The organism is Aeribacillus sp. FSL W8-0870 (assembly GCF_037963755.1).
Lineage (GTDB): Bacteria > Bacillota > Bacilli > Bacillales > Aeribacillaceae > Aeribacillus > Aeribacillus composti.
This window is the reverse complement of the sequence record NZ_CP150165.1, coordinates 2,099,975-2,215,317: the sequence shown is the minus strand read 5'-3', so window position 1 is coordinate 2,215,317 and position 115,343 is coordinate 2,099,975. Positions and strand designations below refer to the sequence as shown.

Genomic DNA, 115,343 nt, shown 5'->3' with positions numbered 1-115,343 from the left:
TGCTTTTTTCAAGAGCTTTCAGCTTATGTTCAAGCTGTTGAAGCGCATCATCAATTTGATTTGCATTTTTCTCTAAATAGATTGGTTCGCCAAATGCAACGACAGCTTTTTTCCCGGCAAAAAAATCTTTTAAACTTTTTGGACCATGATAGGTTGCAGGCAATATGGGAACGCCGGCTTTCATCGCAATTGTAACCGCGCCTCTTTTTAAAGGAACTTCCTCGTCTGTTCTTGTGCCGCTCGGGAAAATTCCAACAACTTTATTTTCTTTTAACAGTTTCAAAGGAATTTTTAGTGCGCTCGGTCCAGGATTTTCACGATTAACTGGAAAAGCATGCATCTTTTTCAAAAACCAACCTATGAGCGTGTTCTGAAACAATTCTTTTTTGGCCATATAATGGACATGAATTGGAAAAAGTGCTGCGGCGAGCAAGACTACATCTACCCAGCTGCGATGAGAGCATGTAACAATAAAACGATGGTCTGCCGGAATATGCTGCTTGCCTTTGACTTCTAGCAAACTAAAAATTTTAATGATCAATATTGCAAGTTTTCCTGCTAAATGATAAATCATTTTGTTCCCCCCCCGAATGACTTCCAGAAATATGTTTGCGTTGCAAAAGATCTGTATTTTCGGTTAGGGCGCATGTCGATTTTGTCTGCGTTCAGTTTAGCATTTTTACGTGATGCATGTAAAGTCGGTAGTACATCGTCAACGAATCGTCTTATCCAAAGTCAGTCAGTGAAAATACCGCCGTTTCATTGGAGGATGGGCAGCCGTATTCGGTGTTTTTTAGATGAACAAGTATTTGTGCTGAAGGTTATTGGCACTGGATAGAAGGAGCAACCATATCAATAATAAAATGCTTTAATTGGAAAAATCAATTTTAATAGCAGTTACTTTGTTTCTATAAATTTTATACTTGATGATACAAAATATTGAGAGTAAAGAAGAGAAGAAGCAGAAAAACAAACATCAGTGCAATCTGTCTTTTTTATTTAAAAAGCAAGAGAGATAATCAATCCAGGCATCAGCGTAAAAAAATATGTAAGATAATCTGACATAAAACTTCAATTCTCTCATTGAATGGGATACACTGATAGGGAAAAATTTGATCCAATCGTGGAAATAAAGAAGAGTGAATTTGGATCGGTGTGATGTCAATTTCTATTCACTCAAGTTAAGATGGGGTATTATAGTGAGCATGATGAATCGCCAAAGCAGGGTAGGTAAAGCTTTAGCGATTATCATATATGTTTACTCACTATAAAGAATAAATGATGGAAATGACCATTTTTCTATCTTTTAAATGACTCCTTGTTCTACCATTGCATCAGCGACTTTTTTAAATCCTGCAATGTTAGCGCCGACGACAAGATTTCCGGAGCAGCCGTATTCATTTGCAGCGTTGACGCAATTTCGGTAAATGTTCTTCATGATATCACGTAATTTTGCGTCGACATCTTCAAAGCTCCAAGATAATCTTGCGCTGTTTTGAGCCATTTCTAATGCTGAAACAGCAACTCCGCCTGCGTTAGCAGCTTTTGCAGGTCCAAAAAGAATATTGTTTGATAAAAACACGTCGATCGCTTCTAATGTAGACGGCATGTTGGCGCCTTCTCCAACAGCTTTGAGTCCGTTGGAAACAAGGAGTTCAGCTGCTTTTTTATCGATTTCATTTTGAGTAGCGCATGGGAGGGCAATATCGCACGGAATGGACCAAATTCCGGAACAGCCTTCATAATATTCTGCATGAGGATGTTCATTTACATATTCTTTAATTCTTTTTCTTTCAACTTCTTTTAACCTTCTAACCGTTTCAAGATTAATTCCATTTTTATCAAAAATGTAGCCATCAGAGTCGCTGCATGCGACAACTTTTGCACCTAATTGTGTTGCTTTTTCAATCGCATATATGGCAACGTTCCCAGAACCAGAGACAACAACTGTGCTTCCTTTGAAGCTTAATCCATGGTCTTTAAGCATTTCTTCAACAAAATAAACAGTTCCATACCCTGTCGCTTCGGTTCTCGCTAGGCTTCCGCCGTAACCAATGCCTTTTCCGGTTAACACCCCAGCTTCAAATCCGCCGCGTATTCTTTTATATTGGCCAAACAAGTATCCGATCTCTCTTGCGCCAACTCCAATATCACCGGCAGGAACGTCAATATCTGGTCCAATATGTTTGTAAAGCTCTGTCATAAAGCTTTGTGTAAATCTCATAATTTCCCCATCTGATTTACCTTTCGGATCAAAATCAGATCCGCCTTTTCCTCCGCCGATCGGCTGCCCAGTCAATGAATTTTTGAAGATTTGTTCAAATCCTAAAAATTTAATAATGCTGGCGTTGACGGTCGGGTGAAAGCGCAAGCCTCCTTTATATGGCCCAATTGCACTATTATATTGCACTCTAAATCCGCGGTTTACACGCACTTTTCCTTCGTCATCCACCCATGGAACGCGAAAAATGATCAATCTTTCCGGCTCAACAATTCTTTCAAGTATTCCGTGTTTTATATATGTAGGATGTTGAGCAAATACAGGCACAAGCGAGTCAAATATTTCTTTTACAGCTTGAAGAAACTCAGGCTCATTCGGATTTTTTTCTTGCACGGATTGAAATACTTCATTGACATATTGCTTTGCATTTTCCAATTCACTTTGTTTCATAAGTAATTGATTCATAGCACCTCTCCTATACCTAAAATTTAAGCAGTTAGAAGAATTCAAACAATTCAGTAAATCATCCCGGCACTGGCTAAGGAAGCGAAATCTACAATAAAAAATTCTACAACAAAATAAATCAAAAAACAATGACTGTTGAGAATTGTTGCATAATAGCTTTGCATGCAGGCGCGGAGAAGGCGCCTGAAATTTGTTTCATTGAATCTAGCTTGTCTGCATACATATTGATTAGAAAACATTTTTAAAAATTTAACATCGCTAAGAGAGGGAATTTTGAAAATTTTATAAAAAGAAAAAGGATGCCTCACCTGTTTTGAGACATCGAATATTCAGTGTATGGAGCGGTATAGCCCGATCACTTTTCCGAGTATTGTCACATTTTTTAAAATAATCGGTTCCATTGTTGGGTTTTCCGGCTGAAGCCGTATAAAGTCTTTTTCTTTGAAAAACCTTTTTACGGTCGCTTCATTGTCGTCTGTGAGCGCGACAACGATGTCGCCGTTATTGGCTGTTTGCTGCTGTCTGACAATAACTAAATCTCCGTCCAGAATGCCTGCTTCGATCATGCTTTCTCCGACTACTTCAAGCATGAAAAGTTGATCATCACCTGATGCAATATGATTCGGAAGCGGAAAATATTCTTCGATGTTTTCAACGGCAGTGATCGGAATACCAGCCGTCACTTTTCCTATGACCGGCACGTTGATCACATTGTTTGTTAGAAGGTGGCTGCCATCATCGTCCAAAATTTCAATGGCTCTCGGCTTTGTGGGGTCTCTTCTAATCAGTCCTTTGCTCTCAAGCTTTGCTAAATGCCCGTGAACAGTTGAACTGGAGGCAAGACCGACCGCTTCGCCGATTTCTCTTACAGAGGGAGGGTATCCTTTCTTTTTTACTTCCTCCTTAATGAAGTTCAAAATATCTTGTTGTCTCTTAGATAATTTTGTTGACATGTCAAGCACCTCAGTCATATCAATTTGTGTCGATTATAGCATGATTTTTCCAAAAAAGCAAACGTAAGTTCGAATATTTGCTTGACAGAAACATGTGTTCCCTTTTATACTTAAAAACAAAAAACCGAACAAATATTCTGTTTCAGGGGCGGTTCTAAATGGATAAATTATCATGGTCTTACATCGTTTCTTTTTTCCTTGTCATCATGGCGGCAGTTTTGGCGATTTCGTATACTGGAGAAAGGGAAGAGCTCGATCATTATTTGGAGGTTCAAGTGAAGGAAGGGGACAGTTTGTGGAAAATCGCTGATGAATATAAAGAATATGACAATATGTCTCATTCAGAGTTTGTTAAATGGGTTCAGGAGCGAAACAATCTCCAAAGCCTTGTTGTAAAACCGGGGGAAACAATCGTCATTCCGATTGAAAAAAATAAATACTACAATGCTGAATATTTGGCAAACAAAGAATAACCGCAAGGAGCATTTAACATGAGAGCAGTCGTTTATGCAAGAGTCAGCACTGAAAAAGATGAGCAGGAAACATCTTTGAAAAGACAGAAGGACGAGCTGTTAAAGCTCGCAGCTGAAAACGGTATGGAAGTTGTTGAAGTGATAGAAGAAAAAGCGAGCGGGTATGATGTTGATCGTGAAGGGGTTTTTCAACTGCTGGAATTGATTGAGGAGAAAGAAATTGAAGCGGTATTAATACAGGATGAAACAAGAATTGGCAGAGGGAATGCCAAAATCGCCATTGTCCATTCCATTTTGAAACAAGGTGTGAAAATTTTCACCGCTGCCCATCGCGGGGAGATGGAACTGTCTGAATCAGACACGATGGTGCTTGAAATCATAGGAATTGTCGAAGAATATCAACGAAAAATTCATAATTTGAAAATAAAGCGGGGAATGTTGAGAGCTATACAAAATGGGTACAGGCCTGAAAAAAATTTAAAGAATAGAAATTCTTCCTATAAAAGAGAGCGAAAAGAAGTTCCGATCGAGGAGATTGACCGATTGCGGAAAAACGGCCTGACATTTTCAGAAATAGCGGCAACATTAAGAGGATTCGGCTATGACGTTTCAAAAGCTACTGTCCATCGCAGATATCAACAATTTTTGTCAGAAAAAGGAGAATCATAGCAATAATTGTTGTCATTAGTGGTCGCATTTAGTATGATAAAAGAGCGCGGCAAAAATATACAAGGGGTTCAGCTTATGATTTCAAAAGAAAAACTTAACCGTATTAATGAACTATCTAAAAAGTCTAAGTCAGAAGGATTGACGCAAGAGGAAAAGCTTGAGCAGCAGCAATTAAGGCAGGAATATTTAGAGTCGTTTCGTCGGGATTTTCAAAACACCTTAAAAAATGTTACAGTGATTGATCCGAAAGGTAATGATGTTACACCGGAAAAATTGAAAAAATTTAAAAATAAAAGGCTGCATTAACGGATGGGTGTTGCCTTATTGCAACAATAAAGATAAGATTATAAACTGAAAATACAGATGAGAGGATGATAATGGTGACTCATTCCATTCAAGATTTATCCATCATGACGATTCGAACATTATCCATTGACGCGATTGAAAAGGCGAATTCCGGACATCCTGGAATGCCAATGGGCGCCGCACCAATGGCTTATGCGCTGTGGACGAAATTTATGAACATTAACCCTGAAAACCCTAATTGGTTTAATCGAGATCGCTTTGTTTTATCTGCCGGACATGGGTCGATGCTGCTTTACAGCTTGCTTCATTTATCGGGTTATGATCTTTCCATGGATGATATTAAGTCGTTTCGTCAATGGGGAAGCAAAACACCTGGACATCCTGAATACGGACATACACCTGGCGTTGACGCAACAACTGGACCATTAGGCCAAGGAATAGCAATGGCCGTTGGAATGGCGATGGCAGAACGTCATTTAGCAGCTACATACAATAAAGAAGGATACAATATTGTTGATCATTACACATACGTCATTTGCGGTGACGGTGACTTAATGGAAGGGATTTCCTCTGAAGCAGCTTCCTTAGCTGGTCACTTGAAGCTTGGACGATTAATTGTTCTTTATGATTCGAATGATATTTCCCTAGATGGGGATTTAAATAAATCATTCTCAGAAAATGTAGAAGAGCGCTTTAAATCTATGGGCTGGCAAGTGCTGCGCGTTGAGGACGGCAACAACATTGAAGAGATTTCGAAAGCCATTGAAGAAGCCAAATTGGATGAACAACGACCGACATTAATTGAAGTAAAAACAACAATCGGATATGGTTCGCCGAATAAAGCAGGCACTTCTTCCGTTCATGGTTCGCCGTTAGGCCCAGAAGAGACAAAATTGACAAAAGAAGCCTATGCATGGACATTTGAAGAAGATTTCTATGTTCCAGCAGAAGTTTATGAGCATTTTGAGAAAAATGTAAAAGAACGTGGAAAGCAGAAAGAAATTGAATGGAATAATTTGTTTGAAAAGTATGAGAAAGAATATCCTGAACTTGCAAAAGAGTTAAAGGCAGCAATCAATGGTGAATTGCCAGAAAATTGGGATCAATCTTTACCTTTTTATGAAGAAGGAAAAAGCGTTGCAACCCGTTCTTCTTCTGGAGAAGTATTAAATGCAATAGCTGAAAAAGTTCCTTATTTCTTTGGGGGATCTGCAGACTTAGCTGGATCAAACAAAACGACAATAAAAGGTTCAGGAGACTTTTCTGCGGAAGATTACAGCGGACGAAACATTTGGTTTGGTGTCAGAGAGTTTGCCATGGGAGCAGCATTGAACGGTATGGCTCTGCATGGAGGTTTACGTGTTTTTGGCGGAACGTTCTTTGTTTTCTCTGATTATTTGCGCCCAGCGATTCGTTTAGCAGCATTAATGAATCTCCCTGTAACTTACGTGTTCACTCATGACAGCATAGCGGTTGGAGAAGACGGACCAACACATGAGCCGATTGAACAATTAGCTTCTTTGAGAGCAATGCCGAATCTTTCTGTCATTCGTCCAGCTGATGGAAATGAAACAAGAGCTGCGTGGAAGGCTGCGCTGGAATCTAAATCAACACCGACTGCATTAGTATTAACGCGCCAAAATTTAGAAACTATTAAAGGTACGAAAGAAAATGCTGAAGAAGGTGTTGCAAAAGGCGCTTATGTCATTTCACCGGCGAAATCGGATCAACCGGATGCTCTTCTACTTGCATCAGGTTCAGAAGTAGCATTAGCTATTAAAGCTCAACAAATTCTTGCATCCGATGGAATTGATGTGCAAGTCGTCAGCATGCCGTCATGGGACCGTTTTGAAAAGCAATCAAAAGATTATAAAGAATCAGTTCTTCCTAGCAGCGTAACGAAGCGTCTTGCGATCGAAATGGCATCTTCGCTTGGCTGGGAGCGCTATGTCGGATCTGAAGGTGAAATCTTAGCTATCGACAAGTTTGGAGCATCTGCACCTGGGGAAAAAATTATAAGCGAGTACGGTTTTACTGTTGAAAATGTTGTCGAAAAAGTAAAAGAATTAGTTCGGAAATAATCGCCAAAATTAGTGCCTCTATCCGCCACCATAAGACAAACCTTTTACATTCCTTGCTTTATAATAGCAAAAAAGGAATGTAACAATGAGGTGAGCGCATGAGGCACTTTTATTTGTATTTGATAAAAAAGGAATTTGCTGAGCATTTTTATCATAGGGAATCGAAAATTTTTCAGTTATATCAAGAATTTTTTTGGACAAGGAAAACGCATCCTATTTTTGAACAATTGGAAAGGCAAGTCAATTATATTTCAAGAGCCATTCCCATTTCAGAAATAGATTTGCTGCTTCAGTCATTCTTGTCTCACCGAAACCATTATCAAAAGGTATCATCGATTCACGCCATCCAAATGGAAAATCAAAAAGGACAAGCTACTATGGTTTTAAAGGAACGGTATATTGAAATGATTTGTACCGGCAGCTTTGACGGTGAGTTATTGTTTTTTGATATATTGGGAAAATTTGATCCTTATTTTTTTGCCATGGATTTTACAAATGAACGATACGGGTGGCTGAGTCCAATTAAAGAAAGAAAATTTGTCTAAAGTTGAGGAAATTTGCTAATGAAATATTGTATAATGTCATATGGTTTAGTACACTGTATGATAGACAACATGAAGGAGGAAATAAGATGGAACTTTGGCTGGCGATATTAATCGCTGTTCTGGCATTACTTGCCGGCGTAGCGCTAGGCTTTTTTATCGCTCGAAAGTATATGATGAATTATTTGAAGAAAAATCCACCTATTAACGAACAAATGTTGAAAATGATGATGATGCAAATGGGAATGAAACCGTCCCAGAAGAAAATCAATCAAATGATGAAGGCGATGCAGAATCAATTAAAATAATTTCGTTTCAGGCATTATTGAATGATTTTTCATTAAATTAGTTCATGATGACCAATCATATTTTTTGACATCATGTAATTTTTATCTATACTACTTAATATATGCGTTGTTTTATAACGGAATTGTGAAGTAAGAATTAGTCTTTCCTTTCTCAAGGTAAGATTAATTCTTTTTTCGTTGTAAGAAGTTGTGAGAATATGTTATTCATGGCGGGAGAAGGTTCATTGTAATAATGTGCGGAAAATGTCAAACGTTCTTTTAAACATTTATTCAATGATCTGTTAGAATGGATGGAGGTAAATCTTTTGGAAGGAGCAGCAAAATGTCGGAAATTAATGTGTTTTTAGCATTTGGAGCAGGTTTTTTATCGTTTATTTCTCCGTGCAGCTTGCCTTTATATCCTGCTTTTTTATCGTATATAACTGGGGTATCGGTTAATGAGTTGAAAACTGAAAACGCTATGCTGCAAAAAAGAAGCTTATTACATACTTTCTTTTTTTTAGTTGGTTTTTCTGCCATTTTTATCGCAATGGGATTCGGCACATCCTTGATTGGAAACTTTTTCTTGAACTATCAAGATCTGATAAGACAAATAGGAGCGATCCTCATTATCTTTTTTGGACTCGTTATTCTCGGTGTTTTTCAACCTGATGTTTTAATGAAGGAAAGAAGGATTGAATTCAAAAATCGTCCAGCCGGATTTCTTGGATCTGTTCTGATTGGTATGGCGTTTGCAGCTGGATGGACTCCATGTACGGGCCCAATTCTTATGGTCGTAATTGGTTTAGCGGCAACCAATCCTAGTTCTGGAGTTCTGTATATGACAGCATATGTGCTAGGCTTTGCAGTACCGTTCTTTATTTTATCATTCTTCATCGGGCGGATGAATTGGATCAAAAAACATAATGTGAAAATCATGAAAATTGGAGGCATATTCATGATTTTCATGGGAATTCTGCTGTTTTTTGATTGGATGACTAAAATTATTAATTGGATGAACAAAATTCTTATATTTTTACCAACCGGGTTTTAATTTTTAGTCATTTAAGAGAAAAACGAGATTTTTGACAATATTTTAAACCTCTCGGTACTTTTTTGTGACAGAAAGTAGTATAATATCAAAGGATTTAGTTTGCGAGGATAATTGAGGTGGAATTAATTTGAAAGCATTGATCGTTGACGATGCGAAATTTTTAAGGGAAACATTAAAGGACATTTTGAAAAAGCATAGTATTGAGGTTGTTGCAGAAGGGGAAAACGGCATCGAAGCGGTACAATTATACAAACAATTACAACCAGATGTATTAATCACAGATATCACAATGCCGAAAATGAACGGCATTGAGGCTATTACAAAAATTAAACAGGAATTTCCTGATGCGAAAATCATTATATGTTCGGCAATGGGACAGCAAAAAATGGTTATCGAAGCGATAGAAGCAGGAGCACTCGATTTTATTACAAAGCCTTTTGATGAAGATCGTGTGATGGAAGCCATCAAAAGAGTTATGAATTAGCCTTTTCATTTTGCTTTTTTTTCTATAATATTATTAAAGAAAGAAGCTGAAAATAAAAGGATGGTTCTGCATGGTCATTTGGTCTTCTATTACGGCTGTATTAATGGGCATTGTCGTAATTATGATCAGAACAAAGGCTGCTAAAAAGCCGGCGACAGCGAAAAAAATTATTTTGCCTCCGATCTTTATGAGCACTGGAGCCCTTATGTATTTATTTCCGCAATTCCGCATAACGCCGATGGAAATTTTAGAGGCGTTGACAGTCGGGCTGATTTTTTCGATTTTTTTAATAAAAACCTCTACTTTTGAAGTTCGGGGAGAAGAAATCTATTTAAAAAGGTCAAAAGCTTTTGTTTACATTTTGATTGGTCTGTTAGTTGTACGAATTCTGCTAAAATCTTATTTAAGCGCGTCTATCGATGTTGGCGAATTAAGCGGTATGTTCTGGCTGCTGGCTTTTGGAATGATTGTGCCTTGGAGAATTGCGATGTTCATTTCGTATAAAAAACTGAAAAATCAACTGAACGGAACGTAAAAAATACATATAGCTGCCGGCTGTTTAAAGCAGGTTACCGTTTATTCTATATAAATAAGCCTTTCGGGACAAATCCCCGAAAGGCTTATGTTTTTGTTTAAAAGAGTGCTTCATATTTGGAATAGTCGATATTTTTTTCTTTTAGTCTTTTAATTAAAAATTTATGGTCCCGTTTTGGAGTTGCGATAATATAGCCTCGAATGACTAAATCTTGCGTAATAGATGGAGCTTTTTCTTCTAATGCCAGTTGACCGATTTTTGCTGCGATTTTTTGTCTGGCAACATCGCGGAAAAGCTCTGGAACCGGTGCAACCAATTCTTCTAACAACGCCTTTTGTTCCTCTGACCATAAATGCCGAGTCTGTTGAATATAATACTCTTCCCAATCAAGTTCAGATTTTCCGTCTTCTTTCGGCAGCCGTTTCAAAAATTTGCGAAACATGAAGAAGCCGCCAATCGATAACATAGTTATAAGAAACACAACCCATATGAGAATAAACCATAAAAACCAGCCTTCAAGCATGAAATCACCCCCATCGCCTTAACATTTCCATTAATTCGTGCACTTCGGCGAAGTTGATGAAAACCGTTAAGGATTAATCGACTCATATGCATCTATCAATTCTTTTACAGCACGTCTCACAGCTTCTAATTTCTTTTTATGACGGCCGACAGAAAAGCAGTCATTAATTTCCGCGAAAACTTGGTATTCAACTGCATCACGGTAAATACTGATTTTAATATCGCCTGATTTGGAAGGATAAATTAACATTTCATATAAACGCCCGTTCATGACAGCCTCCAGACTTAAAAATTTTATATTATCAATATCTGTCATTTGCTGAAAAAAAGCTTCCATTTTCACCTTACTATATTTTATGATAGATTCCACTTTCATTTCAATCATTTGTCATCAACTTTTTATTATTAACAAAAACATTGTTCTAAATGAAAAATAGATATAACTTAAAAATTCGTCGTTAAAGAAAAACCATAAACGAAGGATTTCCGCAAGACATAATATGTAGAAAAGACGTGTATAAATTCAAAACTGCGGCTGTCCAGAAAGTCAAATTCTCATTGAAAACATAAACATCATTTCAACATTTCTATAAGATGAAAGGGGACGTCTATAAGCTGAAGAAAGACTTATGATATGCTTAAAAGCCATAGTATGACAAGAGTTGGACGTTGCATTGATAACGGCCCAATGGAATCTTTTTGGGGAACCTTATAATGTGAAAGAGGGATATGAAACGTTTGAAGCGTTACAACAGACCATTAAGGAATATTCAGTTTTATAATAACGAACGTTATCAAAAAAATTAAACGGCTTAAGCCCATTAGAATGTAGAGCTCAAGCCGCTTAAAGCATTTTTATTATTTCCGCTGTCTACTTGGGGACATTTCAATTAAACATCCCCATTTTTTTATAAATCATGCTCCGAGTTATGTTTTTGGCGGCTATGATTTCGATTTTTTATTTTTTTCGATCCAGATAACGGCTCTGGCTGTCCCTTCCGATTTTGAACGTTTTGTTTTTGATCATTTTGTACTTGATCTTTTGCCATATACATCGCTCCTTAATATTTAATAGTAAAGAATAGCATTGTTATCTTTCGTCGTTTAGTTTGAATGATTTTGAAATCATTCATTCATTTTAGAATAAATTGATTTCTTGAAAAAAACACTATAGAAGATAAAAAAACGAAAGGAGTGCTATATTTGCCGTACCATAAAAATAAAAAACAAGCATTTGATGCAGTGCAACAAGGAATGGTGGAAGTTCATAAAGTACATGTCAATCTAACGAAAAACAGTTCTGATTATGGACATCAGCTAAAGCATCTTCGCCAGGAAATTAATGAGGCGTATGAACAAATTCAAAATGCATTGGAAGTTGCATCGGAAACGCAGAGAAAGCATTTAGAACAGTACAAGCGCGATTTAGATCGAATTGTGCAGGAAGTGAATTTGGATGACATTTGAAAGCGGCGGAGGTTCCGTCGTTTTTCACTATTTTTTCTCTTATATGAACGTTTTCATTAGCAAGAAAAATTATACTGAATATATTAAATTTTTTAGTGAAATAAGCATTTCTTATAATAATTGATAACATCATTGATATTTACTTATCATAAAAAGTATATTAAGATTTAAATGTGTGATGTTTAAAGTGGGGAGATATTCGGCATTTTTGTCGAAATTACGTTTAAAGGGGGATAAAATGACATGTCACAGCAACAGTTAGAGAAAAATGACGTTTTCCGTGCAAGAAAAAGCTTTTCAATTAACGGAAAAACGTACAACTACTATTCATTAAAAGCGCTAGAAGATGCAGGAATTGGTCAAGTTTCCCGTTTGCCTTATTCAATCAAAGTTCTTTTGGAATCAGTCCTGCGCCAAGTGGATGGACGAGTTATTACAAAAGAACATGTTGAAAACCTTGCGAAATGGGGAACAGATGAAATTAAAAATTTGGATGTTCCATTTAAACCATCTCGTGTCATTTTGCAAGACTTCACCGGCGTTCCTGCTGTCGTTGATTTAGCTTCATTAAGAAAAGCGATGGCTGACATGGGCGGAGATCCACAAAAAATCAATCCGGAAAAGCCTGTTGATCTTGTTATCGACCATTCTGTTCAAGTGGATCGTGCCGGAACAGATGATGCGCTGCAATATAACATGAATCTTGAATTCGAACGAAATGCTGAAAGATATAAATTTTTAAATTGGGCTCAAAAAGCATTTGACAACTACCGTGCTGTTCCGCCAGCAACAGGTATTGTCCACCAAGTAAACTTGGAATATTTAGCAAGCGTTGTCCATGCGGTTGAAGGTGAAAATGGAGAATACGAAACATATCCTGATACGTTAGTTGGAACAGACTCCCATACAACCATGATTAACGGACTCGGTGTTTTAGGTTGGGGTGTCGGCGGAATCGAAGCTGAAGCTGGAATGCTTGGACAGCCTTCCTATTTCCCTGTACCTGAAGTCATCGGAGTAAGACTTGTTGGCGAGCTGCCTAACGGAACAACAGCAACAGATTTAGCCCTTAAAGTAACTCAAGTACTGCGTCAAAAAGGCGTGGTAGGAAAATTTGTGGAGTTTTTCGGCCCTGGTGTTGCAAAGCTTCCGCTTGCTGACCGTGCTACTATTGCGAATATGGCGCCTGAATACGGAGCAACATGCGGATTTTTCCCTGTTGATAATGAATCGCTTGAATATTTGCGTTTAACTGGTCGCGATGAAGAGCATGTAAAAGTAGTGGAAACATATTGTAAAGAAAACGGTTTATTCTTCACGCCTGAAGCAGAGGATCCTATTTTTACGGATGTAGTTGAAATCGATCTTTCTCAAATTGAAGCAAATCTTTCCGGTCCGAAGCGTCCTCAAGATTTAATTCCTCTTTCAAAAATGAAAGAAGAATTTCATAGAGCTCTTACAGCTCCGCAAGGAAACCAAGGATTTGGCTTGCAGCCGGAAGAACTTAATAAGGAAGTAACGGTTGAATTTGCGAATGGTGAAAAAACAACAATGAAAACGGGTGCAGTCGTTATTGCGGCGATTACAAGCTGTACGAATACGTCAAACCCATATGTTTTAGTAGGCGCTGGTCTCGTTGCAAAAAAAGCTGTTGAAAAAGGATTGACTGTTCCGAAATATGTAAAAACATCATTGGCACCTGGTTCAAAAGTTGTAACCGGTTATCTTCAAAATTCTGGCTTAATGCCTTATCTTGAAAAATTAGGGTTTAACCTCGTCGGTTACGGATGTACAACTTGTATCGGGAACTCTGGACCGCTTGCAGATGAAATTGAAAAAGCGATCGCTGAAAATGATTTGCTCGTCACATCTGTTCTTTCCGGAAACCGGAACTTTGAAGGCCGTATTCATCCGCTCGTGAAAGGTAACTATTTAGCTTCACCGCCTCTAGTTGTTGCTTATGCATTAGCAGGGACTGTTGACATTGATTTACTGAATGATCCAATCGGAAAGGATCAAAACGGAAGCGATGTTTACTTTAAAGATATTTGGCCTTCAATGGAAGAAATTAATGAAGTTGTGAAACAAACTGTTACACCAGAATTATTCCGTAAAGAATATGAACGTGTATTTGATGATAACGAACGCTGGAATGCCATTGAAACAACAGATGAGCCATTATATCAATGGGACGAAGAGTCTACTTATATCCAAAATCCGCCATTCTTTGAAGGATTGTCTCCTGAGCCTGGTAAAGTAGAACCGTTGAAAGGGCTTCGCGTTGTTGGAAAATTCGGTGATTCTGTCACAACAGACCACATTTCTCCAGCAGGTGCGATTGGCAAAGATACTCCTGCAGGCCAATACTTGCTGTCTAAAGGTGTATCGCCAAGAGATTTCAACTCTTACGGTTCAAGACGCGGAAACCACGAAGTAATGATGAGAGGTACGTTTGCAAACATCCGCATTCGCAACCAAATTGCACCGGGAACTGAAGGCGGATATACAACGTACTGGCCGACAGGCGAAGTAATGTCTATTTATGACGCTTGCATGAAATATAAACAGGACGGAACAGGACTTGTTGTACTGGCAGGAAAAGATTACGGAATGGGAAGCTCTCGCGACTGGGCTGCTAAAGGAACGAACTTATTGGGAATCAAAACGGTCATCGCTGAAAGCTTCGAACGTATTCACCGTTCTAATCTTGTTCTTATGGGTGTTCTTCCGCTTCAGTTTAAAGAAGGCGAAAATGCGGAAACACTTGGTTTAACCGGTAAAGAAGTATTGGATGTTCACATTGATGAATCGGTAAAACCGCGCGATTACATCAAAGTAACGGCAACTGATGAGAACGGAAACAAAAAAGAGTTTGAAGTATTAGTTCGCTTTGACAGTGAAGTTGAAATTGATTACTACCGACATGGCGGAATTTTACAAATGGTATTAAGAGAAAGATTAAAAGGATAATAATTGAAAAAAAGCGGGAACTGTTCATAGTTCCCGTTATTTTTTGGCTAAAATTAGACAATTGATATGAAATACTGTTTTTTTCACAAAAATAATATATGATGAAATTGGGCATCATTTCGAAATGCTATCGTATTGAATCAGAGGTGTTATGGTTTATGAAACAAAAGCTTGCTGTTTTTTTATTAATCGTATTAGCAGCGATTGCAGTATGGCAATGGATCAATTCCCAGAAGGAAACAGTCGGTTTAGAAATAGGAAACAAAGCTCCGAATTTTGAAGTGACGACTTTGGATGGAGAAAAGAAATCGCTTTCCGATTTTTATGGAAAAAAAGTACTTTTAAACTTTTGGGCCACTTGGTGTCCACCATGTAAAAAAGAAATGCCGATCATGCAACAAATATATGAAAAGCATCAAGATGAAGTAACGATTGTCGCGGTTAACTTTACTGCCAGTGAGAAAAGTGCAAAAGATGTTGAAAATTTTGTTCAACAGGCTGGATTTACGTTTCCGATATTACTTGATCCAAAAAATAAAATGAACAGTGGATATAAAATTCTTACATATCCGACGTCATTTTTTCTTGATGAAAATGGAGTCATACAAGATAAAGTAGTGGGAGAATTAAATGAAAAAACGATAAAAGAAAAACTAAACCTGAAATAAAAAGACGCTGATTTCCTTTCGGGAATCAAAAAGAATCGGCTGACTTTGCCGATTTTTTCTTTTTGCAAAAGAAGAGTTTTTTTGAAACGTATGAAATTTTGCATTATTGGTTATATTGTCATTAAACATTCAAATTTTCAACGGGAAAGTGTCGGAATATTTTGTACAATAAAAGTAACAGAGAAAAGAAGTGAGGGATAAAAAATGAAAAAAACGAAAATTTCGTTTAAACAGCTTGTGTTGGAAAATAAGCAAAACTTGCTAAAAGACCGTGAAGCATTGAATGAAATTGAAGAAAGACTTGAAAAAAGGCTGGAAAAACGGCAATTGGAGAAATCGAGCTGATAGCAAACAGTCGTGTTTGACAGCATGTTTTCTGCTTTATTGGTAAACAATAAAAGCAGGAGGCGATTATTTGATGACAAATTCAAATGATATCCAGTCTCATTTTAATCCGAATCATATCGGAACAAAACCGAGAGGATTCGGTGGAAACAAAGGGAAAAAAATGCAAAATAAGACGAATGAGCATCCTCAAGTGATTCAGACAAAAGGCGAGTAGGACATATGTCCACCGCCTTTTAATTTACATAATATAATTATGGTTCCATCATTTTTCTCCTTTTCATTGAGGAAACAGGTTCGTTTCATAATTTAACATCAAATGCACAAACTATATTTGAAATGGCGATAAAACAATTTTTCCCAGAAAGGAGAATATTTGATGCAAAATCGAACAAATCGTGATGACCGTTCCGACAATGTTGAAAAATTGCAGGAAATGGTACAAAATACGATTGAAAACATCGAAAGAGCAGAAGAAACATTAGAGTTTGCCAACGACAGAGAGCGTGAACAGATTGAGGCAAAAAATCGCCGCAGAGAAGAAAGCATTGAGGCGATGCGACAAGAAATTAAAGATGAAGCCCGTGAACGAAACTCCTAGCTTTCAATTTAGGTTGATAATTCCATTTTAGTTTTCGATTGCAAATAGAAATGTTATAATAAAATTGTTCATTGAAAATTTTTGCCTTCTAAATTCATTTGATGAACGGCCAACAATGGGACAAACTTTGTTGGACCGGCTTGAATAAAAAACAGACTCCGCAAAAAAATTTAAGTAAGAAAGTTGAAAAGGCCTAAAATAGAAAGCCTGTATCACAGACGCTGATGCAGGCTTTTTCGATCGATTTCATTTTTTGCAAGGGAGAGAAGCTTATGTTTGTTTCATCAAAAGAAATAGAAGTTCGTTATGCGGAAACCGATCAAATGGGTGTCGTGTACCATGCCAATTATATTATATGGATGGAAGTTGGACGGACGAAGCTGATCCAAGATCTTGGCTTTTCGTATGCAGCGATGGAGAAAGACGGAATAATTTCCCCTGTCGTGGATATTCAAATCGAATATAAAAAACCGATTACATACGGTGAAAAGGCAATAATACATACGTGGATTGAGAAATATAACGGAATTAAAACAGTATATGGATACGAAATTTTCAATTCTCATGGCGAATTGGCAGCAAAAGGTTTTTCCAGCCATGTTTGCGTAAAAAAAGAAACGTTTCGCCCAGTTGTATTTAAGAAATTATATCCTGAATGGCACGAAGCATATGTAAAAGCGATGAAAGAGGAGAGATAAAGATTGGCCTTTGGAATCAAGAAAGAGGAGCTTGCTGAGTGGAAGAAAAAAGTGCGGAAAGGGGAAATCGCCTTTTTAACGCATTATTGGTATGATGAACGGTTTCCGGATTATCATTCTGTAACAAAGGTTGGATGCAGCAATATAAAGCATTTAATAGAATGGGGAAATGAAAACGGTTTGAAAATGGAGTGGATTCATCATCATAAAGATTTTCCGCATTTTGACCTGCTGGGGGAAAAACAAGTAGAAATCCTGCAAAAATATCAGCTAACCGATCATTTAAGAAGATTTAAATTGCTGAAAAAATAAAAGATTTGACGGGCATTTTGTGGAAGTCAGATTTGAGTAAAAAATGATGAGATGAAACAAGAAACCCAATCGGCAAATTAAATTTGCGGTTGGGTTTCTTTACTGACTATAGCATGCTTCGTCTACTAGAACAGCTCTTTGACAAAGACTTGTTTTTCGACCTATAGCATACTTTCAATCGATTTGCTAATTTATAAGACGAACAACAGGTTCATGAATTTTTTCATCCAATTGAATGGTCACGTCATGATTGTCGAAATACCATAAATCATCATGTTCAACATAAAATGTGACCCCTAGTTTTTCGGCTTTTATTCCGATTTGATTTGGTGCTTCTTTTGCAATTCCAAGGGAAAATCCGCTTTGCACATGACCGCATCCGCCATATCGGACAAAGAAGCGGACTGCATCTCCCTCGTTTAACTCCAATTCTTCCTTGTACCATTTTGCTGCATCATCGGTAATATTCAGTTTCATTTTTGTCACTCCTAATATCAGCTTCCTGTTTACATTATATTACATGAAAAGCTTTCTTTCCATGAATAAACTCTACTGGATAGAGTTCGTCACTTCTTTCGTTTCCAACCATTGATGCATATGCTTCATCACTTTTTCATAGGCGTTTTTGTCGATGCGGTCCAGCAATTCAACATAGTAATGATGATTTTTATTTTTGGTAACGTAGGTAGGGAGTAAACGCGGATTTTTCAAAGTCAGTGTCGTACCGTTAGCATCAGTCCGCTTAATTACATCAATCGAAAAAATCCCTCCGATGTCTTTTCCATCTCCCTTTTGGCCAGACAAGAAGTTGCCTAACGAATACACAACGATACTCTTGTTTCCATTTTTTCCTTCCAGCCATTCGATCGGCTGCAATACATGAGGATGGTGACCGATGATAATGTCTGCACCATGATCGACTAGCAGCTGCGCCCACTGTTTTTGAGCGTCGCTTGGAAAGGATTGATATTCTTCTCCCCAGTGCATGTTAACAATAGTTACATCAACTTGTCCATTTAGTGTGTCTAAATCCCTTTTCATTTTTTCTTCATCAATAAGGTTTACTAAATAGGGTTTATTTTTCGGAACTGGAATACCGTTTGTCCCATATGTATACGAAAGAAAGCCGATTTTCACCCCGTTGACCTGTTGAATTCTCCATGTATTGGCGTCCGCTTCGTTTTTAAAGCTCCCTACATACGGTAGCCCGATTTGTTCATAATGCTGAATCGCATTTAAAATACCTTTTTCTCCTTTATCTAAACTATGATTGTTTGCCGTTGAGACGATATCAATGCCAGCATCTTTTAGCGCATCTGCCACTTCGAATGGGCTATTAAACAACGGATAACTGGAGATTCCAAGTTCTGTTCCCCCAATGATCGATTCTTGGTTGGCGATGGCTAAGTCGCTTTTTGAGAGCAAAGGTTTTACTGTTGCAAACATTGGCTTAAAATTGTATGATTCGCTCCCGGTCCTCGCATCTTTAAAAAGCTGGCTATGTATGAGAACATCACCTATTGCAGAAACAGTGACGAGCGATTCGGTCGGCTCCACTTTTTTGGGAGCAGCTTGTATAGATTGTGGCGAATCATCCACATTTTCTTTTTTGACCGTGTTTTGCTCATTTGCCTGACCTTTGCTGTCGCATCCTGAAAAAAGCATCAAACAAATAATTGCGAATATTAAGAAAACCTTTCTCATAAAACCCTCCTTAAATACTGTTTTTATTATCATAAACGTTTTGTCGGAAAAAATAAACTATTGTCTAATTTTGTTTTTATGTTAGATTTTCTAACATACTTTTTCGAAAAATTATGGAAAATGAATTGACATTAAAATAAAACAGGTGTAAAAATAGAGATATACTTCTTATGTTATTTTTTATAACATGATTAAGAAGAAATAATTACATGGGAGGTTGTGCTATGGACTCATTAACGTTAATGAACAGTTTATGGGTGATGCTGGGAGCTATTTTGGTCATCTTTATGCAAGCAGGATTTATATTGCTCGAAGCGGGTTCTACACGAATGAAAAATGCCGGACATATTGCCGGAAAAACTGTTTTTACATTCGGAATTGCCTCCATTGTTTTCTGGGCAGTCGGCTATGGATTTATTTTTGGGAAGAACGGCAACTTTTTTGTAGGAATGTCTGACTTTTTTTATTCAGGATATGAAATAGATGGATTATCTCTTTCAACATCCGTCTTTTTTGTATTCCAGTTAGCCTTTGCCGGAGTTTCTCTAGCCATTGCCTTTGCTGGATTTGCGGAACGGGCGAAACTTTCAGTTTATTTAATTTTTTCTGTATTGTTTACCGCACTTGTTTATCCAGTTGTTGCTCATTGGATTTGGGGCGGAGGATGGCTGTCAGAACATGGAAAACAAGATTTTGCAGGTTCTACCGTTGTTCATTTGACAGGTGCAATGGCAGCTTTGGCTGCAACGATCTTGTTGAAACCTCGGATCGGTAAATATAACAAAGATGGTTCTGTTAATAATATTTATGGACATAACCAAGTTTATACAGCTCTAGGCGTACTTATTTTATGGGTTGGTTGGTTCGGTTTCAATGCAGGAAGCACGATTACAGTTGAGGATGGATTTTTTGGATTTGTTGCTTTGAACACGAATTTAGCTGCCGGAGCAGGAGCCGTAAGCGCCTTGATCATTTCATGGATCGCTGGCGGAAAAGCTGATATACCGACAATGTTAAACGGAGCGCTTGCAGGATTGGTCGCCATTACCGCATCTTGTGCATTTGTCGACACATGGGCTGCTGTCGTAATCGGGCTAATAGCTGGAATTCTCGTATATTTTAGTATGAAGTTTTTTGATAAAGTTAAAATTGATGATCCGATTTATTGTTTGTCTGTTCACGGAGTAGCTGGTGTTTGGGGCACTTTATCAACTGGATTTTTTGCAACCCCTGAATTAGCAACTATTGGTAACCCTGGATTGTTTTACGGCGGAGGCCTTACTCAGCTCGGCATTCAAGCATTGGGAGTGTTTACTTCAGGTTTATACGCCTTTGTTGTTTCATTCGTCATCTTAGCTGTGATGAAAAAATTGCTCAATGGCTTGCGGGTGACAGAAGAAGAAGAAATGATCGGTTTGGACTTAAGCGAGCACGGAGTTTATGGGTATCCGGAAGCATTTGAATCCAATGAACAAAAGCTTGGAAGCTAACCGCAAGAGCGTATGGATGATGTATCATCTGTACGCTTATTTATAAAAAAGGGGATTTTTATACACATGGGGAATCCTTACAAACAATTGAAGGAATGGCGCAACAGTCATTTGCAAAAAGCGAAAACAGTGACGGAATTAAACAGTATACACGATCAGGTTATGAAACAATCCTTCCATCTTTCTTTCGAGATTGTAAAAAAGAAATACGGCCCTGCGCCTTGTGAATTTACTTGGTTTTTAGTCGGAAGCGGCGGAAGAGGCGAGCAGGCGAAAATAAGCGATCAAGACCACGGACTCATTTTTCATTCCAATGAGAAAGAAGCTCTCGACTACTTTTTGCTGCTTGGAAAAGAAGTTTCATTCGGCTTGAACGTCATCGGTTATCCTTACTGCGAAGGAAATGTCATGTGTTCAACTTCTTTATGGTGCCGATCGGAACAAAGCTGGAGCAAGCAGATCAATAAATGGCTGCAGGATGAAACATTTGATTCTATCCGCTATTTATTAATCTTTTTTGATGCGCGTATGATCATCGGACAATCCGAATCGATTCATCGACTGAAAAACCAAATTTTCCAATATATTCAATATAATCCTGATTTTCTCGGTCGATTGTTAAACAACACAATGCATGTCAAAAAAGGGGTGGGTATTTTTCATCAGCTGCTTCCTGAAACATACGGCCCTCATTCAGGCGCTATTGATTTAAAACAGGCCGGGTTATTGCCTTACATTAATTCTGTCCGCTTATTGGCGATCAAAGAACGATTGTTGGATACGTCTACGCTGTCGAGGTTTCAGCTTCTGATGAAGCAGGAGTATTTTCGTCATGTATTATCTCCATATCACACATATTTTCAAGAATTAGTAACGATTCATTTTAAAAATTCATTAAAAGCGAACACATATGATGAAGTTCATTACCTCTCTTTAAAGGATTTATCAAAAGAAGAAAAAGGAAGGCTAAAAAAAATCATTTTAGGCGGAAAAAAATTGATGAATGAAACGAAATCCATCATTGAAAAGGGCGTTAATCCATGAAACTTCCATCTTTTTTTCACTTGATGAAGCAATTTCAGGGGAAAATGCAATCTTCAGCATTTACAGGTCTTGAAACAAATCTTCAGCATGCAGCGTTTTTGCGGAAAATGGAACAAGACTTAAAGCGGGAGGAAAGCTTGTCAACTCCTCTTAAGGAGCTGGACGTTGTTGTGCTTGATTTGGAAACAACAGGTTTTTTTCCGGAAAAAGGGGATCAAATTCTTTCGATTGGAGCAGTTAAAGTTCACGGCATGCAGATTGAAGAAAAGCATACATTTTACTCTTTTGTTCAGTATGAAGGGGAAATTCCCGTTGATGTAAAAAAATTGACAGGAATTGTTGAAGAAGACGTAAGAGCTGCTCCCCCTATATCGGAAGTATTGATTCGTTTTTATCAATTTGCAGAAAATCGGACGCTTGTCGCCCATCATGCCAATCATGAAAAAAATTTTCTTACAGAAGCTAATAAGGAGCATTTCCGCATTCCATTTAAACATCGGATTGTGGATACAGCCATGCTGTTCCAGCTCGTTCAGCGAGAACAAATTGCCGTAAGTTTAGATGAATGCTGCCGGTTTTTTTCCATCCCGGTCCAAAAGCGTCATCACGCCTTAGAAGATGCAAAAATGACAGCCGCGATCTGGTGTGAATATGTAAAAATGTTTGTTGAATCAGGCTATAAAACGTTGATGGATGTGTTTATCAAACTATCACAATTAAAACAAGGAGCGAGAAGATGAGTTCCCGCTCCTTTCTATTTTACAGCCATTTCACTTTTGGCTCTGTTTTATTTAAGATCCTTTTAATATTGGCTCTGTGCCGATAGAAAACAAAGGTTGCGAGGATCGCGACAATGATCATTAAAGCCGCATCACCGGTAAAAATAGTATAAACTAACGTATACAGTGCTGTAACCATAGAGGATAAAGAAACATATTTTGATACATATAAAACAAGAAAAAATACAGCAAGCATGGATAAAAAGAGTAATGGGCTATAAAAAAGCAGCACCCCTCCGCTTGTCGCCACGGCTTTTCCGCCCCGAAAGCCTGCGAAAATTGGATACATATGTCCTACAGCAGCCACCATTCCTGCAATGAGCGTCCATGCTTGGTGTAGGTCACCACTAAGCAATACGGGGAGGCTTGCTGCGAGAGTTCCTTTTAAAATGTCTGCAACCGTAACAAACAGCCCGGCTTTTTTTCCAAGCACTCGAAAAGTGTTGGTTGCACCTAAATTTCCGCTTCCATGTTCGCGAATATCAATGCCGTATCCAATTTTGCCAACGATAAGTCCAAAGGGGATGGAACCAATTAAATAAGCTAAGATAAGGACTAAGATTAATAGAAAAGACATAATGAAACTCCTTTATATTCATGATTCTATTATTATTGTACACAATTGATTCAATCAGGACTATATTTTGTTGATAAAAGCCGTTTTAAAACTTTGGTGTTCGACGCTTTTACAGTTATAATAAAAGAAACATTGGAAGGAGTGAACAAATTTTCATGCAAAATCCAAGTCTGGACGAAATCCGTGATATTTTAAAAAAAAGCAAACGAATCGCTGTTGTCGGCTTGTCAAACAATCCTGAAAGAGAATCTTACCAAGTTTCACAAGCGATGCAAAATGCGGGGTATGAGATTATTCCTGTCAATCCGATGATCGATGAAGCCTTGGGTGTCAAAGCGGTCTCATCCTTAAAAGAAATTGAAGGCCATGTGGATATTGTAAACGTTTTTAGACGTTCCGAGCATTTATTAGATGTTGCGAAAGAATTTTTAGAAATTGATGCCGATGTTTTTTGGGCTCAATTAGGCTGCGTTAACGAGGAAGCATATCAATTATTAAAAGAAAAAGGTTATCCCGTTATCATGGATATGTGTATAAAAGTAGCGTATGCGTTAACAAAATAACAAATGTTTCCCCCATCATCTTGATGGGTTCTTTTTTTGAAGAAAGGTTTGAAACATACAACATTTGAGTAATACAATAATATACGTTGCCGTGTAAGATTGCCAAACGCAGGGAAACCATGTAAAATACAGTTTACAAACATCTGTTCTTGTTTTTTGAAAGGAGTTATTTGTTTGTGGGAAAAGCAAAGATAATGGAATACAATGACGATGCGATTCAAGTATTGGAAGGATTGGAAGCAGTAAGGAAACGGCCGGGGATGTATATCGGCAGCACGGATGCTAGAGGATTGCATCATCTTGTATATGAAATTGTTGACAATTCTGTAGATGAAGCATTAGCAGGCTTCGGAGACCATATCATTGTCAAAATACATAAAGATGAAAGCATTTCTGTTGCTGATAAAGGAAGAGGAATGCCGACTGGCATGCATAAGCTTGGTAAGCCGACTCCGGAAGTAATTTTAACCGTGCTTCATGCAGGAGGAAAATTCGGGCAAGGCGGTTACAAAACAAGCGGCGGCTTGCACGGAGTAGGCGCTTCAGTCGTCAATGCTTTATCTGAGTGGCTTGAAGTGACGATTAAACGGGACGGATTTATTTACAAGCAAAGGTTCGAAAAGGGCGGGAAACCCGTTACGACATTAGAAAAGATAGGAGAAACAAAAGAAACCGGTACGACAGTCCATTTTAAACCAGATCCTCTCATCTTCAGCACTACGACTTTTCAATTTGACATATTGAGTGAACGATTGCGGGAGTCTGCATTCCTCCTAAAAGGATTAACAATTGATTTGATTGATGAACGGAACAATGTTCAAGAATCTTATTGTTATGAAAATGGGATCGAATCATTTGTCGCATATTTAAATGAAGGAAAAGAAACTCTTCATCCTGTTGTCTTTTTCGAAGGTGAGCAGCAAGGAATTGAAGTCGAATTTTCTTTCCAATTTAATGACGGCTACAGCGAAAACATTTTGTCGTTTGTCAACCATGTGAGAACAAAAGACGGCGGCACACATGAAGCAGGCGCCAAAACTGCCATGACAAGAGTGTTTAATGAATACGCACGAAAGACCGGTTTATTAAAAGAGAAAGACAAAAACTTGGAAGGTACAGATATTCGTGAAGGGCTATCGGCAATTATCTCCGTCCGAATCCCTGAAGGACTTTTGCAGTTTGAAGGACAAACGAAAGGAAAACTCGGTACAACAGAGGCGAGATCTGCTGTTGACACAGTCATTTCGGAAAAATTATCTTATTTTTTAGAAGAGAATGCGGAGATCAGCACCCTCCTGATTAAAAAGGCGATAAAAGCGCAAGAAGCAAGAGAGGCGGCAAGAAAAGCGCGCGAAGAAGCAAGATCAGGAAAAAAACGAAAAAAATCTGAAATGTCTTTAAGCGGAAAGCTTACGCCTGCTCAATCACGGAATCCAAAGAAAAATGAATTGTTTCTTGTGGAGGGGGATTCTGCGGGAGGATCAGCGAAACAAGGTCGGGATAGAAGATTTCAGGCTGTTCTGCCTCTGCGCGGAAAAGTGATCAATACGGAGAAGGCGAAGCTGCAGGATATTTTTAAAAACGAAGAAATCAATACAATTATTCATGCAATCGGAGCTGGCGTCGGTGCTGATTTTAACATTGAAGATTGCAACTACGACAAAGTGATCATTATGACGGATGCTGATACGGATGGCGCCCACATCCAAGTGCTTTTATTGACTTTCTTCTATCGATATATGAAGCCGCTCATTCAGGCAGGGAAAGTCTATATTGCGCTTCCGCCTTTATATAAAGTAAGCAAAGGCAGCGGCAAATCCGAAGTCATCGAATACGCATGGAATGAGAAGGAGCTGTCCGCTGCCATTAAGAAGGTCGGCAAAGGCTACACAATCCAACGATACAAAGGGCTTGGAGAAATGAATGCGCCGCAGCTATGGGAGACGACGATGAATCCTGAAACACGCACTCTCATCCGCGTCCGGATTGATGATGCAGCAAGAGCGGAAAGAAGAGTGACAACCTTAATGGGTGACAAGGTTGAACCGCGTCGACAATGGATCGAAAAAAATGTGTCTTTTGGTATTGACGAAAATGACAACATGTTCGAAATTTAAAACAATGTGCTAGAGGAGGAGCAGCATGGAAGCTCAACAACGTTATGTCGATTTACCCCTTGAAGATGTGCTGGGCGACCGTTTTGGACGGTACAGCAAATACATTATTCAAGACCGCGCGCTTCCGGATGTTCGCGACGGGCTGAAGCCGGTGCAGCGGAGAATTTTATACGCGATGCTGATGGACGGAAATACGCATGATAAAGGATTTCGAAAAGCGGCCAAAACAGTCGGGAATGTTATCGGGAACTTCCATCCGCATGGAGATTCTTCTGTATATGAAGCGATGGTTCGGATGAGCCAGGAGTGGAAGGTTCGCAATGTTTTAGTGGAAATGCACGGAAACAACGGAAGCCTTGACGGCGATCCTCCTGCCGCCATGCGTTATACGGAAGCACGGCTGTCCAAACTTGCTTCCGAGCTTTTAAAAGATATTGAGAAAAATACAGTCGAGTTTGTACCGAATTTTGATGATACAACGAAAGAACCCGTCGTTCTCCCCGCGATGTTCCCAAACTTGCTTGTCAATGGTTCAACAGGGATTTCGGCCGGCTATGCAACTGATATTCCTCCGCATAATCTCGGCGAAGTCATTGATGCTGTGATTATGCGAATGAATCATCCGGATTGCACAGTTGAGGAATTAATGGAAGTGTTAAAAGGCCCTGATTTCCCGACTGGAGGAATCATTCAAGGAATCGACGAGATTAAAAAAGCATATAAAACAGGAAAAGGAAAAATTGTTGTTCGCGGCAAAGCGGAAATTGAAAAAATCCGAGGCGGAAAAGAGCAAATTGTCATTACAGAAATTCCGTATGAGGTCAATAAAGCAAATTTAGTAAAAAAAATAGATGACCTTAAGTACGAAAGAAAAGTGGACGGAATCGCCGAGGTGCGCGATGAAACGGACCGGACAGGTCTTCGCATCGTCATCGAACTGAAAAAAGATGCCGATGCTGAAGGAGTTTTAAATTACTTATATAAAAACACAGATTTGCAAGTTCCATATAACTTTAATATGGTTGCAATTCACCGTCGGCATCCGAAATTATTAAGCCTGCCTGAATTGTTGGATGCTTACATCGAACACCGAAAGGAAGTCGTGATTAACCGATCGACTTTTGAGCTCCAAAAAGCTCAAGAAAGGGAGCATGTCGTAAAGGGATTAATCAAAGCTCTATCCATCTTGGATGAAGTGATCGCTGTTATTCGTGCTTCAAAAGATAAACGGGATGCGAAAGATAATTTAATTAGTGAATTTGCATTTACTGAGCCGCAGGCAGAGGCGATTGTCTCGTTGCAGCTGTACCGTCTGACAAACACTGATATTACAGCGTTGAAAGCGGAAGAAGAAGAGCTTGAGAAAAAAATCAAGGGGTTAACAAGCATTTTGGAGGATGAAAAAAAGCTTTCCAAAGTCATTCAATCCGAATTAAAACAATTGAAAAAAACATTTGCCGATGAGCGGCGGACGAAGATTGAGGCGGAAATTGAATCCATTACTATCAATATGGAATCCCTCATCGCAAGCGAGGATACAATTGTTACTGTGACAAAAGACGGCTATGTGAAACGTACGAGCTTGCGGTCGTATACAGCATCAAACGGAAAAGATTTCGGCATGAAGGATTCGGATCGACTGTTATGCCAGTATGAAATGAACACAACAGATGTTCTTCTCTTATTCACAAACAAAGGAAATTATTTATATTGTCCTGTTCACGAGCTTCCGGATATTCGCTGGAAGGATATTGGACAGCATATTTCAAGGACCATTCCGATTGATCAAGATGAACGGATTGTACAAGGCATTCCTTTAAAAAGTTTTGACGACGAGAAATTTTTCTTGTTTGTTACGAAAAAAGGCATGGTGAAGAAAACGGAAATTCGCCAATATAAAGCTCAGCGATACTCCAAGCCGCTTGTTGCGATCAATTTAAAAAACGACGATGAAGTGGTTGCGGTTCATATAACTGATGGAACAGGATTGATTTTGTTATCCACCCGTTTTGGATACGGTCTTTTATTTCACGAAGAAGAAGTGAATATTGTCGGCTCCCGTGCCGCAGGAGTCAAAGGCATCCAATTAAAGGAAGGAGATGCAGTCGTTTCTGGACTTGTGTTTGCTCAGAAACATGTTAACGATCAAAAGCTCGCCATTGTCACGCACAGAGGCGCTGTGAAAATGATCAATATCGGGGAAATCGAACGAACACAACGAGCCAGAAGAGGATCAATGCTGTACAGAGAGCTGAAAACAAACCCGCATCGGACAGCGGCCATCTTACTCGTCAACGGTAATGAGAATTTGGTATTGGAAACGGAGAAAGGCATCAGGGAAATAGTGACTCTTTCCAATGTGAAGGTGACTGATCGATACAGCAACGGTTCCTTTTACATAGATAAAGAGGAGGCAGGAGAAGTCACTGATAGCTGGCTGGAAACGGAAGCATAAAAAATGATCACCCCTATCCGGATTTAGTGAGGATAGGGGTTTTTCACTCTAATACAGTGATATTTTGCTTCATTGGCGGTTTAGGAGCGGGTTCTGAAAGAAAACCGCTTGGTCTCGATCAGACATATTATTCGGACACATTTCTAAACGTTGTTTGAAATTGCATATCATTTTGTTTTTTAAAAACGATTGCCAGAGCTCTCTCATCTTTGTACAGAATCTAGATGGCGGATCGTTAGAGGATCAAGGAGAACTGGCACACTATGATTTGAAAGCGAATGAGATGCTTTGGCCATTTCCCCAATGTCAAAAAAGGCTTTATGAAGAAAATAAAAGAAAACAGACTTGTTGGTACACTCTAGGCTTTGCAATCTAAATGCCATTTATTTGCGCTTTCAATGGGATGGATGAGAAAAATCCGAATTTTCATTCTCTTCTAAGCATGAAAAACAAAACAACGACCCATTTTTTTCGTCAATAGCCCCATTCAAAAAACCGTTTAGACAATGAATAGGTTTGCTGCACCTTATACAAAATCCTACAAATTCCTCCAATTTCCCTTCACTTCCTTTGTGATCGTAGTGGTGTAGTTGAAAAAAGTTGGATATAACTTATTATACTTATTATATCAGAAGAAAGATGTTTAAGTTATTCTTCTTTTGTGCCAAACAAGCAGAATATCAAAACAAGAAAAAGAGCGCTCCCAAAAAGAAAGAAACCATATCGAAAGCCGCTTATTCAGCAACATCAGCGAAAATGACGTCACACACCGAGGCGCTTTTCGTTTTTAGCTTTCTATTCCCTGAAAAACTCAATTACGACAGCATGCCATGAAACTTTGCTTGTCAATAGCCTTTAGCTTCGTCCTTGATAAAACGTTTTAAGTCTTAATGGTTGAATCAAGGTCTAAACAGTCCGTTTCCGTGATGTTGAAATGGATCTTAGACTCAACGAAGATGGAAAGTAGATGGTGAAGAAAGAGGCGGGGGATCGCCGCCTCTTCCACCCGAAATTATTGAAGAATGCGTGGAAATAATACGTTATTTTCCAAATGAATATGTTCAAATAAGTCTGATTCCAAAGCTTCTAAACGATTGTAAACGAGTTGATATGTTCGGCAAGCCCCGTTCGGAAGGGTATAGTCATTTGTGATCCGTCTAATTTCTTTTATGATATCCCCTGTTTTATCATGTTCATTCGTAAGATCGGCAATCATTTTTTTCATTTTTTGTTCGTTTTCGCTTGTCGGCTGCTTCTCGAACTGGCTAATAAGCGGAAATACTTCAGACTCTTCTTTCCATAAATGTTGTTCTAGTTCCGTTTTTAATTCATTAAACAATTTATGAACCTTTATTAGATGTGGATGATTTCCGCCGTGGACTCGCATAACTTTTGTCACATAGGGACTAAGGTTTGGCAGTTCTTCCAACAAATAACGATGATGTTTATTTATGATATGGTCAATAAGTTCTGAGTATGTTGCTGTCAACCAATTTTTCTCTGTTTTTTCATCAATTGCAGCATACAGATCCTGCAATTGACTCATTAATTCCTCAATCGCCACTCCCCGTTTATCGGCTGCTTCTTTTAAAGAGCGATCACCGCCGCAACAAAAATCAATTTTATTTTTTTTAAAAACATCGCTCGCTTTCGGAAGCATTGCGACAATTTCTCCAACTGTCGTATTTTCCGTAAATATTGTTTTCATTATTTTGCCCTCCCAATTTCATTGTTAAAAAGATAATATCGCAACTCGTTCTTTTCAATAGTGACAGGTGTCACTTTCCCGTTTAGTGTTGTGGCTATTTTGTGACAAAACAAAGAGGTATGCAACAAATCACAACGTAGCTAGTTTTTTTCACTATAATGGAATTTAGAAGAAATTGTTGATGAAAGGTGGATACATGATGGCAACCGTCAAGAAATTAGTGATTCCAAAACAGCATGGAGCCTGGGCAATGCTTGTTATACCATTTCTATTGGGGGCTTATATAGGAGGGTTCTCTTGGATTCATATTCCATTATTTATCGGCTGGTTATGTTTATATTTAGCAACATATCCGTTACTGATGGCTATGAAAAATAAGCGCAAGCCATTTTATATAAAGTGGTTTGCTCTTTATTTTGCCGCTGCTGCCGTTATACTGCTCTTTCCATTAATTTATAGATGGGAAATAATATATTTCGGAATGGCGATGACACCGTTTTTTTTAATAAATATTTATTATGGGAAAAAGAAAAAAGATCGTGCTTTTTTCAATGATCTAGCAGCAATCGCTGTTTTTTGCATTGGAGGTCTTGCCAGTTCTTTTATTGTAAGCGGAGAAATAACAAAAGAAGCTTTCATCACCATAATGCTTTGTTTTTTATTTTTTGTGGGCAGCACTTTTTATGTCAAAACAATGATTCGGGAAAAAAACAATCCGAACTATAAATGGTTGTCATGGGGTTTTCATGTTTTCTTAATGATCGGCTTGGTCGCTACCGAGTATGCCGTTTTTATAATAGCTTATATTCCGAGTGTTATTCGAGCTGTTTATTTTTACGGAAAAAAAATGCCGATTTTAAAAATCGGTTTAATTGAAGTGGGCAATGCCGTATATTTTTGTTTTGCAATGTTTATGATCATCAATCTGTTCATGCTGCCGTAAGCGCATTTTCCCTTTGCAGAAGGTTGATTGCCCAATGATCATTCGATTTTTTTGGGGAAGTAATGCCGATATATTTTTTTAAACGCTGTCAAGACAAAATTGGCCATGAAATTCCCCCGCATTCATCATGATGATTGCAGGGGGTACAGGCATTTTCACTTAAATTTTTAATATCAGGAAAAAAAGGCATTATCATTCTTTTTCAGTCTTCAACGGGATGTTGTTGCCGTCAACATCCTCTATCATTCCATCAATTGTGCCCTCCGTATATGTATCTCTTATTTGTTCCTGCGTTATGGCCAAACCTTGTTTTAGGTCGGATTCGCTGCCGCTCTTTACAGGTTCATCATATGCTCCGAAGGTTGGGTTATTTTTCATTTTCTTGTCTTGACGTTTTGTGGACATTTCGTTTCCTCCATGAAAATTCGTTTTCCTTTATTATGATTCTTAATCGCTTCAAACATTCATCAAAAAACAGTTTTCTTTTTGGCGGCCGCTACATAAAGATTTCTTTCTCCAATTGTTCAGCATCAACCAAATAATATCCGTCGTCATCAACAAGAATAAGACCCTTCCGCTTCATCTGGTTAAGCGTTCTGCTAACGGTTTCACGGGAAGTTCCGATCATATTTGCCAATTCCCGATTCGTTAAATGGGTTGTCAAACGATAAAGTTTTCCTTGCGGCAGTGCATTCGTTTTTGTAAGCCGCAACAGCAACAATACGATTTGTTCATATGTATTATGAAGAATTTGCTCTTCTAACCGATTTTGCAAATCTATGATTTTTTCACTCATCACACGAAACAATTTGATGGACAATACCGGAAAGAGCATAAGCGTTTCCTCAAAATCTTTGATGGGAATGACAATTAATGTAGATTCTTCCATAACTTCTGCATGAGCAGGGTAAGATCCTTTGCAAAAAAATCCGGTATGGGGAAACATTTCTCCATTCTGCAAGATGGAAACAATTTGTTCTTTTCCATTTCTGTCCGTTTTATATATTTTAATCGTTCCTGAATGGATGAAATATACGTTTTCCAGCATGTCGCCTTGCATGAATACATACGATTTTGGTTGATAGGTACGTACTTGAGAGATAGCAACTATGGAAGTCAATTCTTCATCAGACAGTTCACGGAAAAGGGGAACGCTTCTTAATCTTTCAAACACCCAGCTATTTGTCATGGTATCACACCTTTTTTTCAACTTTGATTTTCGTTTCATATTATAGCGTTTCTTTACAAATGAGTCGTGTGATGTAAATCATAGTTACCAATAAAAATTAGGTGTCTAACATACTTAAGGTTTGGGGCAGACCACCTCATCCATTTGCGAATTACCGAAGCAATCACGGGGAAGATCCGCAGCAGCTGAACATTTGTCAAAAGAATGACTTTATCGTAAAAATCATTTCTTCCCTTTTACCGAAAAGTGTGATGGCTTTCACTTCGAAAATTTCACCTTTTTATATGATGAGAAGAAGCAGAGATATTTTTCATTTTAAAGAAAGGAGTTTGTATGTGATGATGGATTATGACCAAAACCCTTTTATTGTCATTTGGGAGTTGACGAGAGCATGTCAATTAAATTGTTTGCATTGCCGAGCCGAGGCGCAATATCATCGTGATCCCCATGAGTTGACTTTTCAGGAAGGAAAAAAATTAATTGATGATATTTTTGCGATGAACCAGCCGCTATTAGTATTTACCGGCGGTGATCCATTAATGCGGCCGGATTTATTCGCTCTTGCCGAATATGCTATTGAAAAGGGATTGCGTGTTTCAATCACGCCGAGTGCAACTCCAAATGTAACAAAAGAAGTGATGCAGAGGGCAAAAGATATCGGGCTTTCCCGTTGGGCATTTAGTTTGGACGGCCCGAATGCGGAAATTCATGATCATTTTCGCGGCACAAAAGGTTCTTTCGATTTAACGATGCAAGGAATCAAATATTTGCATGAATTTAAGATTCCTGTTCAAATTAATACGGTTGTATCACGCTACAATGTTCATGTTCTTGAAGAAATGGCGGATTTTGTTGAAAAACTTGATTGCGTTCTTTGGAGCGTTTTTTTCCTCGTACCAACTGGAAGAGGAAAACAATCGGATATGATTTCTCCCGCCCAACATGAACAAGTTTTTCGTTGGTTATATGAAAAGAGCAAACGTGTACCATTTGATATTAAAACGACTGCCGGACAACATTACCGTCGTGTCGTCTTGCAAGCCAAAATGCGTGAACAGCAAATAGATGGAAAAGAAATCCATTATGAAGATATTTTGTTTAAAGGGGCTACAGGGGAAGTGGACGGACTCGGCCGTGCTCCGAAGGGAGTAAATGATGGCAACGGTTTTGTGTTTATTTCCCATATTGGCGATGTTTATCCGAGCGGATTGCTTCCAATCAAAGCGGGAAATGTAAGACAAACACCACTGGCCGATATTTACAGAACTTCACCAATATTTCAAAAATTGCGCAATCCAAATCTTTATAAAGGAAAATGCGGTGTTTGCGAATTTCGTTTTGTTTGCGGAGGCTCACGCTCAAGAGCGTATGCTGTGACAGGCGACTATTTGGAAAGTGAGCCTTATTGTGTATACATTCCTAAAGCGCTTCGCCAAAAACGGGAAGTTTAAACCGTTGGAAACGCAAGCGGTTTTTCAATTTGATTGAATGGGCAAAAATCGGAAAAACATTTTTGTTGAGGTGAAATTTTAACAATTATTTGGCAATCAATAATTATATGATAAAGTTCACAAACATTCCCCGCCTATTTTTATGGTACAGATGATGGCACCATTCATCTGTTTAGGAGGGGGATTTTGGTGAAACAAAAAGCATTACTGCCAGTCACCACTTTAGCCATGACATTTGCATTTGCCGTATGGCGAATTTTATCTCCGTTAGCAAGTACGTTCCAAGATATTTATAACCTGACAGCAACATAAAAAAGCATCTAAGTTGCCAACCCGTCTTGCAAGGTTCTGTCATGCGAATTCCACTCGGAATTTACTGACCGGTATGGCCGACGGTAAATGTATTCTTTGCTTTTATTATTTTTAATTGTCCCATAGTTGGCGTCAGTTTTGCCAATTCTTACGGAATGACGATATTTTGAGCTTTTTCATTGGAATGGACGAACGTCATTTGCAATTTCAGTTACATTTTTTTTGGTTGACACCTCTGGAAAAACAAGGAACAGCGATTATCCCCTGCAGGAAGACAGCATTTGTAAAAAGATTTTCCTGGAAGGGGATTTTTTTGGCTGGGAAACGATTAAACGAAAATTTTAAATGTGATGCCGTTTGTTTGGGAGCTGGAAGAAGAGCCAAAAACACCAAAATAATTGGGACTTCTTTCATAAAAAAAGCTGTCCCTTTCAGGAAAGGAACAGTCTTTGAAAAACGTTTAGGAAAGGAACCCTAGCTGCCTTAATGCTTTTTCGCTCATTCTATCAGGGGACCAAGGCGGATTCCAAGTGATTTGGACATTTACGTCTTGAATGCCTTCAATATCACGCAACGCGCGTTTCACACCGCCTGCTATTGAGTCGTGCAACGGACAGCCGGGTGTAGTCAATGTCATTAAAATGAATGCAGTTCCGTCTTTTACTTCAATCTTATAGATCAGTCCTAAATCAACAACATTAATTCCCAATTCAGGATCTAAAACGTTTTGCAGTTTTTCCAAGATCTTTGCTTTTATTTCCATTGTAACATCACCCTTTATATTTCAGTAAATCGTTCCCTCATTTTTTTATTTCAGCAATACGGAGCCAATCGTACAGGCAAATAATCCAGAAAACAGCACCATTCCTCCTTGAGCAAGATAAAATAGACCAGTACTTGAAGAGGCAAGAGCAGCGATCATGCCGATAAGACTCGCAACAAATAAACAGCATTCCATCACAATCCATTTTTCATTTATCATTTGTTTCAAAGTCGGCACCGCTTCTTTGCCGATTTTTTTGCTATACCGGTGTGTCCACCATAGAAAAGGAACAATTTTATATAAGTAGCCAATGATGCTTAATACAATCCAGCCGAACAGATAACAGTAGATGATGATGGAAAAGATGCGGGAATGGATTTCACTTTGAAAAGAAAAACCGGCCGCCGCTATATGCAGGATGACTCCAAAAACAATGGCCAAAAGAGCAAACAGAAAAGGTTTATCCAGTTTTTTCTTCATCCTTTTCTTTAAAATGGCAAACATATGGTATGCAAACAACCCATATCCGACAGCCATCAATTGAAGCCCTGCTGATAACAACCGGTCATTTGCCGTTATAAAACTGATGAAAGTTAACACAAGACCGCTTATATAAAAAATGTAGACATATCGGGCCGTGTTCATTGAAAAATGATGCGCCAATGAAAACATCGGAACCATTTTGTAAGAAAATCCGAAGATAAGAAGTGTAAACCAGCCGGAAAATCCCAGCAATATATGTGCTTTGAAAATCAAATCATGATCGATTAATTGTCTGCCGCTCCAAAAATGATAGGCAAGCGTCAATCCGAGCCCGATCGTTAAGAGCAAACAAATGAGGGCAGTACCAACAAATAAAGTGATGACCGTTCTTTTCTTCTGTTTTTTTAATGTCATGAACATCTGCCATAAAAACATTACAATCCCGCAAGTAAGAAGCAAGCCTGAAAATATAGCCATTTGAATATTAAAGGCCAGGCTGATGCTAAAAGATAGTATTCCTAATGACGTGACGACCATTTGGATAAAAGCAAATGATTCATTCCATATCGGGGTTAAAAACACGACTGGAACAAGCTGATACATGGCCCCCATGGCTGTCATTAAAGCAAAGCCAATCACTAATAAATGGACAGCTGACAATACGACAGGAAGGCGCATTTCTCCGGTTGAAAGCTGACGAGTTGACAGAAATAAAAGAATTTGAGAAAGGAAAAACGCCAGCAAGCCAAAAATAATAAACGAAAAAGGGATTCGAATATTCGTTTCATAAGTATGATTAGCCGTCATCATCGTCATCCTTCTTTTCAATCGTTATTTCATAGCTTCCATCACTGCGCTTTTGCGTTTGATAGGTATAACCGAGATCGTCAAGCTGTTCAAATAAAAACATCGGGCGGCGGTCATTAATAATTTTCAACGCTTCTCCTTTTTTTAATTTTGCTAATGCCGTTAAAGTCCGCATCATCGGTTGTGGGGGCTCTAAGCCGCGATTATCCAGTATCATTTTTTCATTCCTCCGTTTTAACAAAGGTAATTTTCCAATGTTTATCCTCTATTTTTTCCGCTTGATAAGAAAACCCTTTTTTCTTCATGATAGGAAAAAGCGGAACAGGTTTAAACGGAGCGTGTAAAATAAATACATCTCCTTGTGCAAGAGGCTGAATGGCCGCCATGATTTTTTGAAACGGCTCTAATTTCTTCTTTAAATCTTCGCGAACATCTAATTCAACAGTTTTTCCCATCCATATTCTCCTTTCCATCTTTTTTATCAATGTTCATCATAGTAAAAACAATTCCCGCAATTTGTGATTTGCTTCACTTCATCGGCATCACTTTTGAAAAGTTTATGAATAATTGATTCGTGATGCCGTATTGGCATATATCCTTCCAATTGAGGGAAGGGAAGATGTTACAACATCATTAGAAAATGTTTCAGTTTTCAATGAAAGATCGGTACCATTTCGCTAAGGATATTGTTTTGCTTGAAATAGAAAGGAGAGTGTGTGTTTTTAAAGCGGAAACAGCTGATGGCATGTAGGGAAATTTATTTCTTTGCTAATATGGTCAGCGGCCATTGTGCGAAAAATACGTCTAACCCGCAAAGCGCTATTGCAAAAAGATCATTCTAACATTGAAAGTATGTCATTGACATCAAAAAGATGGTTGCCTGAAAAGTGTGCTAGAAGAAAAAAGCGGGGCGTAAACCAAGTTAATGCCATTCTCGAAAACGATTGAGAAGTTGTTCATCTATTTAGGTAGCTGGTATTTTTTCATCTTATTGTAAAGTGTAACTTGTGAAATCCCTAATTCTCAGGAAGCTTTGGATTTGTTGCCGGCGGTTTTCTTTAATGATTTTTCTATCAGTTGTTTTTCGATAGTATCTTTTTTTCAATCAACTTTGAGTTTTTTCGAGTCTGGACGGATTCTCGACAGGTGACCCGAAATGGAAAAAGCTAAGAAGATCCTGTTGATGGATGAACGGTTTTCTAATATAATAACCATTCTTTCCATCAAGTCGCCAAGCATTGGTACATTGTCCATAATGAAAACTGCTGATTCTATTATGAAAGCCTCCGTTTGCCGAAATCGTAAAATATTTTTTGTGTATCTATTTTGCTTTCTCAATTCATTATATAGAGCCCCATCATGTTAGCCATAAAAAAATGATAAATTGGCAAAATGTATTCCAAATAGGTTTCTTTTTCAGAAAATTTTTTTTACAATTAATTTAACCTTTTATGATCATTCGAATTTATGTGACAGAGATCTCATTCTATTGTTTATCTTGTCTGTAACATATGAAGAATGAATGTATAAGGAGAGGAAGATGTTGCGAGATCAATTAACCGCCCTTTATTGAATTTGCGCATTTCGGTGACAGACCGATGTAATTTTCGTTGTGTATACTGTATGCTGAAATGGAAGGAAGACAGTATTCTTTTATAAAACGGGAATAACTAATGACGTTTCAAGAAATATATCGTTTGGCCAGCCTCTTTACGTTTAGGCATTCGAAAAATTCGTCTGACCGGAGGGACGAAAGGACATTGATGTACTAATATCGATGTTAAAAAATATTCAAGATCTTCAAGACGTTTCATTGACCATTAACGGATATTTTTAATATCATATGCCAAGCGTTTAAAAAAGCGGGCATGAACCGGATCAATGTCAGTTTAGATGCTTTAAATAACGAAATTTTTTCTAAAATGAACGGAGGTAATGCAAAGTCTGAGGAAATTGTTAGAGGAATTGAAGAAGCGGTTGCACAAGGTCTGGCCGTAAAGGTGAACATGGTTGTAAAAGGAATAAATGAGAGCGAAATTTTACCGATGGCTCGTTTTTTTGAAGAAAAAGGAATGACGATCCGCTTCATCGAATATATGGATGTCGAAACCTTAAACGGTTGGAAAATGGACGAAGTTTTGACGAGCAAAGAAGTTCATGATATGATTCACCAAGAAATACCTCTTAAACCAGTTCAGTCAACGTTTTTGGCGAGGTTCCTAAAAGGTATCGATACCGAGGTACGGATGTGGAAGGCGGTTTTATTTCTTCCTTATCAGGAGCTTTTTGTTATGATTGACGCGAATGCGCCTATCAGCTGACGGTAAAAAGTATACATGCTATTTGCCTCAAACGGCGTTGATTTATTAGTTAAAATGCGAAAGGGAGCAAGCGGTGAAGAAATATTGGATGAGATCACCCGTGTTTGGCAGGCTCGGGACGATCGTTATTCCGAAGAAAGAGGAAGGATCAATGCTCTTTCTGCAAACAGACGTGTGGAAATGTCTTATATTGGCGGGTGAGGTGTGATTGATGAGTGTATCTGAACATCGCAGCAAGGCAAATGACCCTGTTCGCTGCAAAGTGATCACCGTTTCTGATACGAGAACGAAGGATACGGATAAAAGCGGTGCATTAATCATCGAATTATTAACGAGAGAACAAATGGAAATAATAGATTACGAGATTGTGAAAGATGAACGGGAAGCCATTCAATCTGCTGTGAAAGAGGCTTCTGACGAAATTGATGTTTTTTTATTGAACGGCGGGACTGGTTTTACAAAACGGGATGTGACGGTTGAAGCGGTAAAAGAATTGCTTGACAAAGAAATGGTTGGTTTTGGGGAATTGTTTCGTTATTTAAGCTATAAAGAAATTGGAAGCGCATCCATGCTTAGTCGAGCGCTTGCCGGTTCAATTGGACAAAAAGTCATTTTTTGCATGCCGGGATCGACAAATGCGGTTCGTCTTGCCATGGAAAAGCTGATTTTGCCGGAACTTCGCCATCTTGTTTGGGAGATGAATCGTCAGTGAACAAGATGATCGGGATTGTGCTGGCAGGAGGACAGTCGAAACGGTTTGGGCAACCGAAAGCATTTGCGAAAAGAAATGGAAAGGAATTTATTTTATATAGTATCGAAGCGCTGCAATGTATCACAAAAGACGTGGTTGTTGTCATACATCCTGAAATAGATACGAAATGGCTGCAAAGGAACCAGCTGACATATATTCAAGATCTCGAATTGTATCAAGGAAAAGGACCTCTTGCCGGCATTTATTCCGTTATGTCCCAATTCAAATCCGAATGGTATATCGTTTTACCTTGTGATACTCCTTTTATCAATGCGCATTTGTTGAAAAAATTACAATTATACAGAAATGACGGTTGTGAAGCGATTGTTCCTAGTGTTCACGGAAATATTCAGCCATTGATCGCCATGTACCATCATCGAGTGAAGGAAAAAATACGATGGCACCTTGAACAAAATAAGTTAAGCATGAAGCATTTTCTTCCAAGTATTCATACTAGATATGTTGAGATCAATGATGATGATGCTTTCATCAATATTAATACAAAGGATGAATATGACCAGTATATTGTTCATAATAACCTTTTTCCTCAAGCCTCCTTTTCCAAAACAAAATAAATGTTCCTTGGTAGTATCGGGTGGGGGCAAGAAGGGTGGAAAGGAATGGGATCGTTGCGAAAGCCAATTCAAGTAGAGGAAGCAATCGACCGGGTGTTGGAAAAAAGCTATGAAGGTGAAATAGAGTATGTATCAATCGAAAACAGCTTTCATCGTGTGCTTGGTCAAGATATAACTGCTACAACGGATGTACCTGGATTTGATCGATCCCCTTATGACGGCTATGCTGTTTGGGCAGCATCGACCGAGGCCGCTTCAGCTTCCAATCCAGCAGTTTTGGAAGTCGTCGGGACTCAAGGAGCAGATTCTGTTTGGAAAGGATCTTTAAAACCTTTTCAAGCCGTTAAAATTATGACTGGCGCTGCCATTCCAGAAGGTGCAAATGCCGTCATCATGAAGGAATTAACACAGGAATTCAGAAAAGACGGAAAAACATACGTGCAAATAAAAAGAAAAGTTGAGGCAGGAGAAAACATCTCCCGCATCGGAGAAGATATGAAAAAGGGCAGTTTGCTTATCGAAAAAGGAACCGTGATCACTCCGGGAATATCCGCTGTTCTGGCAACGTTCGGGTATCATTACGTTCCGGTTATGAAGAGCCCAAAGGTTGTCGTCATAGCAACCGGGAGCGAATTGCTTGAAGTGTATAAACCGCTGGAAAAAGGAAAAATTCACAATAGCAATACTTATATGCTGCAGGCACAAATTTTCAGAGCTCACGGTGAACCGATTTTATACGGAATTGTGAAAGACACATTTCAAAATGTATTTCAAGCTGTTACAAAAGCAATGCAAATGGCCGACATTATCATCACAACAGGCGGAGTGTCAGTGGGCGATTTTGATTATATCCCAAAGGTGTACGAGCATCTTCAAGCCCAAGTTTTATTCAATAAAATTGGCATGCGTCCAGGGAGTGTTACCTCTGCAGCTGTTGTCGGCAACAAAATTTTGTTCGGCCTCTCAGGCAACCCTTCCGCTTGTTATGTCGGTTTTGAGCTGTTTGTCCGTCCGTATATAAGGGCGATGCTCGGACAAAAAAATTGTTATTTAAAACGAGCCCGGGCGATTTTAACGAAAGATTTTTTAAAGCCGAATCCGTTCACGCGCTTTGTGAGAGCAAAACTGTCCTATCATGATGGAAAGCTAGTAGCTGATCCGATTGGAAGGGACAAATCAAATATTGTTTCATCCTTAATTCATACTAATAGTTTAATTGTTTTGCCTGGCGGAAGCAGAGGATTTCAAGCAGGCAGTGAAGTTAACGTGCTGTTAATCGAAGATGAAGAAGGAGCCTCCAGTTGGCTATGATGATTTTACAAGTGGTAGGGCATCAAAACAGCGGAAAAACTACGCTAATTGAAAAATGCATCAAAGAGCTGACCAATCATGGGATAAAAGTCGGTACTTTTAAACATCACGGTCATGGTGGAAAACCGGATATTCCAAAAAAAGATACGTATCGGCATTGGGAAGCTGGTGCTGTTGTTTCAGCGGTTCTAGGGGAAGAAACTTTGCTGTTGCAAGCTGAAATAAAAGCGAATGAACATTTTTCGAACATTATGGAACTTTACCGGCATTTTTCAATTGATGTATTGATTATCGAAGGATTGAAAAAAGCTCCATACCCGAAAATTGTCTGTATCCGTGATGAGAAAGATCTTCATCTGCTTGATTTATCAAATGTGATCGCATCGATTAGCTCGATCCCTTTGAAAGAAAAACATTCATTTTTTATTAAAGATGAAGATTTGTATATCAGCTGGATCGTGAACTATGTAAAGGAGAAGCTGTTGGAAATGAGACAATAATGCCATTTTATATTATATTTGGAGGGATAATTATGTTTCAAATTGTGAAAGAACCGATAGATGTTTCACGTGTCATCGAAGCTGTTGTGGATCGAAATGCCGGAGCTATCGTTACATTTATCGGAACTGTAAGGGAATTGACAAAAGGAAAAAAAACATTGTATTTAGAATATGAAGCATATGAATCGATGGCTCAAAAAAAACTGGAACAAATCGGAGCTGAAATTAAACAGCAGTTTCCGAATGCTAAGGTTGCCATTGTCCATCGTATCGGACGATTAGAAATTACGGATGCCGCGGTCGTCATCGCCGTATCTACTCCTCACCGCGCTGATGCTTATGAAGCAAACCGTTATGCAATCGAGCGGATTAAAGAAATGGTACCGATATGGAAGAAAGAGCATTGGGAGGATGGCTCATTGTGGATCGGCAATCAGCAAGAAACGATTTCTTATGAAAAAGGCATTCCAAAGGAGATGAAGTCATGATCCGAATTTTATTTTTCGCCCAACTAAAAGAGCAGCTGAATAAAAAGGAGATGACATTGCCATATCAAGAAATAACTGTTAAACAACTCCGCGAACGGTTGGAAAAAGAATATTCACTGCCCGCCCTATCCTCCGTCCTTTTTGCCATCAATGAAGAATTTGCTGCAGAAGATGACATCATTCGGGATGGGGATGTTGTCGCCCTTATTCCGCCGATGAGTGGAGGTTAAAAACATGAAGAAGCTGACTCACTTAAATGAGCAAGGAAGGGCAAAAATGGTAGATATTTCAGAGAAACAGGAAACAGTCCGTACTGCACATGCCATCTCAAGTATTCTTGTTTCAAAAGAAGTGTATGAGAAAATCACAAGCTCACAGGTCAAAAAAGGAGATGTTCTGTCAGTAGCGCAAGTAGCTGGAATTATGGCCGCCAAACGCACGGCTGACATCATTCCAATGTGCCATCCGATTGCTTTAAAAGCGGTGGATATTCAATTTGAATGGAAATGCGACGAAAACAAATATGAATTAATGATCCATTCATTTGTGAAAACAAAAGGAAGCACAGGGGTTGAAATGGAAGCATTAACTGCTGCGAGCGTCTGCGCCTTAACCGTGTATGATATGTGCAAAGCAATCGATAAAGGAATGGTCATCGGCCAAACATATTTAATGGAGAAAACAGGCGGCAAAAGCGGTGACTTCCGCCGTGAACTATAACTTTTATAGGTAATTGATCATTATAGAAAAGAATTTTTAGCTGCAGAAAGAAACTAGTTACCATGAAACCAATCAACTTACTCTGTCTTTAAATAAAAGGACGCCAAGCTGAAAACTACAAGGAAAGAGACACTTTTGAAAAAAGCATGATCATATCAAATGTTTCGCAATCCGGGCTCTTGGAACTGGAAAAATTTCTAAGGAGCCCTGTACATATTTTTCATTCGGCATATAAGAGCTTCTTCATTATCGATGAAGGGCTGCTTAAGCGTTGTGGACAACGAGCTTGTCGGGGTGTTCTCGTACCGTCCTATAACCGCCTCGTTGCCGTCTGTTTTGATTTATGTCATTCTTTCTGAACGATTCAATCAGCTCTATTTCACAAGTTATTCTATTGTTTTAAGGAAAAAATTTTATCATATCGAGTTGAATGCTTTTGCATCCCGTTTTGCAAAAAAGGCCAGGGGCTTATGAAGTGTCTAGTGCCCCAAAATTGTTGGATTGCTGAGGCAGATGGATAAACCGAAAGGTTAAGGACAAATTTTTTTTAAGCTCCTCTGATCATTTCTCCAAAGCAGGGAAGAAAACTGCTTCAAGACGCAAAATGTCGATCTTCATTAAGCCCTCATGATTAAAAGGCGTTTTCCTTTCAATAACATTGATTTTCCGCTTCGTAAAAAATTTTACAAAATGCTCCAAATACGTTAAAATTTCATTCAAAAAGCTTTTTTTATTTAAAACAAGAGGTATAAAATTCAAATTTTTTATCTTTTTTCCATTCCTTTGTTCCGACATTAAATGAAATAAAAAATTTTCAGTGGTTTGCTGCACGAAATAAAATAAATAAGAGTGCCAAGCTTTTTATAAAGAGGGAAGTGTTTAATAAGTATAATGGTTTGAATCATTTGCAACTTTATTCATAATCAAAACAGGGGATTTCGCTTTTTATGAAGAAAGGGCTGTTTTACATGTTTCACATCAAAAATTTACGATACAAAGATATTCTATACATTGACGAGTTGAAAATTGAAGAAAAACAAGTAACGTGCATCATTGGCCAAAGCGGGGGAGGAAAGACAACACTTTTAAAAATGCTCAATCACATGCTGTCGCCAGATCAAGGAGAAATTGTTTATAAAGGCCGGTCATTGTTTGAATGGAATCCAATCTCTTTAAGACGGGAAGTTGTGATGCTTTCACAGCAGCCAGTAATGTTTGAAGGAAATATTCGAGAGAATTTGAATTTCGGCAGAATTTTATCTGAAAAAGAGCCTCTTGACGATGAAAAGTTGAAAGAAGCACTAAAATTTGTGTGCTTGCAAAAAAAATTAGAGGATGACGTGGAACAATTGTCCGGCGGAGAAAAACAAAGACTTGCACTAGCCAGAATTTTTCTAATGGATCCAGAAGTTTTTTTATTAGACGAGCCAACCTCTGCGCTAGATAAAGGAACTGAAGAGAAAATCATGGATGCATTCATTCGTTATTCAAAGGAAAAAGAAAAAACGGTTATTATGGTAACACACTCAGATACAATACCAAAAACATATGCAGATAAAGTTATTACGATAAATAAACCAACAGGTGATAATCAATGAAGCAAGAAGTTATCAACATCGAATTTTGGAGGCTCTCGGCAGCATATTTATTTGTTCTTATTTTAATATTGCTTGTAAAAAAACGAGAAATTAAACGTGAAAAATTAATTGTCCTTTCAACTGCCAGGATGACGATTCAACTTGTGCTAGTCGGATACATATTGATGTATATTTTTAAAAATCCTTCACCTTGGATTGTCTTATTGGTGCTTTGTTTCATGGAATCGTTTGCCGTTTATAATATATTTAAACAGCTTCATAAGCCTTTATCGAAAAAATTGAAGCTGGTCATTGTGCTGTCAATGGTTATCGGCTCTCTCGTCAGCCTGTTGTATTTTAATCTAATCGTCATTCATTTTAAGCCTTGGTATGAACCTCAATACTTTATCCCGATTGCCGGAATGTTTATTGGAAATTCAATGATCGGTATAACGCTAGGCATGAAAGAAATGATCGAAAATTTTGCTACCCAAAAGAATCTGATTGAAGGGGCGCTCATGTTAGGTGCTAAACCCGATGCAGCAACAAAACCAATCGTAAACTCTGCATTTGATTCAGCTATTTTGCCGACTATCAATAACATGGTCGGTATGGGGATAGTGTTTTTGCCGGGAATGATGACAGGTCAAATCCTCGCAGGTACAAGCCCTTTAGTTGCAATCGAATATCAAATTGTGATTTTGATCGGCATTGCCGGAAGTGTAGGGATTTCATCTTTTTTATCACTGCAATTCGGCTACAAAACATTTTTTAATGATCGCTTCCAATTTATACCACAAAATGGAAAAGAGAAGTAAAAGAACGGCAAAGAGCGGCAATAATTCATTGATTTTGTCGCTCAAATCATGAGGATGAGGGTATGAGTGAAGTTTTTTTAAAACATAAATATATTATGTAAACTTAGAAGGAGATGAATGAACGGACTTCGGGATATAGAACAAACAAAAATGAAGCGTTAATAAAAATAAATAAATCATAATCAAAATATTAATCATGGAATGAATTTAAACACGCAGCAAATCATAACGATTTTTTAAGATCAATTTTTAAAGATCAATTAATTAAATTGCAATGTAAATTTACAATTTAAAAAGAAATTCATTAAATGCAATTAAAATACAATTTGTTTCATTTTTTTATTTTGTCTCATCACAACAAGTAATCTCTTTATTGAAACAAGATCCATTTATAACTTCCTATAATATATATTATGTAAACTAAAATTTGAAAAATATAAAGCAGCTATTGACTACTTAACTGCCCTTTCGTTAATTTTATAAAATTCTTCGTTAAATGATTTGTCATGTTTTAACAACCATGTATAATACGTTCCTAATGTAATTCAAGCAGTTCCACATGCTCGATGAATGCAATAATTTTTTTTCGATATTCATCGATAAAAGCTTTTTACTTTCTGCAACAGCATGTTTTGTCTTTAATTTTGCTTTTTGCAATGTTTCTGTATCCAAATTTTGATCCGGGAACACTTCAAATTTGCGTTTTAAGTACAATCCTTTGTCATGATAAATCCAGTCGTAAAATTCCTTAATGGTTTTTCCGCTGCTCATATATAAACGAATATGATTTTCTTTTTTAGTTAAGTTTACTTCAAATCCACAGGCTTATAAATGATTCTCCAATTCTGAACTAGAAAAAAATTAATTTAAGTTATTATTGTTGATGTATTCACAATATTTATTTGAGCATTTTGCATATTTTTTGACCCAAGAGCCATAAGGATTTCAAAGACATAAAAAAGGACTTCACCCCTAAAATGTAGAATTTTTGAAGTGACGAAACCACAAAAATTCAAAAGGGAGGAAGTCACTTTGTATATTCTACAAGAAAGCCTATTTTCCTTTGAAGAACTGCAAAAATTAGAGTCAAAAGAGAAATTACCTATCTTTTTTAGCTCGCTTGATTTACGCCCTTATGCTAAACAGTTGAGAAGTTCTTCACCCCGAGGGGCTGACGGTCATTCCAGAGAAGGGATTCTAAGGGCTCTCATCGCTGCCCCACTCGAAGGCATCGACACCTTTACCGCCCTTCATCATCGATTGGATAAAGACCTTCGTTTCCGTTATCAATGCGGTTTATCGATTGATCGCCCCGCACCGTCTATCTCCACTCTCAGCCGGGTTTTTGCGGCACTTACCAAAAAAAAGCTGGCTGAAAAGATCTTCCTTGACTTGGTACAGTTAGCTCAGGAGGAAGGAATAATTGACGGCAGCCACCAGGCCATCGACAGTGCCGCCATTGATGCCTATGAAAAGAAACAGCCCAAAAAGCGTAGTGAACAAACGGGTAATGCCAATTGGGGCGCAAAATATGATTCCTTCGGCAATAAAATTACCTGGTTTGGCTATAAGATGCATCTTTCAGTCGATACCGCAAGCGAACTGCCAATAGCCATAAAAGTAACCCCTGCCCATGTGAACGATGGAGAAGTCGCACCAGAATTAATAGAGCAAGTGGCAGAGCGTACCAAATCCAAAATTGAATTTCTGATCATGGATGGCGGATATGACCAACTAAAAAACTATGAATCAGCCAAAAACATTGGAGCGCAAGCCATTATCCCGCTCAATTTGCGCAACGAAAAAGAGCCTCCTGAAGGGATTTCTTCCAATGGAACTCCGCGTTGTTCCATGGGTTATGAAATGACTTATTGGGGAGCTGATAAGGACCAGCTCAAGTTCAGATGTCCTCACGCAACCGGCAAAGTGGATTGCCCATTAGGAATGGCAGCCTGTTCATCTTCCAACTATGGAATGGTGGTAAAAGTCGACATCAAAAAGGATGTGCGCCGATATTCCAATCCGCACCGTGATACAAAACGTTGGAAAGAGCTTTACAACGAGAGGACAAGTGTAGAACGCTGTAATTCAAGAATGAAAAGCTACCTTACGGCGAACTCCCTACATGTATGGGGAATTGAAAAAGTAAAGACCCATATTTACCTGAACGCTATTGTATTACTTGTTTCAGCGCTAGCGATGGCAAAGGAAAATAAAGGGAAGAAAGCCGCTTAAAAAAATTCAATGTGAAAAATTCTGTAGGTATGCCCGAAAACAAGATTATTGTAATATTTTGTAAAATAACATGCTGGTAGCTATTTGCCGAGTGCTTTATTTTTTATACTTTTATCCAAAAAATCTAATTTTGCAAAATGCTCATTTAATTATCTGGTTAAGAAAGTGAACATCGTTAAAAAGCAGTTAATTTAACAAACCGATCGTCTTGATTTTCTTAGATTTCATGCATTAATATTCAACCCGCAAATTATAACACCGCGTTTTCCTGTAAGAAAATCCGATTAGATGAATTATTATTCTAAATCATCGTAATCATGAGGAGTACTTACAGCTAATTTATTTATAACGATAATTTAAATTTCCTGGTTCTTTTTGATACAGTTCTTCATATAAGCGCAATGCTTACACGTACTTTTTTCATGTCTAAGAAAATTCTTACTTTTTACTGCTGTTGCAAAGCTTTCATGGTGTGTATCCTAAATGGTTACTCCTTCAAATTCGAGAATTTCTTTAGGGCGGGTTCATTTGTGTCATGAATTTATGAAGTTAGAATCTATTTGATTAATGGAATATTGTTGTCTTACCCTTTTTTTATTTTATTCGCAGGGATTCGCAGGATATTTGAGGTTCTTAACAAAGATTCCTTTCTGCATCCGTTTGGACATTCTTTTCATAAAGTTCTTCTGACCTTCTTCTTGAATACTTTGGTGATAGATGGGCTTCTACTGCTATCTTGAAAATATTGAAATTGTAGAACGTGCAAACTTGAAACATTCGAAGAAATGGATTTTACTCCTTCTATCAGTAGAGCATTTTTTACATCATGAGCGTTTATTTTGAATGACGAAATGAACTTTTTATTTGGGAAAGTTTATTTTGTAAGTTTGCGTGATCACGTTTCATTTGACTAAGACGATTCGTTACAACTTTTTTTCCATATCCATGTGGTGCGGAGGCGATTAATATTACATTTTCTTTATAATTGTTCATTTGAGAGACCTCCTAACAGCATTTTGATAAAGTAACAATAAGAATATCCTTTTGATTCAAGTATAGCATTAAATATATTCTCTTGGTAAGCCTTCAGTTTATAATAATCCCACTCTCCTAGCAGCGGCAGATGAAAGCAAAATACGTAAGTCTTTACCTTAAACAAGAAATAACATATTCTTTTTTCCAGTGAATAGTATAGCTTTTCATCATGATTATGATCATTATATGTTTGCACAACATAAGAAGAGGTATCATCTAATGAAAAGTTCTCAGGAGTTGTTAATCCATCAAATTCTTTGCAAATCATCTGGTTATCTCTTTTTTCGTAAAGAGTTACGGCTTTACAGTCCATTAATGCTCCTATAGCTTCTTGTTGGTACTTTGTATTTGTAGAGTAAATATTGCAGCCGACCATCTTAGATCGTAAAAGTGCCAATAGCCTTCTCCAATTTGTAATTTGTCCATTCTGCAATAAACTTATGAATTCAAGTGATAGTTCATAAAAATCCCCGTATAATTCTACATGTTCTAAGCTCTTCTCGATTTCTGAACGAATATTTAAGTATTGAAGGCTTTCTTTGAAAAGAGCTGAAAGATAGCTTTTTATGTTTGAAAAAATTTCAACACCTAATGAACATTTTTCGAAATATATGCCTTTTTGTTCTGCATCATAAAGAAAGTACCATACGTAATTTTCGGCAACATGAGGCTGCTCTTTAATGTTTTCGCTTATAAATTTCAACATTGAATCCGGTTCTTTACCGTATTCGCTTAAATACTGTACTAATGATTGTTTTATTTGAGGTCTGATCGTCTGAAAATAGGTATCAAGAACTATATCGTGAACATACACGATAAGACGTTTATTTTCGTGATATGCACGTAAAAATTCAAGGTGAGTAACAGTTTTCCCTTCATCCTCTAAGAATGTTCCTGCTTTATCCGCGATAAATAGTAGAAAGATATCACTTCTTGATACGTATTCCAAACAAGTTCGGATGGCATCTTGGTGAATATATCGCATACTATCTTCAAAACGAATAGGTTCATGCCCCATATTTTTTAATTCCTCAAATACAGCGTTTCGTATAGAGGAAAGAGCATCTTGTGCAACAGAACTTATAAAAATAGTAGTTCTATCCATATTACAAAACCACCTTACTTTTTAAACAACCTCCCGTGAATCTATTTGATTAATAGAACATTGTTGTCTTAACCTTTTTTCTTTTATTCGCAGGATGGTTGATGTTCTTAACAAAGATTCCTTTCTGCATTTAGCTTAAATTTAATTTAAAAACGTTCATTAGAGATTAAATTCGACAAAAACTGCTAAATTCCTTCGCTTCCAATGATAAGTCTTTCTTCCTTACAGTGGTTTAAATGAATTAAGTAGTTTAATTAAATACTAGCATGAAGAGTTGCTTAATTTACACATCTAACTCAATACTTTACAATATCATTACAGTTAAATAAATGTTTTAGAGGTAAAGTCATGGATATCCGGATTCAGTTGCAACAAGCACTTGCAGAATGCAAACGTTTAAGAAAAGAAAACGAATATTTAAAACACATCCTTTCAACGATGATGCAAAAGAAAGAAAAAAGTAATTCTGTAACTACGGCTAGTTCTATAGTCAACAACCAATCGTCCCCTGAAGAAAAGATACGATTATTCAAGCGGCTTTTTCGAGGACGGACTGATGTATATGCGGTTCGCTGGGAGTCAAAAAACGGCCGTGCGGGATATACACCTGCCTGTGCCTATGAGTGGCAACCACCTCTTTGTCGAAAACCGGAGATCAAATGCAGTGAGTGTCCGCATCGAACATTGCTACCGCTAAATGATCAAGTACTGTACGATCATTTAAGCGGAAAGCATACGGTTGGAATTTATCCGATGCAAAAAGATGAAACGTGTTTCTTTTTGGCGATTGATTTTGACAAAAAGAATTGGCAAGAAGATGTGTTGGCGTTTGTTTGTGTATGTAAAGAGTTTTCCGTACCGTATAGCATTGAACGATCAAGATCTGGGAATGGTGCACACGTATGGATTTTCTTCTCCGAAGAGATTCCTGCTTCATTAGCTCGCAAAATGGGAATGACATTGCTCACTAAAACAATGGAAAAACGATATGAAATAGGTTTAGACTCCTATGATCGATTATTCCCGAATCAAGATACGCTTCCAAAAGGCGGATTCGGAAATTTAATCGCATTGCCGCTTCAGCGAAAGCCAAGGATAAACGGCAATAGTGTATTTGTCGATGAATCCTTTACTCCTTATCCAGACCAATGGCTGTATCTATCTTCTGTTCAAACGATGACAAAAAAAGAAGTACAAGATGTGGTACAGCTTTACGAAAATAAATCTATTACTGTAAACGAAGTTTATCCAGAGAAAATTACTATTGAATTAAAGAATGGTTTATACATTCCAAATGATAGAGTCCCCTCTTCTCTTTTAACTAAGTTGACGAAACTAGCAACATTAGCGAATCCTGAATTTTATAAAGCTCAGAAAAATCGCATGTCTACATACGGAATACCACGAGTGATTAATTGCTCTTGGGATGAGGAAGGATATTTAGTCTTACCGCGCGGCTGTTTGGAGGAGGTTATTAACCTTTTATCGTCATTATCCATTCAAACTGAAATCATTGATGATCAATTCGATGGCCAGACAATTGAAGTGGAATTTCAAGGTGAGTTAACTTCTCAGCAACACGATGCCATATCGCAATTATTGAAACACAATACAGGTGTTTTTTCAGCAGCCACTGGTTTTGGTAAAACAGTTATAGCGTCCGCTCTTATTGCGGAACGAAAAGTTAATACGCTAGTCATCGTTCATCGGACACAGTTGATGCAACAGTGGTTGGAGCAATTATCAACGTTTCTTAATATTTCATCAAAAGAAATCGGACAAATTGGCGGCGGAAAAAACAAAATAACAGGAAAAATTGATATAGCAACCATTCAAAGCTTAAATTACAAAGGTCAGTTGAAGTCATTTATTACCCGATATGGCCAAATCATTGTCGATGAATGCCATCATATTTCTGCCTTTAGCTTTGAGAAAGTGTTAAAACAAGTTCGCGCCAAGTATGTGTATGGGCTAACGGCTACACCGATTCGTAAAGATGGTTTACACCCTATTATTCACATGCAATGTGGTCCTATTCGTTATAAAATTGACGGGAAAACCCAAGCAAAAGTAAGGCCATTTATTCATCGTTTAATTCCGAGGTATACGAACTTTACGTCCTCACACAACGATATTCAGCAACTTTATAAAGAAACAGCACTCAATGAACAGAGAAATCAGCAATTATTTGATGATGTGTTATCTGCGCTTGAAGAAGGTCGTTGTCCGCTAATCTTAACAGAACGAATTGAACATGTTGAAATTTTAAAGCAATTATTTAAAGGATTTGCTAAAAATATTATTGTACTCTCCGGGAATATGACGAAAAAAGAACGGATGGAACAATTGCATCGACTTTCTTCCATTCCTGATGACATGGAAAGATTAGTGATTGCAACAGGAAAATATATCGGTGAAGGATTTGACGATGCGAGGTTAGATACTCTATTTTTAGCCATGCCGATTTCATGGAAAGGCACCCTGCAACAATATGTCGGACGCTTGCATCGAATTCATGCAAATAAACAAGAAGTACGTGTATATGACTACGTGGATAAAAACATCCCGATGATGCAAAAGATGTTTGAAAAAAGATTGGCGGGATACCGCGCCATGGGCTATGTGTTAGATGAAAAAAACAGTTTGTATGAGGAACAGATGAAGTTGTTTTAATTCATTATCAAGGACAAATATAGAGAGTGGGCATAATGTTTCACTTTGTTTTTGTTTACCTCAAGTTTGACACCATTTCACTACATGTGGATAACTAAAGGTGATTATACCAATAGTTATCCACTTTTTTTATCGAAAATATAATCATTATGTAGTGTTATGTGGATAACTTTTGTATATCCAATAATATGTAATATATGTTATACTATTAGTGCTATGTATATTCGAATTAATAAGCAAAAAAATAAAAATGGTTCTGTTCGTCAATATCTACAAATATGTCGTACATTTCGTGTAGACAATAAAGTTCGGCAACAAACGCTTTGTAATCTAGGGAGGTTAGAACATTTATTAGAGAATGGCTCTGTCGATAACATAATCGAGGGATTAGCCAAATTTTCAGAGCGTTACTTTGACCGAATTCACGGGCAAGGGTCTTCCTCTTCTGTCTCCGTGCTTTGGACAAAAGAGTTTGGGCCGGTTTATCTGTTCCGAAAGGTATGGGAAAAGTTAGGGCTTGGTCGGCTATTACGTAAAATCATGGATGATTCCGAGGCTGCTTCTCAGTATGACGAAGCCATTTTTGCCATGGTGTTAAACCGTCTCATGGATCCCAATAGTAAGCATTATATCTTCAAACAATGGATCGACACGATTTATGCAGAAGGTCTTTCAGACATTCAACTCCATCACTACTATCGTGCATTAGACTTCTTAAGTGAACAAAAAGAAAAAATTGAGGAACAACTTTATGGACATTTAACCGATTTAACCTCATTAGAAGTAGATATCGTGTTTTACGACACGACAAGCACCTATTTCGAAGGAGAGGAAGCAGACGAACTGCTGGCTCACTATGGTTACTCCAAAGATCATCGTGGAGATCGAAAACAAGTCGTGATTGGCTTATTAATGACCAAAACAGGGATTCCGATTGGGCATCAAGTCTTCCCTGGAAACATGCATGATACGAAGACATTTGGCATGGTGGTTGGAGACCTGAAGAAGCGCTATCCTATTCAGAAAGTCATTCTAGTGGGAGACCGCGGAATGGTTAGTGAAGCCAACTTAGATCAAATTCGTGAACTGGGCATGGAATATATTGTGGGTGTCAAATTACGAAAGTCGAAGAAAGCCCAAGAGCTATTATCCATCCGTGGGCCATATAAGAAGGTTCTTCCGAATCTAAAAGTGAAGTCAAAGAAAATCGATGGCGAAACGTATGTACTCTGTTACAATCCGGACGCTGAAGAACGTGATCGAGCGAGTCGTCAAGTCGTGTTAGAAAACCTTCAATCGAAGCTTGATGAACTCGGTCCATCTGGACTCGTCAAAAACCGTGCGTATTCCAAGTTTTTAACGATAGAAAAAGCATCGGCCAAAATTGATGAAGAGAAGGTATCCAATGACGAAAAGTTTGACGGAAAGTACGCCATTCGGACCAACTCGTCATTAACGGATGAAGAGGCAGCACTTGCCTATAAAGAGTTGTGGAGAGTGGAACAAGCCTTTCGTAACCTGAAGTCGAATCTAGAACTTCGCCCGATGTACCATCGAGTGGAATCTCGTATTCGAGGCCATATCATGGTTTGTTTCCTTGCGCTTGTCATGGAATCCTTTTTGGCCTATAAGCTAAAAGAAATAGGATGCCAAACAAGTGTAAAGGATATTTTGCATGATGTAAGCCAGATGAAGGCCTCGAAAATACGCGTGAATGGTGAAGAGCAAATCGTTCGTACAGAATTACAAGGTCAAGCAAATCTAGCATTTGAAGCACTTGTCACACAAGCGCCTCCTAGAGTATTAGAAAAAAACACGTGCCACTAACAAGTGTAGTGGTACGTGTTGTGGGTAAAGTCCAAAACACCAGTATTTTCGGGCTTTTCTTTAGTGTACTCTGTCAAACTTGAGTTTACATATCGACTGTTTGACAAAATTAAATACCATGAGTAACAAACCCCGCCTCTTAATAACTCGTACCAAGGCGGGGATATTTTGTCTATATGGGGATTTTTTATGGGATTAGAAGAAACTCCAAATGTTAAAGCCCCAACTACATTCGATGAATAACTAGAGATTTTACGACAACGCCGGTTGAAAATACGAATGTAGCAAGGGCGATTTTGACGAGAGTAAATTATTATCGATTATCATCCTCTACGTTCTATGTTAACTTGAAAAAATTTGGTCTTTATTAAAAATCACTTAGTAATTGTTCAACATGTTGTTTTAACTTAGGAATCTTATTCTGAACAACATCCCAGACAATTCGATAATTAATGGAGAAATAGCCGTGAATCATCATATCTCTCATGCCAGCCATCTTTCTCCATTCGATATGCGGGTGTGCTTGTCGGATTTCGTCTGGAATGTTTTTCGTTGCTTCACCAATCACTAATATATTTTTAATTACCGCGTCCGACACTAAGTCATTGTTTAGAAAATCATCATAAGATAAGCCCTTGGTGTATTTTTCAACTTTTTCTGCAGCCGCAAGAATATCTTGTAAAAAGACTTTAGGCTCTCTCCGCATACTTAGCACTCCTTAAAATACTCGACTTTAATGATGGCTTGATATCATCTAAAATGACTAAATCTACCGGCTTTTGAAAATGATCTTCCAGATTGAATTTTAACTCCATATAATTATCGAATGTCATGGCATGATCCATAAATTCTACTAACACATCAATGTCACTGGACTCCTTTTGTTCTCCCCGGCTATACGAACCAAACAAACCTATCCGTTTTACACCATATTTTTCCTTCCATATATCTAAGTTTCTGGACATTTCGTTAAGTATTTCTTGCTGTGATAACAAATTTATCACCACCGTTTTCTTAATACTCTATATCCTCATTATAGCATCCCTCATTTTAATTATTCTTCATCAAATTGTTAACTGCTACTTTTTTGCTATTTCTTTAGGATAGCTTTTTGTAGGCTTTATGAATACTTAAAACAAGTTCTCTCAGCTATGATGCAAAAGAAAGAAAATAATCAGTCTGTCACTTCGACTAGCTCGATAGTTACTAACCAATCGTCCCCTGAAGAAAAAATACGCTTGTTCAAGCGGCTTTTTCGAGGACGAACAGATTGTATATGCGGTTCGCTGGGAGTCAAAAAACGGCCGCGCGGGATATACTCCTGCTTGTTCTTTGTCGATTAGAGAATCTCTCAATAATTTGACAATCAAAACAGGGAATCTTTTTTTACTCATAATTTGGATCACTAGCATTGCAGTAATTAAATCTGATGATTCAAAATACTAAGAATGTTCAATTTTTTATTGATTTCGAAACAAAAAAATCCTTTACAATGGAAGTACAGGTGGTTCCTGCCCAAATCCAATCGTAAAGGATAACCTTTATGGACAAGAATACACTAATTTCATCATTTGGTAAATGGGTTTCACCCATAAATATTCAAAAACTTAGCGAACAAGTCAAAGAATTGAAACAGGACTATTACACAAAAAAGCTGACAACAGAAGCCTATATTAAACTTTTATTGGTAGCCCAGCTGCTCGAATTTAAGAGCTTAGAGGAAATGAGTGATGCACTTGTAGACGAAGATCTTCAAAAAGCACTCGGATTTGAATCGATAAGTGCCTCTCAGCTATCCCGAAAAAACAATCAGATCCACCCACTCATTCTTGCCAATTTGTTCTTGGATCTTGTTTGGAAAATTCAACGGTACCATTATCAAAACGGAAAGAATATGCCACTGAAAATCATTGATTCAAGTACACTCCCGTTGAACTTGACCAATTATAAATGGGCAAAATTCCGGAAAACAAAAGCTGGTGTAAAGCTACACTTACGGCTTGTTTTCATGGATAAAGACACCGTCTATCCTGAAAAAGCAGTGATTACGACAGCAAAAGAACATGACCGAAATCAACTCGAAGTCCTAGTGGATGATCAAGAAGCCATGTATGTGTTTGACCGCGGTTATGTGGACTATGAACGTTTTGATCGGATGACAGATGATGGCTATTTCTTCGTTTCAAGACTGAAGAAAAACGCAGTCATTCGTGAAGTCTATACATTTTCACTTCCTGATGATTGTCACGTTCTATCCGATAAAATGGTCTACATTGGTACCACACAAAATCGTACTGAAAATGTCTTTCGTCTACTAGAAGTTATGGACACAAAAGGGAACTTACTTCGTTTCATCACCAACCGATTTGATTTAAAACCAGAAGAGATAAGTGATATTTACCGATCTCGCTGGGCTATTGAACTCTTTTTCAAATGGCTCAAGCAACACGTAGAAATTAAGCACTTTTATGGAATGAGTGAAACAGCTATTCAAAATCAAATTTTCTTAGCCCTGATCACGTATTGCTTACATGTTCTCATTCAATTGGAGATGAAAAGTAAGAAATCCCTACTTCGAATTACTCGTTGGTTAAAGAGAGCTCTGTGGAAACCAGCTTATGTTTGGTTGCGAAAATTTGATGGGCGAGCCAGTCCATAATCTCCCTTTTGTCGTTGTCGCTCTGGTTTAACTGTATATATTTACCAAATGGGCAGTGCCACCTTTCTTTAGGTTTTGTCTTTTTGGCACAAATTCACAAAAAATAATTAACAGAAAATTCTAACTATATTTATGCAATGCTAATGAATTTGGATTAATTTAGAAATCAGTTCGTATCCATTCCACAGGGATTGTATGTCTGATATTAGCAGCGATATCTGTTCGATATTGATATGTACCCACTACTTTTCCAATTGCTATTGCAGAACGATATTTTAGCGGAAGAGCCACTAAGTCTCCTTTTTGAATGCGGTGAATAAATGCCCAGATTTGTCCAACCTTATTGGCCGCTTCATTTTCTGTCGCTTTTGGATAGACTTTATTAAAAAGCTCTTTTAATTGCTTCCTTGTTTGTATAGAAGAAAGAACAGGTAGTTCATTCCAGCCGATGACTGCTACCCCCATGTTCTAACGCTGCTTCTTGCTGTTCTCCATTTCTTCCTGCTCGAACCAACCATACTGCCATTTTTATCCCTCCTGAAGCTGACCATTATAAAAAAGATTTCAACCAATTAATAACAAATGGTTGTTCTTTTTTATTTCGATTTAAGCGGTATATATAAATCACGTTGTTCTGGCGCCGAAAATAAATTCTTCCTTCTTTCGAAAAAGGGTATTCCATGACTGCGCCAATTTTTGTATCTACTGTATTAGGCCGGACTTTTGAGATAGCTGTATGAAACTGATAATGTAACTGAGCAATACATAACTCTGCTTTAATGCGATCTGAAACAGTTAAATGAAAGAAATCGTTGAAAAATTGTTTGGTAAATTTCATGTTAGGATATATTTTGCGAAATCGTGGTTCAAACTCACGTTCAAGAATTTTTCGTTCTTCTTCATTCAGCTCTTTTGTTAACTCATATTCATATGCCATGATAGCTTTTTCATTTTGTTCGTTTGTTAGCTTTTCTTGCAGCTCCTTGATTTCATGATCATATTCTTTCATGATATCTAGAAACTGTAACTCTTGTTGATGCAAAGCCTCTTCTAAACGTTTTTTGTCAATAGTTGCTGCTTGCTCCCGCTGAATCAACTGCTCAATATATTCTTCGTGTTTACGAATTTGCTGTTGATAATGTGCCATTTTTTGATTCATTTGTTTTAGCTGATGCTCTTGATCTTTGAGTATCTGTTGGAATTTCTCCTTTTCTATACTCATTGCATCTAACTGCCGCTGTGTTTGCTGCAGACGGGTGTTCAATTGGTTAATTGTTGATACTTTGCTCAGCAATTCAGTTTCTAACTTTTTCTTCTCATTTATTAATGCCTCATATTCAGCCTGTAAGGATTGTATTTCTTTTTCCTTCTGTTCATACTCTAGCTGTAACGTATGTAATTCTTTTCTGATTTTTTCCGTTTCTTCTATAGAAGAACTATGTTCCAACGGGGAGAAAATACATTCAAATCATATACGGATTAAAGCATCGTTCAAAATATCTATAAACCCTTCAAACTCTTTTAAAATTACTTCAATATTACTTTGAAGGAGCTGTTGGTTATCAATATTTTCGCGTGTTAATAACTCGTATTCCTTCGAGACAAATGTCCTTGACCTTGGGTATTTTTTTAAATGGTGGCGTTGAACTAAACTTTCAATTGCATCTGAATAATTTTTTTCTAGCTGTTCCATAAAATCTCTTTTTGCTTGAGTTTTCCCCGGAGCTTCAATATCAATCATGAACTCAACTGCAGGCTTTAAGATTAGATTTCTCTTTGAAATTGACAATTCAAAATGAATATTAAGTCCCTTAACATTCCAATCTTTTTTTGTTATTTGTTGAAAGCCGCGATCCACGTTAACGTTTAAAAACCATTCACTTCCATCATACTTCTCAAGATGATTTTTCATCATGTTAAGAATATAGTTGAGAATCATTTCATAATCTTTTTCAAAGCTTTTTCTTAAATCTTCAATCATTTTGGCATTATCAAGATATAGCTTGGTCTTTTCAGAAAGCACCAATGTATTCTTTTTCATAAAATTCTCCTCCAAATGAGTAATGAAATCTTGATATAATACACTTTTTTTAATGTTTTTTAAATAATCGAATTGAACACTTTTCAACAGCAAAATTAGTTCTTCATAACCTATTGCTTTAAACTTATTATTTGCCAGAGCTTCTCTTTTGTTGTGAGTCAAAAAAATTAGTACGTGTTGATGGTGCGGAAAAAGCTTTTTAATCTCTTCTGCGTAAACAATCGTTTGATTGCCATGCTCTTCTGTAAATACCTTATGTTCAATTCCGACAATTAACGAATCGAAAACGTTGATGAGTAAATCAATTCTTCTACCATTATTAAAGGTAAACTCCCGCTTTACAAATACTTCATCTGCAGAAGTTTCATACTCTTCTTGCCATTCTCCATCAGCGGCTTCCACTAGCTTTTTTAACGGCTCAAAACCAATTCCGTTAAGTTGTGGATTTAAGATATAGGCTAAATAGTCACTTATGTAATCTTCACTGAACGTTTTATTGAAAATATCAAGAATTGTCACGTTTTTTTCTCTATTCTCATCTGGTAATAGAGAATAGTATTTTTTAATATGGTTTAACGATTCAATAAAATCAATGTTTTTCATAAAATCTACCTTCTTTATTTTAGATTTCTAATGAATTTTTCCAGTTATCTAGATTGAGTTCGGAGTTTGGGATTCTGTTTCTATTAATCGTACATTTTTTAATAATTCGTCCAAATTATGATGACCTATGTACTCTTCCCAATATCCAAACTTTAGAATGGAATGAATATTCATGGAAGGATATAAGATTTTAGAATGTAAATCTAAGATTTGTCCTTGGTCATTACCTAGATAAATTAAGAAGCATGTATCACTTTGTTGAGCAATAATTCTTTTTTTCGTTCCTGTGATATTTAAATGAATCGTATATATTTCAATAAACTTACGCAAATGTTTTTCTTTAGTTAGCTTTGAAAGCCGTTTAGCATAACTCCATTCTTCTACCGGAAAGGGACTTCCTTTCCAGATAATCTCTACACTTCTGCGGTGTTGCGGAATTTCCTCCGTAAAATACGGTTTACTTACCACTCTAACGATGCCGTTTACGTGAAAACACGTTGCGTGTCCTGTACCAATAACAATAATATCATCGATGTTCATTTCATCGTAAAAACGAGTAAAACACTTTTGGATATAGCCCCACTTTTTATTTTGATTTTTTACCTGTAGTTTATCGAACAATTCTTCTTTCTCGATTTTTGTCAATTGTGACAAGTCTGTGTGAATACCGCATTGATCAATGCCGATGAAAGGACATTCATGGTTTAAAAATCTATCTGCCCAATTTTCAAATGTTTTCATTAAATAGATGTTCATGCTACTGATTTTCCCTTCACAAATCGTTATCAGAACTATATTTCATACAATTTTGCTAACTTGATAATTTTTTCTTTTATTTTTTCTCTTAGAAAGAGAGGTTCTAGAACTTCAACACGTTCTTGTTGTGCTAAAATCCAGAAGAGTATCCCTTCTGTTCCGAATACTTTCATTTCCATTATGATGCTTGTCTCATTTTCAGCAACTTTTTTCGCATGCGCAAATGCCCGATATACATACTCTTCTAGCCATTTTACTGTTTTTATTTTGACAATAATTTCATCTCCTGTAAACATGTTAAAAGCGAGATTCTTATATGCACCAGCTTGAAAATACTCGTGTTTCTCATTTGTTGGAAAACTTTGTTTTAATACATTAAGATCTGTTATACGATCAATTCGAAAATAAATGGGATTTTGCTTATTCTTATTGACGAGTTTGGCTGCTACATAAAAAGCATGGTCATGAAAAACGACACTGAGCGGTTGGACTATTCGTTCTGTCTTTGTTCCATCTTTTTGATAATTGAATGATAAACATTTTTTCTGAAGAATAGCTTGAAAAATCATGTCAATTTTCTCAAGTAACCTTTCTTTTTGAAACGATTGATAATGAATTATAGCTGCAGAAAAATCGTTTCAGTTTTTGTTGTTCTTGCAATGAGTACATCTCCATGATTTTAGCCTCGATTTGTTCACATTCTTCTTTATTTAAACTCCTGCTATGATATAGAAGGATTAATAGGACAAAAGCTTCTCCAATCGTTAAAGAATGCTCACTTGTCATTAACTCGTATAATTTGTCTTTCGAATTGTACACAATCATTTCACCATAATGTTCTAAAACAGAACGCAGAGAGCGGATATCTTCTTTAATCGTTTCTGCGTGCTTGCTATTCTTCATAGACACTTTAAAGAGGTAACAGCGATGAGCCCAATTCAGTTTCAAAAACAACTGCGGCTCCAAGAAGCCCGGTGCTTGTTATTAACTGAATCGACCGATGCCGCCGATGTCGCCTTTCAAGTCGGCTATGAAAGCCCCTCGCAATTTAGCCGCGAATATTCCCGCATGTTTGGGCTGCCTCCAAAAGAGGATGTCAAGCGTCTAAGAGGGGATTGTACGAAAAGGGCTAATGCATAGAAAAAGAGAAGCTAGCCGAAACATCTTCTGTTCTCTCAAGGCTAGCCTCTCCGCTTTTCATTTGCCAAAATGATACATGGTCATCCAATCCCATTTCGCTCCCCGAATCCTTAACAGACTCACTTCACCTCTGGCTGATTATGCCTCCTCGTGCGCCAGAGAAGTCGACAAGTCACAGTATGCGTTGATCTGTTCTTGGAACTCGGCGGTCTTCCGCTCAGCTTCGGCGATGGCGTCAGTACCGGCGATAAAACGGCGTGGCGGTTCCTCTTGGCTAGCAATAGCCACTAACGCCTTGGCCAGTTTAGCAGGATCACCAGGCTGTTTCCCATTCATCGACTCCCACCAAGGCCGCAGCTCGGCATTGCGTTCGGTGTAGTCCTCGATGCGCAGCGCTGCCCAAGTCGTCGATTCCGGCCGCAAAAGCTCAGTGCGGAAAAAGCCCGGATTGACGATGGTCGTCTTGATGCCGAACGGTTCGACTTCGAAACGCAGTGACTCCATCCACCCCTCGAGGCCAAATTTCGAGGCAGCATAAGCGGAACAATACTCGTAGCCGACAAAGCCCGCGGTCGATGAAATGGAGATGATGTGCCCCGAACGTTGCTTACGCATCACCGGCAGCACAGCGCGGGTGACGTTCATCGGGCCGATGAGGTTGGTGGAGAGTTGATGCCCAATCTGCTCCGGTGTCAGTTCCTCGAAGAAGCCCCCATAAAAGTTAGCGGCGTTGTTAACAAGCACATCGATCGTTCCAAATCGGTCAACCGCTGCATTGACGGCGGCCTCAGCATCTGCAGGATTCGTAACATCTAGCTTCGCAACGAGCAGATTTCCGGTCTCGCCGATAGCCTTAGCCACCTTTTCGGGATTGCGGCCGGTAGCAACGACGTTGTAGCCAGCGTCTAGGGCGGCTTTGGCGATCTCGACGCCCATGCCGCGCCCGGCACCAGTAACAAACCAGACTTTCTTGTTAGACATATTTCATTCCTTCCTTTCGAAATAATGATGTATCAAGGCTTTGCGTCCTCTCAGAGGTGCACTCCTTTTTTACGGATACGTTTACGCTATTTCATTAATTATGCGCTCTCAAAAATCAATATTGATTGAATAAACAACATCTGTTTATAATTATAAAAAGAAATCGAATGCGTTCAAATCGTTAAATGAATGGAATTCGTTGATTATTCAACAAATCAATGAAAGTTATTGATTATCTTTAGGAGAGGTTGGTGATTTCAACATGGCCAAAGTCGACCGCAGAATCATCAAAAGCCAAGAAGCCATTAAAAAAGCCGTTATCGAACTGATGGCGGAAAAACCGTTTGACGACATTACGATCCAAGAGATTGCCGACCGGGCCAATGTGAACCGGGGAACGATTTATCTCCATTACACAGACAAATACGATTTATTGGATCAACTGATTGAAGAACATATGGACAATTTACGGAAGCTTTGCCGCGAGGCTTCCGATCTGACGTTTGAGGAAGGAAACTATATCTGGTACGAGTACTTTGAACGCCATCGTCTATTTTTCTCGACGATGTTATCCAGCAAAGGGGCACCACATTTCCGCAATCGGTTTTTACAGCTGGTCATCGAAGAATTCAAGCCGGAAGTCGATGTATCTGGCGGGAAAAATCAAGGATTGCACGAAGAGGTGGTGTTGCAATTTTTCGCTTCCGCCGTCGTCGGGATTGTGGAATGGTGGTTCAAAAATGGGATGCCGCTCCCAGCACGCGTCATCGCCGAACAAACGGGACGGTTATTGGATCGGAATTTAGGTTAATCTTGGAATAACGGATCGATGCGGACATTTCCGGTAAAATACTCTTCTTGTCCTTTAGAGGACGGCTGTGCGCCGTTACGGATAATCTCGATGTTTTCCATTTTTTCTCTCCTTTCCGACGGATGCGTATTTCGCCATCACGATAATGTCGACATGTCGATGACAAAGCGGTAACGGACATCGCTGCGGAGGACACGTTCATACGCTTCGTCCACTTGGTCAGCGCGAATCACTTCAATTTTTTGCACAATGCCGTGCTCAGCGGCGAAATCAAGCATCTCTTGCGTTTCCCGAAGGCCGCCGACAAGGGAACCAGCGATGCTGCGGCGGTGCATAATTAAGGAAAACACATTGTACGTATCCGGGTTAGCTGGCGCACCGGGTTAAGTCCAAGATTTTGTGTAAAAAGAAACGGCAAAAAGTAGTTTGATTTTTCCAAGACCTAAATTTGCTAGACCGAAAGCGAATTTTTACACAATAATCAGGAGTTGATCGTCTCAAAAGGTTGTTGATCCTAACAAAAACACAACATATTGTCACTAAATGATTACTTAATATGCGTATACATTAGGAAGAAGAAAAGGTGTCCTCCCTTGTGGAACACCTTCCGTTTCACCCTTTTCAGCCTGCTCATTCTTCGTTCAGAAGGGAACGCAAACATTCCGAAATAATCTGCAAAGCCAAAATCAATCTGTTTGGTATCTATCGGTTAACTATATATATGCTCATTGAAAAGTTAACCTGCGCATAAGCGGCGCCCACTCCGGTTATACTGCTTCTAAGGAAAACCATAGAAAACATCCATGAGCAACTTTTGCTCTCCACCTAGGCATGAAAATCTCCCTCTCCTTCCCATAATGAAGGATAGGCGCAAACAGTTGAACAGAACGTTGTGCTTAACAGTGGCCTGGACCCTGTGTAGAAAACTGTCTTGAATCCACTGGGTGCCCCACCCATTGTCCGCCCTTTCCCCATGAAGTCGGAAAGGTGACGACGCATAGAAAAATGCCGCATGTCTCCCGTGGATTCGCTGTTTGCGCACTCAATCATCGAAAAAGCCGATTCCGTTGAGCATCACGTCATCAATATCTACTTTTCTCCCGCTTCCTTGAAACATATCTTCCATGATGTTCCAGTCATTATGCGTCTTGCCTCCTTATTGAAAGAGATCGATCCACAGAAAACATCATCAATTTGTTCCTTTTCTTACAAAAACATTAGATTGAGGCATTAATATAAAAAATAGCACGAAGACAGCATGCTATGTTTGTCCTTATTCCAGCCAGAAGCAACATCACGATAAAATTTTTCATTATGAAAGGAGCATGAACATGGGAGAGTATATGTTGGAAACCCATCATTTAAGCAAAGCGTTCGGCAAACAACTAGCGGTAGACAATGTATCGATAAAGGTCAAAAGAAATACCATTTATGGATTGCTTGGACCGAATGGAGCCGGAAAATCCACTGTTTTAAAAATGCTGACAGGACTTCTGCGTCCTACAAAAGGGGAAATTATGATAAATGGCCATCCTTGGAGCAGAAAAGACCTTAAAGATATCGGTGCGCTTATCGAATCACCGGCTCTTTACGGCAATTTAACGGCCTATGAGAATTTACTTGTTCATGCAAAATTACTGAATTTGCCTGACTCAAGAATAAAAGAAGTGTTGAAAATTGTTGGTTTGGAAAATACAGAAAAAAAGAAAGTGTCTCAGTTTTCCTTTGGTATGAAGCAGAGATTGGGTATTGCCAAAGCACTTTTAAATCATCCCAAACTTCTTATTCTCGACGAACCGACAAACGGACTTGATCCGCTGGGTATACAAGAATTGCGGAAACTTATCAGATCTTTCCCAGAACAAGGAATAACTGTAATCTTATCAAGCCATATTTTGACGGAAGTAAAACAATTGGCGGATTATATCGGCATTATTCAAAACGGAAAACTTAAATATCAAGGAGAAATAGATGAAGACCAAGATCTAGAAAAACTCTTTATAGATGTGGTCAACGGATTATGAAGGAGGCTGAGAATAATGCTGAATATGATACAGTCTGAACGTTTAAAATATAAGCGGACTTTTGCCAAAAAACTCGTATATATTGCTCCTTTTTTCTTTGTACTGTACGCCATTATTACCATGCCTACGATTAATTCAGAATATAATTATTTCGAATACACCGTATTTAATTGGTGGCCGTTAATATTTGCTCCGTTAGGAACGTCATTGATCGCATCGCTTTCAGCAATGAGAGAAAAAAAGTCGGGGAACTATAGATCCTTACGTTGCTATGATATTAGTATTATACGCATATGGTTCAGCAAAATCATTGTAATTGCCTATTATACATTGCTCTCAACAATTGAATTCATTCTATTGCTAATCATATTAAAATTCATTTTGCCCAACAGTATTTCATCAGCAACTGTCGTCATATTGGCCAGCCTTACCATTTGGATCACATCTTTAGCATACATTCCTATAGGGTTGTTTTTTGCAGAACGATTCGGAATAGTGATTTCCATTATTGTAAGTGTGATAGGGATTGTATTAGGAGTAGTAATGGCTTCAGAATCGTACTGGATGTATATTCCATGGAGCTGGGGAATGAGACTGATGTGCCCAATTGTGGGGGTTCATCCGAACGGAGTTCCTTTGGAAAAAGGAAGCCCTTTATTGGATCCTTCCGTTATTCCAATGGGAATTGCCATCTCCATTGTCATTTTTCTTTTATTGTCTTTTGCTACAGCATTTTGGTTTTCGAGAAAAGAGGTGAACTGAAATGTCTTTTCTGCAGGTTCTGTCTTCCGAATGGTTAAAGACAAGGCGTACAACAATCAGACTGATCGTGTTTGTAACGCCGGTCATTTATCCAATCTTTATGTTATGGTATTTTTCCAGATACAATGATCCTTCTTCTTGGCAAGTTAAAATATACGGAGGCTTTTTTGAGGTATTGACTGTCTCTTTACCTATTATTATCTCGCTGCTTACCGGTTTGATCTCATACCAGGAAGAAAAATCGGGAAGTTTTATGAACTTGTTGACCGGTCCTGTTTCAAGAGCGAAATTTTACTTAGGCAAACTTTTTCTGCTGATTTTTGCAGCAATTGCGGACATATTCTTGGCAACTTTCCTTATGTTGTTAGGGATGAGATATATATTGAACATAGACAATATCCATTATGATTTGTTTTTGCAAGGAGCGCTGTTGTCTGTTGTTGGCTCACTAATTCTTTTTTCCATGCATATGCTTATCAGCTTTGCATTCGGTATGGGTGCATCTATAGCGATCGGAGGCGGAGGATTCCTTATTTCGGCTATCATCGGGGCAACTGTCTTAGGAGATTATATATGGAATTATATTCCATGGGCTTGGGCCGTTCGCCTTTCGCAAGCCCCCATGTTATTGATGCCCGAGGTAAAACAGGCCTTGGGAATGCAGTTGTCAAATTCCTATTTTCAAGAGTTGTTAAAAGGGATTGTGCCTGCGATCACATGCTTCATGGTTGTAACGATCATCGGTTCCATCTGGTTTCATCGTTGGGAAGGAAATAAACCGCATGAATGAAGATTCACCTTCCATCCAGGCATGATGTTGAAAAAAGGAGGTCTCAGAGCAGATATGAAAAATTCCATCTTATTCCTGATGCTGATTGGAACCATATTCTTAGGAGGTTGTTCGCTTTTCAGCGACCTGAAAAAAACGGCATCACACAATATGGCGATCGATCGAACATTGCCAAAATACGAACTGAACAAGAAAAATTTAAAAGAAATTAGCTATCAAGGCCGAACCTATGTCATTCAAGCGTCAAAAGTAGATCGACGTCAATTGAACAAACCGATTGGGAAAGTAACAGAAACGATTACCATTAATGAGCATCATCAAATCCTAAGCAAAAAAGAGCTGAGAAAGATCGAAATTGTTCCTGATAAAAAAGATGAAAAAAGAACTCACTTGAACTTTGGTTGGGTATACAGCATAAAAGGCGTAAGCCCGGAAGAAGAAGTGGCCGTAACAATCAACAATCAATTTCTAATTGCGAAAAGAAAATGAATCTCAACGTTGCGATAAGAAATAGAGCTTATAACAACCCGTATAATCTCAAATAAGTAGACAGCAGCTAGAGAAAGATGGGGATATGCAACCCTTTCTCTAGCCTTTCTTCCGCCGCCAACGCCCATCTTCATTTACTAGGGTTGTTGGAAGGTTGTGAAATTTGGGGATAGTTTGATATCTCCTTAATATAAAACTCAACGGTTGCTCCGCCGTTTTCATTGTTGTAAGCCCAAATCTCCCCATCATAATTGTTTACAATTTTTTTTGCGATATAAAGGCCTAAACCAAAATGATTTTTATATTGTTCATTCTGATAAAATGCCTTGAACAACAGAGACGTATCTTTTTCCTTAAATCCTGTCCCTGTGTCTGAACATTTAAAATAGATTTTGGTGTCGTGTCCGTCTGCTTCATCACGCACTTCAAGTTTAATTTCCCCGCTCGTTGTAAATCTCAGGCTGTTATATAAAATATTATCCAAAACCCTCATTAACATGGCTTCGTCAAGAAAATAAAATTGTTTCCTTAAATTCACATCAAAATAAATGTTTACGGATTTTTTATTATAGACCATTGTTGATATTTCTTGCTTTTTCTCATTAAGCATTTTGTTTAAATCAATTCTTTTAATATTCAATAAGAAGTGTGCTTTTTCCACTTTATATAGCAACGACAAATTGTCTGTAAGCATGCTCATTTTGCTGCAATTCTTGCGGATAATATCCAAATGGGGAGTAATATCAAAATGATCTTGGTTCTTCAGATCATTAATTAAATCGATTTGTCCTCGGATTACGGTTAATGGAGTTCTTATATCGTGGGCAATCGATGACACCATGATTTTCCGTTCATCATCGATCTTTGATAAACTTTCAATCATCTCTTTAAGGGCGCTGATCATTGTATTAAACGAATCCTGTATCCTTATAAACTCTTTTCTTTTCAGCCCCGAGACTTTAAAATCAAAATCACCGTTCGAAATTTTATCGGCAGCCTGAAGCAACACTTTAATATTATTAAACAATGATTTATACAGCCTGGATGTAAATAAAATTAAATATATAATAAAAAATATCAACGGAGAAATCAACAATACAACATAAATAAACACTATTCCGAGGCGATCATTATTATTAATGATGAATCCGAAAGGGGCTTTCAGCACATACACCGCTTGAATAGAGTTATCATGTTTAATAGGTATAAATCTGTAAACATAACTTCCTTTTACAATCTCATGATTTATAACTTCACCAACATCTATTTTGTCCCCAGCAACTCCCTTATCACCATACATATGATTACCGTTGATGTCCAAAACTTCCCCTTGAATCTTTTCGTTATAGGACTTTGTATCAATTAATCGCCCCATTAAAATTGATGCTGAGTTTTCTTCAATCTTTTTTTCAATTAAATCGAGATATTTAACAAAATAATTCGTCGGCTTAATAGTATTATTATTTGTAAACATAAATATGAATAATAATAAACATAAATAAGTAATAAGTGAGGATACAATGGTTGACAAGAAGATCTTAACAACCAATAAATAAAAATCTCTTTTTATTGTTTTATCTTTTTTCATATGTAACATCCCATTTATAACCTAATCCATATAATGTTTTAATATAGGAAGTTTCTTTATCTAAAGCTCTTATTTTCTTCCTAATATTTTTAATGCTCTCTGTAACCGTTTCTAACTGACTTTCTGAATCCAATCCCCATACACGTTCAAAAATTCTTTCTTTGGAAAAAACCACATTTTTATTCAACATTAACAATTTAATAATCTCATATTCTTTTTTTGTTAAGTGCAATTTAACTCCTTTGCAAAAGACCTCATTGGCCAAAAGATCAATGGTAATATTTTTAGAACTTAAAAGATATCTCTCATTCGAACGGATCCGCTCTTCCCTTCTTAAGTGGGAATCGATTCTTGCTTTTAACTCCTTTAAACCAAAGGGTTTGGTTATGTAGTCATCCCCACCGATAGACAAAGCTTGAACCTTATCTTCCTCCAGCGTTTTTGCACTGACAAATATAATGGGGCAATCCACTCTATCACGGATAATACTACACAATTCCATTCCGTCAATGCCTTCCATCATAATATCCAATATAATCAAATCAAAATCGCCGCTGATCATTTTCAACGCCTCCGTGCCGCTGTGTGCAATTTCAACCATATAATTATAAAGCTCCAAATATTGTTTGATCGTAAGACAAATATCTTCATTATCGTCAACTACCAATATTTTTCTTTTACTCACTTTTTTATATCCCACCTTACAGCTAACAACATTTTAACATATTCCATATCTATGCAGATAGGGAACCTCTTAACCTCATAAGAGAATACCTTGTTTTTTCCTAGCCTAATAAATAAAATTTGATTCATCACCACATTTTGTGATTTAACCCAAAAAATAAGGAAAACACTCACGAATTCCTAGCAATAAAGTTAGTGTCACTTAACATGACAGGAGGTTCTAAAATGTTTTCCGTATCACTAGATTTGCCAGAATTTGAAGTTGTTAAACAAGTGTTTCTTGAAGATTGCAATTTGTTACATGTTGAGAAAAATACTACAGAAGAACGCTGTTCTTACTGCGGTTTTTTTTCTAGTCATGTCCATGACTGGCGGACAAGAAAGGTGCGTGACTTGTCCGTATTAGGTAAGCCCCTTTTCTTATTTGTCAGAGTGTATAGATACCGTTGTCACAACTGTAATGAGGAATTTTCACAAACATTTGAATCTATCAGTCCTAATAAGCATCAGACCAATCGGTATAGAGAATATCTGTACGAAATGTGCATTGGCTCTACTATCCAAGAAGTGAGTCGAAAGGAAAAAATACCTTATACAACCGTTGAAAGAATATTTTATTCCGTTGCTAAAGAAAAAGAGAAGGAGCATTTAGAAACTCTTGAAAGTGTTTTAGAAAACAATGAATTAATCCTTAGCCTTGATGAGATCGCTGTCCGAAAGGGTCACCGATATGAAACAGTTCTTATGGATACCCAATCCGGGAGTGTGCTTGGTATGGAACATCAACGGAGTTATCATTCAACTCAGATCTTACTTGCCAAGAAGATTCTGTCTGATAAATGCGTTCATACCGTTGTTATGGATATGTGGGATCCCTTCCATAAAGCTGTTAAATCTATATTCCCAGAGGCCTGTATCGTCATTGATAAATATCATGTGGTGCAAAAGGTGACACATGCACTTGACCAAGTTAGAAAGAAAACTCCTGGACTAAAAAAGGGACGGTTTAAACTCTTGAAAGGTTCTGAAAAGTTAACGGCTAATGAAAAACAACAATTAGACGAGATGCTCAAAGAGCATTCAGAATTGTCAAATGCCTATTTTCTAAAAGAACTCTTTAGAGAAATATACCAAGTGAATGACTATGATACAGCTGATTCACTCTTAGAAGAATGGATTCAACTCGCATGGAGCAGCCCATTTCCTTCATTTCATCAAGTTGCCAAGACGATAGAAAATTGGAAGGCACAAATTTTACAATATTTTCTTACCTCTTTACGAATGGCCGGATTTAAGGGACAAACCATAAGAGTAAGAACATCAAAAGACGTGCTTTTGGCTTCAGAAACCTTGAAAGATTTCGGCTACGTGTATTTTTGGAATGTACAGGTAAAACTTATAAAAATCAGGTTGCTTAACCATGCCCTTCATCAGCTTTCCGCATTGTAGTTGGTAGAATGGAATCCGTCAAGGAAAGCACTTGACCGCCTTCATCTACCAACTTAGTGGTCTGCAAGCTGACGAAGGAGCTACTCTAGATTGAGTATCAATCTCGCTAACTTATTTCCGGAATTGTGTGAACATCACAGAATATGGTGATGAGACGAAATAAAAATATGATTATTTTCATTCATATTCACCTCAAAAAATGATTATAAGTTTTTCCTTGAATAGATTCGGATTGATATAATCATTGAAATTAATCCCATTAAAACAGCTATAGCAAAAGGTATCCAATCCTTTATAGATTGAGGTATTGGTAAGTTAAAATTGATATTAATATCAATAGATTGATACCATTCAATAATAGTTGGCAGTATAAATGGAGTTAAAAAGACCGTAATAAAAAAGATATATTTTGTTTTTTCATACCCAAATTTAGTTTGAACAGGAATTAATAAACCGAAAAAAATAGAAATAATAAGAAGAGCTACTCCTACACTATAAATACTTAACCGTGTTAACCCATATGATGCACCAATTGCTGCAGCAAGATTATATAAAAGAAAGCACGCAATAAAAATGACGAGAATAAATACGTATTTTGCTTTAATAACACCATTTCGAGTATATGGAGTTGTACAAAGAAGGGCTGCCCCTTTATATTTATCCTCTTGAAACGAAATCATATTAAACAAAATATATTCCACAAATAAAACAGTAGTAAGAAAACTTATAAAGCTGCCGTTACTTAATCCTAATTTTGAATTGTTAAATATAGGTGCTACAATTGCAAAAATAAGCATAACCAATAGATACTTTTTTGCTAAAATTAAATCTTTTTTAACGAGATGAAGCAACAATTTTATCTCTCCTTTACATAAGCCAACATTACATCTTCAATGGAGGGTCTTTCTATAATAATATCTTTCATTTGCTCACATACTTGATCTACTTTATTGGTAATTCCTTCGAATCCAAATGGTGTTTGACGTAATCTTAAAAATAATTTAGTCGAGTGTTCATTTATTAAACGATTATCCCCTTTTATCAAAGCGTGTCTTTCTAATAGTTCGTCTTTACTTTCATTGAATACGATTTTGCCATTGTCGATTAAAATAAGCATATCAGCTACTTTCTCTAAATCAGACGTAATATGAGTAGAAAAGAAAACACTTTTCCCCTCTTCCTCCATGAAATCTAAAAGTATTTCCATTAACTCATTACGAATTAATGGATCAAGCCCACTTGTTGGTTCATCCATTATTAATAAATCCGCATGGTGAGATAGAGCTAAAGTAATAGCAAATTTCATACGCATACCTTTCGATAAAGTGGCAATTTTCTGGTTTAATTTTAAATTGAAACGATTTATGTAGTTTAAGAAAACAGATTCATCCCAATTCGTATATGCTGGGGCAATAATACTCTTCATTTCTTTCAATGTCATCTCTTCATAAAAATAGCCTTCGTCTAAAACTACACCAATGCGATTTTTTATTTCGCATTCATTTTTTTCCATATCTTTACCAAAAAATTTAATGCTACCGTCATCTTTGGGATAAAGTCCAAGAATGGTTTTAATTGTTGTTGTTTTCCCAGAACCATTTACACCGATGAATCCTGTTATGCAGCCTTCCTTTAGTGAAAAAGTTAATTGTTCTAAGCTGAAACTACCTAACTCTTTTTTTAAGTTATTTACCTCTAAAACGGCTTTCATCATTCATCATCCTCTTCAAAAATGATATCCATCATTGAGTAAAGTTCTTCTTTATTTATTCCAAGAGTTCTAGCCATTTGCCACACTTCTGAGAGCTTTTTTTCCACCAGATGCCTTTTAGATTCCAATAACATTTCCATGTTTTCAGACGCTACAAATGACCCCTTTCCTACAATAGTTATAATAAAGCCTTCTTTCTCTAACTCTTCATATACTCTTTTCGTTGTAAGAACACTAACATGCAAATCATTTGCTAGTGAACGAATGGAAGGTAGTTTTTCTCCTTCTTTTAATTCTTGACGGAGAATGGCACCCTTAATTTGATCTTTTATTTGTTGGTATAAAGGTTGTTCGGAACTGTTTTTAAGTATTATTTTCATAGAAAAACCTCTTTTAACTGTATATGTATTACATATACACCATATACATAATATACAATATTTACAATTAAATTTTAATTAAAAATTTTTGAAATATCAAGGTATTTACAAATTTACGTTTCATGCAGTCGGACAAAATTTTGTTGCAGGAGTTATATCAGTTGGAACAATTGCCGGCATTACAACAGTTATATTTGTTTATCTTTACGCAACAGTACACGTTCTGTTCTCTATTCGTGAGTTTTATCGGAGCGAACCTTACGCGTTTTTTTACTTTTTTGGGGTTAGTGTCAAGGCCGATTATTTTTTCCCCAAAATCGCCGGTTTAAAATTCCCCAGAAGGACCTTATTGATCCTTCTGTTTTTCTTGTTGGAGCCTCTTTTCCCGTAATCGATAGCTTTCCCCCTTTAGGTTGAAAATGATGGAATGATGCAGTAATCGATCTAACATCGCGGTCGCCAATACCGAGTCTCCCACAACTTCTCCCCATTCCCCAAAGCTTTTGTTGGAGGTGAGGATAATCGGGGCATGTTCATACCGACGGGCGATGACCTGAAATAAGTAATGAGCGCTGTTTGGGTCCAATTTTAAGTACCCCATTTCATCAATAATGAGAATGGTTGGCTTCACAAACATGCGAAGCTTTTTTTCCAGCTTTCCTTCCTGGTCGGCTTTGTTGGTAGAATGGCAGCCGTCAAGGAAGGCACTTGACTACTCCCATTCTACCAACTTAGTGGTCAGTAAGCTGAAGAAGGAGACGGTCTGATTGACATCTAAATCCAGCTAACATGATGCAAGGTTCGTGTACAAATCACAGAAAATGGTGAAGAGACATTTTTTATTCTGCTTCTTAAAATCCTCTTTTAATGTAATTATTTCCTGTAACATTCAAAAAACAAAGCAAACAGAGTCATATAGTTTTCCATTCTTATTTATTTAACATAGTGAATACCAACAGAATGACAATGAGTATTGTCTTAGTTCCCCATAAGACTGTTAATAAACCTGCTAATTTTTTTACTAAAGTATTACTGGCAACAGCATTTCGAATGAAAATGATACTTTTACCCGATGAGCGCCACCGTAAGATTATACGTCCCCCCCCCAACATGTCCACCCCCTCACAAATACAGGCTGATTGAATAGTTTTTTTGCACACTATAGGTATTTTTCACCATTTATAATGTAGAAAAATAATTCCAAATCCCTGATTTTCCTGTTTTATATTTCGAGCATTTTGCAAAATTAGATTTTTTGGATAAAAGTATAAAAAATAAAGCACTCGGCAAATAGCTACCAGCATGTTATTTTACAAAATATTACAATAATCTTGTTTTCGGGCATACCTACAGAATTTTTCACATTGAATTTTTTTAAGCGGCTTTCTTCCCTTTATTTTCCTTTGCCATCGCTAGCGCTGAAACAAGTAATACAATAGCGTTCAGGTAAATATGGGTCTTTACTTTTTCAATTCCCCATACATGTAGGGAGTTCGCCGTAAGGTAGCTTTTCATTCTTGAATTACAGCGTTCTACACTTGTCCTCTCGTTGTAAAGCTCTTTCCAACGTTTTGTATCACGGTGCGGATTGGAATATCGGCGCACATCCTTTTTGATGTCGACTTTTACCACCATTCCATAGTTGGAAGATGAACAGGCTGCCATTCCTAATGGGCAATCCACTTTGCCGGTTGCGTGAGGACATCTGAACTTGAGCTGGTCCTTATCAGCTCCCCAATAAGTCATTTCATAACCCATGGAACAACGCGGAGTTCCATTGGAAGAAATCCCTTCAGGAGGCTCTTTTTCGTTGCGCAAATTGAGCGGGATAATGGCTTGCGCTCCAATGTTTTTGGCTGATTCATAGTTTTTTAGTTGGTCATATCCGCCATCCATGATCAGAAATTCAATTTTGGATTTGGTACGCTCTGCCACTTGCTCTATTAATTCTGGTGCGACTTCTCCATCGTTCACATGGGCAGGGGTTACTTTTATGGCTATTGGCAGTTCGCTTGCGGTATCGACTGAAAGATGCATCTTATAGCCAAACCAGGTAATTTTATTGCCGAAGGAATCATATTTTGCGCCCCAATTGGCATTACCCGTTTGTTCACTACGCTTTTTGGGCTGTTTCTTTTCATAGGCATCAATGGCGGCACTGTCGATGGCCTGGTGGCTGCCGTCAATTATTCCTTCCTCCTGAGCTAACTGTACCAAGTCAAGGAAGATCTTTTCAGCCAGCTTTTTTTTGGTAAGTGCCGCAAAAACCCGGCTGAGAGTGGAGATAGACGGTGCGGGGCGATCAATCGATAAACCGCATTGATAACGGAAACGAAGGTCTTTATCCAATCGATGATGAAGGGCGGTAAAGGTGTCGATGCCTTCGAGTGGGGCAGCGATGAGAGCCCTTAGAATCCCTTCTCTGGAATGACCGTCAGCCCCTCGGGGTGAAGAACTTCTCAACTGTTTAGCATAAGGGCGTAAATCAAGCGAGCTAAAAAAGATAGGTAATTTCTCTTTTGACTCTAATTTTTGCAGTTCTTCAAAGGAAAATAGGCTTTCTTGTAGAATATACAAAGTGACTTCCTCCTTTTGAATTTTTGTGGTTTCGTCACTTCAAAAATTCTACATTTTAGGGGTGAAGTCCTTTTTTATGTCTTTGAAATCCTTATGGCTCTTGGGTCAAAAAATATGCAAAATGCTCATTTCATAAAAAACATACGCAGTGTAAAATAAGATTATATATTCCATATTTTACACAAGAAGTAGTTATTTGGAATTACTAAAGGAAGATGAATATGACGGAAAAAGAATACATGGTTCACCAGTTATATAATGAGATTTCTAATCTTTATGACCAATTTCATGATAATGACGAAAAAATTGAACGGCTAAAAAAAGCCGAAAGCGGCATTTCCAATGAACTTGGTATATTGGTTGATCACAAAACACTTGTATTGAATCCCGAGCTCACTCCTTTTACATGGCATGGAAAATTTGCCGATACGTTTTTAGATATGAGAAAAAGTATCAATCATGCATACATTTCAATCATTCAGCAAACCGAAGAACTTCTAAATGATATTTCCAAAAAAATATCGGAACTTGAAACGATGAATGCAAGCATTTCCAACACCATTTCTTCAAAAAGAAGCCAGCTGGCTCATTTAAAGGATAATTAAACAGGTGGGATCACAATGACAGAAATTAAAGTTCATTTTAAGGAAGTAGAATCGTCATTAGACGAGTTAAAACAAAAAATTATCGAATTAAACACGAACCATTCTCATCCATCGTTCCCGGTTTCCTCTCTTGATTTCATCACAAAAATAAAAGCCATTGAAGACCTTTATTATCAAATCATTACCGATTATAAAAATACGCTTTTAAACATTGAGAGCGATGTTCGGAAAAGTATTGAGAATCTTGCGGAGACAGACCGAAATATTGCCCAAAAGATGAACATATAAACGGGGAGTCAAGACGATGAAGGTATTAAAAGTATCGGAAGTTTTACATGAAACCAATCAATTGATCCGTCAAAAGTCACGGGAAAAAGAACAAATCCTTGCTGTTCGGGAGGTTGTGAACAAAATCATCCGTTTAGACGGTGCTTTAGAGGGTAAAGGCGGTGAAGCAATTAAAGAGCACTTTGCTACTTTGCATATTCCGGCCATTCTCCTTTTGCATCAATTTCTTTATCAGTATTTAGAAAAACTGAAAAATATTTTAACGATCATAGAACATTTTGAAACTAATAACGGATATATAAGCGAAGAATTTATCGAAACAGAAGTTAAAACAAGCCTTAATAAGTTAGAAAACTTTACGGAGGAAACAGTCAAGAATATCAATCAATATTTCTTAGACGTGGTAGATTTAGTTGGGGGTATTCCCGTTCAAACTCATCTTTTTCACCAACAAATCGCATCGGCAAAAAATCGTGCTCAAAAAACTGTCCATGAACTGGCAAAGCTTGATGAAGACATCTCTAGCGAACTGACAACCATGCAAGAGCAGCTCACTCAAATTCGTTCATTCACTCAGAAGCTGCACGAATGGACAAAAGGCGGCGTTTTCTTAAGCAAAGAGCGAATAAAAGAAATCGAAAATTTTATTACCGAAACAGACACGTTCAAAGAAATGATTGATGATGCGATTGAGTTATCTGTACAAGAAGGAGATTCCACTTTTGTAGGCGCCATCGCTGAATGGCTTGCTTCCCTCGGCAAATTCAACGGCGGGCTAAGTGTTGCAAAAGGATTGCTTGCAGTTCATGTTCTCCGTACAGGTTTATTAACTTTAACAAAAGATGGAAATGGCAATTTTATTATAAAAACATCTAAAGCGTGGGTAAAAGGTGCAAATAAAAAATACGAATCAAAGCTTGCAGAAATAATCTATCAATTATTACAAAAAGGCGAAAAAAACTCTAGTATTGTAATAAAAAGAGCATTAGCAAAATATCATAAGGCACCAAGCGGTGTTTTACGTGACCTTATTGGTTTACCTTCCAAAGCAAATAAAATCAGTTTTGGAAAACTCGTCGCACAATATCATAAAATCTTTATCTTTGATAAAAGCTTATTAAAACAATACGTTGCAAAAGTTGATATTAATAGCACTATTCGGCAATTTACAGATGTTAAATCCTTTTCCTGAATCCGTGATGAATTGAAATCGACTTTGATTTTGTTGTAATTTTGATGGATTGATAATCCATAAACCCCTTTTATGCTTATGACCTATGTCATCTCTATTTCCGAAAATGGAACAAATCTCTGTTTTAGGTATACGAACCAAAAAAATAGACAAAAAAGCCCAGGGAGTGACGTTGGACATCAGTGATCGAACATTCGTTCGTTATCTTACCTCTCTCCATTTCTGATAGACGTTCAGTAGGGGCTCGCTATAGCCACTCCTTCGCGTCAGTTTCATCCAGATCTGTCGTGATCGACGGACGAGTCGCCCTGCCATCGTGATCACCGTCTGAATAATCGTCTTGATGCGGCGGCGTTTCACTTTGTGGTGCAACGGATGTCTCGGATCGCTTAATAGATCTTGTCCAATCAGACGAAGAAGATTGTAAACGAAGGCTCCCATGACCAACACGAGCGCATTCGTTTTCATCTTCCCAGATGGAAGCCGCTCTAAATCTAAGTCGCTCTTCAGTTCGCTATGAAACTGTTCGCATGTCGCATGGTCATGATACAACGCGAGCACATCGCTCATTCGAACATGCTCGTATCCTTTGAGCCGCACCCAATAGCTTTCCACTTCATAATCAGGAACGAGCATCAGCTGTCCATTGCGTTCCATCGTCCGTTCCGTCACTTGGGTGACTTGAACGTACGTATACGTGTTTCCATCGATCGCTGCCTTCTGTGGAAGGCATAGCTCATAGGTTTGTACTCCTTCGCTTTGTCCATCATCGACACGTTTGCCCTTTTGCGAAGCGATCTGGAACCAAAGCGCTTTCGATTCTCGGCGTAAGTTTCGCTTGATGACAAAGTCCACGTCTTCCTTTAGGCATACGTGCACATTCGCTTCTGCATCGTTTCCTGCATCCATGCGAACAAGCAGACGAGATGAAGTCAGTTGACGAGCTCGACGGATAGCGGTGACTAAAAACGAGGGCATGTTGTCTTGCACATGTTGTTTCCCTGGACGCAACTCGGCATGAACGAGATACCCTTCCTTCCCTGCATACGCAAACAACGGTGTAAAACCGTCAAATCCTTTATACGTTCGACTGACTCCTTCTTTTTTCGTATCGGAGTTGTCAAATGGGGAACCATCTATATCAAGGGGAAGCCATGTCGTCTTTCCTTTGGTCCAACAAGGGGACAAAGTGGCATGTCGTTGAATCAACAGACGTATGGACTCCTCCCAAAGAATCGTTTCGGTCATCGGAAGACAAGCGAGCTGATCGAGTCGTTGTCGCAAGGTTGGAGAGGAAGGCACGTGCTGAATCCCCATCGATGCCGAAAAGATATCGTCCTGACGATACGCTTCGATATGATCGAAATCCGTTTTTCCTGTGGCAAGCAAGCCAATCATCGAGCGAATGACATCGCTATGGGAAATGTGCACTTCTCGACGAACCGTTGGAAGCCGAAGTGCGTTTACCCGTTTATCCAGTTTCGTTCGATGGAGTAAGTAGCCAACGAGAGCAAGCCCAGCACTTGGGGTAATCGCTTCATCTGTCAATACAAACCGAATCGGGAAATCTTTCATCACATCACCTACTTGATGAAGAATCGTCAACGTCGTTTTCCCTTATCGTATCAACGGTTTGCGACCATTGTAAAGATGTTTTGTCACGGATTCAGGCTTTTCAAAACTTATGAAAAAGTTACCATTAGCAGGGGCGTGGTTCTCATTAGTTACAAATGCAGGTGAATTATTCAGTGACGAGAATCAATATAAATCTTTGTTTGAAAAATTCGGGAGATTTTCTGCAGGTCTCGGACTTGATGTTGGTGTTGCTGCTACAACATCTGCTGGAGCATATATAGGCTCATTAATCGCACCAGGTCCAGGAACAATTATTGGCGGGGCTATTGGTGCTGGAGTTGGTATTGTCGGGTCATGGTTGCTAGAGGATAACGTGAAAGACTTTGGCGAAAAAGTGGGACGCGAAATTGAAGAAGGTGTTCAGGGAATCAAGGAAGGAGTGGAAAAGGTCGGAAAGGAAATTGAAGAAGGTATTGAAACCGTTACAGAAATGGCCAATGATTCTTTAACAAGCGCGGAAAAGTTTATTGCGAATTTTTTTAATTAGTGCAATAGAAATTGAGAAAAAGATACGGTTCAATTCATATTAATTTAACAAAGGAGATTCTAATATAATGAAAGAATTATTGCCAAACTCTAATTTGAAACAACCAGATCGCTCATTTCCATTAACAAAAAAGAAAAATAATAATTTCTCTATTAAAAGAGGAGCAGCCTTTTTTTTAGAGAGTAATCTCTTTGTACTTCTCATTCTCTTTATTCTTCTCATTAATAAAAATTACTGGAATGAAGACGGTTCAACTATTGTTTTCATTTTTATTTCCGGTTTTGAACTCTTTTTTATGCTACTTTTTGTTCCTGCTTGCTTTTTCTATGAACCGGTCAGTCTAAAACAAATCATTCAATCGATCTTCAAAAAAAGAGAAAAAAATGAATGGATAGGAATGGTTTTAGTTTTTTTACTAGCAACTCTTATTTCTTTAGGTTTTATTTTCGATATACCTTATCCAAGTATATATCTTCCAGTGTGGCTATCAGTTAGTTGGATATGCGCTTTTGTATCCATATTTATTCAACGGGTTGTTATTGCTTATTTTTATTCTAATGTTAACGTAGAGAATGACCAGAAAAGTATATTTAATTATTTTTTTAAATACAGTGCATTATTTATTATGGGCTTTAACCATTATATTCAATTACTTTTATCCAAAATGCCGTTTTGGCTCAATAAATTATTTGCGATTTTAACTTTCCTTGTACTATTTTTGCAATCTTTTGTGATTCTTGGCGTATATGATTGATGTAGCTATAAGTGAATACTTTTGAAGAAGATGCAATTACATAAGTACAAATTGAACAGTTGCTTTATCCATGATTGAACTAGTTTATGCACTTGCTTTATTCGGATATAGTGATATAGCCAGCCAAATATTAAACGATGCTACTTTAGTAGAAAAAGAAGAAATACTTTTTATCCGTGAAGTGGAGCAGCTGTTGCATCAAAAGTTAATTTAGATGTGACAAATTGAATTTTAAAAAATTATCCATTTGTATAACCCCATAATCGCAGTATTTCGACAACAAACCTCTATAGAAAGGAAAAGAAAATCATGAACACAAAAGGAGCGGTCCGCTTATCAACAAATGAATTTGTTTCTGCATTAGCTTTATCTGGCTACAGTGAATTAGCTAGTCAAGTTATTAATGATCTTCAATTAATCAAAAACGAAAAAGAAGTGGAACGTTTTGTTCAGCAAACAGAACAATTATTAAGACAAAAAGGTTACCTGGATAATACGAGAGAATCTTCATTAGTTTCTGGACTGGAAAACTTAATTCACCTCTTAGTACAATCGCGAAAAAAAGTGCGATGCGTAGACATGAAAAAGAAGCAAGTGTTGTTTTTCCATCACATCCATCAATCAAAGACACTAATACAACACGTAAAAGGGAATGACCATTATTTTTCTTTTCACGATACGGAGTCCGGCTTTTTCCAAATGCTTTGCAATTACTACGGAGTGAGCGGCGATATGGAGACAAACAGCGTTGAACCCATTGAAGTAACAGACCAATTATTTGATGGACTTCACCAAACGGATTCCGAAGTTCTGATGCAAATGGTCCGAGATCAAAATTTACCCGCAACTATGCGTTTATTTGTAAACGATTTTCTAGGCCATGGACAAGAACTAAGCAACATTTCTTTTTTGGAATCCCATTACACGAAAGACGAGTCTGTTATTGACCAAGTCGTCTTTCTCCTTCCAAGTGAATCATTTATTTGGCACATTGACTACGAAAAAGTCGAGCAGCATCAAATTTTCTTTGTACCAGTCTCTGTTCACGAATATTTCAGTAAAATCGATGAAACGGTAAGGGAATTTTTTCATCTATCCTAATTTTATTATTCGTGTATGATGCTAGTATAGTTTCATGGACACCCTTTAGTGAAATATAATATTAACGAAGGGATGTGTCCTGATATGGGTAACACAAGCGAAAAACGTAAAAGTTATCATGCTGAATTTAAGGAAATGGTGGTTGAGCTTTATCAAACTGGAACACCAGTAAAACAGATCTGCAGCGAATATGGCCTGTCTGAAACGACAATCTACAAATGGATCAGAAAACAAAAACCGGTTAAGCTGGATGACGGGGGCTCTTTTACCCCGGAAGAATTTCTGAACCTGCAAAAAGAATTGCACCGGCTGAAAGAGGAAAACGAAATCTTAAAAAAAGCTATGGCCATATTCGCAAAGAAGTAGATCAAACCACTGTTATATCCATGATTGACGAGATAAGAGCCAAACACCATTATGACCTTAAAACCATGTGTACGGTCCTTGGCGTGCCGAGAAGTACCTACTATCAATCCAAACAAAAAACAGAGTCAAAAACAAAACGGGAAAACCGGGAGCTGACAGACAGAATACGAAAAATCCATACGGAAAGCAAGCAGAGATACGGAGCACCGAAGATCCACCATATGCTTGAAAAAGAAGGGCTCAAAGTCAGCCTGAAACGGGTTCAGCGTTTGATGAAGGCTGCAGGCATTTATTCCATTATCAGAAAAAAGTACCGCCCCCATTCCAATAAGGGCAAGATGGAAGAACACGATAACCTGCTGAACCAGGACTTCTCAACGACAACCATCAACGAGAAATGGGTTACGGATATTACGTACATTCATACTTTGAGAGACGGTTGGTGCTACCTGGCTTCCGTAATGGATTTACATTCCAGAAAGATTGTCGGTTACGCTTTTGACCGCCACATGACGACTGAACTGGCTTTAAAGGCAGTAGAAAACGCTTATCAGGCACAACGTCCAGGTCCGGGATTGATCTTGCATTCTGATTTGGGATCCCAGTATACAAGCGAGAAATTTGCAGAATACATGGAAAAGAAGCAGTTCAAACACTCCTTCAGTAAAAAAGGTTGCCCATACGATAACGCCTGCATTGAGTCTTTCCATGCAATTCTGAAAAAGGAAGAGATCTACAGAGTCAACTATTTGAACTTTCAAGCTGCCAGAAGAGCCTTATTCGAATTTATAGAAGGCTGGTACAATCGGAAACGGATTCATAGCTGCCTGGGCTATATGACGCCACAAGAAACAGAAGACAGTATCAAAGGGGCAGCGTAGTGCTCTTCACAATTTTACAAGCATCCGCTTTACATGGAGTGGCGGGTGTGGTAGGCTTGTTTGCCATGCGAAAGAAATCATTGCCCCTTTCGCCCTTCGCATAACACCACGCCCGCAGAGGCTCCATGTCAAGCGACCAGCGATGTCATGAAAAATATGGCATGAGATCAAAATTAAATTTCACTTATTGGTGTCCAAAATATTGACTTAAATCCACAAACAAAATTTTATACATCATCCAGTCCCCCGTTCAGTCAATAAAGTAAATTTAAATCGATATGTTTATTTTTGTTTTATGCATTACATATCGGACACTTAAAATACCAATTTCCTAATGACACATGGAAATTACTTTCTCATAACTATGCTTAATAAGTCGATGGTTAATGTTATTATGACTAAAACTTTTTACCCAAAATATTTCCAATAAGATACTATTTAGTTTGGTACTACTAGATTTATATCAGTAGCATTGCATTAAGTTAATTTTAATTTGTCAAGCCCAATTTTATGTTAAATTTCATCTTTTTGGATATAAAAAAACTCCTTATAATTAGGATTGGCAGTCCTATCCAAATCCTAAGAATAAGGAGAAACCATTATGGATAAGAATACCACAGAATCCACAATAAATGAACTATTTAAAGAGATCGATCCAATAACTTTTTCAAAACTAATTAATGTGATTGACGTTGACAAATACATTAAAAAATTAACGGCGTATAAGTTTTTACAACTTTGTATCATCGCTCAGTTAAACGAATTGGAAAGCTTAACAAAATTGGCCAAACATTTGAAAGACAAGGAAGAGTTGCAGACATATCTGGAATTTGATGCAATTAGTACTTCGCAACTTTCTCGCAAATTAGGCCAATTATCCCCTCAACTGTTTGAAAAAGTATTTAAATATCTGGTCTTAAAGATCCAAGGGCAAATGAAAAATGCCCCGATCATCCGAAACATTGGTCGTCTTCTGGTCATTGATTCTACCACGATGAGCATGAGTTTGAGCCAATATCCATGGGCAACTTTTCGTAAGACAAAGGCTGGTGTTCGACTCCATTTAAAGGTTGTTGTAACGAAGGATATCACTGTTCCGGATCAAGGGATTATCTTACCCGCGAAACATGCCGATCGCACACAGATGGACGAACTCATTGAAATCGATCCAAATGCGATTTACTTGTTTGATCGAGGGTATGTCGATTACAAACAGTTCGACCGCTTATGCCGAGAAGGGGTGCGATTCATTACCCGGCTTAAAAAGAACGCAGAGATTGAAGTTTTATCGGAACGGATTCCCAATCCAGAACGTTTGATTTATAGGGATCAGATTGTCATTTTAGGAAATGACCGTAATCATACCAAAATGACTCATCCTCTCCGATTGATCGAAACGGTCGACAGCGAAGGGAATCCCGTGATCATCATAACCAATTGCTTTGATCTTTCTGCGGAAGAGATTGCAGATTTATACCGATATCGCTGGAAGATAGAGACCTTCTTTAAATGGATGAAACAGCACCTTAAGATAAAAAGATTTTATGGAAAAAGTCAAAATGCCGTTTACAATCAAATTTGGATCGCCCTAATCACCTATTGCTTACAGGCCATGCTCCAATTAAAAGTGAATCACGATGGTCCTTTATTAGAGATCAAGCGAACTTTACAGAATCTGCTTTTTAAAGGTTTTGACTGTTTTGTTCGCTCCCTTTTTAAAAAGCCAATTCGAACGTCCAACGGTCGGAAAAAATACCATTGGGAAAAAGATTTTGAAACCATCGTGTACCAATTTGAAGAAGGGGAGGTGGAACACCTAGACGATTTAGTTTATGATCCAATGTTTCTGTAATATATTACCAAATTGTGGAAATGGACTGCCGATTAAGACGTCATTGTCCTTTTAAGCTTGCTTAGAAAGATTGTATGTCTGAATATTCAGTTACATGAAATAACTGGAATTTTTATTGAGCTTGACAAACATTAAATTTTTTTATGCAACGCTACTGGATTTATATAAATTTATATAAAATCAATAAACTATAGGAATAAACGTTCATTTCACTACATATATTATGTTGATTCATCACCACATTTTGTGATTTAACCCAAAAAATAAGGAAAACACTCACGAATTCCTGGCAATAATGTTAGCGTGACTTAACATAACAGGAGGTTCTAAAGTGTTTTCCGTATCACTAGATTTGCCAGAATTTGAAGTTGTTAAACAAGTGTTTCTTGAAGATTGCAATTTGTTACATGTCGAGAAAAATACTACAGAAGAACGCTGTTCTTACTGCGGTTTTTTTTCTAGTCATGTCCATGACTGGCGGACAAGAAAGGTTCGTGACTTGTCCGTATTAGGTAAGCCCCTTTTCTTATTTGTCAGAGTGTATAGATACCGTTGTCACAACTGTAATGAGGTATTTTCACAAACATTTGAATCTATCAGTCCTAATAAGCATCAGACCAATCGGTACAGAGAATATCTGTACGAAATGTGCATTGGCTCTACTATCCAAGAAGTGAGTCGAAAGGAAAAAATACCTTATACAACTGTTGAAAGAATATTTTATTCCGTTGCTAAAGAAAAAGAGAAGGAGCATTTAGAAACTCTTGAAAGTGTTTTAGAAAACTATGAAATGTTTATCATTTTTTTAAAGCAACGATTAATCTATACCCACAATTTTGCTGCGGCGTTCAAGGAATACAACATCACGCCATACGCCATTTAACTTTCCTAAACGTTGTCGTATACCAACTTCACGAAATCCAACACTTTGATGTAAACGTAAGCTTGGTATGTTTTCAGGGAAAATCCCTGCATTTAATGTCCAAAATCCTTTTGCTTCCGATTCTTTGATCATGGCTTGTAGAAGTTGTTTTCCAACACCATTTCCTCGGCTCACATCTCGAACATACACACTCACCTCTCCTACTCCTGCATATACGCAGCGATCTGATACTTTACTGATCTTACACCAGCCTTGAATACCTTTTTCATCTTCAGCAACCAGACACAAGTTTTCCGCAATTGTCGACTCCCATTTTTCGAATGATGGCACTGTCGTTTCAAACGTTGCTTGTCCTGTCGCAATTCCTTGCTCGTAAATTTCCTTCACTTGCAGCCAATCCTCTTTGTAAAAGCTGCGAATGTTCATATTTAATCTCTCCTTATTTTTTATATAGAAAAGGCACTAGGAATCGCCCTACTGCCTTTTCTATGTCACAATAACAACACTTACGATTAAATGTAGATGGGCAACATCCATAACGGTTTTGTATGCAATCTCTTCACTTTTTTCATGAGATCGGAATCATCATGGAAAACAAGTTGCTCAATTTGTCTTACCTAACGGTTTCTGATCTGTTACACCACGTTTTTTAAGGTTTCATTGCTTTTATGACCGCAGAAACTATGTAATCTTCGAAGTTCGCTCCAGGCACCCAGTCTTTGATAAACTCCTTCGATTCATCTTTCGGTTCAATGGTGATCTGTATGAATCCACTCTGTTGCAACAATGATTCCAGTTCTCTAATTGATGCCGCTCCTGATACGCAGTTCGAATACAAGACATCCATATTGTTTTTGATTTCCGATGGAAGCTCTGCTGTCGCTACAACGTCGGAAATGACGAGGCGACCACCTGGTTTCAGAACTCGATAGGCTTCCTTGAACACTTGGGGCTTATCTGGAGAAAGATTAATGACACAATTGGAAATAATGACATCAACCGTACGATCTGCAACCGGTAAATGTTCAATCTCTCCTAATCGAAATTCAGTGTTGGTATAACCATTCTTGGCAGCATTATTCCGAGCTTTGCTGATCATTTCTGGCGTCATATCTACACCAATGACGCGGCCGGTTTCTCCAACCTGTTGTGCTGCCAGAAAGCAATCAAATCCAGCACCGCTACCAAGATCCAACACTACTTCTCCAAGTTTCAATTCCGTAATTGCCAGCGGGTTGCCGCAGCCAAGTCCAAGATTGGCTCCTTCTGGTACGGCAGATAATTCCTCATCCGAATAACCTAGTTTTGCCGATACCTCCTTAGGTGTACCACAACCTCCGGAACTGACTGAACAACAACCCCCAGAATTCACTTCCTGCAGCGCAATTTTCTTATAGCGGTTTCGGACATTTTGCCGGATTTGATCGTTATTCATGTGATTCATAAGTGATCACTCCTTAAATAATATAGAATAAAAATCCTAATAACCCTGCCATCGTCATGACAGAGCCTACAAACGCAAAGACTAGTTTCTTTTTAAAGATACTGTGCAATATTGATATCCCGGTAAGCTTGCAGCTTCTCAGTTAATCATCAATGCAATGTCATGCTCATTGTAATTAACATTGGCGAGATAGGAATCACGAAAAGACGGACATTCCAAGGATTTTCGATGATTGCAGCAATACACCCCCATTTAGATTGAAATTCATTCTGTCGGTACAGCGCCATGAATAACGGCTCCAACGCCTGAACCCAAAAGCAAATAGTAAAAGGTGTCCTGTAAATCTTCTCTCATGTTTCCTTTTTAATCTTTATCTCTCCTTTCGCGATTACTTTGCATAGCTTGACTTTCAATCCGTATTTTTCAAGCCTGAATATATCTATCTAAAAAGTGAATAACAATCAAAATACTAAAAATAAAAGAGTTCATTCCAATGAAATAGAAAGAAAATTTTGAAGAATCTTATCTCTTTTATTTTATTTGCAAAATGCAAATATAAGTTTAACGAATTGGCAAGCCAAGATAGCTTGCCTTAAAATAATGGTTTGCAACATACGCTCGATTTTACCATGCACTCATTCAACAATTTAATCGAACGAATTACTGTTTCTTTCTCGAATTCCGTCATGTGTGAAAATACCTCTTCTAAATATTGTCTGATTTCTCGATCGATAGTTGTTGCTATAAATTTTCCCTCGTTGGTTAGAGATAACGTGTATACTCTTCGATCTTCAGGGAGCGGCGTTTTTTTTACTAAACCCATTTTGACCAAATTTTGAATCTGTCTGCTGAACGTCGTAATATCCATTCCCAATACTTCGGCCACTTGTTGCATAGAAGGGTATTCTCTTTTATCAATTTCATATAGAATATGACTTTGAACAAGAGAAATATCAACACGATCAATAGAACAGCAATTTTTATTCAGCAATCCAAAACGACGTGTCATCACTTGAAAAAGCTCTCTAACGTTTTCCATTTTTTCACCTCTATATTTATTTATACTATATTATTTGCAATTTGCAAATAATCATTTTTAATAATAAACTGAGGCTCCATCAGATCGTTGAATGGAGCCGAAAAAAACTGTTAAGACATTAGTTATGAAACTAGCTGAATTTTGCACTACAGAGTTAAAAATAGACTATTCACACAAATCTTTTGTCCGCTTTAAACCACTCATATATTGTTATTGGAACCATGAAAAAGTTTCGAGTCTTTCAGTACCTAGACCTGTGCTGCTTATTTATTCGCTGTTAAAACAGTTGTTAGCTCGTCAATTGCTTGCCGAATATCATCCTGCGTATTGTAAAAATGAGGAGCGATTCGGATGACGTCGTTTCTAGCAGAAACAATGATATTTCTCTCTTTCAAGATCGATTCTATTTGCCCAGCATTTTTTACATAAAAAGCAGTTATGCCGCCTCTTTTGTGAGCCGATAAAGGAGTAACAGTGTGTAATCCTTTTTCTTGTCCATAATCTAATGCGAATTGAGCTAATAGGTTTAAATAAGAAGATATATTCTCCACTCCTATTTCAAGAAGTAAACGAATAGCGGCAGCTGCTGCATAAGCGCTTATAAAAGAAGGCGTTCCAGTCTCAAAACGACGTGTTCCAGCTGCTGGTATAATTTGATGAACATTGAATTTCGAATGATCCTCCTGACCAAACCATCCTGTGACGCGCGGCTTCCATTTCTCTGCCAATTCAGCTTTTATGTATAGGAAGGATATTCCCGGAATACCTAACAAGTATTTCCTTGTTCCTGCTGCCAATATGTCGATATCCATTTTCTTTACATCAATAGGCACCTGTCCAGCAGATTGATATGCATCAACAAAAAGAAGTGAACCTTTACGATGAACAATGTCTGCAATCGCTTTGAGATCTTGTTTAAAACCGTTGTAATAACAGACATGGGAAATGGATGTGACAAGTGTGTCAGACGTTACATAACGTTCATAATATTCTAAAGGAATGACTCCTTGTTGAGAAGGAATAAATCTGACCTTTGCTCCAAATTTCTCCTGAGCGAGCCATACATGACCGGCGGTTGGAAAGTCCATATCTGTCGTCACAATGATATTTTTCCCTTTTTCAAAAGAAAGTGAAGAGGCGATAGCAGAAAAAATGTCAGAGACCGAGCATAATACAGCAATTTCATTAGGTTCAGCACCGATTAATTTTGCAAAACGGTATTTTGCCTGTTCAACTACTTTTATTGCTTGATTCCAATTAACCCCCGCCGTTAGCAAACTATTCATATACGCTTCAATCGATTCGGACACAGTTTTTGAAATGGCTCCTTGCGAACAGCTCGCCAGATGGATTTTCGATGCTAAAACAGGAAATAAAGAACGATAATGAGCATACGGGTGTTTCAATCCTATCTCCTCCCTTCAACTCCGCAAAAAAATTTTCTCCTAGTTATTGGTCTCCCGATTATTATAGTAATCAGCAACTGGGTTTTTTCTTTTAGTTTATTATCCTGTTTCATAGACTTACAAGAGTTTACTATTTGGAGTAATGAAACCTCTACTGTAAACTCCTGTTTTTATTTTGCCAGTGTGAATCCAATATAAATCGCTGCTCCCCACATGACGAGCGCGGAAATTTTGTTAAAAGCATTCATCAAACGTCCAGATTGATCTAGATCCCCTATTCTCCGCCCTGCCAAAGCCAGCCCCGCAAACCAGATCCAGGAAACTAGAATACAGGCAAGTGCAAAAGCTGCTTTTTCCCCTTCATTGTATTGAAGTGAACTCGTTCCGATCACTCCAATCGTATCCATGATCGCATGTGGATTGAGCAGCGAGACCGATGCTGAAAACACAACTTGTTTGAATGGTGTAAAAGTTTCCTTAGCTGTTTTTCCGTTATTCTCTTTAACAGCAGAAGGGGTACTTTTCCAAGTGCTCCACCCCATGTATAACAAAAATAAAATCCCTAAGCACAGCATAATCGTTTTGATCAAAAAAGAACCCAAGACCATAATAGATACTCCGAAAACAGCAAGGATGATTAAAAGTGTATCACATAGTGATGCAGTTAAAACGGCTGGGAGCGCATGAATAAAGTGTTTCTGAAGAGCTCCTTGATGAAAAATAAAAACGTTTTGGACGCCAAGAGGAAGAATAAGTCCAAATGCAAGAATAAGTCCGTGAATAAAGGCTTCCGCCAATCCAATCCCTCCTATTGTATAGCATATGAATACAATTTTACTCGGAAATCGATTATTGTCTCCAACCAATTGGATGGATTCAATACCAACCAAGTTGTATAATCGACTCATATGATTGTAAAGGGAGAGTATTTTTTCATGAATGAATTAGATTGGAAGCCAGACAAATCGACTCCAGTTCCCCTTTATATCCAGATCAAAGAATATATTAAAGAAAAGATTGAAACAGGAGAATGGACTTTAGGGACAAAAATCCCTCCTCAACGCACATTGGCCAAAGCATTCGGAGTGAACCGCAGTACGATCGTGGCGGCTATGGAAGAATTGATTGCTGATGGATTGCTGGAAGGAAAAAGAGGAGGCGGTACCAAGATTATTAACAATTCTTGGTCTTTGATGACCTCTACTCCTCTCCCAGACTGGAATTCCTATGTGCAAGCGGGGAGTTATTATCCTAATTTGCCTACGATACAGGAAATCAATAAAGCAGAGTTTGATTCAAATATCATCCGTTTAGGAACAGGAGAGCTTTCTCCAGATTTATTTCCACGTGAGATGATGAAACAAGTATTTGAAAAGCTGACGGGACACATTGATTCACTTGGCTACGAGGAACCGAAAGGGCTGCTTTTTCTCAGGGAACAGCTCAGTAGATATTTGAAAACCATCGGGATTGAAGCTTCCCCTTCTTCCATTTTGATTGTGTCAGGAGCTCTGCAGGCATTGCAATTGATATCAATAGGTCTATTGCGGCGAGGTGCTACGATCTTTCTGGAAAAACCATCGTACCTGTATTCCCTGCATGTATTTCAATCTGCCGAAATGCGATTATTTGGACTTCCTTTAGATGAGCATGGAATTCAAGCAAATAAGATTTCGGAACAAAAAAAGCGGCAAAATGCTTCATTGCTTTATACAATTCCGTCCTTTCATAATCCAACAGGAATTTTGATGTCCGAAGAAAGACGGAGAAAACTGATCGATGTATGCGAAAAGGAGCGGCTGCCGATTATTGAGGATGACGTATACCGGGAACTCTGGCTCGATTCACCGCCTCCCCCACCATTGAAAGCCATCGATAAAAATGGGCTTGTTTTATATCTTGGGAGCATGTCGAAAACATTGAGTCCCGGTCTGAGAATCGGCTGGATAGTCGGACCGAAGCCTGTTATTGAGCGATTGGCGGATATTAAAATGCAAACCGATTACGGATCCAGTTCCTTGTCTCAATGGGCAGTTGCGGAATGGCTAGCAAGCGGGCTCTATCATCAACATTTGGAAGAGGTCAGAAAAGAATTGAAGGTTCGAAGAGAGATCATGATTGATTTATTACAGAGGTATTTTTCCGATATTGCGACCTGGACTGTTCCTAGAGGCGGTTTTTATATATGGCTGCGCATATTGCCTTCAATCTCCATACGGGAACTTTTTGAAAAAGCATTAGTGCATGGACTTCTATTAAATCCAGGAAATGTCTATGATAAGCATGCAGCCCAGTACCTTCGCCTTTCTTATTCCTACGCTTCTTTAGCTGACTTGGAGAAAGGAATGTTCCGTCTTTCGAAAGTCATCCGGCAGCTAATCACCTAACTCTTTAACGTGCGTTCCATAGCGGTAGTTGAATCCATCGCATACATCAACATCTCGTATAAAACAGCCAATATCGAAACTTGAATAGGTCCCACATTCAGGCGATTGTGAATCGATGCTTGCATCGGAAGCTTTCTCGATTTTATTCTTTCAAGCCCCACTTAAACTACACATAACCAAAATAAAATAATGTTAGAAATCGGGCGGTGTTTCAAAAAATGTAATAATTGAAGCCTCAAATCGTACTATAAATCCCTTAAAACTTTTACCTAAATTAAATATCTATTTTTCTCCCTAAAATCTGCCCCATTGCAGCAAATCTATTAATCTTAATGTTGATATTGTCTTGCAACAGCCAATGCTATATGACTTTTTCGTTAATTGTCTAATTCTTCTCCTAAAAAACACGAAGAGCCCGAGAAAGTTCTCCAGGCTCTTTTTGTTATTGATATGGAGGGACTGAAGGAAGTTATTCACCAGTCTCAGCAAAACGTTTAATTCTTTCACCAATCTCATCGCGAACACGCATGAAAACAGCCCATTTTTCTTCTTCTGTCCCCTCTGCCTTCGCAGGATCATCGAATCCCCAATGTACGCGTTTCACGTGCGGAGGTGTTACCGGGCAATGGTCTGCGGCGTGACCGCATAATGTTACGACCAAATCCGCTTTATTTAAAATTTCCGGATCAATGATATCCGATGTTTGGTTCGAAATATCAATTCCTACTTCTTTCATGACTTTTACCGCGTTTGGATTTAATCCGCGAGCTTCGATACCGGCGCTGTACACTTCCCACTCGTCGCCAAGATATTTTTTTGCCCATCCTTCTGCCATTTGGCTGCGGCAAGAGTTGCCAGTGCATAAGAAGTAAATCGTCTTTTTGTCTTTCATGTTCATTCCACCTTTGTTGTTAGTATGATACTGATTCGGTTTTAAAGTATTTTCGTTTAAACCATAATGCTACGTTGACCAATGCAATCATGACAGGCACTTCCACAAGTGGTCCAATGACAGCTGCAAATGCTGCACCAGAATGGATCCCAAACACGCCAACAGCTACAGCAATCGCTAACTCAAAGTTATTGCTGCCGGCTGTAAAGGCAAGTGTGGTGGTGACAGGGTAGCTCGCTCCAAATTTCTTCCCCAAGAAGAAGGAAACGAAAAACATCAATACAAAGTAAATGAACAATGGAATGGCGACTCTCACTACATCCAACGGCAAACTTACGATAGCGTCTCCTTTTAAAGAGAACATGACGATAATCGTAAACAATAAAGAAATCAATGTAATCGGGCTGATTTTTGGAATGAATACTTTTTCATACCATTGTCTGCCCTTTGCTTTTACCAACAAAAAGCGCGTCACCATTCCGCCAAGAAACGGAATTCCTAAGTAAATGAACACCGACTTGGCGACTTCCGTCATTGTAATATGAACGACAGCACCTTCTAGTCCTAACCATTCTGGAATGATTGTTACAAACACATACGCATAAACAGAGTAAAATAGCACTTGGAATACAGAGTTAAACGCTACAAGCCCAGCTGCGTACTCTCTGTCTCCTTTCGCTAAATCATTCCAGACGATCACCATCGCAATACAACGTGCCAGACCGATTAGGATGAGTCCGACCATGTATTCCGGCTTATCCGGCAAAAATACAATCGCCAATACAAACATCAATATTGGTCCAATAATCCAATTTTGTACAAGGGACAAAACCAATACTTTTATGTCTTTAAAGACGCGTCCCATCTCCTCGTAGCGAACTTTTGCTAACGGAGGATACATCATGAAAATTAAACCAATGGCAATTGGAATCGATGTGGTTCCTGCCTGTAAACTGTTTATTGCGTCTACAAAGCCCGGAAAGACAGATCCAAAGCCAATTCCTGCTGCCATAGCTAGGAAAATCCAAAGCGTTAAGTATCGATCCAAAAACGATAGCCGTTTTTTTCCCGTATTACTCATTTTTTCCTCCCCATTTAATTAGTAGATTAACAACCGCAACGAAGCGCAGGGTTGGTTTCCTCAATCTTACGAATATTCTCTGTTTGATCTGGAATGTGCTGCAGAATTTCTTGAATGAAATCATATAACTCATTTTCTAGATTGAGGGAATAATAAATCCACTGTCCCCTCTTATCCTCTTTTACTAATCCTGCATCTTTTAACTTGCGAAGATGCTGACTAATAGCCGGCTGACTCATATCAAATACCTCTAGAAGCTCACAGACGCAACACTCGCGTTTCTTTAAAATGGCCATAATCGTTAAACGTGTTTTATCACCAAGTAGCTTTAAAATGTGTGCTGCTTTTTCTATTTCCTCCACTGCTTTTTGCATCGAAAAACCTCCTATACTTGTATAGTTATATAATTATTTGCTTATATATAAATGAAAAAGAAAGATAAAACTCCTAAATTGCTTTAGAATCATTTCAACACGATAAATTGCTGTTTTTCATCTCCGAGACATAAATGTTGTTTAGTAGTATCATTTCCTTAACATTAATAAGTATATAACAATATACTTATATAAACCCGTGGTGCTAGTTGAGTCTTAACGCTCAACTAGCCCAAGAACAACAAGGGAGTAAGCCAGTAAAATACCATCCAGTGCCGTTTCAAATCCAGAAACCGAGTTCGCTCGAATCTCGGTGATCCGATACGAATCGACTAAAATCGAAAACACGGTTTCAATCACTTTGCGTTTTCGTTTCATCCACTGTTTCCATGCGTCGGATTGGAGAATTCGCTGATTTTTTCGAACGGGCGTCCAAAAAGCGACTCGATGCTCTTCGTACAGCTTCTTTTGCAGTTTTTGGCTGATGTACCCTTTGTCACCTAGGTTATATGGATGTGGAATTTGCGTCATGACGGTTTCAGCGGCCACCCGATCGTGACAAGACGCTTCAGTGACGACATATCCCATCGGAAGCCCTTGGTCGGTGACCTGCAGATGAAGTTTCAACCCATAGAAAGCGATCTTTTTCGAAGCACAATAGCCAATATCCGCAATTCCACGAAACCGTTTGGCGCGATACATTCGGGATGAATGACACAGCTCGATCGGCAAACTGTCCACGACCGCATACGCATGGTGTTGTCCACGCTTGGCCAGCTGGTGCCGCATCCACTTGATCGCAAAGCCAAGCGCTCGGCAGCGACGGTTGTATCGAGAACGTTCAGGGAACAAGTCCTTGGAAAACAAATTCCCGATCACAAACCGGTGCCAAGCCCGTTCGGAAGTGAAGCCTAACAACTTTCCAAGGACATGGACGGCGATGATGACCTCGTCCTTCTGTTTCAACAAATGAAGATTTCGACGTTGAAGATAAATCTGGATACTCGATAGTTGAGCTGATACAAAACACAAAATCGATACATATTGTTTTTGAAGTTTGGCTCGATCTGTTGTAAAATGAAAGTGCTCTTGCATGTGAATTCTCCTTTTAAATGTTTGGTCGCACTTTCATTTTAAGGAGATCCTCATGCAAGGGCTATTTTTATGCTTGTCTGATTTTATCTAGCACCACGGGTACTTATATAAATCAACGATGATTTTTAACATAATCTTATAATTGACCCGAAAGTATGAAAGAAATTTTTAAAGTCAGTGCAAATAACTTTACGCGAAACAGAAATTTTCGCTGTTTCGCCTGCATGAAAATCAAGTTACAGTCAAGTGATGCTCAACTTTACTAAAACTTCCGACCAGCTCCCCCAATATTTTCAGACCAGTATGGATATTCTTCTGTAGCTGCTGTTGTACGTCCTACTGTTTCTCCCAGTAATTTTGCTACAATGTATAAAGACATATCGATTCCAGCTGACACTCCAGCAGAAGTTAGAATATTGCCTTCATCCAAAAATCGGACATTTGAACTACTTCAATGTCCATATAATTAGATTTCATGTATTCAATCGCAAATGAATGTGTAGTTGCCTTTTTGCCGGATAATAGACCTGCTTCTGCCAACAATAGTGCACCTGAACATACCGATGCGACCATGCCGCCAGACTTGTAAAAATTTAAAATCCATTCAAGCAGCTGTTGATTTTTGAAACTGGATCTGATAGCAAATAATGTCCCGCCCTGGACAACTTAGTTTACACGGCTTGAATTGCAAAAATCTGCACTTTCATATCGATTGTCCTCGACCATCTTTTGTTCCGTACGTACATATGCTTCAACATGCTTTCGATCTCGCAGAACTATTTTGATGATTTGATTTACTGATATCACCTCTTGACTACATTTTTATACATTATACTGGTAATGGATATAAATACAATTGATTATGAGGAAAAATAAAACGTTAAAATTCCCCAATTTTTTCATAGTTTAATAACGACACTTGAGTAAAAGCGATTAACAGTTTTACTTTTTTTCTTCTTTGGTGTTGCAATTTGCAACATGATTTCCTTTCTTGTAAAGGGTAATAAACATTTCATGAGTTAATAATCAAGCAGTCTTTGTAATGAATGTATTGATTGGTTTCTCTAGTATTTCCAAGAGCCAAAATAATTTTGCAAACATATTTCCGAACGAGTGGAACATTATTAAAATTGAATTGGGGTCTTTTGTTACGTTCTTCCGTATTCTTTACATAGATTGACTAATATGTCTCATAAATATCAACGCTTATTGTATACTATCATTATTCATTTATTGTAATCGTAGTTTTAGATGCACAATAAAAGAAGGAGTAGTTTCATGGGTGATATTAAATTATTTCGTATAAATGGAGAACATGTAAGTGAATTGGAAGGCACATCTCTGACAATTGAAAAATCGCTGCAAACCCTTATTGAGCGTAATCTTGAAACATTTTTAGGTGTACGGTTTTTAGCATCAGAATATTCTACTGGCAAGACACATGGCGGCAGAATCGATACATTAGGTATTGATGAAAATAACTCTCCAGTTATTATCGAATATAAACGAGCTGTCAATGAAAATGTCATTAACCAAGGATTATATTATCTGGACTGGCTGTTGGATCATAAAGCAGAATTCACTCTTATGGTAATGCGCAAATACGGCAATAACTTGGCTGACGCAATTGATTGGACGAATCCGCGCTTATTATGTATTGCGGGTGGATTCACAAAATATGACGAACATGCTGTTCAACAAATTAATCGGAACATTGAGTTGTACCAGTATAAGTTTTATAAAGATGGATTTCTTTTGCTCGATTTAGTAAATGCAACAACTGCACAACCATTACTGGAAGTTGAAAACCATATTAATTCATCGAAGCCCGGATATAAGACAGTCTCCGAATATCTGGAACAATCCAGTACAGAATTAAAAGACCGGTTTGAAGCAATAAAAGCATATATTATGGCACTAGGCGATGATGTACAAATGGCTGTATTAAAATACTACATAGCCTTTAAGCGCATTAAAAATTTTGTCTGCTTAGAAGTGCATCCTCAGACAGAAAAAATCGTCTTATTTTTAAAAGTGAATCCAGATGAAATTGAACTCGAGCCAGGATTTAGCCGTGATGTTCGAAATATCGGTCATATCGGAACAGGGGATTTAGAAGTCAGTATTTATAATGATGAAGATTTTGAAAAGGCAAAGCGACTTATTCATATGAGCTATGATAGAAGTTAAAAATCGCCGGTAATTATTATACTTGGCGATTTTTAATAATTAAATATTTTTAACCAATCCTCTGTAAAGAAGGCAGGATTTATTTTATCTCATTATTTCCATGATACAATTCCAATAAAAAGTGTTTATTAAGAAGAGACAGGAATTGTCAAAACATCTAGGTGGAGCAGATTTTTGAAGGAATTTGCGAACGAAAGCAGTGATGATGCTCTACATATATTTGGCAAAAAGGCAGTGTTAGAATATGAATAGCTGGAGGGAATCTTGTGAATCAAACTTTAAAGAAACAACCTGTTGCGTTTGTTACAGGAGCTTCAAGCGGCTTTGGATTGCTAACAAGTGTAGCGCTTGCCCGCGAAGGCTACCGCGTGCTGGCTTCAATGAGAGATTTGGATAAGAGAGGACGACTGGAAGCGGCAGCCAAAGAAGCAGGTGTAACAGACCGGATTGAGATTATCCAACTAGATGTAACCGATTTTTCAGCAGCGGAAACTGTAATTCAGAATGTGATTGAAGATTACGGCCAAATTGATCTGTTGGTAAACAACGCGGGGTATGCAGCGGGAGGGTTTACGGAGGAGCTTGCTGTTGAAGAATGGCAGAGGCAATTCGAAACGAATTTTTTCGGTTTGGTGGCAGTAACAAAAGCTGTTTTGCCGTCGATGAGGGCACGCAGAAGCGGCAAGGTTGTGAATATAAGCAGTATTAGCGGACGAATCGGATTCCCTTCTATGGGACCTTATGTGGCATCCAAGTTTGCGGTGGAAGGATTCAGCGAGTCTTTGCGTTTAGAGATGCTGCCGTACGGTGTTCATGTCGTTTTAATTGAACCGGGATCCTATAAAACGGAAATCTGGTCAAAAGGGCTGGATGCGGTATCGGTCAATCCGGATTCTCCTTATGTTAAAGAGATGGAGAAAATTTTGAAATATGTCAACCATGTTGCTGACACGGCACCCTCTCCGTATGAAGTGATCCAACAGATTGTACACGTGGCAAAGTCTCCTTATCCGAAATTGCGGTATCCGGTTGGCAAAGGCGTGAAATTAGGAATGGTCTTGAAAAATATATTGCCGTGGAAGTGGTGGGAGCGGATGGTGATGAAGCGGCTGTGGGAGAGATAGAATCGTGATGCTGGGACATTAGTTCAAAAATATAGAGGTGAAGAGTCAGAGTTTACGGTTCAGTAAAATTATAGTTTGATGATATTTTTTGTCACTTCACTAGATGACACATTCCCCTTGAGTAAGGAGGGAATTCACCGTTTAAGGGCTTAGTTCAGTTTTATTTCAGACCATTGTAGGGATCAGGATCATAACTTATCAAGAGCTTCGTTAAATGTTCTGCATGGAATTTCTCATCACGGCTAATGACAGAGAAAACATGACTAACATCCGGGATAGAGATTTCAGCTGCATATTGATCATAAAGTACGGCTGTCTCTAGTTCTCCTTTAAGATCACTTCTGACAAGATTTAATATCAATTGTTTATCATAATTGGGTCTATAGGTCTGCATTGGTTCCTTTACATCCAAATGAGTGTTTTGATAGTAGAGATAGGTTTGATATTGTACAGGATCGTATTTGCGCAAGAGGGTTAGAAACATTCCGTAATGTTTTTTTTCATCCAGCATGATCATTCTCCAAACCCTATTGACTTCTTCCATGTTGGAATTTGCAATATGGTAATTATAATCATTAATTGCGGTTAACTCAGCGACCATCGCTTCCCTGATTTTACTTGTGATAAAGATGGGCTTCCCCTGCGGTTGACCTCCCGGAAATGTATAACTCAATATAGATTCCTCCCGATTATCCATTAGAATGATAATATACTTTATGGGCTGCTTTCATGAGTTGTGCATGGTTATTTTTTTGAAAGTCGATTAGCAGGGGCCCTTTACTAAAAGTTTTTGACAAACCATAATCAATTACCTAATAACGATGTAAGGTCTTATCATCTCATAGTCCTCGTGCTCCAAAATATGACAGTGTTGTTCTTGAGGAGCTTTGGGGGTGTCTTATAAGTCGTTTATACGGCTTATTGACGCCCCCATTAATGTTTTAGAAACGTTGATATATCGATGTTTATGATTTTTTGTTTTTAAAGTAATGAAGCCCGCTTATTTCAAAATCTTAAATCCGAATTTTTCAAAAATTTGAAACGAATCTTCTGTCTGCAGGTACTGATAGAAATCGGCAGCCTCTTTTTTATGCTTTGTGTCCTTAATGATGCCAACTGGATAAATAATAGGATCATGCATATTTGCGTCTGCAATTTCGACAATTTTTACCTTATCAGATATTTGAGCATCAGTTTTGAATACAATTCCTGCGTCCACTGTATTTGCTTCTACATATGATAATACTTGGCGCACATCCTTTGTGTATACGACTTTCTCTTTTACTTTTGGCCAAAGATTTAGCTTGGTCAGAGTTTGCTGCCCGTATTGACCTGCTGGAGTAGTTTCAGGATTTCCTAATGCAAATTGCTTAATACCGCTGTCTGCCAAAGACTGAAATCCTTTTACTGTGTCTGCTTTATCTTTCGGAACGATTAAAACGATTTCATTTCCTAGCAAGTTTTTACTCTCTTCTATGTTAATCAATCCTTTGTCTACGAGTGGACGAAACTTATTTTCAGCAGCCGAGAAAAATAGGTCTACCGGCGCTCCTTGTTCGATTTGCTGTTGCAATGCACCAGAACTTCCAAAGTTAAATGTAATTTTTATATTTTCATGTTCTTTTTCATACTTTTTCTGAATTTCCGTTAAGGCATCTTGTAAGCTTGCGGCTGCTGAGATGGTTAATTGTACTGTCTGTTTATCCTCTGTCTTCTTTGATTCCTGTTTTTCTCCCTCGTTTGTACAACCAAAAATAAAAAAGATTGAAGCACACAAAAACATGATCATGATCATGCGAATAGAATGCTTCATGCTTTCTCTCCCCCTTCTATTTTTAATCTAATATAAAACTTATTATAATTTCTTATAACTATTTTGTATAGCATATAATTAATTTATATAAAATATAATTATATAGAATAGTAAAGTGTCTCCGTTCATGGATAGAAAAAACACATTTGTTCAGTGCAATGAAAAAAGAGCCATAAGGTGCTTTTTAATCGGCCTTGCCAATACCGCCTTTTCAATAAATGCTTTTATCAGCTTTTACTTTATCTATGTTTTCGATTCTTTTTTCAAACCATCCAATCTTAGATGTTTCTATTGCATCAAACATCGGAACGTAAGGCTTTATATCGAGTAAAGGTGTTTCGTTCAATACATCGACATCTAAGACATGGATATGGTTCCCCTCAATACTTTTCAATCGAACGACTGAAAAGCCGATTGGGTTCGGTCTTTTCGGGAATCTTGTTGCAAAAATACCATGGGGTTGATCATCTAAGAAAGGAACTACCTGCAATGAATATTCATGAACCTTATGAAAATAATAAATAAGAATAAGATGAGAAAAGCCGTCCAGATCTTTCATCCCTTCTACATACAATGGGTTAAGCTCTATTGTTCCTTCTACATTTTTCGCCGCCGCCGATTGAATCGGCATTCCTTCCAAGGTGTTAAAAGGGGTTAGAATTTTTCCTATCGCTTTAAAATGAATGTTCATCTTTACAACATCCTATTTTCTTTTATTTATAATTAACTCAACTTTCGCACACAGAAATATTTAAGCATTGCTTGATATAATTAGGTATAGTGGCCAACCATTTATTCATTTGATTTTTAAAGATGTCCATGTTCAAAGAAACCTCGGCTTCCGCCAAAGTTTGGAAAAGGTCAATAAGTGATTGAAGGGCAGTAATAAAATCTATGTCTTTTACATCTTCGCAAAGGATGTAAAAAAGGTTGCCAATCGTCTTAGGATCCTCCTCTTTTCGCATTTGCCAAGCAATGAGAATATATCGTGTAAAAACAATGGTTGTATGGCTAATTAACATGTCGTAGGAACGTCCCTGGAATTCTTTCTCTAAATTTAAAAGGGATTTATTGCATTTGAAGAAGACTTCAATGTCCCAACGCATGCCGTAAATACGAATGATCTCTTCATTTTCTAATGTTGTATCTGTGCTGAGAATGGCAAGCCATTCGCTCCGTTTATTACGGTTTCGTACAAATAGAATTTTTACTGGAATTCCATTGTCTAAAGTAGCATAAACGGATCCGAGAATGTCTTTTTTACCCATGTGAGGTTTTGCCAATTTGTAAAGTTGATTCAGTGTGAAACGTTCACCATTGTAAACGTATCGCTGCTTTAATTGCTTCACCATGCCAATGACAAATAACCCTTTGTTCGTAATCTTCTCAATTAAAGGCGCTTGTGTAAACCAGGAATCCATGAGAACATAGTCAGCTACAATCCCTTTTTCAAGCGCGTGATCAAGTAAAGCTGAAGCCACGTCCGGTTTTGATTTCAGAGCTTCCTGGCGACGCTTATAGCCAGATGTTCGTTTATCAATATTGGTATTGATTTCTTGCAGGCGATTTTCCTTTTTCGGTGAACTTAGAAGAGCAAAATCAACGGGAATAAAAGTAAAACTATCGGTCCAGCCAAGGGTAAGCATTTGAAACCCTTTCAAGTACTGATGGGTAGAGTGATCAAAAACCTTAGCCAACAGTTCAACCGACTTACTACGGTTTCTTGAAAAGACAGAATCATCAATCACAAAAGCTGTGACACGATCTTTTGAAGTTAATGGTTGAAGCAGACGGATCATTTCACTGCTTAATGAAAGCAGAAACTTTCTCCAATGATAGGTTGGTGTATTTAAAAAGCGATAGACTGTATCCTTTCCGGGCAGATCCTGAGATCGTTTACTCATAAAAGCACGAAACCAGTTCTTATATTGGAAGACTAAAAGAAAAATCAGTTTGAAAACAGTAAGACAAGAATACCCGGAAAGTTTCGTAATATTCGCTTTTCTTAAATGATATCCAATATTTAATTCGGAAAATCCTTGTTTAATTTCTTTTGGTAATTGCGCAAAGTAGTCTTTATTCGTTATCATAGTGGTGACACCTTTCTTTTGGATTTGGTTTCGTCACCAATATTTTACCAAAAGAATAGGTGTCTTTCTTTATGTTTTAAAAAATGTCAAATGATAATTTTGTACTTCCCAAAACCATTTACATCAAGCATTTAAACAAGATTTTGGACTGCGAAAGCTGAGTAATTAATTATATTTAATTATAAATAAATATAATAGAAAAAGATATACTTATGTTTCTCTTTTTAGTTTTTCATTTCCAGTGCTCACGAATCAAGAAAACCAGATATTCCAGTGCCAAAAAGTGATAAAACAAAGCCAGGGGTTTTTAAGAGAACCCCTGGCTTTTAGCTGGATCCATTTCAGCTTTCATAAACGACTTGTCCGGTTTGTGACAAATCATAGCCTCCTAGTGCTTTTAAATCGTTTTGAAAGTGAACCGATCTTAAAATTTGCAGGACTTGACTAATTAACTCTCTATTTTCATCGTTCTTTAAAATAACCAAATCGTACTTTTCATTAACTAACGGAATGAAATCGACATCTTTAACTAGGTTAGCCCCTCTTTCAATTCCTACCCCGACATCTGCATCCCCTTTAGCGATAGCACTTGCGACACTTACGTGATTGGTTACCTCATTGTCATAGCCGTTAATTTCAGAAACAGGTATGCGATACTTTCTCAAACATTCATCTAGTAAAACACGAGCACCCGCACCTTTTTCCCGGTTCACAATTTTTATATTTTTTCTTCTTAAATCTTCCCAATGCTTAATATTCAACGGGTTTCCCTTTTTGACGTAAAAGCCTGCCTTCCTTGTTAGTAAATGAATCACGATATACTGAAAATTCACTAGTATCTTATTGATATACGGAACATTATATTCACCTGAAATTCCTTCGATTAAGTGTGTACTGACAATGTCTGAATATCCTTGATACATTGAAATTAGGCTTTCTAAGCTTCCAACATAAGAACGAAGTGGCCGAAACCTTTTCGAGGATTTTTCTAAGTAGTTCGCCAAAATATCTAAGCTCATATCCTGGCCGCTTATAATTAATTGTCTAGGTTGCAAATACCCTTGAGTTTCAATCGATGTTTCTTTTTTTGATGACTGTACGGAGCTTGGCTGCAGTTCTTCTTTTGACTTTTTTATATACTCTTCTAGATCGGAAGGATCAATTCGCATTTGTCGTCCGACACGATAAGCAGGTAATAACCCTTTTTTCACTAAATCATATACGGTTAATTTTGAAACCTTTAATATGTTTGCCACTTCCTCGGTTGTATAAGAAAGATTTTTTTTCATACCTACTTGCTCCTTCATAAAAAAATTCGTTATAAGTAATTAAATGTAATTTGATATATTGTATTGATAACTTCTGTATCAATGATTTATATTTAAATATAAATAAAATTAATTATTTTCTTAACAAGAAGATGGCTATGTAGTTTATATCTAATCTTGATTATATCATGTTTTGTTTCGCTCTTTTTCAATGGAAATGACTCAACTTCTTGTTTTACCATTTCCTTTACTCCAAAGTTCAAAATAATTATAACCATTTATAACGAAAAATGATGAAACTTTATGAAAAGGTGAACGACAAATATGAATTACTCGCCGCTTATACTCTCTTTAAAAACGGCAACAATCGCCACGTTTATTGTATTTGTTACTGGGGTTGTGTTGGCACGATTGATTAGTCGTAACTCCTTTCGAGGGAAAAGTATTATAGAAGCGATTATTTTGCTGCCACTCGTGCTTCCGCCTACAGTTGTGGGCTTTGGTTTATTATATATATTTGGTAAAAACGGATTTATTGGTCGATTACTGCTTGATTGGTTTGATTTCCAAATTGTTTTCACTTGGTATGCTGTTGTGATCGCAGCAGTCGTCGTGTCTTTTCCTTTAATGTATCAAAGTGCATCTGCAGCGTTTCGGCAGTATGACCCAAATATTGAAAATGCTGCATATACAATGGGGGCATCGAAATGGAGAGTGTTTTGGACGATATCTTTTCCACTGGCATGGCCAGGACTGTTAGCTGGCTTAGTTTTATCCTTTGCACGAGCGTTAGGAGAGTTTGGTGCCACTCTCATGCTCGCCGGCTATATTCCGAATGTCACCGACACCATTCCTCTAGCCATTTATTTTGCGGTGGAGTCAGGTAATTTGGAAGCGGCAAAATTTTGGGTGATCATTATCGTTGCCCTTGGCTTTAGCGCTATTTTATGGCTAAATTGGTGGAGCAAAAGGAATATGATGAGACATGTACAAAAATAGTAAGTTCAAATTGTCGCTTACTTAAAGGAGTTTTTTCTTATGCTTATCGTTGAAATCCAAAAAAGACTACCCCATTTTGAATTAGATGTAAAATTTTCAGTGGCCAATGAGATTGTTGTCCTTTTTGGCCCCTCCGGCTCCGGAAAAACGACAATCTTAAATTGTATTGCTGGGATAAGCAAACCTGCTGCTGGCATCATCCGATTAAACGACACCATTTTATTTGAAAATAAGAAAGTATTTGTTCCTATTCAAAAAAGAAACATCGGCTATGTATTTCAAGATTATGCGCTTTTTCCCCATATGACTGTTTGGAAAAACATTGCTTATGGCATGCAAAATGAAAGCTTTGTCAAAAATTTAATGAAAGAGCTGCGAATTGAACACCTTAGAGATAAATATCCGTCTGAAATTTCAGGCGGCGAAAAACAACGGGTCGCCATTGCACGAGCCATTGCAACCGAGCCGGATGCCTTGCTTTTAGATGAACCTTTTTCTGCATTAGATAATCAAACACGTGTAAAAGGTCATGAAGAGCTATTACGTATCCATAAGCTTTGGCGCATTCCCATTATATTAGTCACCCATCATCTTGAGGAAGCAAAAAAATTGGGGAATCGAATTTTATATTTACACGAAGGAAAAATTCGTGACAGTGAAATGAACGCGAATCTTATTCAGAGTTAATTGACAGACTTACTCTTTAAGCTGAACATCAGTTATACAAAATTATGAGGAAAAAGGGGGTTTATAGCATTCCCCTTTTTCAGACTTTGTGTTTGCTTCCTTAAAAACAGTAAATTAAATTTATTTTTATATTGTTCATTTAGCACATAGTTCTTTTTTTTTTTTTTTTTTTTTTACTGGATACGTCTCTCGCTTGAAACAGCATAATTCTTTGGTCGTGAAATTTATAAAATTTTCCCTTATGATGCTTTTTGATAAAATCTATTAATTTTTAATGCAAAAGGATCAATGACGGACAGTTGAACAAAGAATTCTGGGGACAAATTACAGCGCTCGTCTCATTCATTTGTCGCCGGCAGTGGTTGCATTGGGCGCAGCTTATGGTGCATTAGAATTAAGCTCAGACGTTTCTGGAAAAGACTGGCTTTCAGGTTGAGAGCTTGGCACAGGGGAAAAATTATTCTGCAGCGCCCTCGACCCATTGGATATCGTCACTGGCGTTAGTTCGTTTTCTAAATTCAGCAGCGCGGCCCGGTTACGCCCTCTTCGAGAAGCAATGGATCCAAAGCTATTTAAGCTGGATTGAATCAAAAATCACAACATGCCTGCGACATGGTTGTCCGTATAGAAGAAAGGCGTATCTTCCCTCATCAAATGCGACAAGACAAAGCAAGTGATCAACAATTTAACGGAGGTATGAAAGCGAAATGCCTATGGATATAAGAATTTTACCCGTTTTCGTTCAAAAATACTATTATTCCACAAGTTTAAAAGAATTGAGGGACATATAGGCTAGCGCTACCTTTTCTTTTAGAAAGGGAGGTACCCCCTTTCCAGAAGAAAAGGCCACCAAGCGAAGCGCGGCAGCCTGAACCCCAATATTTGACAAAGAGCCTTTTTTATTACACCGGATATACTCCATGCTTTCTTTCCGAAAAGACGATATATTTCGACATATAGGCATCAAAGCGACGAATCAATTCTTCGCGAAGCTGGTTTGGAGCGATAATTCCATCTATCACCATCTCTGAGGCTAAACGATAAATATCAATATCGCGGCGATACTCCTCCCGTTTTTGTTCAATAAAGGCTGCCTGTTCTTCTTTAGGAAGCTCAGCAATTTTATTGGCATAGACTGCATTAACCGCTGCTTCTGGTCCCATCACGGCAATTTGCGCATTAGGAAACGCTAAGCAGCAATCCGGTTCAAAGGCCGGGCCAGCCATCGCATAAAGACCTGCCCCATACGCTTTTCGCACGATAATAGAAATTTTCGGAACCGTTGCTTCTGACATCGCTGAAATCATTTTCGCTCCATGGCGGATAATTCCTGCCCTTTCCACTTTTGTGCCGATCATAAATCCTGGAATATCGGCTAAAAATAAAAGCGGAATATGGAAGGCATCACATAAAGTAATAAATTTGGCTGCTTTATCAGCCGAATCATGGAATAGAACACCGCCTTTGATGCGCGGCTGGTTAGCGAGTATACCGATTGGCTGTCCATTCAAGCGAGCAAGTCCTGTAATCAATTCAGGTGCAAACAGCTTTTTGATTTCGCAAAAAGAGCCTTCATCAATAAAACGCTCGATCAAGTCATACATATTAAACGGCGCATTTTGATTCAGGGGTAAGATGTCCTCAATCGTTTTTTCAAAGCTCTTAGCTGGCTTTGCTTCGACAATCGGCGGTTTTTCAGCGAAATTGGCTGGAAAATAAGATAAGTACTTGCGGGCAAACTGAATGGCTTCTTCTTCTGTTTTCACAAGTACATCTCCACATCCAGAGACACTGCAATGCATTCGCGCTCCACCCATCTCTTCAAGCGTCACTTTTTCGCCAATCACCATCTCCGCCATTCGCGGCGATCCTAAATACATCGAAGCGTTTCCTTCGACCATAATGACGATATCGCAAAAAGCTGGAATATAAGCACCGCCGGCCGCCGATGGTCCAAATAATAAGCATATTTGCGGCACTTTTCCAGAAAGCTTTACTTGATTGTAAAAAATGCGCCCTGCCCCGCGGCGACCAGGAAACATTTCGACTTGATCCGTAATCCGCGCTCCAGCCGAGTCTACTAAATAAAGCATCGGGCACCGAAGCTTTTCTGCGGTTTCTTGGATACGAATGATTTTTTCTACGGTCCGTGATCCCCACGATCCCGCCTTTACCGTTGAATCATTGGCCATTACACATACGGTTTGCCCGTTGATTTTTCCGATCCCTGTTACCACGCCATCAGCTGGCAGACCGTCAGCAAGACAATTGGCAAATAAAGCATCCTCAAATTGCATTCCCTCATCAAATAACAGCTTTAGACGATCTCGTACGAATAGCTTGCCTTTCTCCGCATTTTTTTGATGGTACTTTAATGCGCCGCCTTGTTCAATTTTTTCGACTTGTTCCGCCAATTTCTCGGTCAATGTTTTTGCTTGCTCGTTGATCACTTGCACTTCCTCCTTTACTCTCCTTTATAAACAGGCTTCCGCTTTTCTTTAAAGGCTTGCAGCCCTTCTAAACGATCCTTCGTTGGAATTGTCATCTCATAAGCCATCTGCTCCAGCTTCAAACCTGTATATAAATCGACTTCCAGACCTCGATTAATGGCTATTTTAGCTTGGGCAACAGCAATCGGCGCATTTTGAATTATTTGTCCGGCAAGTTCGTTTGCCTTTTCCATTAACTGCTCATACGGCACAACATATTCTACTATTCCGATGCTGGCTGCTTCCGCTGCCGTTAGCCGTTTAGCCGTAAAAATGAGCTCCTTTGCTTTGCCTTTTCCGATTAAACGCGGGAGACGCTGAGTTCCGCCAGCACCTGGAATAATCCCAAGCGCCGTTTCGGTTAATCCAAGCTGAGCATGATCAGAGGCAATACGGATATCGCAAGCTAACGCCAATTCGAGGCCTCCGCCAAATGCAACGCCATTAATCGCGCAAATAGTTGGTGCTGGAAGCTGTTCAAATTCATTGATCGTCTCGCGAATCAGCGCAACCGTTTTTCTCACTTCTGTTTCAGTCATACTGGCACGTTCTTTTAAGTCAGCACCAGCACAAAATGCTTTTTTTCCACTTCCTGTTACGATCACACAACGGATCGAGCGATCAAACCTTAATTGCCCAAGCTTTTGCTTCAGCTCCATTAACAGCGCTGTAGACAAAGCGTTGACTGCTTGCGGGCGATGCAAAGTCAGCACTGCCACTCCATTCGCCGCCTCATAGAGAATAGAAGATTCCATTTAATCACTCTCCTTTATTAGGACAAACAAGGATCAACGGTTTGCAAATAATGGCTATTGAGCGCTCGACCTATTTTATTTTGAATAAATAGCGCTGCCTCCGTTAACCGCCCAGCATCAATGCCTGTAGCAATATCCATGCCATGAAGCATATATAATAAATCATCAGTCGCTACGTTTCCGGAAGCTCCCGGTGCATACGGACAGCCGCCCAGTCCACCAAGCGAGCTGTCAAAAGTCGTAATCCCCATTTCTAATGAAAGCAGCACATTGGCTAAGGCTGTTCCCCTTGTATCGTGAAAATGCATGGATAGCTTTTCTTTCGGGAATCTCTTTAGAAGCGAGTTGAGCACAGCTTCCACTTGGCGAGGGGTAGCAACACCGATCGTATCACCTAAAGAAAGCTCATCCACTCCCATTTCAAACAACCGCTCTGATATAGCAGCTACCTGCTCAATGGAAACTTCCCCCTCATAAGGGCAACCAAAAACCGTTGAAAGATAGCCGCGAACGGTTTTCTTAGCACGCTTTGCCTCCTGAACAACAGCTGTTAAGACAGGATAGGTATCTGAGATTGATTTATTAATATTTTTTTGATTATGCGTCTCGCTTGCAGACATAAATACAGAGATTTCATCAACTTGAGTCGTCAAAGCATTTTCAAGCCCTTTTTGATTCGGAACAAGCGCTGCATAAGTAACACCAGGAGCTCGTTCAATTCCTGCTGCAACATCTAGCGCATCGGCTAGCTGCGGAATCCATTTTGGATGAACAAATGATGTTATTTCAATGTACGTCAACCCTGTTTTGGAAAGCTGATTGATCCAAGCAATTTTATCTTCAGTCGCAATGGCTGTCTTTTCATTTTGCAGCCCATCACGAGGCCCTACCTCTTTAATCGTAACGTGTTTAGGCCAGTTGCCCACGCGCCTCACCTCTTATTCAAATTCAAGCAAAATATCGCCTTCATTGACAAAATCGCCTTCCTTCACATGAATTTCTTTAACGATTCCGCTTGCTTCTGCAGCAATAGGAATTTCCATTTTCATTGATTCTAAAATCACGACATCTTGCCCTTTCTCAATGTTTTCTCCGACAGAAACAACAATTTTCCATACATTCCCTGCCATTATTGCAACAATCTGATTCATCTTTTTACTCCTCCATTTCCTGAACTTGCAGATTGAAGGTCTTCCACTCTCTAATCAAGAAAAGTGGAAGACTTGATCAACATCTTATTTTTTGATAGAAACGCTGCTTAAATGCCGATTTACAAAATCGGTTGTTGTATGTCCCGCTTGAAATTCTGGGTGTGCCAACACTTCTTTTAGCATTGGAATGTTTGTTTTAATTCCTTCAATTTGATAGCTGCCAAGCGCTTGCAGCATGCGATTAATCGCTTCCTTTCGGTTTTCGCCTTTTACAATTAATTTAGCAATCATTGGATCATAAAACGGCGTTACGACCATTCCGCTTTGAACCGCTGTTTCATTGCGAATACGCTCTCCCTCCGGTAATTGAAGCGCAGTAATGGTTCCGGGGGATGGAAAAAATGTTTTTGGATCCTCTGCGTAAATCCGCACCTCGATGGCATGCCCTTGACGCTGGATGTGATCTTGGCTATAGCCCAGCTTTTCCCCAGCAGCGATGCGCAGCTGCTCTTCGACAAGATCCAGACCGGTGATCTCCTCAGTTACTGGATGCTCTACCTGAAGACGCGTATTCATTTCAAGAAAGTAGAAGTTTTTCTGTTCATCAACAAGAAATTCAATCGTTCCTGCATTTGTATAACCGATATATTGGGCAGCTTGAATGGCTGTCTCCCCCATTCTTTTTCTTGTTTGCTCATCTAAAAACAGAGAAGGAGCTTCTTCAATCACCTTTTGGTGACGCCGCTGAATCGAACATTCACGTTCCCATAAATACACATAATTCCCGTAGTGGTCAGCAAGAAGCTGAACTTCAATATGGCGCGGATTCTGAATATACTTTTCCAAATACATCGCCCCATCGCCGAAGAAAGAAGTCGCCCGCTTTTGGTTGCCTTCAAACACTTTGTGCAATTCCTCTTCATGATGGACGATTTGCATTCCGATACCGCCACCGCCGCAAGACGCCTTTAACATAATAGGATAACCGATCGTCGCTGCTGTGCTTGCTGCTTCCTCGACATTTTGAAGCGGAAAGGAGATGCCGGGGACGATCGGCACGCCTGCTTCTGACATTGTTTTCCGCGACTCAATCTTACTTCCCATTTTCGCAATAACATCAGCATTTGGTCCGATAAATACAATTCCTTCCTCTTCACAACGGTGCGCAAATGTCGGGTTTTCCGACAAGAGACCATATCCTGGATGAATCGCTTCCGCTTTCGTCGCTTTTGCAACGTCAATGATTTTGTCAATATTCAAATAACTTTCACTGACATGCGGCTTTCCAATTAAATAAGCTTCGTTTGCCCATTTTACATGGAGCGAATCAGCATCTGCTTCTGAGTATATGGCTACTGTCTGAATTCCTAACCGCCGGCACGTTCGAATGACTCGAGCTGCAATTTCTCCCCGATTGGCCACTAACACTTTTTTAAACATGCAACTCCTCCTATTCATGTGTTGTCTTTGTACTAAGAATTTGTTTAGCCTGCTCGCGCAATTTAAATTTTTGAATTTTTCCGGATGCTGTCATCGGATACGAATCGGTAAATTCAATATAACGGGGGATTTTATGACGCGATATTTTTCCGCGGCAAAATTCTTGAACTTCTTCAGCCGTCGCAGTTTGCCCTGGTTTTAATATAATCCACGCCATTACTTCTTCTCCGTATTTTTCATCAGGTACACCGACCACTTGAACATCTAGAATTTTCGGATGCTGATATAAAAATTCTTCAATTTCCCGTGGATAAATGTTTTCTCCACCGCGGATGATCATATCCTTTAGTCTTCCAGTAATGCGGCAATATCCATTTTCATCCATTATTGCTAAGTCGCCTGTACGGAGCCATCCTTCCTCATCAATCGCTTCTTTCGTCGCTTCCGGATTGTTATAATATCCTTTCATGACATGATACCCTCGCGTACATAGCTCTCCTTGCACACCGTACGGTACTTCCTTGTTTGTGCCTGGTTCGACTATTTTGACTTCAACGTTTGGAAGAGCACGCCCGACTGTCTCGACGCGCAAATGAATAGGATCATCCGTTCTCGTCTGAGTAATGACAGGCGAAGATTCAGTTTGTCCATAAGCAATCGTAATTTCTTTGGCTCCCATTTTTTCGATAACCGCCTTCATTACTTCAATTGGACAATTTGATCCCGCCATAATTCCTGTCCGCAATGAAGACAGATCGTATTTTTCGAAATCAGGATCGTTCAACTCAGCAATAAACATGGTCGGCACACCATGTAAAGCGGTGCATTTTTCGTCTTGAACCGTTTGAAGCACTTGGGTAGCATTGAATTCTTGTATTGGTACGATCGTAGCGCCTACAGAGACGCATGCTAAGACGCCAAGCACGCAGCCAAAGCAGTGAAAAAATGGCACAGGAATACATAAACGATCATCTTTCGTGAGTTTCATGCATTGAGCAATATTGTAGGCGTTGTTGATAATGTTGTAGTGGCTGAGCATAACTCCTTTTGGAAATCCTGTCGTTCCTGAAGTGTATTGCATGTTGATGACATCATGCGGGTCAAGGGAGTTCATTCGTTGATCGAGTTCATCTTCAGCGGTATCTTGAGCCATCGCCAAAAGATCATTCCATGTATATGTGCCAGGGTAACGCTTATCACCAAGAACGATGACATTTTTTAGACGTGGAAGACGCTTCGCCTTCAGCTGTCCTGGCTGACATTCGTACAGCTCCGGGGCAATCTCATAGATCGTGTCAATGTAAGAGGTATCGCGATATTGTTCGATTAAAAGAAGGGTCGTGGAATCTGATTGCTTCAATAAGTATTCTAATTCAGCTGTACGGTAGTTCGTGTTGACCGTCACAAGTACAGCCCCCATTTTGCCTGTAGCAAACTGGCATGCCAGCCATTCAGGAGTGTTGGTTGCCCAAATTGCAATATGCTCTCCTGACTGAATGCCCAGTTTCATGAAGCTTCGAGCAACAAGACGACAATATTCATCAAACTGCCTGTATGTCATTCTAAGTCCGCGATCTGCATACACAACAGCCTCATGCTCTGGATAAGCATTCGCTTTTTCTTCTAATAGTTTGCCAACCGTAACCTCTAACATCTCCGTCATAACATGCGCCTCCTTTGTTTAAATAAATTTTCATCCTCTCCATTTTTTCTGTCCTTTAACATCCAAGCTGACGGGCAATAACGAGCCGCTGAATTTCTGATGTGCCTTCACCAATTTCCATGAGCTTAATATCGCGCAAATGGCGCTCGACCCCATATTCTTTCATATACCCGTATCCTCCATGAATTTGAACTGCCTGATTACATATGCGGAAGCCAGCTTCAGAAGCAAACAGTTTAGCGAAAGAGGCTTCTTTTGTAAACGGTTTCCCTTGATCTTTTAGCCAGGCCGCTTTATACACCATGCTGCGGGCTAATTCGATTTCCATCGCCATATCGGCAAGCTTAAATTGAATCGCTTGGAATTTAGAAATGGATTGACCAAATTGTTTCCGTTCCTTCGCATATTGAAGCGCTTTCTCAAACGCGGCTTGAGCGATGCCAACGGCAAGAGCAGCAATCGAAATGCGACCGCCATCTAGAGTATATAAAAATTGCTTAAATCCCTTTGCCGGATCCCCTAATATGTTCTCTTTCGGCACGCGTACATTTTCAAGCACAAGCTCGCACGTATTCGAGGCACGGACACCCATTTTGTCGTAATTGCATTGAATCGTAAATCCCGGAGCGTTTGTTGGAACAATGAAAGCAGAGATGATGTTTTTATCCTTGTCATCCTTTCCGGTCACTGCGGTGACAATCACTTGTCTTGCATGCCCTGCATTCGTAATCCAGCATTTTTCTCCATTAATCACATATTCATTTCCGTCAAGCACCGCTCTCGTTCGGGTTCCGCCAGCATCTGAACCGGCATTCGGTTCAGTTAACCCAAACGCTCCCAACGCCTCTCCTTTGGCCATTGGAACAAGCCACTTTTGCTTTTGCTCTTCTGTACCAAAATAGTAAATAGGGCTTGCACCTAATGAGACAGCAGCAGCATAGCTAAGACCTGTTCCGCCACAGGCGCGGCCAATTTCCTCTACAGCAACAGCATATGAAATCGTATCGCCACCAGCTCCGCCATATTCTTCTGGGAACGGGATTCCCAATAGCCCTAGCTCTCCCATCTTTTTGAATATTTCGATGGAAAAATAGGCTTCTTCATCCCATTTCGCTGCGTTTGGTGCAATTTCCTTCTCAGCAAACTCCCTTACCATTTCTTTAATCATCTGTTGCTCTTTTGTAAGTTCAAAATTCATGCTCTCTCCCCCATTTCTAACATATTATTCTAAAACCGACTAGTCGGTTTTTTACGAAAAATTTACGTTAACTAAAAATCATTTTTTAAATTTTAAAATGATTGAAGCGAAGTCTGCTTGCTTTTGATGAAATAAATGATATTTTCCGCCTTTTGCTTAGCCTTTTCTGTAAGGACAGAATGCAGAATAAAATCAATAAAATAGTCGGCAATTTGCTCGATTGTCATCGGTCCTTCCGGCTTATACCATTTATACGTCCAGTTCACCATGCCAATAATCGTCATGCCTGTAATTTCCACTGAAAGCTCTGGGCGAAACTCGCCTGCGTCAATTCCTTCGCGAATGACCCGAAAAATCACCTGCTTAAACTCATCACGCTTTTCATTAATTTTTTGTGCATACTCCGGCTTTAAATAATTGCTTTCTTGATAAAACACCGTTATATGCGGCTTATATAAATGAAATACTTTCACAAATGATTGGATAATAGCACATAAACGCTCTGTAGGGGTTTTGTAGTTTTCATAGGCCGCCTGTGCCTTGTTGAGCACATAGGTGATAAACACATCGTGAATGTGATAAAGAAGTTCATCTTTTGATTTAAAATTATGATAAAAGCCGCCTTTTGATGCGTTGATTTCTGTGACAATCCGATCGACAGTAACCCCATGATAGCCGTATTGTTCAAAAAGATGCAGAGCCGTATCGATAATTCTTTCTTTTAAAGTTTTATTTGCCATAGAAAATCTCCTTCATCAGCTTATATTAACACAATTTTCAGAAAAGTTAAATATTTTATAGCTGTTATTTATAAAATACGTAATAAATGCCCCAAATGTCAATCCTCGTTTAATAAGATTGAGTCAAAATTTTGTGGGTATTTTCTTTTTTGTACAGAAGAATTTTTTATTCGAAAGCGTTTACTGAACTCCTTAGTTTGCTTGTGCAGTACCGTTTAGGATTTTTTAAATCTAACCATCGCTATCAAGACATGATACATCGGGTTGCCAGATGAATGTTGTAGGTAAGGAACTGATCAAGAAGACACAGATATTGCTTTGATTTGTTCTCTCTTATAAAACAATCGTTTGATATCTTCGCACAAGAGTTAATAGTTGCTTTTTTCTTCTTTCCTGACTTAAAAAAATTCCGGAATAGTATGTATTAATCTAAGTTTGCATGTTTCATAAATTCTCATTCCAAATTCATCCATTGGTACAGATACAATGTTCGTGCCGCAGGATCGGCATACATTTGAGTGCAGTTGGATAAATAGGTACTTCTTGAAATCTCCC

Annotated in this window: 117 protein-coding genes and 5 pseudogenes (1 of these 122 cut by a window edge); 63 read left to right on the top strand and 59 right to left on the bottom strand. The window is 38.4% G+C overall.

Annotation, left to right across the window (positions count from 1 at the left end; genetic code table 11):
- From NSU02_RS10715 to lexA, 3 genes are all read right to left on the bottom strand, one after another.
- Window positions 1-574 carry the 5' portion of a lysophospholipid acyltransferase family protein gene (locus NSU02_RS10715; protein WP_066251223.1) on the bottom strand. It extends 11 nt beyond the left edge of the window, so only the first 574 of its 585 coding nucleotides appear in the window; the start codon lies at window positions 572-574; the stop codon falls past the left edge of the window.
- A gap of 732 nt (window positions 575-1,306) precedes the next feature.
- The gene (gene gdhA / locus NSU02_RS10710; RefSeq protein WP_094245873.1) at window positions 1,307-2,686 is read right to left on the bottom strand and encodes an NADP-specific glutamate dehydrogenase; all 1,380 of its coding nucleotides are present in this window, start codon (window positions 2,684-2,686) and stop codon (window positions 1,307-1,309) included.
- Window positions 2,687-3,015: 329 nt separating this feature from the next.
- Window positions 3,016-3,639, bottom strand: coding sequence for a transcriptional repressor LexA (gene lexA / locus NSU02_RS10705; protein ID WP_063388299.1), 624 nt, complete (start codon window positions 3,637-3,639; stop codon window positions 3,016-3,018).
- A gap of 158 nt (window positions 3,640-3,797) precedes the next feature.
- On the opposite strand from lexA, the gene NSU02_RS10700 reads away from it, so the two are divergent.
- The 9 genes from NSU02_RS10700 to NSU02_RS10660 all read left to right on the top strand — a co-directional run bounded on the left by NSU02_RS10700 (window position 3,798) and on the right by NSU02_RS10660 (window position 10,070).
- Window positions 3,798-4,112 (top strand): LysM peptidoglycan-binding domain-containing protein, encoded by a 315-nt coding sequence (locus NSU02_RS10700; RefSeq protein ID WP_063388298.1) that lies wholly within the window; start codon window positions 3,798-3,800, stop codon window positions 4,110-4,112.
- A gap of 18 nt (window positions 4,113-4,130) precedes the next feature.
- Window positions 4,131-4,781 carry a recombinase family protein gene (locus tag NSU02_RS10695; protein ID WP_066251220.1) on the top strand — a complete coding sequence of 217 codons (651 nt, stop codon included), beginning with the start codon at window positions 4,131-4,133 and terminating at the stop codon, window positions 4,779-4,781.
- A 75-nt stretch (window positions 4,782-4,856) separates the two neighbouring features.
- Window positions 4,857-5,087 (top strand): DUF896 domain-containing protein, encoded by a 231-nt coding sequence (locus NSU02_RS10690; protein WP_066251255.1) that lies wholly within the window; start codon window positions 4,857-4,859, stop codon window positions 5,085-5,087.
- Window positions 5,088-5,158: 71 nt separating this feature from the next.
- Complete coding sequence (gene tkt, locus NSU02_RS10685) at window positions 5,159-7,168, top strand: transketolase (RefSeq protein WP_063388296.1); 2,010 nt, start codon at window positions 5,159-5,161, stop codon at window positions 7,166-7,168.
- Between the two features lie 113 nt (window positions 7,169-7,281).
- Complete coding sequence (gene sirA / locus NSU02_RS10680) at window positions 7,282-7,713, top strand: sporulation inhibitor of replication protein SirA (protein ID WP_157727967.1); 432 nt, start codon at window positions 7,282-7,284, stop codon at window positions 7,711-7,713.
- A gap of 86 nt (window positions 7,714-7,799) precedes the next feature.
- Complete coding sequence (locus NSU02_RS10675; protein WP_063388294.1) at window positions 7,800-8,018, top strand: YneF family protein; 219 nt, start codon at window positions 7,800-7,802, stop codon at window positions 8,016-8,018.
- Window positions 8,019-8,340: 322 nt separating this feature from the next.
- Entirely contained in the window at window positions 8,341-9,051 is a 711-nt protein-coding gene (locus NSU02_RS10670) for a cytochrome c biogenesis protein CcdA (RefSeq protein WP_066251214.1), read from the top strand.
- Window positions 9,052-9,178: 127 nt separating this feature from the next.
- Window positions 9,179-9,535, top strand: a complete 357-nt coding sequence (locus tag NSU02_RS10665) for a response regulator (RefSeq protein ID WP_063387698.1) — start codon at window positions 9,179-9,181, stop codon at window positions 9,533-9,535.
- Between the two features lie 70 nt (window positions 9,536-9,605).
- On the top strand, window positions 9,606-10,070 hold the full coding sequence (locus NSU02_RS10660; protein WP_063387697.1) for a CcdC protein domain-containing protein: 465 nt from the start codon (window positions 9,606-9,608) through the stop codon (window positions 10,068-10,070).
- A 97-nt stretch (window positions 10,071-10,167) separates the two neighbouring features.
- Here the strand turns inward: NSU02_RS10660 and NSU02_RS10655 are convergent, their stop codons facing one another.
- From NSU02_RS10655 to NSU02_RS10645, 3 genes are all read right to left on the bottom strand, one after another.
- The gene (locus tag NSU02_RS10655) at window positions 10,168-10,593 is read right to left on the bottom strand and encodes a DUF2621 domain-containing protein (RefSeq protein ID WP_063387696.1); all 426 of its coding nucleotides are present in this window, start codon (window positions 10,591-10,593) and stop codon (window positions 10,168-10,170) included.
- A 66-nt stretch (window positions 10,594-10,659) separates the two neighbouring features.
- A complete protein-coding gene (locus tag NSU02_RS10650) occupies window positions 10,660-10,977 on the bottom strand; it encodes a hypothetical protein (RefSeq protein WP_063387695.1) in 318 nt (105 codons plus the stop codon).
- Between the two features lie 523 nt (window positions 10,978-11,500).
- Window positions 11,501-11,641 (bottom strand): small acid-soluble spore protein P, encoded by a 141-nt coding sequence (locus NSU02_RS10645; RefSeq protein ID WP_063387694.1) that lies wholly within the window; start codon window positions 11,639-11,641, stop codon window positions 11,501-11,503.
- A 154-nt stretch (window positions 11,642-11,795) separates the two neighbouring features.
- Between NSU02_RS10645 and NSU02_RS10640 the strand changes: the two genes are divergently transcribed.
- The 8 genes from NSU02_RS10640 (at window position 11,796) to NSU02_RS10605 (ending at window position 17,653) form a co-directional block, all read left to right on the top strand.
- Window positions 11,796-12,059 (top strand): hypothetical protein, encoded by a 264-nt coding sequence (locus tag NSU02_RS10640; protein ID WP_339192856.1) that lies wholly within the window; start codon window positions 11,796-11,798, stop codon window positions 12,057-12,059.
- A gap of 243 nt (window positions 12,060-12,302) precedes the next feature.
- Window positions 12,303-15,029, top strand: a complete 2,727-nt coding sequence (acnA, locus tag NSU02_RS10635; protein ID WP_063387692.1) for an aconitate hydratase AcnA — start codon at window positions 12,303-12,305, stop codon at window positions 15,027-15,029.
- Between the two features lie 158 nt (window positions 15,030-15,187).
- Window positions 15,188-15,697 (top strand): redoxin domain-containing protein, encoded by a 510-nt coding sequence (locus tag NSU02_RS10630; protein ID WP_339192855.1) that lies wholly within the window; start codon window positions 15,188-15,190, stop codon window positions 15,695-15,697.
- Window positions 15,698-15,901: 204 nt separating this feature from the next.
- A complete protein-coding gene (locus NSU02_RS10625) occupies window positions 15,902-16,042 on the top strand; it encodes an FbpB family small basic protein (RefSeq protein WP_082829475.1) in 141 nt (46 codons plus the stop codon).
- A gap of 73 nt (window positions 16,043-16,115) precedes the next feature.
- Window positions 16,116-16,259, top strand: coding sequence for an acid-soluble spore protein N (locus NSU02_RS10620; protein ID WP_063387690.1), 144 nt, complete (start codon window positions 16,116-16,118; stop codon window positions 16,257-16,259).
- A gap of 162 nt (window positions 16,260-16,421) precedes the next feature.
- Window positions 16,422-16,643, top strand: coding sequence for a small acid-soluble spore protein Tlp (gene tlp, locus NSU02_RS10615; RefSeq protein ID WP_063387689.1), 222 nt, complete (start codon window positions 16,422-16,424; stop codon window positions 16,641-16,643).
- 272 nt (window positions 16,644-16,915) lie between these two features.
- On the top strand, window positions 16,916-17,341 hold the full coding sequence (locus tag NSU02_RS10610) for a thioesterase family protein (RefSeq protein WP_063387688.1): 426 nt from the start codon (window positions 16,916-16,918) through the stop codon (window positions 17,339-17,341).
- A gap of 3 nt (window positions 17,342-17,344) precedes the next feature.
- Window positions 17,345-17,653, top strand: a complete 309-nt coding sequence (locus NSU02_RS10605; RefSeq protein ID WP_066248556.1) for a hypothetical protein — start codon at window positions 17,345-17,347, stop codon at window positions 17,651-17,653.
- 186 nt (window positions 17,654-17,839) lie between these two features.
- On the opposite strand, the gene NSU02_RS10600 is transcribed toward NSU02_RS10605, so the two are convergent.
- Both NSU02_RS10600 and NSU02_RS10595 read right to left on the bottom strand, forming a co-directional pair.
- On the bottom strand, window positions 17,840-18,130 hold the full coding sequence (locus NSU02_RS10600) for a HesB/YadR/YfhF family protein (protein ID WP_063387686.1): 291 nt from the start codon (window positions 18,128-18,130) through the stop codon (window positions 17,840-17,842).
- Window positions 18,131-18,202: 72 nt separating this feature from the next.
- Window positions 18,203-19,357, bottom strand: coding sequence for a CapA family protein (locus NSU02_RS10595; RefSeq protein WP_327848194.1), 1,155 nt, complete (start codon window positions 19,355-19,357; stop codon window positions 18,203-18,205).
- Window positions 19,358-19,581: 224 nt separating this feature from the next.
- Between NSU02_RS10595 and NSU02_RS10590 the strand changes: the two genes are divergently transcribed.
- From NSU02_RS10590 to NSU02_RS10580, 3 genes are all read left to right on the top strand, one after another.
- Entirely contained in the window at window positions 19,582-20,847 is a 1,266-nt protein-coding gene (locus tag NSU02_RS10590) for an ammonium transporter (RefSeq protein ID WP_311066129.1), read from the top strand.
- A 66-nt stretch (window positions 20,848-20,913) separates the two neighbouring features.
- Entirely contained in the window at window positions 20,914-21,891 is a 978-nt protein-coding gene (locus tag NSU02_RS10585) for a DUF294 nucleotidyltransferase-like domain-containing protein (protein WP_063387683.1), read from the top strand.
- Window positions 21,888-22,631, top strand: coding sequence for an exonuclease domain-containing protein (locus tag NSU02_RS10580; protein WP_311066127.1), 744 nt, complete (start codon window positions 21,888-21,890; stop codon window positions 22,629-22,631). The genes NSU02_RS10585 and NSU02_RS10580 overlap by 4 nt, the downstream gene beginning before the upstream one ends.
- Before the next feature lie 19 nt (window positions 22,632-22,650).
- On the opposite strand, the gene plsY is transcribed toward NSU02_RS10580, so the two are convergent.
- Window positions 22,651-23,247: a glycerol-3-phosphate 1-O-acyltransferase PlsY gene (plsY, locus tag NSU02_RS10575; RefSeq protein ID WP_311066126.1), complete on the bottom strand. Its 597-nt coding sequence runs from the start codon at window positions 23,245-23,247 to the stop codon at window positions 22,651-22,653.
- Between the two features lie 155 nt (window positions 23,248-23,402).
- On the opposite strand from plsY, the gene NSU02_RS10570 reads away from it, so the two are divergent.
- The 3 genes from NSU02_RS10570 (at window position 23,403) to parC (ending at window position 28,382) form a co-directional block, all read left to right on the top strand.
- Entirely contained in the window at window positions 23,403-23,810 is a 408-nt protein-coding gene (locus NSU02_RS10570; protein ID WP_339192854.1) for a CoA-binding protein, read from the top strand.
- Window positions 23,811-24,004: 194 nt separating this feature from the next.
- Window positions 24,005-25,927 (top strand): DNA topoisomerase IV subunit B, encoded by a 1,923-nt coding sequence (parE, locus tag NSU02_RS10565; RefSeq protein ID WP_094246508.1) that lies wholly within the window; start codon window positions 24,005-24,007, stop codon window positions 25,925-25,927.
- 25 nt (window positions 25,928-25,952) lie between these two features.
- A complete protein-coding gene (gene parC, locus NSU02_RS10560; protein WP_339192853.1) occupies window positions 25,953-28,382 on the top strand; it encodes a DNA topoisomerase IV subunit A in 2,430 nt (809 codons plus the stop codon).
- 1,012 nt (window positions 28,383-29,394) lie between these two features.
- Here the strand turns inward: parC and ric are convergent.
- Window positions 29,395-30,090: an iron-sulfur cluster repair di-iron protein gene (ric, locus tag NSU02_RS10555; RefSeq protein WP_339192852.1), complete on the bottom strand. Its 696-nt coding sequence runs from the start codon at window positions 30,088-30,090 to the stop codon at window positions 29,395-29,397.
- A 199-nt stretch (window positions 30,091-30,289) separates the two neighbouring features.
- On the opposite strand from ric, the gene NSU02_RS10550 reads away from it, so the two are divergent.
- Window positions 30,290-31,033 carry a YwiC-like family protein gene (locus NSU02_RS10550; protein ID WP_144598043.1) on the top strand — a complete coding sequence of 248 codons (744 nt, stop codon included), beginning with the start codon at window positions 30,290-30,292 and terminating at the stop codon, window positions 31,031-31,033.
- 192 nt (window positions 31,034-31,225) lie between these two features.
- On the opposite strand, the gene NSU02_RS10545 is transcribed toward NSU02_RS10550, so the two are convergent.
- Both NSU02_RS10545 and NSU02_RS10540 read right to left on the bottom strand, forming a co-directional pair.
- Window positions 31,226-31,438, bottom strand: coding sequence for a YozQ family protein (locus NSU02_RS10545; protein WP_339192851.1), 213 nt, complete (start codon window positions 31,436-31,438; stop codon window positions 31,226-31,228).
- Between the two features lie 91 nt (window positions 31,439-31,529).
- Window positions 31,530-32,222, bottom strand: a complete 693-nt coding sequence (locus NSU02_RS10540; RefSeq protein ID WP_130156977.1) for a Crp/Fnr family transcriptional regulator — start codon at window positions 32,220-32,222, stop codon at window positions 31,530-31,532.
- 338 nt (window positions 32,223-32,560) lie between these two features.
- Here NSU02_RS10540 and NSU02_RS10535 point away from each other — a divergent pair, with 338 nt between their 5' ends.
- Both NSU02_RS10535 and NSU02_RS10530 read left to right on the top strand, forming a co-directional pair.
- Window positions 32,561-33,673, top strand: a complete 1,113-nt coding sequence (locus tag NSU02_RS10535; protein WP_063387672.1) for a TIGR04053 family radical SAM/SPASM domain-containing protein — start codon at window positions 32,561-32,563, stop codon at window positions 33,671-33,673.
- A gap of 189 nt (window positions 33,674-33,862) precedes the next feature.
- Complete coding sequence (locus NSU02_RS10530) at window positions 33,863-33,985, top strand: hypothetical protein (protein WP_268753464.1); 123 nt, start codon at window positions 33,863-33,865, stop codon at window positions 33,983-33,985.
- 460 nt (window positions 33,986-34,445) lie between these two features.
- On the opposite strand, the gene NSU02_RS10525 is transcribed toward NSU02_RS10530, so the two are convergent.
- Genes NSU02_RS10525 through NSU02_RS10510 form a run of 4 tightly spaced genes read right to left on the bottom strand, consistent with a single transcriptional unit; the run spans window position 34,446 to window position 36,493 of the window.
- Window positions 34,446-34,748: a metal-sulfur cluster assembly factor gene (locus NSU02_RS10525; protein ID WP_063387670.1), complete on the bottom strand. Its 303-nt coding sequence runs from the start codon at window positions 34,746-34,748 to the stop codon at window positions 34,446-34,448.
- A 45-nt stretch (window positions 34,749-34,793) separates the two neighbouring features.
- Window positions 34,794-36,041: a hypothetical protein gene (locus NSU02_RS10520; protein WP_339192850.1), complete on the bottom strand. Its 1,248-nt coding sequence runs from the start codon at window positions 36,039-36,041 to the stop codon at window positions 34,794-34,796.
- Window positions 36,028-36,255 carry a DUF2249 domain-containing protein gene (locus NSU02_RS10515; RefSeq protein ID WP_063387668.1) on the bottom strand — a complete coding sequence of 76 codons (228 nt, stop codon included), beginning with the start codon at window positions 36,253-36,255 and terminating at the stop codon, window positions 36,028-36,030. Before NSU02_RS10515 ends, NSU02_RS10520 begins: the two co-directional genes overlap by 14 nt.
- Before the next feature lie 4 nt (window positions 36,256-36,259).
- The gene (locus NSU02_RS10510) at window positions 36,260-36,493 is read right to left on the bottom strand and encodes a DUF2249 domain-containing protein (protein ID WP_063387667.1); all 234 of its coding nucleotides are present in this window, start codon (window positions 36,491-36,493) and stop codon (window positions 36,260-36,262) included.
- A gap of 1,099 nt (window positions 36,494-37,592) precedes the next feature.
- On the opposite strand from NSU02_RS10510, the pseudogene moaA reads away from it, so the two are divergent.
- The 11 genes and pseudogenes from moaA (at window position 37,593) to NSU02_RS10455 (ending at window position 47,334) form a co-directional block, all read left to right on the top strand.
- Window positions 37,593-38,560, top strand: a pseudogene (gene moaA / locus NSU02_RS10505) (GTP 3',8-cyclase MoaA).
- Window positions 38,561-38,570: 10 nt separating this feature from the next.
- Entirely contained in the window at window positions 38,571-39,071 is a 501-nt protein-coding gene (locus NSU02_RS10500) for a MogA/MoaB family molybdenum cofactor biosynthesis protein (protein ID WP_094245859.1), read from the top strand.
- Between the two features lie 5 nt (window positions 39,072-39,076).
- The gene (locus tag NSU02_RS10495) at window positions 39,077-39,685 is read left to right on the top strand and encodes a molybdenum cofactor guanylyltransferase (RefSeq protein WP_063387703.1); all 609 of its coding nucleotides are present in this window, start codon (window positions 39,077-39,079) and stop codon (window positions 39,683-39,685) included.
- Window positions 39,686-39,730: 45 nt separating this feature from the next.
- Window positions 39,731-40,996, top strand: coding sequence for a gephyrin-like molybdotransferase Glp (glp, locus tag NSU02_RS10490; protein ID WP_339192849.1), 1,266 nt, complete (start codon window positions 39,731-39,733; stop codon window positions 40,994-40,996).
- Entirely contained in the window at window positions 40,993-41,496 is a 504-nt protein-coding gene (gene mobB, locus NSU02_RS10485; protein ID WP_201108594.1) for a molybdopterin-guanine dinucleotide biosynthesis protein B, read from the top strand. The genes glp and mobB overlap by 4 nt, the downstream gene beginning before the upstream one ends.
- Before the next feature lie 32 nt (window positions 41,497-41,528).
- Window positions 41,529-41,984 carry a molybdenum cofactor biosynthesis protein MoaE gene (locus NSU02_RS10480; RefSeq protein ID WP_130156967.1) on the top strand — a complete coding sequence of 152 codons (456 nt, stop codon included), beginning with the start codon at window positions 41,529-41,531 and terminating at the stop codon, window positions 41,982-41,984.
- A complete protein-coding gene (moaD, locus tag NSU02_RS10475) occupies window positions 41,981-42,214 on the top strand; it encodes a molybdopterin converting factor subunit 1 (protein ID WP_063387661.1) in 234 nt (77 codons plus the stop codon). Before NSU02_RS10480 ends, moaD begins: the two co-directional genes overlap by 4 nt.
- Window positions 42,215-42,218: 4 nt before the next feature.
- The gene (gene moaC / locus NSU02_RS10470) at window positions 42,219-42,704 is read left to right on the top strand and encodes a cyclic pyranopterin monophosphate synthase MoaC (RefSeq protein WP_063387660.1); all 486 of its coding nucleotides are present in this window, start codon (window positions 42,219-42,221) and stop codon (window positions 42,702-42,704) included.
- A 968-nt stretch (window positions 42,705-43,672) separates the two neighbouring features.
- Window positions 43,673-44,302 (top strand): ABC transporter ATP-binding protein, encoded by a 630-nt coding sequence (locus tag NSU02_RS10465; RefSeq protein WP_339195762.1) that lies wholly within the window; start codon window positions 43,673-43,675, stop codon window positions 44,300-44,302.
- Window positions 44,299-45,099, top strand: a complete 801-nt coding sequence (gene fetB / locus NSU02_RS10460; RefSeq protein WP_063387658.1) for an iron export ABC transporter permease subunit FetB — start codon at window positions 44,299-44,301, stop codon at window positions 45,097-45,099. The genes NSU02_RS10465 and fetB overlap by 4 nt, the downstream gene beginning before the upstream one ends.
- Before the next feature lie 1,032 nt (window positions 45,100-46,131).
- Window positions 46,132-47,334 (top strand): transposase, encoded by a 1,203-nt coding sequence (locus NSU02_RS10455; RefSeq protein WP_339192838.1) that lies wholly within the window; start codon window positions 46,132-46,134, stop codon window positions 47,332-47,334.
- 834 nt (window positions 47,335-48,168) lie between these two features.
- On the opposite strand, the gene NSU02_RS10450 is transcribed toward NSU02_RS10455, so the two are convergent.
- Together NSU02_RS10450 and NSU02_RS10445 are read right to left on the bottom strand one after the other, a co-directional pair.
- Window positions 48,169-48,327: a hypothetical protein gene (locus tag NSU02_RS10450; RefSeq protein WP_165381934.1), complete on the bottom strand. Its 159-nt coding sequence runs from the start codon at window positions 48,325-48,327 to the stop codon at window positions 48,169-48,171.
- Entirely contained in the window at window positions 48,314-49,474 is a 1,161-nt protein-coding gene (locus tag NSU02_RS10445; protein WP_339192848.1) for a DUF4062 domain-containing protein, read from the bottom strand. Before NSU02_RS10445 ends, NSU02_RS10450 begins: the two co-directional genes overlap by 14 nt.
- Before the next feature lie 348 nt (window positions 49,475-49,822).
- Here NSU02_RS10445 and NSU02_RS10440 point away from each other — a divergent pair, with 348 nt between their 5' ends.
- Together NSU02_RS10440 and NSU02_RS10435 are read left to right on the top strand one after the other, a co-directional pair.
- Window positions 49,823-52,147: a DEAD/DEAH box helicase family protein gene (locus NSU02_RS10440; RefSeq protein ID WP_339192847.1), complete on the top strand. Its 2,325-nt coding sequence runs from the start codon at window positions 49,823-49,825 to the stop codon at window positions 52,145-52,147.
- 216 nt (window positions 52,148-52,363) lie between these two features.
- Window positions 52,364-53,974 carry an IS1634 family transposase gene (locus NSU02_RS10435; protein ID WP_339192846.1) on the top strand — a complete coding sequence of 537 codons (1,611 nt, stop codon included), beginning with the start codon at window positions 52,364-52,366 and terminating at the stop codon, window positions 53,972-53,974.
- Between the two features lie 367 nt (window positions 53,975-54,341).
- Here NSU02_RS10435 and NSU02_RS10430 read toward each other — a convergent pair whose 3' ends face one another.
- Both NSU02_RS10430 and NSU02_RS10425 read right to left on the bottom strand, forming a co-directional pair.
- Window positions 54,342-54,680: a DUF86 domain-containing protein gene (locus NSU02_RS10430; RefSeq protein WP_066248612.1), complete on the bottom strand. Its 339-nt coding sequence runs from the start codon at window positions 54,678-54,680 to the stop codon at window positions 54,342-54,344.
- A complete protein-coding gene (locus NSU02_RS10425) occupies window positions 54,664-54,939 on the bottom strand; it encodes a nucleotidyltransferase family protein (RefSeq protein WP_066248648.1) in 276 nt (91 codons plus the stop codon). The genes NSU02_RS10430 and NSU02_RS10425 overlap by 17 nt, the downstream gene beginning before the upstream one ends.
- Window positions 54,940-55,517: 578 nt before the next feature.
- On the opposite strand from NSU02_RS10425, the gene NSU02_RS10420 reads away from it, so the two are divergent.
- Window positions 55,518-56,633 (top strand): IS4 family transposase, encoded by a 1,116-nt coding sequence (locus NSU02_RS10420; RefSeq protein WP_339192845.1) that lies wholly within the window; start codon window positions 55,518-55,520, stop codon window positions 56,631-56,633.
- 159 nt (window positions 56,634-56,792) lie between these two features.
- Here NSU02_RS10420 and NSU02_RS10415 read toward each other — a convergent pair whose 3' ends face one another.
- From NSU02_RS10415 to NSU02_RS10390, 6 genes are all read right to left on the bottom strand, one after another.
- On the bottom strand, window positions 56,793-57,098 hold the full coding sequence (locus NSU02_RS10415) for a hypothetical protein (protein WP_044895870.1): 306 nt from the start codon (window positions 57,096-57,098) through the stop codon (window positions 56,793-56,795).
- A gap of 85 nt (window positions 57,099-57,183) precedes the next feature.
- Complete coding sequence (locus tag NSU02_RS10410; protein ID WP_339192844.1) at window positions 57,184-58,080, bottom strand: hypothetical protein; 897 nt, start codon at window positions 58,078-58,080, stop codon at window positions 57,184-57,186.
- Between the two features lie 21 nt (window positions 58,081-58,101).
- On the bottom strand, window positions 58,102-59,277 hold the full coding sequence (locus NSU02_RS10405) for a PD-(D/E)XK nuclease family protein (protein WP_339192843.1): 1,176 nt from the start codon (window positions 59,275-59,277) through the stop codon (window positions 58,102-58,104).
- A 48-nt stretch (window positions 59,278-59,325) separates the two neighbouring features.
- Window positions 59,326-60,033 (bottom strand): hypothetical protein, encoded by a 708-nt coding sequence (locus NSU02_RS10400; protein ID WP_339192842.1) that lies wholly within the window; start codon window positions 60,031-60,033, stop codon window positions 59,326-59,328.
- Between the two features lie 35 nt (window positions 60,034-60,068).
- Window positions 60,069-60,602, bottom strand: a complete 534-nt coding sequence (locus NSU02_RS10395) for a WYL domain-containing protein (protein ID WP_339192841.1) — start codon at window positions 60,600-60,602, stop codon at window positions 60,069-60,071.
- A 10-nt stretch (window positions 60,603-60,612) separates the two neighbouring features.
- The gene (locus NSU02_RS10390) at window positions 60,613-60,936 is read right to left on the bottom strand and encodes a hypothetical protein (RefSeq protein WP_339192840.1); all 324 of its coding nucleotides are present in this window, start codon (window positions 60,934-60,936) and stop codon (window positions 60,613-60,615) included.
- Between NSU02_RS10390 and NSU02_RS10385 the strand changes: the two are divergent.
- A pseudogene (locus NSU02_RS10385) lies at window positions 60,931-61,173 on the top strand (AraC family transcriptional regulator); the annotation flags it as partial. The gene NSU02_RS10390 and the pseudogene NSU02_RS10385 overlap by 6 nt on opposite strands.
- 138 nt (window positions 61,174-61,311) lie before the next feature.
- Here NSU02_RS10385 and NSU02_RS10380 read toward each other — a convergent pair.
- The gene (locus NSU02_RS10380; RefSeq protein WP_066248619.1) at window positions 61,312-62,154 is read right to left on the bottom strand and encodes an SDR family NAD(P)-dependent oxidoreductase; all 843 of its coding nucleotides are present in this window, start codon (window positions 62,152-62,154) and stop codon (window positions 61,312-61,314) included.
- Between the two features lie 262 nt (window positions 62,155-62,416).
- Here NSU02_RS10380 and NSU02_RS10375 point away from each other — a divergent pair, with 262 nt between their 5' ends.
- Entirely contained in the window at window positions 62,417-62,965 is a 549-nt protein-coding gene (locus NSU02_RS10375; RefSeq protein ID WP_066248622.1) for a TetR/AcrR family transcriptional regulator, read from the top strand.
- A gap of 137 nt (window positions 62,966-63,102) precedes the next feature.
- Here NSU02_RS10375 and NSU02_RS10370 read toward each other — a convergent pair.
- Window positions 63,103-63,345: pseudogene (locus tag NSU02_RS10370) on the bottom strand (alcohol dehydrogenase); the annotation flags it as partial.
- Between the two features lie 951 nt (window positions 63,346-64,296).
- On the opposite strand from NSU02_RS10370, the gene NSU02_RS10365 reads away from it, so the two are divergent.
- From NSU02_RS10365 to NSU02_RS10350, 4 genes are read left to right on the top strand one after another with little or no spacing between them, the layout of a single operon-like run.
- On the top strand, window positions 64,297-64,989 hold the full coding sequence (locus NSU02_RS10365; RefSeq protein ID WP_066248627.1) for a lantibiotic protection ABC transporter ATP-binding protein: 693 nt from the start codon (window positions 64,297-64,299) through the stop codon (window positions 64,987-64,989).
- A gap of 15 nt (window positions 64,990-65,004) precedes the next feature.
- Window positions 65,005-65,751: a lantibiotic immunity ABC transporter MutE/EpiE family permease subunit gene (locus NSU02_RS10360; protein ID WP_066248629.1), complete on the top strand. Its 747-nt coding sequence runs from the start codon at window positions 65,005-65,007 to the stop codon at window positions 65,749-65,751.
- A gap of 1 nt (window position 65,752) precedes the next feature.
- Window positions 65,753-66,541: a lantibiotic immunity ABC transporter MutG family permease subunit gene (locus NSU02_RS10355; RefSeq protein WP_066248632.1), complete on the top strand. Its 789-nt coding sequence runs from the start codon at window positions 65,753-65,755 to the stop codon at window positions 66,539-66,541.
- A 54-nt stretch (window positions 66,542-66,595) separates the two neighbouring features.
- Window positions 66,596-67,030 carry a NisI/SpaI family lantibiotic immunity lipoprotein gene (locus NSU02_RS10350; RefSeq protein WP_094245851.1) on the top strand — a complete coding sequence of 145 codons (435 nt, stop codon included), beginning with the start codon at window positions 66,596-66,598 and terminating at the stop codon, window positions 67,028-67,030.
- Between the two features lie 130 nt (window positions 67,031-67,160).
- Here the strand turns inward: NSU02_RS10350 and NSU02_RS10345 are convergent, their stop codons facing one another.
- Both NSU02_RS10345 and NSU02_RS10340 read right to left on the bottom strand, forming a co-directional pair.
- Window positions 67,161-68,618, bottom strand: a complete 1,458-nt coding sequence (locus NSU02_RS10345) for a HAMP domain-containing sensor histidine kinase (protein ID WP_066248637.1) — start codon at window positions 68,616-68,618, stop codon at window positions 67,161-67,163.
- Window positions 68,605-69,303, bottom strand: a complete 699-nt coding sequence (locus NSU02_RS10340) for a response regulator transcription factor (RefSeq protein ID WP_066248639.1) — start codon at window positions 69,301-69,303, stop codon at window positions 68,605-68,607. The genes NSU02_RS10345 and NSU02_RS10340 overlap by 14 nt, the downstream gene beginning before the upstream one ends.
- 206 nt (window positions 69,304-69,509) lie before the next feature.
- Between NSU02_RS10340 and NSU02_RS10335 the strand changes: the two are divergent.
- Window positions 69,510-70,520 (top strand): annotated as a pseudogene (locus tag NSU02_RS10335) (ISL3 family transposase); the annotation flags it as partial.
- A gap of 101 nt (window positions 70,521-70,621) precedes the next feature.
- On the top strand, window positions 70,622-70,720 hold the full coding sequence (locus NSU02_RS10330) for a hypothetical protein (RefSeq protein ID WP_339195760.1): 99 nt from the start codon (window positions 70,622-70,624) through the stop codon (window positions 70,718-70,720).
- Window positions 70,721-70,954: 234 nt separating this feature from the next.
- Here the strand turns inward: NSU02_RS10330 and NSU02_RS10325 are convergent, their stop codons facing one another.
- The 5 genes and pseudogenes from NSU02_RS10325 to NSU02_RS10305 form a co-directional block, all read right to left on the bottom strand.
- A complete protein-coding gene (locus tag NSU02_RS10325; protein WP_339192839.1) occupies window positions 70,955-71,605 on the bottom strand; it encodes an ABC-2 transporter permease in 651 nt (216 codons plus the stop codon).
- 2 nt (window positions 71,606-71,607) lie between these two features.
- Window positions 71,608-72,462 (bottom strand): ABC transporter ATP-binding protein, encoded by an 855-nt coding sequence (locus tag NSU02_RS10320; RefSeq protein ID WP_066251558.1) that lies wholly within the window; start codon window positions 72,460-72,462, stop codon window positions 71,608-71,610.
- Window positions 72,462-72,842, bottom strand: coding sequence for a GntR family transcriptional regulator (locus tag NSU02_RS10315; protein ID WP_066251550.1), 381 nt, complete (start codon window positions 72,840-72,842; stop codon window positions 72,462-72,464). The genes NSU02_RS10320 and NSU02_RS10315 overlap by 1 nt, the downstream gene beginning before the upstream one ends.
- Before the next feature lie 346 nt (window positions 72,843-73,188).
- Window positions 73,189-73,518: pseudogene (locus tag NSU02_RS10310) on the bottom strand (ATP-binding protein); the annotation flags it as partial.
- Between the two features lie 698 nt (window positions 73,519-74,216).
- Window positions 74,217-75,419, bottom strand: coding sequence for a transposase (locus tag NSU02_RS10305; RefSeq protein WP_339192838.1), 1,203 nt, complete (start codon window positions 75,417-75,419; stop codon window positions 74,217-74,219).
- A gap of 221 nt (window positions 75,420-75,640) precedes the next feature.
- Here NSU02_RS10305 and NSU02_RS10300 point away from each other — a divergent pair, with 221 nt between their 5' ends.
- From NSU02_RS10300 to NSU02_RS10290, 3 genes are read left to right on the top strand one after another with little or no spacing between them, the layout of a single operon-like run.
- Complete coding sequence (locus tag NSU02_RS10300; RefSeq protein ID WP_066250868.1) at window positions 75,641-76,024, top strand: DUF5082 family protein; 384 nt, start codon at window positions 75,641-75,643, stop codon at window positions 76,022-76,024.
- 15 nt (window positions 76,025-76,039) lie between these two features.
- Window positions 76,040-76,312: a YwqI/YxiC family protein gene (locus NSU02_RS10295; protein WP_066250866.1), complete on the top strand. Its 273-nt coding sequence runs from the start codon at window positions 76,040-76,042 to the stop codon at window positions 76,310-76,312.
- A 16-nt stretch (window positions 76,313-76,328) separates the two neighbouring features.
- Window positions 76,329-77,504: an LXG domain-containing protein gene (locus NSU02_RS10290; protein WP_339192836.1), complete on the top strand. Its 1,176-nt coding sequence runs from the start codon at window positions 76,329-76,331 to the stop codon at window positions 77,502-77,504.
- Window positions 77,505-77,705: 201 nt separating this feature from the next.
- Here NSU02_RS10290 and NSU02_RS10285 read toward each other — a convergent pair whose 3' ends face one another.
- Window positions 77,706-79,079, bottom strand: a complete 1,374-nt coding sequence (locus NSU02_RS10285; RefSeq protein ID WP_339195758.1) for an IS1380-like element ISGsp2 family transposase — start codon at window positions 79,077-79,079, stop codon at window positions 77,706-77,708.
- A gap of 109 nt (window positions 79,080-79,188) precedes the next feature.
- On the opposite strand from NSU02_RS10285, the gene NSU02_RS10280 reads away from it, so the two are divergent.
- The 7 genes from NSU02_RS10280 to NSU02_RS10250 all read left to right on the top strand — a co-directional run bounded on the left by NSU02_RS10280 (window position 79,189) and on the right by NSU02_RS10250 (window position 85,463).
- Complete coding sequence (locus tag NSU02_RS10280) at window positions 79,189-79,626, top strand: hypothetical protein (protein ID WP_339192835.1); 438 nt, start codon at window positions 79,189-79,191, stop codon at window positions 79,624-79,626.
- 67 nt (window positions 79,627-79,693) lie between these two features.
- Window positions 79,694-80,380, top strand: a complete 687-nt coding sequence (locus NSU02_RS10275) for a hypothetical protein (protein WP_339192834.1) — start codon at window positions 79,694-79,696, stop codon at window positions 80,378-80,380.
- 70 nt (window positions 80,381-80,450) lie between these two features.
- The gene (locus NSU02_RS10270; protein ID WP_186439258.1) at window positions 80,451-80,594 is read left to right on the top strand and encodes a hypothetical protein; all 144 of its coding nucleotides are present in this window, start codon (window positions 80,451-80,453) and stop codon (window positions 80,592-80,594) included.
- 95 nt (window positions 80,595-80,689) lie between these two features.
- Window positions 80,690-81,481 (top strand): hypothetical protein, encoded by a 792-nt coding sequence (locus tag NSU02_RS10265; protein WP_066247055.1) that lies wholly within the window; start codon window positions 80,690-80,692, stop codon window positions 81,479-81,481.
- An 84-nt stretch (window positions 81,482-81,565) separates the two neighbouring features.
- Window positions 81,566-82,728 (top strand): IS3 family transposase gene (locus tag NSU02_RS10260; RefSeq protein WP_339192833.1). Its coding sequence is split into 2 segments (ribosomal slippage): window positions 81,566-81,821 and window positions 81,821-82,728, totalling 1,164 coding nucleotides; the frame shifts between segments, so codons are not numbered across the junction.
- Window positions 82,729-83,329: 601 nt separating this feature from the next.
- Window positions 83,330-84,580, top strand: coding sequence for an IS4 family transposase (locus NSU02_RS10255; protein ID WP_339192832.1), 1,251 nt, complete (start codon window positions 83,330-83,332; stop codon window positions 84,578-84,580).
- Window positions 84,581-84,911: 331 nt separating this feature from the next.
- On the top strand, window positions 84,912-85,463 hold the full coding sequence (locus tag NSU02_RS10250; protein WP_339192831.1) for a transposase family protein: 552 nt from the start codon (window positions 84,912-84,914) through the stop codon (window positions 85,461-85,463).
- Here NSU02_RS10250 and NSU02_RS10245 read toward each other — a convergent pair.
- The 5 genes from NSU02_RS10245 to NSU02_RS10225 form a co-directional block, all read right to left on the bottom strand.
- Complete coding sequence (locus NSU02_RS10245; RefSeq protein WP_066251750.1) at window positions 85,398-85,889, bottom strand: GNAT family N-acetyltransferase; 492 nt, start codon at window positions 85,887-85,889, stop codon at window positions 85,398-85,400. The genes NSU02_RS10250 and NSU02_RS10245 overlap by 66 nt on opposite strands.
- A gap of 223 nt (window positions 85,890-86,112) precedes the next feature.
- Complete coding sequence (locus NSU02_RS10240; protein ID WP_339192830.1) at window positions 86,113-86,907, bottom strand: arsenite methyltransferase; 795 nt, start codon at window positions 86,905-86,907, stop codon at window positions 86,113-86,115.
- 592 nt (window positions 86,908-87,499) lie between these two features.
- Complete coding sequence (locus NSU02_RS10235; protein ID WP_339192829.1) at window positions 87,500-87,946, bottom strand: MarR family winged helix-turn-helix transcriptional regulator; 447 nt, start codon at window positions 87,944-87,946, stop codon at window positions 87,500-87,502.
- A 263-nt stretch (window positions 87,947-88,209) separates the two neighbouring features.
- On the bottom strand, window positions 88,210-89,352 hold the full coding sequence (locus NSU02_RS10230) for an aminotransferase class V-fold PLP-dependent enzyme (RefSeq protein WP_339192828.1): 1,143 nt from the start codon (window positions 89,350-89,352) through the stop codon (window positions 88,210-88,212).
- 170 nt (window positions 89,353-89,522) lie between these two features.
- A complete protein-coding gene (locus tag NSU02_RS10225) occupies window positions 89,523-90,149 on the bottom strand; it encodes a LysE/ArgO family amino acid transporter (protein ID WP_130157708.1) in 627 nt (208 codons plus the stop codon).
- Window positions 90,150-90,287: 138 nt separating this feature from the next.
- On the opposite strand from NSU02_RS10225, the gene NSU02_RS10220 reads away from it, so the two are divergent.
- Window positions 90,288-91,739, top strand: a complete 1,452-nt coding sequence (locus NSU02_RS10220) for a PLP-dependent aminotransferase family protein (RefSeq protein ID WP_339192827.1) — start codon at window positions 90,288-90,290, stop codon at window positions 91,737-91,739.
- 469 nt (window positions 91,740-92,208) lie between these two features.
- Here NSU02_RS10220 and arsC read toward each other — a convergent pair whose 3' ends face one another.
- The 5 genes from arsC to NSU02_RS10195 form a co-directional block, all read right to left on the bottom strand.
- On the bottom strand, window positions 92,209-92,631 hold the full coding sequence (gene arsC, locus NSU02_RS10215) for an arsenate reductase (thioredoxin) (RefSeq protein ID WP_339192826.1): 423 nt from the start codon (window positions 92,629-92,631) through the stop codon (window positions 92,209-92,211).
- A 19-nt stretch (window positions 92,632-92,650) separates the two neighbouring features.
- Window positions 92,651-93,712: an ACR3 family arsenite efflux transporter gene (gene arsB / locus NSU02_RS10210; protein WP_339192825.1), complete on the bottom strand. Its 1,062-nt coding sequence runs from the start codon at window positions 93,710-93,712 to the stop codon at window positions 92,651-92,653.
- 26 nt (window positions 93,713-93,738) lie between these two features.
- Complete coding sequence (locus tag NSU02_RS10205) at window positions 93,739-94,086, bottom strand: metalloregulator ArsR/SmtB family transcription factor (RefSeq protein WP_339192824.1); 348 nt, start codon at window positions 94,084-94,086, stop codon at window positions 93,739-93,741.
- 216 nt (window positions 94,087-94,302) lie between these two features.
- Window positions 94,303-95,181, bottom strand: coding sequence for an IS982-like element ISGth1 family transposase (locus NSU02_RS10200; protein WP_339192823.1), 879 nt, complete (start codon window positions 95,179-95,181; stop codon window positions 94,303-94,305).
- Window positions 95,182-95,589: 408 nt separating this feature from the next.
- The gene (locus tag NSU02_RS10195) at window positions 95,590-95,754 is read right to left on the bottom strand and encodes a DJ-1/PfpI family protein (RefSeq protein ID WP_339192822.1); all 165 of its coding nucleotides are present in this window, start codon (window positions 95,752-95,754) and stop codon (window positions 95,590-95,592) included.
- Window positions 95,755-96,459: 705 nt separating this feature from the next.
- On the opposite strand from NSU02_RS10195, the gene NSU02_RS10190 reads away from it, so the two are divergent.
- Window positions 96,460-97,371, top strand: a complete 912-nt coding sequence (locus NSU02_RS10190) for a DUF5655 domain-containing protein (protein ID WP_063388324.1) — start codon at window positions 96,460-96,462, stop codon at window positions 97,369-97,371.
- 266 nt (window positions 97,372-97,637) lie between these two features.
- Window positions 97,638-98,495, top strand: a complete 858-nt coding sequence (locus tag NSU02_RS10185) for an oxidoreductase (protein WP_339192821.1) — start codon at window positions 97,638-97,640, stop codon at window positions 98,493-98,495.
- A gap of 160 nt (window positions 98,496-98,655) precedes the next feature.
- On the opposite strand, the gene NSU02_RS10180 is transcribed toward NSU02_RS10185, so the two are convergent.
- From NSU02_RS10180 to NSU02_RS10160, 5 genes are all read right to left on the bottom strand, one after another.
- The gene (locus NSU02_RS10180; protein WP_094245830.1) at window positions 98,656-99,168 is read right to left on the bottom strand and encodes a rubrerythrin; all 513 of its coding nucleotides are present in this window, start codon (window positions 99,166-99,168) and stop codon (window positions 98,656-98,658) included.
- A gap of 327 nt (window positions 99,169-99,495) precedes the next feature.
- Entirely contained in the window at window positions 99,496-100,290 is a 795-nt protein-coding gene (gene modA, locus NSU02_RS10175) for a molybdate ABC transporter substrate-binding protein (protein ID WP_339195756.1), read from the bottom strand.
- A 229-nt stretch (window positions 100,291-100,519) separates the two neighbouring features.
- Window positions 100,520-100,999: a tRNA (N6-threonylcarbamoyladenosine(37)-N6)-methyltransferase TrmO gene (gene tsaA / locus NSU02_RS10170; RefSeq protein ID WP_066250716.1), complete on the bottom strand. Its 480-nt coding sequence runs from the start codon at window positions 100,997-100,999 to the stop codon at window positions 100,520-100,522.
- A gap of 37 nt (window positions 101,000-101,036) precedes the next feature.
- Window positions 101,037-102,398, bottom strand: coding sequence for a transposase (locus tag NSU02_RS10165; RefSeq protein ID WP_094245175.1), 1,362 nt, complete (start codon window positions 102,396-102,398; stop codon window positions 101,037-101,039).
- A 341-nt stretch (window positions 102,399-102,739) separates the two neighbouring features.
- Window positions 102,740-103,687: a helix-turn-helix transcriptional regulator gene (locus NSU02_RS10160; protein WP_339192820.1), complete on the bottom strand. Its 948-nt coding sequence runs from the start codon at window positions 103,685-103,687 to the stop codon at window positions 102,740-102,742.
- 303 nt (window positions 103,688-103,990) lie between these two features.
- Here NSU02_RS10160 and modB point away from each other — a divergent pair, with 303 nt between their 5' ends.
- The gene (gene modB, locus NSU02_RS10155) at window positions 103,991-104,665 is read left to right on the top strand and encodes a molybdate ABC transporter permease subunit (RefSeq protein WP_063389471.1); all 675 of its coding nucleotides are present in this window, start codon (window positions 103,991-103,993) and stop codon (window positions 104,663-104,665) included.
- Between the two features lie 39 nt (window positions 104,666-104,704).
- Window positions 104,705-105,352, top strand: coding sequence for an ATP-binding cassette domain-containing protein (locus NSU02_RS10150; RefSeq protein ID WP_339192819.1), 648 nt, complete (start codon window positions 104,705-104,707; stop codon window positions 105,350-105,352).
- A 902-nt stretch (window positions 105,353-106,254) separates the two neighbouring features.
- Here NSU02_RS10150 and NSU02_RS10145 read toward each other — a convergent pair.
- From NSU02_RS10145 to NSU02_RS10110, 8 genes are all read right to left on the bottom strand, one after another.
- Window positions 106,255-107,802, bottom strand: a complete 1,548-nt coding sequence (locus NSU02_RS10145; protein WP_063389473.1) for an acyl-CoA carboxylase subunit beta — start codon at window positions 107,800-107,802, stop codon at window positions 106,255-106,257.
- A 14-nt stretch (window positions 107,803-107,816) separates the two neighbouring features.
- On the bottom strand, window positions 107,817-108,596 hold the full coding sequence (locus tag NSU02_RS10140) for an enoyl-CoA hydratase (RefSeq protein WP_063389474.1): 780 nt from the start codon (window positions 108,594-108,596) through the stop codon (window positions 107,817-107,819).
- 17 nt (window positions 108,597-108,613) lie between these two features.
- The gene (locus NSU02_RS10135) at window positions 108,614-109,522 is read right to left on the bottom strand and encodes a hydroxymethylglutaryl-CoA lyase (RefSeq protein WP_063389475.1); all 909 of its coding nucleotides are present in this window, start codon (window positions 109,520-109,522) and stop codon (window positions 108,614-108,616) included.
- A gap of 12 nt (window positions 109,523-109,534) precedes the next feature.
- Window positions 109,535-109,747, bottom strand: coding sequence for an acetyl-CoA carboxylase biotin carboxyl carrier protein subunit (locus NSU02_RS10130; RefSeq protein WP_130157294.1), 213 nt, complete (start codon window positions 109,745-109,747; stop codon window positions 109,535-109,537).
- An 84-nt stretch (window positions 109,748-109,831) separates the two neighbouring features.
- The gene (locus tag NSU02_RS10125; protein ID WP_339192818.1) at window positions 109,832-111,187 is read right to left on the bottom strand and encodes an acetyl-CoA carboxylase biotin carboxylase subunit; all 1,356 of its coding nucleotides are present in this window, start codon (window positions 111,185-111,187) and stop codon (window positions 109,832-109,834) included.
- A gap of 10 nt (window positions 111,188-111,197) precedes the next feature.
- Window positions 111,198-112,841 carry an AMP-binding protein gene (locus NSU02_RS10120; RefSeq protein ID WP_339195753.1) on the bottom strand — a complete coding sequence of 548 codons (1,644 nt, stop codon included), beginning with the start codon at window positions 112,839-112,841 and terminating at the stop codon, window positions 111,198-111,200.
- 64 nt (window positions 112,842-112,905) lie between these two features.
- Window positions 112,906-114,048 carry an acyl-CoA dehydrogenase gene (locus tag NSU02_RS10115; protein WP_339192817.1) on the bottom strand — a complete coding sequence of 381 codons (1,143 nt, stop codon included), beginning with the start codon at window positions 114,046-114,048 and terminating at the stop codon, window positions 112,906-112,908.
- A 92-nt stretch (window positions 114,049-114,140) separates the two neighbouring features.
- Window positions 114,141-114,788, bottom strand: coding sequence for a TetR/AcrR family transcriptional regulator (locus NSU02_RS10110; RefSeq protein ID WP_339192816.1), 648 nt, complete (start codon window positions 114,786-114,788; stop codon window positions 114,141-114,143).
- Window positions 114,789-115,343: the final 555 nt, after the last annotated feature.

Bases quoted from the DNA above. Each gene is read 5' to 3' on its own strand.
- gdhA (WP_094245873.1), bottom strand. From the start codon at position 2,686: ATGAATCAATTACTTATGAAACAAAGTGAATTGGAAAATGCAAAGCAA.
- lexA (WP_063388299.1), bottom strand. From the start codon at position 3,639: ATGTCAACAAAATTATCTAAGAGACAACAAGATATTTTGAACTTCATT.
- NSU02_RS10700 (WP_063388298.1), top strand. From the start codon at position 3,798: ATGGATAAATTATCATGGTCTTACATCGTTTCTTTTTTCCTTGTCATC.
- NSU02_RS10695 (WP_066251220.1), top strand. From the start codon at position 4,131: ATGAGAGCAGTCGTTTATGCAAGAGTCAGCACTGAAAAAGATGAGCAG.
- NSU02_RS10690 (WP_066251255.1), top strand. From the start codon at position 4,857: ATGATTTCAAAAGAAAAACTTAACCGTATTAATGAACTATCTAAAAAG.
- tkt (WP_063388296.1), top strand. From the start codon at position 5,159: ATGGTGACTCATTCCATTCAAGATTTATCCATCATGACGATTCGAACA.
- NSU02_RS10675 (WP_063388294.1), top strand. From the start codon at position 7,800: ATGGAACTTTGGCTGGCGATATTAATCGCTGTTCTGGCATTACTTGCC.
- NSU02_RS10670 (WP_066251214.1), top strand. From the start codon at position 8,341: ATGTCGGAAATTAATGTGTTTTTAGCATTTGGAGCAGGTTTTTTATCG.
- NSU02_RS10660 (WP_063387697.1), top strand. From the start codon at position 9,606: ATGGTCATTTGGTCTTCTATTACGGCTGTATTAATGGGCATTGTCGTA.
- NSU02_RS10655 (WP_063387696.1), bottom strand. From the start codon at position 10,593: ATGCTTGAAGGCTGGTTTTTATGGTTTATTCTCATATGGGTTGTGTTT.
- NSU02_RS10650 (WP_063387695.1), bottom strand. From the start codon at position 10,977: ATGATTGAAATGAAAGTGGAATCTATCATAAAATATAGTAAGGTGAAA.
- NSU02_RS10645 (WP_063387694.1), bottom strand. From the start codon at position 11,641: ATGGCAAAAGATCAAGTACAAAATGATCAAAAACAAAACGTTCAAAAT.
- acnA (WP_063387692.1), top strand. From the start codon at position 12,303: ATGTCACAGCAACAGTTAGAGAAAAATGACGTTTTCCGTGCAAGAAAA.
- NSU02_RS10630 (WP_339192855.1), top strand. From the start codon at position 15,188: ATGAAACAAAAGCTTGCTGTTTTTTTATTAATCGTATTAGCAGCGATT.
- NSU02_RS10625 (WP_082829475.1), top strand. From the start codon at position 15,902: ATGAAAAAAACGAAAATTTCGTTTAAACAGCTTGTGTTGGAAAATAAG.
- NSU02_RS10620 (WP_063387690.1), top strand. From the start codon at position 16,116: ATGACAAATTCAAATGATATCCAGTCTCATTTTAATCCGAATCATATC.
- tlp (WP_063387689.1), top strand. From the start codon at position 16,422: ATGCAAAATCGAACAAATCGTGATGACCGTTCCGACAATGTTGAAAAA.
- NSU02_RS10610 (WP_063387688.1), top strand. From the start codon at position 16,916: ATGTTTGTTTCATCAAAAGAAATAGAAGTTCGTTATGCGGAAACCGAT.
- NSU02_RS10600 (WP_063387686.1), bottom strand. From the start codon at position 18,130: ATGAAACTGAATATTACCGATGATGCAGCAAAATGGTACAAGGAAGAA.
- NSU02_RS10595 (WP_327848194.1), bottom strand. From the start codon at position 19,357: ATGAGAAAGGTTTTCTTAATATTCGCAATTATTTGTTTGATGCTTTTT.
- NSU02_RS10590 (WP_311066129.1), top strand. From the start codon at position 19,582: ATGGACTCATTAACGTTAATGAACAGTTTATGGGTGATGCTGGGAGCT.
- NSU02_RS10585 (WP_063387683.1), top strand. From the start codon at position 20,914: ATGGGGAATCCTTACAAACAATTGAAGGAATGGCGCAACAGTCATTTG.
- NSU02_RS10580 (WP_311066127.1), top strand. From the start codon at position 21,888: ATGAAACTTCCATCTTTTTTTCACTTGATGAAGCAATTTCAGGGGAAA.
- plsY (WP_311066126.1), bottom strand. From the start codon at position 23,247: ATGTCTTTTCTATTAATCTTAGTCCTTATCTTAGCTTATTTAATTGGT.
- NSU02_RS10570 (WP_339192854.1), top strand. From the start codon at position 23,403: ATGCAAAATCCAAGTCTGGACGAAATCCGTGATATTTTAAAAAAAAGC.
- parE (WP_094246508.1), top strand. From the start codon at position 24,005: ATGGAATACAATGACGATGCGATTCAAGTATTGGAAGGATTGGAAGCA.
- parC (WP_339192853.1), top strand. From the start codon at position 25,953: ATGGAAGCTCAACAACGTTATGTCGATTTACCCCTTGAAGATGTGCTG.
- ric (WP_339192852.1), bottom strand. From the start codon at position 30,090: ATGAAAACAATATTTACGGAAAATACGACAGTTGGAGAAATTGTCGCA.
- NSU02_RS10550 (WP_144598043.1), top strand. From the start codon at position 30,290: ATGGCAACCGTCAAGAAATTAGTGATTCCAAAACAGCATGGAGCCTGG.
- NSU02_RS10545 (WP_339192851.1), bottom strand. From the start codon at position 31,438: ATGTCCACAAAACGTCAAGACAAGAAAATGAAAAATAACCCAACCTTC.
- NSU02_RS10540 (WP_130156977.1), bottom strand. From the start codon at position 32,222: ATGACAAATAGCTGGGTGTTTGAAAGATTAAGAAGCGTTCCCCTTTTC.
- NSU02_RS10535 (WP_063387672.1), top strand. From the start codon at position 32,561: ATGATGGATTATGACCAAAACCCTTTTATTGTCATTTGGGAGTTGACG.
- NSU02_RS10525 (WP_063387670.1), bottom strand. From the start codon at position 34,748: ATGGAAATAAAAGCAAAGATCTTGGAAAAACTGCAAAACGTTTTAGAT.
- NSU02_RS10520 (WP_339192850.1), bottom strand. From the start codon at position 36,041: ATGATGACGGCTAATCATACTTATGAAACGAATATTCGAATCCCTTTT.
- NSU02_RS10515 (WP_063387668.1), bottom strand. From the start codon at position 36,255: ATGATACTGGATAATCGCGGCTTAGAGCCCCCACAACCGATGATGCGG.
- NSU02_RS10510 (WP_063387667.1), bottom strand. From the start codon at position 36,493: ATGGGAAAAACTGTTGAATTAGATGTTCGCGAAGATTTAAAGAAGAAA.
- NSU02_RS10500 (WP_094245859.1), top strand. From the start codon at position 38,571: ATGAGTGTATCTGAACATCGCAGCAAGGCAAATGACCCTGTTCGCTGC.
- NSU02_RS10495 (WP_063387703.1), top strand. From the start codon at position 39,077: ATGATCGGGATTGTGCTGGCAGGAGGACAGTCGAAACGGTTTGGGCAA.
- glp (WP_339192849.1), top strand. From the start codon at position 39,731: ATGGGATCGTTGCGAAAGCCAATTCAAGTAGAGGAAGCAATCGACCGG.
- mobB (WP_201108594.1), top strand. From the start codon at position 40,993: ATGATGATTTTACAAGTGGTAGGGCATCAAAACAGCGGAAAAACTACG.
- NSU02_RS10480 (WP_130156967.1), top strand. From the start codon at position 41,529: ATGTTTCAAATTGTGAAAGAACCGATAGATGTTTCACGTGTCATCGAA.
- moaD (WP_063387661.1), top strand. From the start codon at position 41,981: ATGATCCGAATTTTATTTTTCGCCCAACTAAAAGAGCAGCTGAATAAA.
- moaC (WP_063387660.1), top strand. From the start codon at position 42,219: ATGAAGAAGCTGACTCACTTAAATGAGCAAGGAAGGGCAAAAATGGTA.
- NSU02_RS10465 (WP_339195762.1), top strand. From the start codon at position 43,673: ATGTTTCACATCAAAAATTTACGATACAAAGATATTCTATACATTGAC.
- fetB (WP_063387658.1), top strand. From the start codon at position 44,299: ATGAAGCAAGAAGTTATCAACATCGAATTTTGGAGGCTCTCGGCAGCA.
- NSU02_RS10450 (WP_165381934.1), bottom strand. From the start codon at position 48,327: ATGAACAATTATAAAGAAAATGTAATATTAATCGCCTCCGCACCACAT.
- NSU02_RS10445 (WP_339192848.1), bottom strand. From the start codon at position 49,474: ATGGATAGAACTACTATTTTTATAAGTTCTGTTGCACAAGATGCTCTT.
- NSU02_RS10440 (WP_339192847.1), top strand. From the start codon at position 49,823: ATGGATATCCGGATTCAGTTGCAACAAGCACTTGCAGAATGCAAACGT.
- NSU02_RS10435 (WP_339192846.1), top strand. From the start codon at position 52,364: ATGTATATTCGAATTAATAAGCAAAAAAATAAAAATGGTTCTGTTCGT.
- NSU02_RS10430 (WP_066248612.1), bottom strand. From the start codon at position 54,680: ATGCGGAGAGAGCCTAAAGTCTTTTTACAAGATATTCTTGCGGCTGCA.
- NSU02_RS10425 (WP_066248648.1), bottom strand. From the start codon at position 54,939: ATGTCCAGAAACTTAGATATATGGAAGGAAAAATATGGTGTAAAACGG.
- NSU02_RS10420 (WP_339192845.1), top strand. From the start codon at position 55,518: ATGGACAAGAATACACTAATTTCATCATTTGGTAAATGGGTTTCACCC.
- NSU02_RS10415 (WP_044895870.1), bottom strand. From the start codon at position 57,098: ATGGGGGTAGCAGTCATCGGCTGGAATGAACTACCTGTTCTTTCTTCT.
- NSU02_RS10405 (WP_339192843.1), bottom strand. From the start codon at position 59,277: ATGAAAAACATTGATTTTATTGAATCGTTAAACCATATTAAAAAATAC.
- NSU02_RS10400 (WP_339192842.1), bottom strand. From the start codon at position 60,033: ATGAACATCTATTTAATGAAAACATTTGAAAATTGGGCAGATAGATTT.
- NSU02_RS10395 (WP_339192841.1), bottom strand. From the start codon at position 60,602: ATGATTTTTCAAGCTATTCTTCAGAAAAAATGTTTATCATTCAATTAT.
- NSU02_RS10390 (WP_339192840.1), bottom strand. From the start codon at position 60,936: ATGAAGAATAGCAAGCACGCAGAAACGATTAAAGAAGATATCCGCTCT.
- NSU02_RS10380 (WP_066248619.1), bottom strand. From the start codon at position 62,154: ATGTCTAACAAGAAAGTCTGGTTTGTTACTGGTGCCGGGCGCGGCATG.
- NSU02_RS10375 (WP_066248622.1), top strand. From the start codon at position 62,417: ATGGCCAAAGTCGACCGCAGAATCATCAAAAGCCAAGAAGCCATTAAA.
- NSU02_RS10365 (WP_066248627.1), top strand. From the start codon at position 64,297: ATGGGAGAGTATATGTTGGAAACCCATCATTTAAGCAAAGCGTTCGGC.
- NSU02_RS10360 (WP_066248629.1), top strand. From the start codon at position 65,005: ATGCTGAATATGATACAGTCTGAACGTTTAAAATATAAGCGGACTTTT.
- NSU02_RS10355 (WP_066248632.1), top strand. From the start codon at position 65,753: ATGTCTTTTCTGCAGGTTCTGTCTTCCGAATGGTTAAAGACAAGGCGT.
- NSU02_RS10350 (WP_094245851.1), top strand. From the start codon at position 66,596: ATGAAAAATTCCATCTTATTCCTGATGCTGATTGGAACCATATTCTTA.
- NSU02_RS10345 (WP_066248637.1), bottom strand. From the start codon at position 68,618: ATGAAAAAAGATAAAACAATAAAAAGAGATTTTTATTTATTGGTTGTT.
- NSU02_RS10320 (WP_066251558.1), bottom strand. From the start codon at position 72,462: ATGAAAGCCGTTTTAGAGGTAAATAACTTAAAAAAAGAGTTAGGTAGT.
- NSU02_RS10315 (WP_066251550.1), bottom strand. From the start codon at position 72,842: ATGAAAATAATACTTAAAAACAGTTCCGAACAACCTTTATACCAACAA.
- NSU02_RS10300 (WP_066250868.1), top strand. From the start codon at position 75,641: ATGACGGAAAAAGAATACATGGTTCACCAGTTATATAATGAGATTTCT.
- NSU02_RS10295 (WP_066250866.1), top strand. From the start codon at position 76,040: ATGACAGAAATTAAAGTTCATTTTAAGGAAGTAGAATCGTCATTAGAC.
- NSU02_RS10290 (WP_339192836.1), top strand. From the start codon at position 76,329: ATGAAGGTATTAAAAGTATCGGAAGTTTTACATGAAACCAATCAATTG.
- NSU02_RS10285 (WP_339195758.1), bottom strand. From the start codon at position 79,079: ATGAAAGATTTCCCGATTCGGTTTGTATTGACAGATGAAGCGATTACC.
- NSU02_RS10280 (WP_339192835.1), top strand. From the start codon at position 79,189: ATGAAAAAGTTACCATTAGCAGGGGCGTGGTTCTCATTAGTTACAAAT.
- NSU02_RS10275 (WP_339192834.1), top strand. From the start codon at position 79,694: ATGAAAGAATTATTGCCAAACTCTAATTTGAAACAACCAGATCGCTCA.
- NSU02_RS10270 (WP_186439258.1), top strand. From the start codon at position 80,451: ATGATTGAACTAGTTTATGCACTTGCTTTATTCGGATATAGTGATATA.
- NSU02_RS10265 (WP_066247055.1), top strand. From the start codon at position 80,690: ATGAACACAAAAGGAGCGGTCCGCTTATCAACAAATGAATTTGTTTCT.
- NSU02_RS10255 (WP_339192832.1), top strand. From the start codon at position 83,330: ATGGATAAGAATACCACAGAATCCACAATAAATGAACTATTTAAAGAG.
- NSU02_RS10245 (WP_066251750.1), bottom strand. From the start codon at position 85,889: ATGAACATTCGCAGCTTTTACAAAGAGGATTGGCTGCAAGTGAAGGAA.
- NSU02_RS10240 (WP_339192830.1), bottom strand. From the start codon at position 86,907: ATGAATCACATGAATAACGATCAAATCCGGCAAAATGTCCGAAACCGC.
- NSU02_RS10235 (WP_339192829.1), bottom strand. From the start codon at position 87,946: ATGGAAAACGTTAGAGAGCTTTTTCAAGTGATGACACGTCGTTTTGGA.
- NSU02_RS10220 (WP_339192827.1), top strand. From the start codon at position 90,288: ATGAATGAATTAGATTGGAAGCCAGACAAATCGACTCCAGTTCCCCTT.
- arsC (WP_339192826.1), bottom strand. From the start codon at position 92,631: ATGAAAGACAAAAAGACGATTTACTTCTTATGCACTGGCAACTCTTGC.
- arsB (WP_339192825.1), bottom strand. From the start codon at position 93,712: ATGAGTAATACGGGAAAAAAACGGCTATCGTTTTTGGATCGATACTTA.
- NSU02_RS10205 (WP_339192824.1), bottom strand. From the start codon at position 94,086: ATGCAAAAAGCAGTGGAGGAAATAGAAAAAGCAGCACACATTTTAAAG.
- NSU02_RS10200 (WP_339192823.1), bottom strand. From the start codon at position 95,181: ATGCAAGAGCACTTTCATTTTACAACAGATCGAGCCAAACTTCAAAAA.
- NSU02_RS10195 (WP_339192822.1), bottom strand. From the start codon at position 95,754: ATGGTCGCATCGGTATGTTCAGGTGCACTATTGTTGGCAGAAGCAGGT.
- NSU02_RS10190 (WP_063388324.1), top strand. From the start codon at position 96,460: ATGGGTGATATTAAATTATTTCGTATAAATGGAGAACATGTAAGTGAA.
- modA (WP_339195756.1), bottom strand. From the start codon at position 100,290: ATGATCATGATCATGTTTTTGTGTGCTTCAATCTTTTTTATTTTTGGT.
- tsaA (WP_066250716.1), bottom strand. From the start codon at position 100,999: ATGAACATTCATTTTAAAGCGATAGGAAAAATTCTAACCCCTTTTAAC.
- NSU02_RS10165 (WP_094245175.1), bottom strand. From the start codon at position 102,398: ATGATAACGAATAAAGACTACTTTGCGCAATTACCAAAAGAAATTAAA.
- NSU02_RS10160 (WP_339192820.1), bottom strand. From the start codon at position 103,687: ATGAAAAAAAATCTTTCTTATACAACCGAGGAAGTGGCAAACATATTA.
- modB (WP_063389471.1), top strand. From the start codon at position 103,991: ATGAATTACTCGCCGCTTATACTCTCTTTAAAAACGGCAACAATCGCC.
- NSU02_RS10150 (WP_339192819.1), top strand. From the start codon at position 104,705: ATGCTTATCGTTGAAATCCAAAAAAGACTACCCCATTTTGAATTAGAT.
- NSU02_RS10140 (WP_063389474.1), bottom strand. From the start codon at position 108,596: ATGGAATCTTCTATTCTCTATGAGGCGGCGAATGGAGTGGCAGTGCTG.
- NSU02_RS10130 (WP_130157294.1), bottom strand. From the start codon at position 109,747: ATGAATCAGATTGTTGCAATAATGGCAGGGAATGTATGGAAAATTGTT.
- NSU02_RS10125 (WP_339192818.1), bottom strand. From the start codon at position 111,187: ATGTTTAAAAAAGTGTTAGTGGCCAATCGGGGAGAAATTGCAGCTCGA.
- NSU02_RS10120 (WP_339195753.1), bottom strand. From the start codon at position 112,841: ATGTTAGAGGTTACGGTTGGCAAACTATTAGAAGAAAAAGCGAATGCT.
- NSU02_RS10115 (WP_339192817.1), bottom strand. From the start codon at position 114,048: ATGAATTTTGAACTTACAAAAGAGCAACAGATGATTAAAGAAATGGTA.
- NSU02_RS10110 (WP_339192816.1), bottom strand. From the start codon at position 114,788: ATGGCAAATAAAACTTTAAAAGAAAGAATTATCGATACGGCTCTGCAT.